The 115343-nt window shown below is 73.7% G+C and carries 95 protein-coding genes, 4 pseudogenes and 1 riboswitch (2 of these 100 cut by a window edge); of the genes and pseudogenes, 57 read left to right on the top strand and 42 right to left on the bottom strand.

Annotated features, from left to right (window positions below; translation table 11 throughout):
• Nucleotides 1-407, top strand: partial view of an LCP family protein gene (locus B124_RS00450; RefSeq protein ID WP_496500556.1) — the 3' portion only. 604 nt of this gene lie to the left of the window's left edge; 407 of the gene's 1011 nt are visible here — the last part of the coding sequence; its start codon lies beyond the left edge, outside the window; the stop codon is at nt 405-407.
• Nucleotides 408-471: 64 nt separating this feature from the next.
• Here B124_RS00450 and B124_RS00455 read toward each other — a convergent pair whose 3' ends face one another.
• From B124_RS00455 to B124_RS00480, 6 genes are all read right to left on the bottom strand, one after another.
• Nucleotides 472-2472 (bottom strand): N-acetylmuramoyl-L-alanine amidase, encoded by a 2001-nt coding sequence (locus B124_RS00455; protein WP_496500557.1) that lies wholly within the window; start codon nt 2470-2472, stop codon nt 472-474.
• Between the two features lie 197 nt (nt 2473-2669).
• The gene (locus B124_RS00460) at nt 2670-3698 is read right to left on the bottom strand and encodes an ABC transporter permease (RefSeq protein WP_496500558.1); all 1029 of its coding nucleotides are present in this window, start codon (nt 3696-3698) and stop codon (nt 2670-2672) included.
• Nucleotides 3695-4660: an ABC transporter permease gene (locus B124_RS00465; RefSeq protein WP_496500559.1), complete on the bottom strand. Its 966-nt coding sequence runs from the start codon at nt 4658-4660 to the stop codon at nt 3695-3697. The genes B124_RS00460 and B124_RS00465 overlap by 4 nt, the downstream gene beginning before the upstream one ends.
• Nucleotides 4653-6350: a sugar ABC transporter ATP-binding protein gene (locus tag B124_RS00470; protein ID WP_496500560.1), complete on the bottom strand. Its 1698-nt coding sequence runs from the start codon at nt 6348-6350 to the stop codon at nt 4653-4655. Before B124_RS00470 ends, B124_RS00465 begins: the two co-directional genes overlap by 8 nt.
• A 5-nt stretch (nt 6351-6355) precedes the next feature.
• The gene (locus B124_RS00475) at nt 6356-7444 is read right to left on the bottom strand and encodes an ABC transporter substrate-binding protein (RefSeq protein WP_496500561.1); all 1089 of its coding nucleotides are present in this window, start codon (nt 7442-7444) and stop codon (nt 6356-6358) included.
• A 228-nt stretch (nt 7445-7672) separates the two neighbouring features.
• Nucleotides 7673-8704 (bottom strand): LacI family DNA-binding transcriptional regulator, encoded by a 1032-nt coding sequence (locus tag B124_RS00480; RefSeq protein ID WP_496500562.1) that lies wholly within the window; start codon nt 8702-8704, stop codon nt 7673-7675.
• A 222-nt stretch (nt 8705-8926) separates the two neighbouring features.
• On the opposite strand from B124_RS00480, the gene B124_RS00485 reads away from it, so the two are divergent.
• The 3 genes from B124_RS00485 to B124_RS00495 all read left to right on the top strand — a co-directional run bounded on the left by B124_RS00485 (nt 8927) and on the right by B124_RS00495 (nt 15149).
• A complete protein-coding gene (locus tag B124_RS00485; RefSeq protein WP_496500757.1) occupies nt 8927-11515 on the top strand; it encodes a PA14 domain-containing protein in 2589 nt (862 codons plus the stop codon).
• A 181-nt stretch (nt 11516-11696) separates the two neighbouring features.
• On the top strand, nt 11697-14123 hold the full coding sequence (locus tag B124_RS00490; RefSeq protein ID WP_496500563.1) for an RICIN domain-containing protein: 2427 nt from the start codon (nt 11697-11699) through the stop codon (nt 14121-14123).
• A gap of 69 nt (nt 14124-14192) precedes the next feature.
• Nucleotides 14193-15149 carry a pirin family protein gene (locus B124_RS00495; RefSeq protein ID WP_496500564.1) on the top strand — a complete coding sequence of 319 codons (957 nt, stop codon included), beginning with the start codon at nt 14193-14195 and terminating at the stop codon, nt 15147-15149.
• A gap of 459 nt (nt 15150-15608) precedes the next feature.
• On the opposite strand, the gene B124_RS00500 is transcribed toward B124_RS00495, so the two are convergent.
• Nucleotides 15609-16070, bottom strand: coding sequence for a hypothetical protein (locus tag B124_RS00500; RefSeq protein ID WP_496500565.1), 462 nt, complete (start codon nt 16068-16070; stop codon nt 15609-15611).
• Nucleotides 16071-16084: 14 nt separating this feature from the next.
• Here B124_RS00500 and B124_RS00505 point away from each other — a divergent pair.
• From B124_RS00505 to B124_RS00515, 3 genes and pseudogenes are all read left to right on the top strand, one after another.
• Nucleotides 16085-16222, top strand: a pseudogene (locus B124_RS00505) (dihydrofolate reductase family protein); the annotation flags it as partial.
• A 105-nt stretch (nt 16223-16327) separates the two neighbouring features.
• A complete protein-coding gene (locus tag B124_RS00510; RefSeq protein WP_496500566.1) occupies nt 16328-17302 on the top strand; it encodes a proline dehydrogenase family protein in 975 nt (324 codons plus the stop codon).
• 39 nt (nt 17303-17341) lie between these two features.
• Nucleotides 17342-18163, top strand: a complete 822-nt coding sequence (locus tag B124_RS00515; RefSeq protein ID WP_496500567.1) for an acetoacetate decarboxylase family protein — start codon at nt 17342-17344, stop codon at nt 18161-18163.
• A gap of 34 nt (nt 18164-18197) precedes the next feature.
• Here the strand turns inward: B124_RS00515 and B124_RS00520 are convergent, their stop codons facing one another.
• A complete protein-coding gene (locus B124_RS00520) occupies nt 18198-19739 on the bottom strand; it encodes an MFS transporter (RefSeq protein WP_496500568.1) in 1542 nt (513 codons plus the stop codon).
• Nucleotides 19740-19990: 251 nt separating this feature from the next.
• On the opposite strand from B124_RS00520, the gene B124_RS00525 reads away from it, so the two are divergent.
• Together B124_RS00525 and B124_RS00530 are read left to right on the top strand one after the other, a co-directional pair.
• The gene (locus B124_RS00525; RefSeq protein ID WP_496500758.1) at nt 19991-20401 is read left to right on the top strand and encodes a universal stress protein; all 411 of its coding nucleotides are present in this window, start codon (nt 19991-19993) and stop codon (nt 20399-20401) included.
• Between the two features lie 63 nt (nt 20402-20464).
• Nucleotides 20465-20686 (top strand): dodecin, encoded by a 222-nt coding sequence (locus B124_RS00530; RefSeq protein WP_496500569.1) that lies wholly within the window; start codon nt 20465-20467, stop codon nt 20684-20686.
• Between the two features lie 18 nt (nt 20687-20704).
• Here B124_RS00530 and B124_RS00535 read toward each other — a convergent pair whose 3' ends face one another.
• Complete coding sequence (locus B124_RS00535) at nt 20705-21574, bottom strand: Fpg/Nei family DNA glycosylase (protein ID WP_496500570.1); 870 nt, start codon at nt 21572-21574, stop codon at nt 20705-20707.
• Between the two features lie 28 nt (nt 21575-21602).
• Between B124_RS00535 and B124_RS00540 the strand changes: the two genes are divergently transcribed.
• A complete protein-coding gene (locus B124_RS00540; protein ID WP_496500571.1) occupies nt 21603-22283 on the top strand; it encodes a helix-turn-helix domain-containing protein in 681 nt (226 codons plus the stop codon).
• A gap of 67 nt (nt 22284-22350) precedes the next feature.
• Here the strand turns inward: B124_RS00540 and B124_RS00545 are convergent, their stop codons facing one another.
• On the bottom strand, nt 22351-22743 hold the full coding sequence (locus tag B124_RS00545) for a VOC family protein (RefSeq protein WP_496500572.1): 393 nt from the start codon (nt 22741-22743) through the stop codon (nt 22351-22353).
• A 412-nt stretch (nt 22744-23155) separates the two neighbouring features.
• Here B124_RS00545 and B124_RS00550 point away from each other — a divergent pair, with 412 nt between their 5' ends.
• The 3 genes from B124_RS00550 to B124_RS00560 are packed head-to-tail and all read left to right on the top strand — an operon-like array spanning nt 23156 to nt 26036.
• The gene (locus B124_RS00550) at nt 23156-24313 is read left to right on the top strand and encodes an NAD(P) transhydrogenase subunit alpha (protein WP_496500573.1); all 1158 of its coding nucleotides are present in this window, start codon (nt 23156-23158) and stop codon (nt 24311-24313) included.
• Nucleotides 24310-24627 carry an NAD(P) transhydrogenase subunit alpha part 2 gene (locus tag B124_RS00555; RefSeq protein ID WP_496500574.1) on the top strand — a complete coding sequence of 106 codons (318 nt, stop codon included), beginning with the start codon at nt 24310-24312 and terminating at the stop codon, nt 24625-24627. The genes B124_RS00550 and B124_RS00555 overlap by 4 nt, the downstream gene beginning before the upstream one ends.
• Nucleotides 24624-26036, top strand: a complete 1413-nt coding sequence (locus B124_RS00560) for an NAD(P)(+) transhydrogenase (Re/Si-specific) subunit beta (RefSeq protein WP_496500575.1) — start codon at nt 24624-24626, stop codon at nt 26034-26036. Before B124_RS00555 ends, B124_RS00560 begins: the two co-directional genes overlap by 4 nt.
• Nucleotides 26037-26081: 45 nt before the next feature.
• On the opposite strand, the gene B124_RS00565 is transcribed toward B124_RS00560, so the two are convergent.
• The gene (locus B124_RS00565; protein ID WP_496500576.1) at nt 26082-26276 is read right to left on the bottom strand and encodes a hypothetical protein; all 195 of its coding nucleotides are present in this window, start codon (nt 26274-26276) and stop codon (nt 26082-26084) included.
• A gap of 281 nt (nt 26277-26557) precedes the next feature.
• Between B124_RS00565 and B124_RS00570 the strand changes: the two genes are divergently transcribed.
• The 9 genes and pseudogenes from B124_RS00570 to B124_RS00610 all read left to right on the top strand — a co-directional run.
• Nucleotides 26558-27535, top strand: a complete 978-nt coding sequence (locus B124_RS00570) for a DUF3048 domain-containing protein (protein ID WP_496500577.1) — start codon at nt 26558-26560, stop codon at nt 27533-27535.
• 98 nt (nt 27536-27633) lie between these two features.
• The gene (locus tag B124_RS00575; protein ID WP_496500578.1) at nt 27634-28233 is read left to right on the top strand and encodes a TetR/AcrR family transcriptional regulator; all 600 of its coding nucleotides are present in this window, start codon (nt 27634-27636) and stop codon (nt 28231-28233) included.
• 107 nt (nt 28234-28340) lie between these two features.
• Nucleotides 28341-30587: an MMPL family transporter gene (locus tag B124_RS00580; RefSeq protein WP_496500579.1), complete on the top strand. Its 2247-nt coding sequence runs from the start codon at nt 28341-28343 to the stop codon at nt 30585-30587.
• Nucleotides 30588-30812: 225 nt separating this feature from the next.
• Complete coding sequence (locus tag B124_RS00585) at nt 30813-31727, top strand: beta-sandwich domain-containing protein (RefSeq protein WP_496500580.1); 915 nt, start codon at nt 30813-30815, stop codon at nt 31725-31727.
• Nucleotides 31706-31762, top strand: a pseudogene (locus B124_RS00590) (hypothetical protein); the annotation flags it as partial. The gene B124_RS00585 and the pseudogene B124_RS00590, both read left to right, overlap by 22 nt.
• Before the next feature lie 103 nt (nt 31763-31865).
• Nucleotides 31866-32660 (top strand): alpha-L-fucosidase, encoded by a 795-nt coding sequence (locus B124_RS00595; protein WP_496500581.1) that lies wholly within the window; start codon nt 31866-31868, stop codon nt 32658-32660.
• Between the two features lie 63 nt (nt 32661-32723).
• Nucleotides 32724-34199 (top strand): amino acid permease, encoded by a 1476-nt coding sequence (locus B124_RS00600; protein WP_496500582.1) that lies wholly within the window; start codon nt 32724-32726, stop codon nt 34197-34199.
• 222 nt (nt 34200-34421) lie between these two features.
• On the top strand, nt 34422-34628 hold the full coding sequence (locus tag B124_RS00605; protein ID WP_496500583.1) for a DUF5999 family protein: 207 nt from the start codon (nt 34422-34424) through the stop codon (nt 34626-34628).
• 178 nt (nt 34629-34806) lie between these two features.
• A pseudogene (locus B124_RS00610) lies at nt 34807-35175 on the top strand (NAD(P)-dependent alcohol dehydrogenase); the annotation flags it as partial.
• On the opposite strand, the gene B124_RS00615 reads toward B124_RS00610, so the two are convergent.
• Nucleotides 35118-35951: an enoyl-CoA hydratase/isomerase family protein gene (locus B124_RS00615; protein WP_496500584.1), complete on the bottom strand. Its 834-nt coding sequence runs from the start codon at nt 35949-35951 to the stop codon at nt 35118-35120. The pseudogene B124_RS00610 and the gene B124_RS00615 sit on opposite strands and share 58 nt — an antisense overlap.
• A 106-nt stretch (nt 35952-36057) precedes the next feature.
• Between B124_RS00615 and B124_RS00620 the strand changes: the two genes are divergently transcribed.
• Nucleotides 36058-36450 carry a winged helix-turn-helix transcriptional regulator gene (locus tag B124_RS00620; protein ID WP_496500585.1) on the top strand — a complete coding sequence of 131 codons (393 nt, stop codon included), beginning with the start codon at nt 36058-36060 and terminating at the stop codon, nt 36448-36450.
• 74 nt (nt 36451-36524) lie between these two features.
• Here B124_RS00620 and B124_RS00625 read toward each other — a convergent pair whose 3' ends face one another.
• Nucleotides 36525-37292 (bottom strand): class I SAM-dependent methyltransferase, encoded by a 768-nt coding sequence (locus B124_RS00625; RefSeq protein WP_496500586.1) that lies wholly within the window; start codon nt 37290-37292, stop codon nt 36525-36527.
• Between the two features lie 273 nt (nt 37293-37565).
• Here B124_RS00625 and B124_RS00630 point away from each other — a divergent pair, with 273 nt between their 5' ends.
• From B124_RS00630 to B124_RS00655, 6 genes are all read left to right on the top strand, one after another.
• Nucleotides 37566-39158, top strand: coding sequence for a TnsB C-terminal domain-containing protein (locus tag B124_RS00630; protein WP_496500587.1), 1593 nt, complete (start codon nt 37566-37568; stop codon nt 39156-39158).
• On the top strand, nt 39151-40065 hold the full coding sequence (locus tag B124_RS00635; RefSeq protein WP_496500588.1) for a TniB family NTP-binding protein: 915 nt from the start codon (nt 39151-39153) through the stop codon (nt 40063-40065). Before B124_RS00630 ends, B124_RS00635 begins: the two co-directional genes overlap by 8 nt.
• A complete protein-coding gene (locus B124_RS00640; RefSeq protein ID WP_496500589.1) occupies nt 40062-41258 on the top strand; it encodes a TniQ family protein in 1197 nt (398 codons plus the stop codon). Before B124_RS00635 ends, B124_RS00640 begins: the two co-directional genes overlap by 4 nt.
• A gap of 156 nt (nt 41259-41414) precedes the next feature.
• Nucleotides 41415-42008, top strand: coding sequence for a recombinase family protein (locus tag B124_RS00645; RefSeq protein ID WP_496500590.1), 594 nt, complete (start codon nt 41415-41417; stop codon nt 42006-42008).
• 30 nt (nt 42009-42038) lie between these two features.
• Complete coding sequence (locus tag B124_RS00650; protein ID WP_496500591.1) at nt 42039-42854, top strand: DUF7019 family protein; 816 nt, start codon at nt 42039-42041, stop codon at nt 42852-42854.
• 200 nt (nt 42855-43054) lie between these two features.
• The gene (locus tag B124_RS00655; protein ID WP_496500592.1) at nt 43055-46510 is read left to right on the top strand and encodes a ThuA domain-containing protein; all 3456 of its coding nucleotides are present in this window, start codon (nt 43055-43057) and stop codon (nt 46508-46510) included.
• Between the two features lie 153 nt (nt 46511-46663).
• Here the strand turns inward: B124_RS00655 and B124_RS00660 are convergent, their stop codons facing one another.
• On the bottom strand, nt 46664-47911 hold the full coding sequence (locus tag B124_RS00660) for an ROK family transcriptional regulator (RefSeq protein ID WP_496500593.1): 1248 nt from the start codon (nt 47909-47911) through the stop codon (nt 46664-46666).
• A gap of 151 nt (nt 47912-48062) precedes the next feature.
• Here B124_RS00660 and B124_RS00665 point away from each other — a divergent pair, with 151 nt between their 5' ends.
• From B124_RS00665 to B124_RS00685, 5 genes are all read left to right on the top strand, one after another.
• Nucleotides 48063-49376 (top strand): ABC transporter substrate-binding protein, encoded by a 1314-nt coding sequence (locus B124_RS00665; protein WP_496500594.1) that lies wholly within the window; start codon nt 48063-48065, stop codon nt 49374-49376.
• 10 nt (nt 49377-49386) lie between these two features.
• On the top strand, nt 49387-50394 hold the full coding sequence (locus tag B124_RS00670; RefSeq protein WP_496500595.1) for a carbohydrate ABC transporter permease: 1008 nt from the start codon (nt 49387-49389) through the stop codon (nt 50392-50394).
• Entirely contained in the window at nt 50387-51241 is an 855-nt protein-coding gene (locus B124_RS00675; protein WP_496500596.1) for a carbohydrate ABC transporter permease, read from the top strand. Before B124_RS00670 ends, B124_RS00675 begins: the two co-directional genes overlap by 8 nt.
• A 21-nt stretch (nt 51242-51262) precedes the next feature.
• Nucleotides 51263-52624: a GH1 family beta-glucosidase gene (locus B124_RS00680; RefSeq protein WP_496500597.1), complete on the top strand. Its 1362-nt coding sequence runs from the start codon at nt 51263-51265 to the stop codon at nt 52622-52624.
• Between the two features lie 116 nt (nt 52625-52740).
• Nucleotides 52741-54249: a glycoside hydrolase family 30 protein gene (locus B124_RS00685; protein ID WP_496500598.1), complete on the top strand. Its 1509-nt coding sequence runs from the start codon at nt 52741-52743 to the stop codon at nt 54247-54249.
• On the opposite strand, the gene B124_RS00690 is transcribed toward B124_RS00685, so the two are convergent.
• On the bottom strand, nt 54221-55555 hold the full coding sequence (locus B124_RS00690) for an MFS transporter (RefSeq protein ID WP_496500599.1): 1335 nt from the start codon (nt 55553-55555) through the stop codon (nt 54221-54223). The two genes, B124_RS00685 and B124_RS00690, sit on opposite strands and share 29 nt — an antisense overlap.
• Nucleotides 55556-55614: 59 nt before the next feature.
• On the opposite strand from B124_RS00690, the gene B124_RS00695 reads away from it, so the two are divergent.
• Nucleotides 55615-56586: an ArsR/SmtB family transcription factor gene (locus B124_RS00695; RefSeq protein ID WP_496500600.1), complete on the top strand. Its 972-nt coding sequence runs from the start codon at nt 55615-55617 to the stop codon at nt 56584-56586.
• Between the two features lie 5 nt (nt 56587-56591).
• On the opposite strand, the gene B124_RS00700 is transcribed toward B124_RS00695, so the two are convergent.
• The gene (locus B124_RS00700) at nt 56592-57380 is read right to left on the bottom strand and encodes an SDR family NAD(P)-dependent oxidoreductase (protein WP_496500601.1); all 789 of its coding nucleotides are present in this window, start codon (nt 57378-57380) and stop codon (nt 56592-56594) included.
• Complete coding sequence (locus B124_RS00705) at nt 57377-57799, bottom strand: limonene-1,2-epoxide hydrolase family protein (protein ID WP_496500602.1); 423 nt, start codon at nt 57797-57799, stop codon at nt 57377-57379. Before B124_RS00705 ends, B124_RS00700 begins: the two co-directional genes overlap by 4 nt.
• Before the next feature lie 165 nt (nt 57800-57964).
• On the opposite strand from B124_RS00705, the gene B124_RS00710 reads away from it, so the two are divergent.
• Nucleotides 57965-58786 carry an SAM-dependent methyltransferase gene (locus B124_RS00710; protein WP_496500603.1) on the top strand — a complete coding sequence of 274 codons (822 nt, stop codon included), beginning with the start codon at nt 57965-57967 and terminating at the stop codon, nt 58784-58786.
• 147 nt (nt 58787-58933) lie between these two features.
• Nucleotides 58934-60064, top strand: coding sequence for a glycoside hydrolase family 183 protein (locus B124_RS00715; protein WP_496500604.1), 1131 nt, complete (start codon nt 58934-58936; stop codon nt 60062-60064).
• Here B124_RS00715 and B124_RS00720 read toward each other — a convergent pair.
• The 11 genes from B124_RS00720 to B124_RS00770 all read right to left on the bottom strand — a co-directional run bounded on the left by B124_RS00720 (nt 60033) and on the right by B124_RS00770 (nt 74195).
• Entirely contained in the window at nt 60033-60881 is an 849-nt protein-coding gene (locus B124_RS00720) for a putative protein N(5)-glutamine methyltransferase (RefSeq protein ID WP_496500605.1), read from the bottom strand. The two genes, B124_RS00715 and B124_RS00720, sit on opposite strands and share 32 nt — an antisense overlap.
• A gap of 41 nt (nt 60882-60922) precedes the next feature.
• Complete coding sequence (locus B124_RS00725) at nt 60923-62593, bottom strand: bifunctional 3'-5' exonuclease/DNA polymerase (RefSeq protein ID WP_496500606.1); 1671 nt, start codon at nt 62591-62593, stop codon at nt 60923-60925.
• A 464-nt stretch (nt 62594-63057) separates the two neighbouring features.
• Complete coding sequence (locus B124_RS00730) at nt 63058-64086, bottom strand: lysophospholipid acyltransferase family protein (RefSeq protein WP_496500607.1); 1029 nt, start codon at nt 64084-64086, stop codon at nt 63058-63060.
• Complete coding sequence (larAH, locus tag B124_RS00735) at nt 64083-65660, bottom strand: NPN-dependent hydroxyacid isomerase, LarAH14/15/16 family (RefSeq protein WP_496500608.1); 1578 nt, start codon at nt 65658-65660, stop codon at nt 64083-64085. Before larAH ends, B124_RS00730 begins: the two co-directional genes overlap by 4 nt.
• A 130-nt stretch (nt 65661-65790) precedes the next feature.
• Nucleotides 65791-67029, bottom strand: a complete 1239-nt coding sequence (locus B124_RS00740) for a zinc-dependent alcohol dehydrogenase (protein ID WP_496500609.1) — start codon at nt 67027-67029, stop codon at nt 65791-65793.
• Nucleotides 67026-69389, bottom strand: coding sequence for an HAD-IB family hydrolase (locus B124_RS00745; RefSeq protein WP_496500610.1), 2364 nt, complete (start codon nt 69387-69389; stop codon nt 67026-67028). Before B124_RS00745 ends, B124_RS00740 begins: the two co-directional genes overlap by 4 nt.
• Nucleotides 69390-69450: 61 nt before the next feature.
• The gene (gene larC / locus B124_RS00750) at nt 69451-70707 is read right to left on the bottom strand and encodes a nickel pincer cofactor biosynthesis protein LarC (protein WP_496500611.1); all 1257 of its coding nucleotides are present in this window, start codon (nt 70705-70707) and stop codon (nt 69451-69453) included.
• 149 nt (nt 70708-70856) lie between these two features.
• The gene (gene larB, locus B124_RS00755) at nt 70857-71606 is read right to left on the bottom strand and encodes a nickel pincer cofactor biosynthesis protein LarB (protein ID WP_496500612.1); all 750 of its coding nucleotides are present in this window, start codon (nt 71604-71606) and stop codon (nt 70857-70859) included.
• Nucleotides 71603-72493, bottom strand: coding sequence for an ATP-dependent sacrificial sulfur transferase LarE (larE, locus tag B124_RS00760; protein ID WP_496500613.1), 891 nt, complete (start codon nt 72491-72493; stop codon nt 71603-71605). The genes larB and larE overlap by 4 nt, the downstream gene beginning before the upstream one ends.
• Entirely contained in the window at nt 72490-73404 is a 915-nt protein-coding gene (locus B124_RS00765) for a ferritin-like domain-containing protein (protein ID WP_496500614.1), read from the bottom strand. The genes larE and B124_RS00765 overlap by 4 nt, the downstream gene beginning before the upstream one ends.
• 164 nt (nt 73405-73568) lie before the next feature.
• Entirely contained in the window at nt 73569-74195 is a 627-nt protein-coding gene (locus B124_RS00770) for a TetR/AcrR family transcriptional regulator (RefSeq protein ID WP_496500615.1), read from the bottom strand.
• A gap of 329 nt (nt 74196-74524) precedes the next feature.
• Here B124_RS00770 and B124_RS00775 point away from each other — a divergent pair, with 329 nt between their 5' ends.
• The gene (locus tag B124_RS00775) at nt 74525-75361 is read left to right on the top strand and encodes an SGNH/GDSL hydrolase family protein (RefSeq protein ID WP_496500616.1); all 837 of its coding nucleotides are present in this window, start codon (nt 74525-74527) and stop codon (nt 75359-75361) included.
• Here the strand turns inward: B124_RS00775 and B124_RS00780 are convergent.
• Both B124_RS00780 and B124_RS00785 read right to left on the bottom strand, forming a co-directional pair.
• A complete protein-coding gene (locus B124_RS00780) occupies nt 75345-76988 on the bottom strand; it encodes a glycerol-3-phosphate dehydrogenase/oxidase (protein WP_496500617.1) in 1644 nt (547 codons plus the stop codon). The two genes, B124_RS00775 and B124_RS00780, sit on opposite strands and share 17 nt — an antisense overlap.
• On the bottom strand, nt 76985-77584 hold the full coding sequence (locus B124_RS00785) for a TetR/AcrR family transcriptional regulator (protein WP_496500618.1): 600 nt from the start codon (nt 77582-77584) through the stop codon (nt 76985-76987). The genes B124_RS00780 and B124_RS00785 overlap by 4 nt, the downstream gene beginning before the upstream one ends.
• An 84-nt stretch (nt 77585-77668) precedes the next feature.
• Between B124_RS00785 and B124_RS00790 the strand changes: the two genes are divergently transcribed.
• Nucleotides 77669-79276, top strand: coding sequence for an FAD-binding oxidoreductase (locus B124_RS00790; protein WP_496500619.1), 1608 nt, complete (start codon nt 77669-77671; stop codon nt 79274-79276).
• A gap of 83 nt (nt 79277-79359) precedes the next feature.
• Nucleotides 79360-80163 (top strand): diacylglycerol/lipid kinase family protein, encoded by an 804-nt coding sequence (locus B124_RS00795; RefSeq protein ID WP_496500620.1) that lies wholly within the window; start codon nt 79360-79362, stop codon nt 80161-80163.
• Between the two features lie 84 nt (nt 80164-80247).
• Here the strand turns inward: B124_RS00795 and B124_RS00800 are convergent, their stop codons facing one another.
• Nucleotides 80248-81324 (bottom strand): S1 family peptidase, encoded by a 1077-nt coding sequence (locus B124_RS00800; protein ID WP_496500621.1) that lies wholly within the window; start codon nt 81322-81324, stop codon nt 80248-80250.
• Between the two features lie 431 nt (nt 81325-81755).
• Here B124_RS00800 and B124_RS00805 point away from each other — a divergent pair, with 431 nt between their 5' ends.
• The 8 genes from B124_RS00805 (at nt 81756) to B124_RS00840 (ending at nt 92541) form a co-directional block, all read left to right on the top strand.
• Complete coding sequence (locus tag B124_RS00805) at nt 81756-82649, top strand: universal stress protein (RefSeq protein ID WP_496500622.1); 894 nt, start codon at nt 81756-81758, stop codon at nt 82647-82649.
• 222 nt (nt 82650-82871) lie between these two features.
• Nucleotides 82872-84029, top strand: a complete 1158-nt coding sequence (locus B124_RS00810; protein ID WP_496500623.1) for a winged helix DNA-binding domain-containing protein — start codon at nt 82872-82874, stop codon at nt 84027-84029.
• Between the two features lie 324 nt (nt 84030-84353).
• On the top strand, nt 84354-84881 hold the full coding sequence (locus B124_RS00815) for a transglycosylase SLT domain-containing protein (RefSeq protein WP_496500624.1): 528 nt from the start codon (nt 84354-84356) through the stop codon (nt 84879-84881).
• A 243-nt stretch (nt 84882-85124) separates the two neighbouring features.
• Nucleotides 85125-86873, top strand: a complete 1749-nt coding sequence (locus B124_RS00820; RefSeq protein ID WP_496500625.1) for a sensor histidine kinase — start codon at nt 85125-85127, stop codon at nt 86871-86873.
• On the top strand, nt 86870-87508 hold the full coding sequence (locus tag B124_RS00825; protein ID WP_496500759.1) for a LuxR C-terminal-related transcriptional regulator: 639 nt from the start codon (nt 86870-86872) through the stop codon (nt 87506-87508). The genes B124_RS00820 and B124_RS00825 overlap by 4 nt, the downstream gene beginning before the upstream one ends.
• 420 nt (nt 87509-87928) lie before the next feature.
• Nucleotides 87929-89014, top strand: a complete 1086-nt coding sequence (locus tag B124_RS00830) for a mechanosensitive ion channel family protein (RefSeq protein WP_496500626.1) — start codon at nt 87929-87931, stop codon at nt 89012-89014.
• 362 nt (nt 89015-89376) lie between these two features.
• Nucleotides 89377-91476, top strand: coding sequence for a PQQ-dependent sugar dehydrogenase (locus B124_RS00835; RefSeq protein WP_496500627.1), 2100 nt, complete (start codon nt 89377-89379; stop codon nt 91474-91476).
• A gap of 87 nt (nt 91477-91563) precedes the next feature.
• Nucleotides 91564-92541 (top strand): sugar phosphate isomerase/epimerase family protein, encoded by a 978-nt coding sequence (locus tag B124_RS00840; RefSeq protein WP_496500628.1) that lies wholly within the window; start codon nt 91564-91566, stop codon nt 92539-92541.
• 162 nt (nt 92542-92703) lie between these two features.
• On the opposite strand, the gene B124_RS00845 is transcribed toward B124_RS00840, so the two are convergent.
• Complete coding sequence (locus B124_RS00845; RefSeq protein ID WP_496500629.1) at nt 92704-93168, bottom strand: hypothetical protein; 465 nt, start codon at nt 93166-93168, stop codon at nt 92704-92706.
• On the bottom strand, nt 93165-93617 hold the full coding sequence (locus tag B124_RS00850; protein WP_496500630.1) for an ATP-binding protein: 453 nt from the start codon (nt 93615-93617) through the stop codon (nt 93165-93167). The genes B124_RS00845 and B124_RS00850 overlap by 4 nt, the downstream gene beginning before the upstream one ends.
• A 234-nt stretch (nt 93618-93851) precedes the next feature.
• Here B124_RS00850 and B124_RS00855 point away from each other — a divergent pair, with 234 nt between their 5' ends.
• The 3 genes from B124_RS00855 to B124_RS00865 all read left to right on the top strand — a co-directional run bounded on the left by B124_RS00855 (nt 93852) and on the right by B124_RS00865 (nt 97147).
• Nucleotides 93852-94712: a Sco1979 family transcriptional regulator gene (locus tag B124_RS00855; protein WP_496500631.1), complete on the top strand. Its 861-nt coding sequence runs from the start codon at nt 93852-93854 to the stop codon at nt 94710-94712.
• Nucleotides 94713-94961: a DUF397 domain-containing protein gene (locus B124_RS00860; RefSeq protein WP_496500632.1), complete on the top strand. Its 249-nt coding sequence runs from the start codon at nt 94713-94715 to the stop codon at nt 94959-94961. It abuts the gene before it with no gap.
• Nucleotides 94962-96082: 1121 nt separating this feature from the next.
• Nucleotides 96083-96253: riboswitch (cyclic di-AMP (ydaO/yuaA leader) on the top strand.
• Between the two features lie 6 nt (nt 96254-96259).
• On the top strand, nt 96260-97147 hold the full coding sequence (locus tag B124_RS00865; RefSeq protein ID WP_496500633.1) for an aggregation-promoting factor C-terminal-like domain-containing protein: 888 nt from the start codon (nt 96260-96262) through the stop codon (nt 97145-97147).
• Nucleotides 97148-97228: 81 nt separating this feature from the next.
• On the opposite strand, the gene B124_RS00870 is transcribed toward B124_RS00865, so the two are convergent.
• Both B124_RS00870 and B124_RS00875 read right to left on the bottom strand, forming a co-directional pair.
• The gene (locus tag B124_RS00870) at nt 97229-98014 is read right to left on the bottom strand and encodes a FadR/GntR family transcriptional regulator (RefSeq protein WP_496500634.1); all 786 of its coding nucleotides are present in this window, start codon (nt 98012-98014) and stop codon (nt 97229-97231) included.
• 77 nt (nt 98015-98091) lie between these two features.
• Nucleotides 98092-98898 (bottom strand): SDR family NAD(P)-dependent oxidoreductase, encoded by an 807-nt coding sequence (locus tag B124_RS00875; RefSeq protein ID WP_496500635.1) that lies wholly within the window; start codon nt 98896-98898, stop codon nt 98092-98094.
• A gap of 179 nt (nt 98899-99077) precedes the next feature.
• On the opposite strand from B124_RS00875, the gene B124_RS00880 reads away from it, so the two are divergent.
• From B124_RS00880 to dgoD, 3 genes and pseudogenes are all read left to right on the top strand, one after another.
• Complete coding sequence (locus tag B124_RS00880; protein WP_496500636.1) at nt 99078-101081, top strand: beta-galactosidase; 2004 nt, start codon at nt 99078-99080, stop codon at nt 101079-101081.
• A 52-nt stretch (nt 101082-101133) separates the two neighbouring features.
• Nucleotides 101134-101289 (top strand): annotated as a pseudogene (locus B124_RS00885) (carbohydrate ABC transporter permease); the annotation flags it as partial.
• Nucleotides 101290-101299: 10 nt separating this feature from the next.
• Nucleotides 101300-102448, top strand: coding sequence for a galactonate dehydratase (gene dgoD / locus B124_RS00890; protein ID WP_496500637.1), 1149 nt, complete (start codon nt 101300-101302; stop codon nt 102446-102448).
• A gap of 7 nt (nt 102449-102455) precedes the next feature.
• On the opposite strand, the gene B124_RS00895 is transcribed toward dgoD, so the two are convergent.
• Nucleotides 102456-103688 (bottom strand): MFS transporter, encoded by a 1233-nt coding sequence (locus tag B124_RS00895; protein WP_496500638.1) that lies wholly within the window; start codon nt 103686-103688, stop codon nt 102456-102458.
• A 119-nt stretch (nt 103689-103807) separates the two neighbouring features.
• On the opposite strand from B124_RS00895, the gene B124_RS00900 reads away from it, so the two are divergent.
• Both B124_RS00900 and B124_RS00905 read left to right on the top strand, forming a co-directional pair.
• On the top strand, nt 103808-104209 hold the full coding sequence (locus B124_RS00900; protein WP_496500639.1) for an ArsR family transcriptional regulator: 402 nt from the start codon (nt 103808-103810) through the stop codon (nt 104207-104209).
• Between the two features lie 162 nt (nt 104210-104371).
• The gene (locus B124_RS00905; protein WP_496500640.1) at nt 104372-106684 is read left to right on the top strand and encodes an ATP-binding protein; all 2313 of its coding nucleotides are present in this window, start codon (nt 104372-104374) and stop codon (nt 106682-106684) included.
• Between the two features lie 64 nt (nt 106685-106748).
• Here B124_RS00905 and B124_RS00910 read toward each other — a convergent pair whose 3' ends face one another.
• From B124_RS00910 to fmt, 4 genes are all read right to left on the bottom strand, one after another.
• Nucleotides 106749-107741, bottom strand: coding sequence for a sugar-binding transcriptional regulator (locus B124_RS00910; protein ID WP_496500760.1), 993 nt, complete (start codon nt 107739-107741; stop codon nt 106749-106751).
• Nucleotides 107742-107909: 168 nt separating this feature from the next.
• Nucleotides 107910-108599 (bottom strand): ribulose-phosphate 3-epimerase, encoded by a 690-nt coding sequence (gene rpe / locus B124_RS00915; protein ID WP_496500641.1) that lies wholly within the window; start codon nt 108597-108599, stop codon nt 107910-107912.
• 131 nt (nt 108600-108730) lie between these two features.
• On the bottom strand, nt 108731-110149 hold the full coding sequence (locus B124_RS00920; RefSeq protein WP_496500642.1) for an RsmB/NOP family class I SAM-dependent RNA methyltransferase: 1419 nt from the start codon (nt 110147-110149) through the stop codon (nt 108731-108733).
• 43 nt (nt 110150-110192) lie between these two features.
• The gene (gene fmt, locus B124_RS00925; RefSeq protein WP_496500643.1) at nt 110193-111146 is read right to left on the bottom strand and encodes a methionyl-tRNA formyltransferase; all 954 of its coding nucleotides are present in this window, start codon (nt 111144-111146) and stop codon (nt 110193-110195) included.
• Nucleotides 111147-111492: 346 nt separating this feature from the next.
• Between fmt and B124_RS00930 the strand changes: the two genes are divergently transcribed.
• Nucleotides 111493-111981: a hypothetical protein gene (locus B124_RS00930; protein ID WP_496500644.1), complete on the top strand. Its 489-nt coding sequence runs from the start codon at nt 111493-111495 to the stop codon at nt 111979-111981.
• 224 nt (nt 111982-112205) lie between these two features.
• Here the strand turns inward: B124_RS00930 and B124_RS00935 are convergent, their stop codons facing one another.
• Nucleotides 112206-114341 (bottom strand): primosomal protein N', encoded by a 2136-nt coding sequence (locus tag B124_RS00935; protein ID WP_496500645.1) that lies wholly within the window; start codon nt 114339-114341, stop codon nt 112206-112208.
• Nucleotides 114342-114430: 89 nt separating this feature from the next.
• Nucleotides 114431-115343, bottom strand: the 3' portion of a protein-coding gene (gene metK, locus B124_RS00940; protein WP_496500646.1) for a methionine adenosyltransferase. The gene runs 299 nt beyond the window's last position; the window shows 913 of its 1212 coding nt (coding positions 300-1212); its start codon lies off the right edge, out of view — the gene reads right to left on this strand; it ends in the stop codon at nt 114431-114433.

Here is a 115343-nt window from a genome sequence, read left to right on the forward strand (position 1 = left end):
TCGACCGCGTACGCCGGCAGCAGCGGCTGGTCGCCGGCGTTACCGGCCGGCACCTGGCCGCGGGCACGCTGCAGAATCCGCCGGCGCTGGACGCGCTCGCCGGCGAGGTCGCCCGCGGGCTGCGCCCGGGGCCCGGGACGAGCGTGGCCGACATGCTGGCGCTGGGCTGGCAGGCGCGCAGTCTGCGGCTGCGGAACGTGGAGTTCGCGACCGTGCCGCTGGCGAGCATCAGCCACCCCGCGGGCGCGTGGGGCTCGGCGGTGAAGTGGAACGAGGAGCGGGCCCGCACGATGTTCACGCGGCTGGCCGCGGACCGGCGGCTGGCGCCGGCCGACGAGCGGGGCCCGCGCGGCGGCTTCGACTGGAAGGGCCGGGTCGCCCCGGGCGACCGCATGGACTGCGACTGACGCGCCGGGCGCACGCGAGCGGCGCCGCCGGCCGGGGACCGGCGGCGCCGCGGTGCAGGGCGGGTCAGCCGACCCGGCGCACGTTCACGTCATCGGCGTTGACGAAACCGATGCGGTGCCCGATCTGGATGATGTGGTACTTGATCTCGCCGCGGACCACCGTGCGGTCGCCCGGCGCGGAGCCGTCGAAGGACACGGAGCGGTAGTACTCGCCGGGGACCGTGCCGCCGTAGGAGTACGCCTGGCCGGCCTTGAACTCGTACGGGTGCGCGGAGATCGGCTGGTACGGGATCTCCGCCGGGTACGCCGCCTCCTCCGGGTACGCCCGGCCGTAGACCGGCACCGACTCCTTGCCCTTCTTCGGCGTGACGATCTTCCCGGCGGTGAAGTCGGCGACCGGCGCGCCCGCGGGGTTGCGGAACCAGCCCTTCATGCCGTGGTACCAGACCGCCACCCAGTCGCCCCTGCGCTCGGCGACCGCGTAGAGCTGTCCGGCCGAGGCCCGGCTGCCGTTGTCCGAGACGTGCATGTCGGACGCCCGGCCGTCGGGGTGCAGGCCGATGTCCACCAGCAGCGGGGAGTCCGCGTCGGGCTGCGAATGCAGGATCACCGACGACGACGGCGCGAGCGGGCACGGCTCCGTGGGGTCGGAGCCCGACTCGTAGGAGCAGCCGGTGAACTGCGGCTGGTTCTCCGCGAAGTCCGGCTTGATCATCACCAGCGACCTGCTGGCCCCGCCCGGGCCTCGCAGCGGCGCCTTCAGCAGCTCGAAGTACCGCTCCCAGTCCCAGTACGGGCCCGGGTCCCAGTGCATGCCGGGGATGTTCGCCGTGGTGGTGCCGGGGACGTTGTCGTGGCCGATGATGTGCGTGCGGTCCAGCGGGATGTCGTACCTGGCCGCCAGGTAGCGCACCAGCGAAGCCGAGCTGCGCATCATCGCCTCGGTGTACCAGGTGCCCTGGGACTTGGCGAAGCCCTCGTGCTCCAGCCCGATGGACCTGGCGTTGACGTCCCAGTTGCCGGCCTGCCAGGCGACGTCCTTGTGCTTGACGTGCTGGGCGACGTGGCCGTCGGAACTGCGCAGCGTGTACTGCCAGCTCGCCGCGCGGGTGGGGTCCTGGACCATGTTGATGACACCGGGGTACTGCCCCTCGGTGTCGTGGATGACGATGTACTCGATCTTCTGGTCGCGCGGCCGGTTCGCCTTGTCGTGGTTGACGTACGCCTCGATGTCCTCCGGGTCGGTCTGGCGGTACGTCGCCGGGATCCACTCGCAGCCGAGCTCCTCCGGGCACTCCACCTCCTCGTCCGCCAGCCGCGGCAGGCCGAGTTCGCCGAGCCACCGCTCCTGCGGCGCCACGGACGGGTCGCCGGCGAGCCGGACGGCCTGGCCGTCGTCGGTGGTGCGGGCTGCGCCGTCGCGGATGGTCGCGTACACCTCGTCGGCGAACGTCGCCGCGTCCTGCTCGTACGCGGCGCCCGCGTACTTCGCGACCGCGCCGTACCAGGCGGCGGGGTCGGCGGAGGCCGGTGCGCCCAGGTCGTCCTGGTACGCGGCCAGCAGCGCGGCGCCGCCGGCGATGTTCGCGGCGGGCTCGGCGCGCAGCGTCGCCGCGTCGGTGCCGGTCAGCTCGGCGGCGGCGTAGAGCGTGGTGAGCGCGGGGCCGAACGTCTCGTCGCCGACGGGCCGTCCGGTGTCGCCCCGGGGGTCCTCCGCGGTGCCGCCGTGGTGGTCCTCGGCGAGCACGGTGGGCCCGTCGGTCAGATGCATGGGGCCGTAGCCGGCGTCGGTGCTCGGCTCGCCCGCGTGGGTGTCCCAGCGGGACTCCAGGTACGACACGCCGAGCAGCACGCTTTCGGGCACGCCGTACTCCTCGGCCGCCGCGGCGTACGCCGCCTGCCGCGTCGCGGGCGCCGCCGCGCCGCCGTCTTCGGGGGCGCCGTCGGCGGCGGCCGGGAGGGACGCGGAGGTCAGCGGGGCCAGCAGCGCGGCGGCGACGGCGGCCGTCGCCCAGGGTCGTCTTCGCAGGTTCACACGCAGGCGTGTGGCGGGGGTGGCAGGCAACGGTGCTCCTCAACTGGTTCGGGACGAGGACGTGCGAGCGGTGCGTAACAGGGGTACCGACTCGGTCAGCCAGCCGTCAATCCCTTCCAGGGGCACGAAAGTTGCACGTCAGCCCGGCTGCCGCCCAACTGCGGGGCGGCACTGGTCCAGACCGGTGCCGGCCGCCGGTTCCGGCCGCCCGGTCGGCCGGCGGCCGGTCAGGGCACCCGGCGCCGCCGGGCGAGCCCGGTCTGCGCGATGACGACGACCACCAGGAAGCCGCCGCTGACGACCTGCTGGTAGGCGGAGTCGAGCGAGCCGATCTGGTTGATGACGTTCTGGATCACCTTCAGCAGCAGCACGCCGACGAGCGAGCCGCCGACGAAGCCCATGCCGCCGGAGAGCAGCGTGCCGCCGATGACGACGGCGGCGATCGCCTCCAGCTCCATGCCGTAGCCGAGGATGGTCACGCCGGAGTCGAGCCACGCGGCGTTCAGCGCGCCGGCGAAGCCGGCGAGCAGCCCGTTGAGGGTGTAGACCAGCGTCTTGGTACGGGCCACGGGGGCGCCCATCAGCGCGGCGGCGTCCTCGTTGCCGCCGACGGCGTAGACGTGCTGGCCGAAGCGGGTGCGGCGCAGCACGACGCCGCCGGCCACGAAGAGCGCGGCGGTGATCCACACCGGGACGGCGACGCCGAGCAGCTTGCCCTGGCCGAGGTCGGCGAAGAACGAGCCCTCGGCGACGAGGTAGGTGTCGGCGCCCTCGTCGGTGACCGACAGCATCACGCCGCGGGCGCCGAGCATGGCGGCGAGGGTGACGATGAACGGCGCGAGCCGCAGCCGGGCGATGAGCACTCCGTTGACCAGGCCGAAGAGCCCGCAGACCGCGAGGGGCAGAAGCAGCGCCACCGCCGTGCCGTGGCGGGAGCCCCAGGCGGCGAGCACGCCGCCGAGCACGAACACCGAGCCGACGGACAGGTCGATGCCGCCGGTGACGATGACGAAGGTCATGCCGAGGGCGACGATGGCGAGGAAGGCGGAGGAGACCGCCATGTTCTCGATGTTGCCGGTGGTGGCGAAGGAGTCGAACGACAGCGAGGCGACGGCGGCGATGGCGATCAGGGCGACCAGCGCGCCGTGCTGCTGCGCGAGGGCGCTCAGGCGCTCGCCGCGGCCGGCGCCGGCCGGTTCGCCGGCGTCGTACGCGATGGGCCGGCCGGCGGCGGTCTCGTCTTTCACGACGGTCACCGCTTCCCCCTCCCCCTGGCGGCGTAGACCGCGAGGATGATCACCACGGCCTGGGCAATCTGCGTCCACGACGGCTCCAGGTCGTGCTTGATCAGGGTGGCCGTGAGCAGTTGGATGAGCACCGCGCCGGCGACCGTGCCGCCGATGCGGACCCGGCCGCCGGTCAGCGGGGTGCCGCCGACGACGACGGCGGTGATGGCGGACAGCTCCATCAGGTTGCCCAGCGAGGTGGGGTCGCTGGCCGACAGCCGGGCGGTGGCCAGGAAGCCGGCGACGGCGGCGAGCACGCCGCAGATGACGTACACCACGATCAGCACCCGGCGCACCGGCAGCCCGGCGAGCCGGGCCGCGGGGCGGCTGTCGCCGATGGCGAGCAGTTGGCGGCCGAAGGTGGTGCGCCGGACGACGTAGCCGACGACGAGCGCGAGCGCCGCCGCGATCAGCACGACGTACGGCACGCCGGCGAACTCGCCGGAGCCGAGGGTGGCCATGCCCGGGTCGCGGATGTCCTCCAACTGCGGCAGCAGCACCAGCGCCAGGCCGCGGGCACCGACCATCAGCGCGAGCGTGGCGACGATGGGCTGGACCCCGATGAACGCGATGAGCGAGCCGCCCACCAGGCCGACCGCGGCGCCGCCGACGACGGCGACGAGCAGCGCGACCCACGGCCCGTACCCCATGTAGAGGGCGACCAGCGAGGTGGACAGGGCCATGACGGAGCCGACGGACAGGTCGACGCCCTCGCTGCCGATGGCCAGCGCCATGCCGAGCGCGACGATGACGACGGGGGCGACCTGGACGGCCTGGGTGCGGAAGTTCTCGGCGGACAGGAAGTGGGGGGTGAAGGCGATGTTGACGAGCAGCAGGAGGGCGACGCCGGCGTACACACCGTACTCCTGCAGCCAGCGCAGCACCCGCTCGCGGTCGGCGGGCAGCGCGCGGCGCAGCGTGAGGTCAGCCATGGCCGGCCGCCCGGGCACCGGGCTCGCCGGGCGCCGGGTCCGGGTCCTGGCCCGGCTCCGCGGCTGCCGCGATGGCCTCCATCAGTCTGTCCTCGTTGACGTCGTCGCCGGTCAGCTCGCCGACGACGGCGCCGTCCCTGAGCACCACCACGCGGTCGGACCCCTCGATCAGCTCCTCCACGTCGGAGGAGATCAGCAGCACGCCGAGGCCGTCCTCGGCGAGTTCGTCGACGAGCTTCTGCACCTCGGCCTTGGCGCCGACGTCGATGCCGCGCGTCGGCTCGTCCAGCAGCAGCACCTTGGGCTGCATCGCGAGCCAGCGGGCCAGCAGCACCTTCTGCTGGTTGCCGCCGGACAGCTCGCCGGCCTTCTGGTGCGGGCTCGCGGCCTTGATGCGCAGCCGGCGGACGAACGTCTCGACGACGGCGTCGATACGGGCCTCGGAGACCAGCCCGTAGCGGGACATGCGCGGCAGCGCGGCCAGCGCGATGTTCTCGCGGACCGAGAGACCCGGCACGATGCCCTCCGACTTGCGGTCCTCCGGCAGCAGGCTGATGCCGGCGCGGATCGCGGCCGGCGGGGAGCCGGTGCGTACGGGCGCGCCCGCGACGGTGACGCGGCCGGCGCCGAGCGGGAGGGCGCCGGCGATGGCCTTGGCGGTCTCGGTACGGCCCGAGCCCAGGAGGCCGCCGAGGCCGACGACCTCACCGGGGCGGATGCCGAGGGAGACGTCGTGCAGTTCGTGCCGGCGCGTGAGGCCCTCGGCGCGCAGCACCGGCTCGGCCCCGCCGTCGTGGTGTTCACCGGAGAACTTGGTCAGGCCCTCGGCCCGCACCTCGCCCATCTCCCGGCCGAGCATGAGCGAGACCAGCCGGAGCCGGTCGAGGCCGGCGAGCGGGCCGGTGTGCACCACGCGGCCGTCGCGGAGCACGGTGACGGCGTCGCAGACGGCGTACAGCTCGTCCAGGCGGTGGCTGACGTAGACGACGGCGACGCCGTCGGAGCGCAGCCGGTCGATGACGCCGAAGAGGGTGTCGACCTCGCGGGGTTCGAGGGAGGAGGTGGGCTCGTCCATGACGACGACGTCGGTGCGGCCGGCCGCGGAGACGGCGCGGGCCAGGGCCACCATCTGCTGGGCGCCGACGCCGAGTCCGGCGAGCGGGCGGCGGACGTCGACGCGCACGCCGTAGTCGCGGAGCATGCGCTCGGACTCGCGGTGCATCCGGCCGAAGTCGATGAGCCCGCCGCGGCGGCGCGGCTCGCGGCCGAGGAGGAGGTTGCGGGCCACGCTCATCAGCGGGATGAGGTTGACCTCCTGGTAGATGGTCGAGATGCCGGCCTGCTGGGCGGCGAGCGGGGTGGCGAAGGAGGTCCGCTCGCCGCGGTAGGTCAGCTCGCCCCCGTCGGGCCGGTAGACGCCGGTGAGGACCTTGATGAGGGTGGACTTGCCGGCGCCGTTCTCGCCGACGAGGGCGTGCACCTCGCCGGCGCGGGCGGTGAAGTCGACGCCGTCGAGGGCGAGGACGCCGGGGAAGCGCTTGGTCAGGTCGCGTACTGCAAGGACTTCGGGGCCGGCGGGGTGCTCCGCCGCGCCTTTGCGGGCGTCTGCGGTGCGCGGGCCGGCGGGCCGGGCGGGCGCGGGGGCCCCGCCCGGCCCGGGCCGCTCGGGCGGCTCGGTCGCTGCGGCCATCGGGCTCAGAACGCCTTGCCGAGGTCGGCCTCGGCGTTGTCGGTGGTGTACTCGCTGTCCTCGATCACGATGTCCTGGCCGACCTCCTCGCCCTTGGTGAAGGCGTCGAGGGTCTCGAAGGCCAGCGGGCCGAAGCGCGGGTTGGACTCGATGACGGCGTCGATCCAGCCGTCGACGATGCCCTGGACGGCGTTGCGGGTGCCGTCGATGGTGACGATCTTGACGGCCCCGGGCTCCTTGCCCGCGCCCTTGAGGGCATTGACGGCGCCGAGGCCCATCTCGTCGTTCTCGGCGTAGATCCCGGTGATCTCCGGGTTGGACTGGATGAGCTGCTCGGTGACCTGCTGGCCCTTCTCGCGGGCGAACTCGCCGGTCTGCTCGAAGACGACCTCCAGGTCCGGGGCCTTCTCGGCGATACGGTCTTTGAAGCCCTTCGTGCGCTCGGTGGTGACGTTGTTGCCGGGCGTGCCCAGCAGGACGGCGATCTCGCCCTTGCCGCCGGTGGCCTCGATCATCTTGTCGGCGGCCCGCTCGCCCTGCTGGGTGAAGTCGGAGCCGATGAAGCTCACGTAGTCCTTGCAGGGCTCGGCGTTGATCTTCCGGTCGATGGTGACGATGGGGATCTTCTTGTCCGCCGCGGACTTCAGCACCGGGTCCCAGCCGTCGGAGTTCAGCGGGGCGATGACCAGCAGGTCGGCGCCCTTGGCGATGAGGTCCTGGACGTCGCTGATCTGCTTGGAGAACTGCGACTGGGCGTTGGCGGTGAGCAGTTTGACGCCGCGCTTGCCGGCCTCGGCCTTGATGGAGGCGGTCTCGGCGATACGGAAGGGGTTGGCTTCCTTCTCGGACTGGGAGAAGCCGACGGTGGCGCCGGCGAGGTCGGTCTTCTCGGCGCCGTAGTCGCCGATCACACAGGTCGGGCCCGACCCTCCGGAGACCTTCTGCTCACTGCCCGCGGCCTCCTCGGAGCCGGCGGCGCCGGTGCTCCCCGCGTCGTCGTCCTCGGACTTGGCGCAGCCGGCCGCGAGCGCGAGACTCGCGCTGAGGGCGACGGCGAGAAGTGTTCGTGCGGCGGTACGGGCGTGCGGCTTCATGGTGATACCCCCATCGGGCGGTGGCCGGGCAGCTGCGCGGGACCGGAAGAATCAGAGGATGTTTTACATCGTTGGAAGGGCGCTGTAAACACCTCCCGCACCACGGATTTGCCCGGTGAAGATCGTCATTGCCCCTGGCCCGTACGGGAGTTGACGTCCCGTCACGGCACCGGCGGGCCGGCCGGGCGCCCCGCCCGGGGCCGGCCCGGGCGGCGCGCTCCGCGCGGGTCAGCCGGCCGCGCGCCCGCGGGTGCTCTCCCGCTCGACCAGCGTGAACGCGGGGTTCATCTCCTGCGACTCGGGCACGCTGCCGTCGCCGTGGGCGGCGTCGAGGCGCTTGACGACCGACTCCACCGCGAGCCGGGCGATGGCCTGCTTGTCCGGCGCGATGGTGGTCAGCGTGACGGCCCCGTACCGGCTCTCGGTGATGTCGTCGAAGCCGACGACCGCCACGTCCCGGGGCACCCGCAGCCCCCGCTCGGACATCACCCGCATCGCGCCGATGGCGATCAGGTCGTTGTACGCGAAGACCGCGTCCGGCCGCTGCCCGGCGTCCAGCAGGCCCGCCATGGCCGCCGCGCCGTCCGCCCGCTCCCAGCCCTCGGTGAACGCCACCAGCGCCTCGTCGACCGGCACCCCGCGGTCCGCCAACTCCGCCCGCCAACCCAGAAGTCGCAGGTGGGCGGGTTGCTGGGCGCGGTCCTCGCGGGCGCCGAGGAACGCGATCCGGCGCCGGCCGAGGTCCAGCAGATGGCCGACCGCCTGCCGGGCGGCGGCGATGTTGTCGATCGCGATGTGGTCGTAGGGCAGGTCGTAGCGCCGCTCGCCGAGCAGCACCAGCGGGCTCTCCTCGGCCCGGCCGCGCAGGTCCTCGGCCTCCAGCTCCAGCGGGCTGAGGATCAGCCCGTCCATCACCCGGGCGCGGAAGCCCTGGCAGACCAGCAGCTCCAGCTCGCGCCTGCCCTGGGTGTGGTCGAGCAGGACGGTGAAGTCGTGCCGGGCGGCCTCGTCGATGACGTGTCCCGCAAGCTCGGCGAAGTAGGGGTTGCCGAGCTCGGGCACGGCGAGCGCGATGATGCCCGTACGGCCTTTGCGCAGGTGGCGGGCGGTGAGGTTGGGGCGGTAGCCGAGTTCGTCGATGGCCTGCTGCACCCGCGCCCGCATCGCCGGCGTGACGTGCGGATAGTTGTTGACCACGTTCGAGACGGTCTTCACCGACACGCCCGCCCGCTCGGCCACATCCTTCAGGCTGACTCCCACCGCGTTCCTCCTACGACGTTCGGCCATGGACTGGACACAACGCAGGAGGCGTGCTGTCATGCCAACTGCCCTTGTTTCCAACGTTATACAAGACGCCTGGGGGCAAAGGGCAGCCCCAGCACCCGCATTCTCCGACTTCCGGAGGTCCCCGTGCACTCCTGCTTCAGACGCGTACGGCGGCGACTGCTCCGCTGGCCGACGCCCCTCCTCGCGGCCCTCGCCCTGGTCCTGGTCCCCGCCGGTCCGGGCTTCACGGCCACGAGCGCCGGCCGCCAGGCCGCCGCCGAGGCCGCCGACTCCCCGACGGCCGAGGTCCACGGCCTCAAAGGTGAGTACTACACCCACAGCGCCCCCGGCGCCTTCGACTTCGACCAGTTGAAGGCCACCGCCTTCGACCCGTCGCTCGACTTCAACGACCTGGAGCCGCGCATCACGGCCCGTACCGGCCAGGCCGACCACGTCAGCATCCGCTGGACCGGCGGGATCACCCCCGAGGTCTCCGGCGAGCACACCTTCCACGTCAGCGCCGACAACGGCTTCCGCCTGTGGGTGAACGGCGAGAGCGTCATCGACCACTGGGTCGACGACTGGAACATCGAGCAGACCTCGCAGCCCGTGACCCTGGAGGCGGGCCGCACCTACGACCTGAAGGTGGAGTTCTTCGAGCACGTCGGAGGCTCCAACTTCCACCTGCGCTGGACCCCGCCGGGCAGCGGGAAGGAGGCCGTGCCCCAGGCCGCGTTCTCGCTCCCCGAGGGCTTCGACTACAACGGCCCGACCGAAGTCGCCGTGCAGCCCGACGGCCGCACGCTGACCATGGACTTCGCCCAGCCGCTCGCCGCTCCCCCGGCAGCCTTCGACGAGCACCTGCAGACGGTCATCGGCGGCGCCGAGTGGCCGCGCGGCGCGGCCGGTCTCGACCCCGGCGACCCCTCCCGGCTGATCATCCCGCTCGACGAGCCGGTCGTCGGCCAGGGCGGCTCCGCCGACGTACGCTACGACGGCCAGGGCGGTCTGACCGGCGCGGACGGCGCGGACATCGGCGAGTTCTGGACCTCGGGCGTCAACGACTCCGAGCATCAGCTGCGGACGAAGTGGGCCGACGACGTCGACCCCGGCGCCCCGCTGCCCGAGTACCCGCGCCCGCAGCTCACCCGCGAGGACTGGCAGAGCCTCAACGGCACCTGGCAGTTCGCCGGCGCCACGGAAGGCGAGCGCCCGCCGTTCGGCCGCAACCTGGACGAGCGGATCGTCGTGCCGTACCCGGTCGAGTCCGAGCTGTCCCGCGTCCAGCGGCACGAGGAGCGCATGTGGTACAAGCGCACCTTCACCGTGCCGCGGGACTGGAGCGTCGGCAAGGGCGGCGAGCGGCTGCAGCTGAACTTCGACGCGGTCGACTGGAAGGCCGACGTCTGGCTCAACGGCACGCAGGTGGCCTCCCACAAGGGCGGCTACGACCGGTTCAGCGCCGACGTCACCGCCGCCCTCAAGGGCGGTGGCAAGCAGGAGCTGATCGTCGGCGTCTACGACCCGACCGACTCCGCCGACGGCGAGAACCCGCCGATGGGCAAGCAGCGGCTGTCGCCCAGCGGCATCTGGTACACCTCCTCCTCCGGCATCTGGCAGTCCGTGTGGATGGAGCCGGTGCCCACCGACCGCGCCGAGGGCCTGAAGATCACCCCGGACGTGGCCGGCGAGCAGGCTGCGGTCGAGGTGCGCGGCGTCCGCGACGGGGTGCCGGTCACCGCCACCGCGTACGACGGCGACCGCGAGGTCGGCACCGCCACCGGCACCACCGGCGAGGCGCTGACCGTGCCCGTGCCCGGACCCCGGCTGTGGTCCCCCGACGACCCGTTCCTGTACGACCTGAAGGTGACGGTCGGCAGCGGTGAGACCGCCGACGAGGTGGCCGGCTACTTCGGCATGCGCACCGTGGGCGTCGAGACGGTCGACGGGCAGCGGCGGATGGTGCTCAACGGCGCGCCGGTGTTCTCCATGGCCACCCTCGACCAGGGCTTCTGGCCCGAGGGCATCCACACCGCGCCCACCGACGACGCGCTCAGGTACGACCTTGAGATGCACAAGGAGATGGGCTTCAACTCCGTGCGCAAGCACATCAAGGTCGAGCCCGACCGGTGGTTCTACCACGCCGACAGGCTGGGCCTGCTGGTGTGGCAGGACATGCCGTCGATGAACACCAAGACGCCCTCGGAGAGTTCCCGCACGCAGTTCGAGCTCGAACTGAAGGAGATGATCGAGCAGCACGACAGCCACCCGTCTGTGATCATGTGGGTGACCTTCAACGAGGGCTGGGGCCAGTACGACCAGGCCCGTATCGCCGACTACGCCAAGGAGCTCGACCCGACCCGGCTGATCAACAACATGAGCGGCCACAACTGCTGCGGCGCGGTCGACGGCGGCAACGGCGACATCTCCGACGCGCACGGCTATCCGAGCCCGCAGCTCCCCGCGCCCGACGGCGCACGGGCACTGGTCAGCGGCGAGTACGGCGGCCTGGGGCTCGCCATCCCGGGCCACGCCTGGCCGGTGCGGCACACCTACGTGGGCGTGGACCGCGAGGTGTACACCGAGGAGTATCTGACCAAGCTGGCCGAGGTCGAGCGGTTCGCCGCCTGCAACGGCAGCAGCGGCGCCGTCTACACCCAGATCACGGATCTGGAGGGCGAGCTGAACGGACTGCTCACCTACGACCGCGAGGTGGTCAAGCCCGACGTGGAGCGCATCCGGGCCGCCCATGAGGCGCTGATCGAGGGGGCCGCCGCCGGCACCCTGCCCTGCGACGCCTCCTGACAGACCGCCCGCCCCCGGCCTGCCCCCCGGCCGCGGCTTCCGCCGCGGCCGGGCCCGGGGGCGGGCATCGCGGGCCCGGCTCCCCGCCGGGCGGCCCGAGCACCGGGCACCCTCCCCTCGCAGGCCCCCTTACAGCCCCCCTTCCAGGCAGCCTCTCCTTCCAGGCACCCAGGGACCCGACATGCCTCCTCCGCTGAACCGCCGCCGCTTCCTGCACTCCTCCGCCGCCGGCGCCTCCGGGCTCGTCCTCGGCGCCACCGCGCTCCCGGCCCACGCGTACGCGGCCGGCGGCCGGCCGCCGCGCACCCCGTACGCCGCCGCCCCCTTCGGCAGGCTGCCGCTCGGCAGCGTGACCCCGCGCGGCTGGCTCGCCGGCCGGCTCGACCAGCTCCTCGGCGGCCTCTTCGGCCGCTACGACCAGGTCTCCCACTTCCTCGACTTCGACGGCTCCGGCTGGGTGCACCCCGGCCTCGCCGGCTGGGAGGAGGTCACGTACTGGCTGCGCGGCTACGTCCCGCTCGCCGCGCTCACCGGCGACGCCGCCGCGCAGGCGACCGCCCGCCGCTGGATCGACGCCATCCTCGCCACAGCGCAGCCCGACGGCTTCTTCGGCCCGGCCCGGCTGCGCACGGCGCTGGGCGGCGGCCCCGACTTCTGGCCGTACCTGCCGCTGCTGCAGGCGCTGCGCAGCCACGAGGAGTTCACCGGCGACGAGCGGATCGTGCCCTTCGTGCTGTCCTTCCTGCGCTTCATGAACGCTCAGGGCAAGGGCGCCTTCGACTCCAGCTGGGTGTCCAAGCGGTGGGGCGACGGCATCGACGTCGCGTACTGGATGCACGCCCGCACCGGCGAGGACTTCCTGCTGGAGCTGACGGACAAGATGCACGAGTGGGGCGGGAACTGGGTCGACAACTTCCCGGACCTGCACAACGTCAACATCGCGCAGGGCTTCCGGGAGCCCGCGCAGTACGCGCTGCGCGCCGGCGACGCCGGGCTGACCCGGGCGACGTACCGCGGCTACGAGCGGATCCTCGCGGAGTACGGGCAGTTCCCCGGCGGCGGCTTCGCCGGCGACGAGAACGCCAGGCCCGGCTTCGGCGACCCCCGGCAGGGCTTCGAGACCTGCGGCATCGTCGAGTTCATGGCCAGCCACGAGCTGCTGACCCGGATCACCGGCGACGCGCTGTGGGCCGACCGCTGCGAGGAGCTGGCGTTCAACCTGCTGCCGGCGGCCACCGACCCGGCGGGCCGGGGCGTGCACTACGTGACCAGTGCCAACTCCGTCGACCTGGACGACGTGCGCAAGAACGACGGCCAGTTCCAGAACGGCTTCGCGATGCAGTCGTTCCAGCCGGGCGTCGACCAGTACCGCTGCTGCCCGCACAACTACGGCATGGGCTGGCCGTACTTCACCGAGGAGCTGTGGCTGAGCACGCCGGACGGCGGGCTGGCGGCGGCGATGTACGCGCCGTGCGAGGTGCGGACGCGGGTGGACGGCGCCGAGGTGGCGATCGCCGAGGAGACGGACTACCCGTTCGGCGAGACAGTGACGCTGCGCGTCACCACCGGCAGGCCGGTGGGCTTCCCGCTGCTGCTGCGCGTGCCCGGCTGGTGCGCCGCGCCGGAGGTGACGGTCAACGGGAAGCCGGTGGCGGTCGCGCCGGGGCCGGGCTTCGCCCGGGTGCGGCGGAGCTGGGACAGCGGCGACACCGTCGTGCTGCGGCTGCCGCAGCGCACGGCCGTACGGGTGTGGGACGCCAACGGCGGCGCGGTGAGCGTCGACCGGGGGCCGCTGACGTACTCGCTGCGCATCGGCGAGTCGTACGAGCGCACCGGCGGCAGCGACGACTTCCCGCACCTCGCCGTGCACGCCGCCACCCCCTGGAACTACGCCCTGTCCCCCGGCGCCCCGGCCGGCCTGGACTTCCACCGTGACGACGGCCCGCTGACCGGCGACCCGTTCACCCACGAGCACACGCCGGTGCGCATCACCGCCCCGGCGCGCCGGCTGCCGGAGTGGGTCGCCGACCGGCAGCACGTCGTCGCGCCGCTGCAGCAGAGCCCGGCGCGCAGCACGGCGGCGCCGGAGGCGGTGACGCTGATCCCGATGGGCGCGGCCCGGCTGCGGATCACGGCGTTTCCGTCAGCGGCCCCGGACGGCACGCCGTGGACGCCGGAGCCGCCGTTCCACCGGGTGGAGAACAAGAACAGCGGCAAGGTGCTGGCGGTGGACCGGATGTCGCTGGCGGACGGCGCCAGCGTCCACCAGTTCGACAACTCCGGCACGTCCGACCACGCCTGGCAGGTGCTGGAGCGCGGCGACGGGCAGGTGGTGATCCGCAACGGGCACAGCGGGAAGGTGCTCGCCGTGGACGGCGCGTCGACGGCGAACAGTGCGCGTGTCGTGCAGTACGCGGACGACGGCGCGCCGGACCACTTGTGGCGGATCGTGCCCGACGCGGATGGCTGGTTTCGCATCCGTAACGAGCACAGCGGCAAGGTGCTCGGCGTGGCCGGTATGTCGACGGGGAACAGCGCGCAGGTGGTGCAGTACGACGACAACGGCACGGCGGACCACCTGTGGCGGCTGGCCGCGGCGCCGGACTGACGCGGCCGGGCTGAGGGCGCGGGCGGCCGGGTCCGGGATCCGCCGGCCGTCCGCGCGTACGTTGGGCGCATGAGCAATCTCGACATGAGGCCCCCGGTCACCGCGTGCGGCGGGCGGGCGGACGTGACGGCCGAGCCGGTGCGCGAGGTACTCGAGGCGCGCCGCATGCCGCTGGGTGAGAGCACGGTCGTGCGGCGGCTGCTGCCGAACCTGGGCCGGCGGATGGTGGGCGCCTGGTGCTTCGTCGACCACTACGGCCCCGACGACATCGCCGGCGAGCCGGGGATGCAGGTGCCGCCGCACCCGCACACCGGGCTGCAGACCGTGAGCTGGCTGCACGACGGCGCGGTCCTGCACCGCGACAGCCTCGGCAGTCTGCAGACCGTACGGCCGCGGGAGCTGGGGCTGATGACGGCGGGGCGCGCCGTCGCCCACTCGGAGGAGTCGCCGCGCGACCACCCGCGGCTGCTGCACGGCGCGCAGTTGTGGGTCGCACTCCCCGACGCCCACCGCGCCACCGCGCCGGCCTTCGAGCACCACGCCGACCTGCCGCACGTGGCCGGCGGCGGGGGCCTGTCGGCGACGGTGGTGCTCGGTGAGCTGGCCGGAGCGGCGTCGCCGGGGACGGCGTACACGCCGATCACCGGCGCCGACGTCACCCTGGCGGCGGGGACGAGGGCGCGGCTGCCGGTGGAGCCGGACTTCGAGTATGCGGCGCTGACGATGTCCGGCGAGGCGGAGGTCGACGGGCTGCGGCTGCCGCCGGAGTCGATGGTGTACCTGGGCTGCGGCCGTACGGAGCTGCCGCTGCGCGCGGACGTGGACAGCTCGCTGATGCTGCTGGGCGGGGAGCCGTTCGCGGAGCGGATCGTGATGTGGTGGAACTTCGTGGGCCGCCACCACGACGAGATCGAACGGGCCCGGGAGGACTGGGCGGGCGGCACCCGCTTCGGCGAGGTCCGCGGCTACGCCGGCCCCCGTCTGGAGGCTCCGCCGCTGCCGCCGACGCCGCTGAAACCGCGCTGAGGCCCGGTCCGTTCCCGCCCGCTGCGCGTCGCGGCGGACGCGCGGCGGACCACGGCGTGGGCCCCGCTGCCGGGGGAACAACGGGGCCCGAACAGAAGACTACGGGTCAGTAGCCCCGTTGCGAAGCCGGCCCCCGGCCACGGGAAACAATCCAGCCAGTTCCGGCATTGCCGGTCGGGCAAGCGGAGCCCCGTGTTCAGGGAGCGGACGGTGTACGGCCTGGATACGGGCCCGGCCGGGCCCTGGCCGGCCTCGGGCATCTCGTTCGCCCACAGGCCGAGCCGGACTTGGCGTCGTAGAGCCAGGCGTACCTGGAGGTGCCCCCTCGACCGGCGCGGACGACCCCGCCCCGGCCTACGCAAGCAACGTGCATCTCTGGCCTACTTCTTGCGTACAGGAGCGGTGTCCCCGCCGGTCACCTCCCGGCGGGGACACCGCGATCCCGCAGACGCTCCGCGGTCAGGTCCGCAGGCGCACGGTCGCGGTGGGCAGCACGACCTGCCCGGTGACGAACTCGCTCCACAGCCCGAACCGCAGCTGGTCGCCGGGCCGCGCGGTGGTCTCGACGAAGCCGGTGGTACGGCCGCCGTGCTCGCGGGTCGCGCCGAACGACAACCGGAACCGCGTGGTGCCCGCGCGCTCCCCCGGCGGCACCGGGCTGGGCGGCACGATCTCGTCGGCCGCCCACCGGTATGCGCCGCGGTACGGGTCCGGTACCCGCTCGAAGGTCTGCTCCAGGATCGAGCCGGTGCCGGGGATGACCACCAGCACCCCGGGCGTGCCGTCGACGCGCGTGTTGGCCACGGCCACGTCGTGCGCCGAGCCGTCCGGCCAGTTGCCGAGCCCCTCGCCGCGTACGCCGCGGCGGTGGCGGAGGACCGGCGCCGGGGCGTTGTCGGTGGTCCGTGCCAGACTGCACACCGTGAGCGGCGCCCGTGCTGGTCCACCCGGTCGCGGTGCGCAAGGGCGAGCGCCTCTTCGACGACGGCGACGCCGGGATCCCGCTGAAGCTGCTCTCCTCGAAGGCGTTCGGCTCCGGCGTGCTGCACCTCGTCTACGGGCCGGCGGACTAGGAGCGCCGCAGAACGCTGCCCACCAGCCCGCATGACAGGACTTGCTCCCGACCGATCGTTCGGTTAGTGTTGCCTGCCGTCCGCCCCCCATCAGTGAGGTTGCAGATGGACCAGAAGGATGCGGCCCGCAGCGACGGTGACACCCTCGCCCGAGTCGCAGACGTCCTCCGCCGGTTGGCGCTCGACGAGAAGCTCAAGGAACAAGTCCCGACCGACCCCGTGCTCGGCCCGCTGGCGCGGCGAGTCGCCCGCCGGTATGTGGCCGGGGAGGCAACGACCGACGCGCTGGCCGAGGTTGCCGCGATCAACGGGCGCGGCCACCGCGCCACCGTGGACCACATGGGCGAGAGCTGCCGGGACGCCGCTCGCGCCGACGCCGAGACAGACGTCTTCGTAAACCTGAGTCAGCGCCTGGCCGCAGCAGGGTACGACTGCTCCGTCTCTCTCGACCTGTCCCACATCGGCCTGGCGGTGGATGCCGAGCTGGCCCTGCGCAACGGCCGGCGCGTGGCCGAGGCGACGGCTGCCGCGGGCCAGGAGATGATCATCTCGATGGAGGGATCAGACCGCACGGATGCGATCCTCGACGTCCACGGCGCGCTGTGCGAGCAGTTCGAGCACGTGGGGATGACCATCCTGGCCCGGCTGCACAGAACCGCCGCCGACCTGCCCACGCTGCTGGCCCGCCCGGGCCGGATCCGGTTGGCCAAGGGGGCCTACTTCGAGCCGGAGGCGATCGCCTACCCGCGCGGCAGCCGTGAGCTGCGCGACGCGTATCTGGGCTATGCCCAGGCCCTGATCGACGGCGGCCACCTGTGCTCCTTCGCCACCCATGACTGGGACCTGCTCACGGCGCTGGAGCCGATGCTGGCCGGCAGCCGGCACGGCCAGGCCGTGCCGTGGGAGTTCGAGACCCTGCTCGGCCTGGGCCCCGAGCAGATCGCCGCCATGCGGGACAAGGGCCACCCCACCCGGGAGTACGTCGTCTACGGCACCGAGTGGTGGCTGTATGTGTGCAACCGGATCGCCGAAGACCCGGAACGGCTCCTGAGTGCCGTGGTCGACGCCGCGGGCCGCTAGCGGACTTCCCGTTCGAACCCGGAAAGAAGGCAGGACGTGATGTTGGGTTACAGCGTTCCGCGGTCGCCGCAGGGCAGGGCGGCCTTGACCCCGGCACCGCCGTGGTTTTACGCCGGCAACCTCCTGGTGATCGACTACGAGGCGGCACCGGACGCCGTCGCACAGGTGTTGCCGCCCGGACTGACACCGGACCCCGACGATCCGGGCGGCTGCGTGGCGTTCTTCGTCGACTGGCAGTACGCCAGCAGCGGCGGCGCCGAGCCGACCGACCCGGTACGCAGCCAGTACCACGAGTTCTTGCTGCTGGTGAATGCACTCCACGACGGGATACGGGTGCAGACCTGCCCCTATATCTACGTCGACCGGGACACCTCGATGGCGCGGGGATGGATCCAGGGCTGGCCCAAGAAGCTGGGCGAGGTGCATACCACCCGACCGTTCCCGCTGGCATCGCCGGCCGCCCCGCGGGTCGACGCCGGTGGCGCGTTCGGGGCCAGCCTCTCTGCCAACGGACGCCGCTTGGCCGAGGCCACCGTCACTCTTGAGCATGTTTCGACCGACCCGGTCGTTCTCGGCCGCAGGCCGGTCGTCAACGTCCGCCATTTCCCGCGCCTCAGCGCCGGCATGCACGACCGGCCCGCCGTCCACGAGCTGGTTCGCTCCCGGCTGTCCGCAGCGACCCGCACCGACGTCTGGGAAGGAGCCGCGAGCCTGGCCTACTTCCCCGCCCCCGACGCCGAACTCGACGCGCTCGCCCCGCTGCGGACCCGGCGCGGTTACCGCTACAGCACCGCCTTTCAGGTCGACGACCTGGACGTGCTCACCGACCTCACCCGATCTCCCTCGGCCGAGCAGCGGTAGCAGGCGAGTTCTCCGGCCGCAGCCGGCCGGAGAACTACGGGCGTTCCGGCTCCTCGGGGTCGTCGGCGGCCGGGTCTTCGACCAGCGCCTGCAGCGGCGGACCCGCCACCGCGCAGTGCACGTGGCACGGCGGCTCCGGCTCCGCCGCCGGCTCCGCGGGCGAGCGGATCGTCCCCCAGGACAGCAGGGCCCCCGCGGCGAGCAGCGCGGCGCAGATGAGGAGGGCGACGCGGAAGCCGTCGCCGAACGCCCCGGGGTCGCGGTAGTCGTCGCCGGAGAGCCCGGCGGCCAGCGGCAGCGCCGCGACCGCGAGCAGGCCCGCGGCGCGGGCCACCGCGTTGTTGACACCGGAGGCGATGCCGGAGTGCCGGTCCGCCACGGCGCCGAGGACGGTGGCGGTGAGCGGGGCGACCGTCGTCGCCAGGCCGAAGCCGAAGAGCACGACGCCGGGCAGCACGTCCCGTACGTACGACACGTCGTCGCCCGGGCCGCCGACGCGCAGCATCAGCAGCAGCCCGGCGGCGCAGACCGCCGGGCCGGCGGTCATCGGGATGCGCGGCCCGATGCGCTCCGACAGCTTTCCCGACCGCTCCGAGAGCACCAGCATGATGATGGTCACCGGCAGCAGCGCCGAGCCCGCCGCGAGCGGCGAGTAGCCGGCGGCGATCTGCAGGTCCAGCACGAGGAAGAAGGTCACCCCGCCGAGTGCGGCGTAGACGACGAACGTCACCAGGTTCGCCGCCGTGAACTGCCGCGAGCCGAAGATCCCGGTGGGCAGCATCGGGTGGCCGCTGCGCCGCTGGACGAGGACGAACGCCGCCAGCCCCGCCACTCCGGCCGCGCTGCTCGCGGCCAGCATGACCGCCGGGACGCCCTTCTCCGGCGCGGCGATCAGGGCGTACGTCACGCCCGCCAGGCCCAGGGCGCCGAGCGCGGCGCCGGTCCAGTCGAAGCGGCCGGTGGCCGTCTCGTCGCGGCTCTCCGGGACGTGCCGGGCGGCGACGGCCACGACGACGGCGGACAGCGGCACGTTGATGGCGAACACCCACCGCCAGCTCGCCGCCTCCACCAGCCAGCCGCCGAGCAGCGGGCCGAGGGCGCCGGCGATGCCGGCGAGGCCCGACCAGACCCCGATCGCGCGGGCCCGGTCCTCGGGGGCGAAGGACGACTGGATGAGGGCGAGCGAGCCGGGGGTGAGCAGCGCGCCGCCGATGCCCTGGAGGGTGCGGGCGGCGACGAGGGTGCCGACGTTCGGCGCCAGCGCGCACAGCAGGGACGCCACCGCGAACCAGACGGTGCCCACGAGGAACAGCCTGCGGCGGCCGTAGCGGTCGCCGAGGGCGCCGCCCAGGAGGATGAGCGCGGCGAGGGTGAGGGTGTAGCCGTTGACGGTCCACTGCAGGCCGCCGAGGGACGCGTCGAGGTCGTCGCCGATGGCGGGCAGCGCGACGTTGACGACGGTGGCGTCGAGGAAGGTGATGCCGGAGCCGATCACGACCGCGGTCAGCAGCCAGCGCCCCGCAGGCTCGGCGAGCCGCAGGCCCGCGGAGCTCGCGGGCGGGTGGGATTGCGTCATCCCCGCAGTCAAGCGCACGGAACGGCCGCGCGCACCGTATCCGGCGGTGCCCGCCGCCCGGCACGTCCGGTACCGTCCGGAAGGTGAGCGAAGGCAGCGCAGAAGGCAACATCGAAGACCGGCCGGCAGACCCGTCCGCCGGGCGGTCCCAGGACCCGTCCGCAGACCGGCCGGCAGACCCGGCCGACGACCGCCCGGCCGACCAGCCCGGGGCCGCGTCCCGGTTCGAGCGCGGCACGGACGGCCCCAAGGTGATCCTCGCGGGCGTGGACGGCTCCGACACCTCCTGGCGCGCCGCCGCCTACGCAGCCGGCCTGGCCCGGCGGCAGGGCTCGCTGCTCGCGCTGGTCTACGTCCAGCCCACGATGGCCGCCGCCGCGGCTCTCGGCGCCCCGGTCGCGGACACCACGGCGGAGCTGGCGGCCGAACTGGCGGCGGAGATCCGGCAGACGGCGGAGCAGTTGCGCGGGATGTTCGACGTCCGCTGGGAGTTCCACACCCTGCACGGCGACGCGTACGCGGGGCTGGTGCAGGCGGCGCAGGACCTCACCGCGGACGCGGTGATCGTCGGCGCGTCGGAGCAGGCGGGGCACCGGTTCGTCGGCTCGGTGGCGGTACGGCTGGTCAAGGCGGGCCGCTGGCCGGTGACGGTGGTGCCGTAGCCCGTCGGTCGGGCGCCGGCCGCCCGTGTCGCGCCCGGGGCGGGTCTGCGGCACGGTGGGTTCATGACCCATCACACGTACCGCATCACCGAGATCGTCGGCTCCTCCCACGCCGGCATCGACGACGCCGTCCGCAACGGCGTCGCGCGCGCCTCGCAGACGCTGCGCCACCTCGACTGGTTCGAGGTCGGGCAGATCCGCGGGCAACTCGAGGACGGCGCCGTCGCACACTGGCAGGTCTGCCTGAAGGTGGGCTTCCGGCTGGAGGAGCCGGACGGCTCCTGACGGCCGCCGGGCCCGCGGTCACTTCAGCAGCCGGGACATCCTCCGGTCGGCCAGCGGCTTGCCGCCGGTCTGGCAGGTGGGGCAGTACTGCAGCGCCGAGTCCCGATACGACACCTCGCGGATCGTGTCGCCGCAGACCGGGCACTTCTCCCCCGCCCGCCCGTGCACCCGAAGGCCGCTCTTCTTCTCCGCCTTCAGCCGCCCCGCGGCCACGCCGCGGGAGCGCTCGACGGCCTCGCGCAGCGTGTCGCCGATCGCCGCGTAGAGCACGGCGGTCTCCCCGGCGGTGAGGTTCGCGGCGAGCTTGAACGGGGAGAGCTTCGCGACGTGCAGGATCTCGTCCGAGTACGCGTTGCCGATGCCCGCGATCGCCGACTGGTCGCGCAGCACCCCCTTGATCTGCCGCCGCTCCCCGGCCAGCAGCCCGGCGAACACCTCCGCCGTGAACGCCGGATCCAGCGGATCGGGGCCCAGCCGGGCGACTCCGGGCACGTCGTGCGGATCCCGTACGCAGTACACCGCGAGGCGCTTTTGCGTACCGGCCTCGGTGAGGTCGAAGCCCGCGCCCTCCGGCTCGGCCAGCCGCACCCGCAGCGCCAGCGGCCCCTTGCCGGGCCGCGGCGGCGCGGCGGGCAGCTTGTCCTTCCACTGCAGCCAGCCGGCCCGGGCCAGATGGATCACCAGGTGCAGCTCGTCGGCGACCGTGAGGTCCAGGAACTTGCCGTGCCGCCCGACGGCGGTGACCTCGGCGCCCTCCAGCGCGGTCAGCGGCGGATCGTAGGTCTTGAGCACGCTGACCGCGACCGGCTGCACGCGGGCGACATACCGCCCCGCCAGGTGCTCGGTCAGGAATCCGCGGAGGGCTTCGACCTCGGGAAGCTCGGGCATGTCTGCCAGTCTGCGGCATCCTGGAGTGATGTACGAGGAGAGGCCCGCGCGGCTCGGCGGCGCGGTGGTCTGGCACCGCCGGGACGTCCGGCCGGGCCCGTACCGGGTGCTGCCGGACGGCGGCACCGACCTGATCCTCACGCCCGGCGGGCTGCTCGTCGCCGGCCCCGACACCCGGGCGCACGTCGGCACGGGCGCCGCCGGCGACACGTACACCGGGCTGCGCTTCGCCCCCGGGCAGGGCCCGGCGGTGCTGGGCGCGCCCGCGCACGAGCTGCGCGACCTGCGGGTGCCGCTCGCGGACCTGTGGGGCGAGCGCCGGGCCCGGCTGGCGGCGGAGCAGGTGGCCGCGGCGGCGGACCCGGGGGCGGCGCTGGTGGCGCTGGCGCGGGCGCGCCTGGCGGACGCGGAGCCGCCGGAGCCGTATGTGCCGGCGGTCGTCGCGGCGCTGGCGGCGGGCCGGCGGGTGGCCGAGGTCGCGGCGGCGGCGGGGCTCGGCGAGCGGCAGTTGCACCGGCGCAGCCTGGCGGTGTTCGGGTACGGGCCGAAGACGCTGGCCCGGGTGCTGCGGATGAACCGCGCACTGGCGCTGGCCCGGGCGGGCACGCCGCCGGCCGGGGCGGCGGCGCTCGCGGGGTACGCGGACCAGGCGCACCTGGCGCGCGAGATGCGGGCGCTGACCGGGGTGCCGCTGACGGTACTGCTCTAGCCGCACTGCTCCAGCCGCCCCTGAGCCGCCCCGGCCGCGGCACCCCGCGCCGCCCCGGCCCGGGACGTCAGCCGAGCGGGGCGAAGAGGTCCACGCCGTTGCCGTCCGGGTCGCGCACCTGCGCGTAGCGCTGGCCCCACTCCGCGTCCCAGGGCGCCTTGGCGCCCTCGTACCCCGCCTCGGTGAGCAGCGCGTACGTCGCGTCCACGCCGACGGGTCCGGCGCAGCGGAAGGCGAGCCCGATGCGCCCAGGCCCGGCCGGCGGCTCGAAGCCGGGCTGGAAGGACGCGACGGTCTCCTCCGTGTCCCACATCAGCCGCAGCCCGCCGGGCAGGTCGGCCTCGACGTGCGGCTGCCCGTCGGCGTCGGCGGGGATGTCCAGGCCGAGCAGGCGGTAGAAGGCGAGGGTGGCGGCCATGTCGGCGGTCACCATTCCGATGGCGTCGAATCGTGCGGTCATGCTCCGAGCCTAGGAACGGGCGGGCGGCACGTCTTGAACGATTCGGACACCCCTCACCCGGCCGGCGCAGCCGCGGCGGCGGGGGACCGGGCGGCCGGCAGCGGTGATCGGCCGCACGCCGGGGTGCGAGGCGCACGGCGTCACCCGCCGCGCCAGCTTCCGGGCACGCGTGCGCCGGCTCGCGGACGGCCGGGGCCCGGCCCGCCTCCCCGTCGGCAGCGGCCCGCCGGCCCCGTCCGGAACCGGAAGGCCCGCACGTCCGCGGCGGTCCCCGCGGGACGGATATCCGATAGCGTGCCGATCCCGGCACTGCCCACCGCACCGCACCGCCCACTGCCCGAGGTGTCCCCACCGCGCACCGCGGGCAGCACCCTGAGGTCGCCCGCCATTCGCCCAAGAGGGAGCGAGAAGCATGGGAGCCCAAGCCGTCACCGCGGGGGTCCTGAGGGAGCGCGCGCCTGACGAGCGCCGCGTCGCCCTCACCCCCGAAGTCGTCACCCGGGTGCGCCGGTCGGGTGTCGACGTCCTCGTCGAGACCGGCGCCGGCACGAGCGCCTGGTTCACCGACGCCGCCTACACGGCCGCCGAGGCCGAGGTCGTCGGCGTGGACGAGCTGATCCGCCGTGCCGACCTGGTGCTGTGCGTCGGGCCGCCCGACCGCGAGACCGCCGCCGCGCTGCGCTCCGGCCAGACGCTCATCGGCATGCTCGACCCGCTCCGCCAGGCGTCCCTGATCGGTGAGCTGGCCGCCCGGGGGGTGACCGTCGTCAGCCTCGACCTGCTGCCCCGTACGCTCAGCCGGGCCCAGACGATGGACGCGCTGACCTCCCAGGCCAACGTCGCGGGGTACAAGGCGGTGCTGCTCGCCGCCGACAACTACGACAGGTACTTTCCGATGCTGACGACGGCGGCGGGCACCTCGAAGCCCGCCGCCGTTCTCGTGCTCGGCGCGGGCGTCGCCGGGCTGCAGGCCATCGCCACCGCCCGCCGGCTCGGCGCGGTCGTCACCGCGTACGACGTGCGGCCCGCGGCGCAGGGGGAGATCGAGTCGCTGGGCGCGAAGTTCCTGGAGCTCGAAGGGGTGGCGTCGGCGGCGGGCGAGGGCGGCTACGCGCGCGTCCTCACCGAGGAGGAGCAGCGGGCCCAGCTCGCCGCGCTGACGGCGGCGGTGCCCCGCTTCGACGTGGTGATCACCACCGCCCGGGTGCCGGGCCGCAGGCCGCCGCTGATGGTGACGGCCGCCGCGCTGGAGCAGATGCGCCCCGGGTCGGTGGTCGTGGACATGGCCGCCAGCGAACTCGGCGGCAACGTGGAGCTGTCCGAGCCGGACAAGACGACGGTGCTCGCCGGCGGCGTGACGGTGATCGGCGCGGGCAACCTGCCGTCGGTGATGGCGACGGCCGCGTCCACCGCGTACGCCCGCAACCTCAGCGCGCTGCTGGCCCACCTGGTGGACGGCGAGGCGGTGCGCATCGACCTCGACGACGACATCCAGGCCGGCGTGGTCGTCGCGCACGGCGGCGAGGTCGTCAGCGCCGCGGTCGCCCCGCAGAACGGAGGGAACCGGTGAACCTCGATCTGCTCACCGCCGTCACGATCTTCGTGCTCAGCGTGCTGGTCGGCTTCGAAGTGATCAGCAAGGTGCCGGCGACGCTGCACACGCCGCTGATGTCGGGCGCCAACTCCATCCACGGGATCGTGCTGATCGGCGCGATGCTGGTGACGTCCCTGGCCGACGAGCCGCTGGAGTACGCACTGGCGTTCGTGGCCGTCGCGTTCGGCGCGATGAACGTCGTCGGCGGGTACGTCGTCACGGACCGGATGCTGCACATGTTCCGCGCCCGGCCGGCGCCGGGCGGCGCCCGGAGAGGTGCCGCGAAGTGAGCGATCTGGAGACCGCCGTACGGTACGTCCTGCTGGCCGCCGCCGCCTGCTTCGTCCTCGGCCTGCGGCTGATGAACTCCCCCGCCACCGCCCGCCGCGGCAACACCCTCTCGGCCGGCGCCATGGCCGTGGCGATCGCGGCGACCGCCGTGCTGCTGGCGGAGCGCGGCGACATCACCGCCACCGGCTGGCTGGTGCTGCTCTGCGCGACCGTCGTCGGCTCCGGCGCCGGGCTGTATCTGGCCCGTACCGTCGAGATGACCGCGATGCCGCAGTTGGTGAGCCTGTTCAACGCGGTCGGCGGAGGCGCCGCCGCGCTGCTGGCCATCGTCGAGCTGCTCCAGCACGCGCACCCGGAGGATCTCGGCGCGCGCACCACCGTCCCGGGCGGCATCGACATCCTCATCGGCGCCATCACCTTCTCCGGCTCGCTGATCGCCGCCGGGAAGCTGCAGGGCCTGATCCCGGGAAAGCCGATCGTCCTGCCGGGCACCCGGGCCCTGAACGCCGCGCTCGCCCTGGTCTTCGCCGGCTCGGGGGTCTGGCTGGTGGCCGACCCGGGCAGCGTCGCGGCGCTGACGCTGCTCACCCTCGCGGGTCTTGCGTTCGGCGTCACGATGGTGCTGCCGATCGGCGGCGCGGACATGCCGGTGGTCATCTCGCTGCTCAACGCCTTCACCGGCACCGCGGTCGGCATGGCCGGCTTCGTGCTGAACGAGCCGGCGCTGATCATCGCCGGCGCGCTCGTCGGTGCCTCGGGCACGATCCTCACCAAGCTGATGGCAGACGCCATGAACCGGTCGATTCCGGCCATTATTGTCGGCGGCTTCGGCACCGGAGACGACGCGGCGGCCCCGGGCGCGGACGGGGACGTGCAGGTGCGCCCGGTCTCCGCCGACGACGTGGCGATCCAGCTCGCGTACGCCGGCAAGGTCGTCATCGTGCCGGGGTACGGGCTGGCGGCTGCGCAGGCGCAGCACGAGCTGGGCGAGCTGGCGGACCTGCTGCAGGAGCACGGCGTGGAGGTCACGTACGCGATCCACCCGGTGGCCGGGCGGATGCCGGGGCACATGAACGTGCTGCTGGCCGAGGCCAACGTGCCGTATCCGCAGCTCAAGGAGATGGAGGAGGCGAATCCCGAGTTCCCGCAGGCGGACGTGGCGCTGGTGATCGGCGCCAACGACGTCACCAACCCGGCCGCGCGGCGGCCGGGCAACGCGATCTCGGGCATGCCGATCCTGGACGTGGACCGGGCCAAGAACGTGGTGGTGATCAAGCGGTCGATGGGCCACGGGTACGCGGGCATCGACAACGAGCTGTACTCGGCGGAGAACACCGGGATGTTCTTCACCGACGCCAAGAAGGGGCTGGCCGACCTGAAGGCGGCGGTCCGCACTTTCGTCGGCTAGCGGCCCGGGGAGCCGGAGAGTGCGGACGCGGGGGGCCCGGCCGGATCAGTCGATGCCGCGCAGGATGTGCAGCTCGGCGGTGTCGGCCGGGTCGTCCTCGTATCCGGCGAGCCGGATAGGGGCCGAGCGTGCCCACACCTCCAGGCTGCTCAGGGGCCCCGCGGACGCCGTCGCGCCCCGGCGCGGCGGCGTCCGCGGGGCGGCGTGGGGGTTCTGTTCCGGTGCGGCTTCCGTGGTCAAGGTGCACTCCTCCGGGTCGGTGAACTGGTCAGCCCTGCCTGGGCGGCGGGGGGGGTCGGCACGGACACCCCGGGCTGTTCGGGTGGGCAGTTCGGACGCGGTGGCGCCGGCTGGACTCACGGACGGCCCGAGGGTGTCGGTCCTTCCCCCTGTGCAGGGTTGTCCGTTTCCACAGGGTAACTACTCGAAGCCGGGGACGCCCGGTGTTATCCGGCTGGGAGCATCGCTCCTAAAATCAGGACATGACTCAAATAACGGTCTTTCACCTTAGAAGGGATGTTATGGGCGCCAGCCGCATAGCCCGCCTCCCGCGGACGCCGCCGGCCCTGCCGGCGGCGCTGCTCCTGCTGCCGCTGCTCCTCGCGGGCGGGTGCACCCCGGACGACATGCAAAGACCCGAGAAAGGCGCCAAGGGCGGCTCGCCGTTCACCGGCCTTAAGGGACGCAACGGGCCGGTGCTGGGCGTGAAGATCGACAACGCCGCACCCGCACGCCCGCAGACAGGCCTGGAGCGGGCGGACATCGTCTACGTCGAACGGGTGGAGGCCGGCCTCAGCCGGCTGCTCGCGGTGTACGGCTCGCACAAGCCGGAGCGGGTCGGCCCGGTGCGCAGCGCCCGCGAGTCCGACCTCGAACTGCTGGAGCAGTTCGGCCGCCCGGCGCTCGCCTTCTCCGGGGCGCAGTCCAAGCTGCTCCCGGTCATCGACGAGGCACCCCTGTTCCCCGTGCCGCCGAGCGAGGCGGCCGGGGCGTTTCTGCGCGGCTCCGCGAAACCCGCGCCGCACAACCTCTTCGTACGGCCGGAGAAGGCGCTGGCCGCGACGCCCGACGCGGACCCCGCGCGGGACATCGGCTTCCGCTTCGGCGCGGCACCGAAGGGCGGCAAGGCCACCGCCACGCGGACGGTGCGCTACCCGGCCGCGAGCTTCGGCTTCACCTGGGACGCGGACACCCGGCGCTGGCTGGTCTCCTTCGACGGCGCGCCGGCCGCCACCGCGGCGGGCGGCCGGCTGTCGGCGGCGACCGTCGTCGTCCAGCACGCGGAGATCCGCGACTCCCGCTTCGGCGACCGCTCGGGCAACGTCTCCCCCTACACCGAGACCGTCGGCGCGGGAAAGGCCGAGGTGCTGCGCGGCGGCAGGACGTACCCCGCGCGGTGGGAGCGCGAATCGGCCGGCGACGGCACGGAGTTCACCGGCAAGGACGGCGAGCGGCTGCGCTTCGCCCGCGGCCCCGTCTGGGTCGTCCTCACGGAGTGACGCAAAGCACACCCCGATTGGCGTGAACGGGTCTTGGCGGAGGCTACGATTTTTGGAGTACGAAACCGTTTCGTTCCGCTGACTGGGGAGGGGGCCCGATGGTCGTGCACGACACCAGCACCACCGGGCGCCGCAGCCGGCTGAGCGCCGAGCGCGAGCACGAGCTCTTCGAAGCCGTGCTCGACCATCTGCGCGAGGTTGGCTACGAGGCCCTCACCATGGACGCGGTCGCGGCTCGTACGCGGTCGAGCAAGGCGACACTGTACCGCCAGTGGCACTCCAAGCCGCACTTGGTAGCCACGGCACTCCGGCACGGCAAGCCGGTGCGGGCCGCCGCGATCGACACCGGCACGCTGCGCGGAGACCTCGTGCAGTTCGCCGACGGCGTGTGCCAAAGCGCGGAGAAGGACACGGCCCTGCTCCGCGCGGTCGCATTCGCCCAGCAGTCGAACCCGGAGCTGCAACAGGCCATGCGGCAACTGCTGATCGAGCCGGAACTGGCCGCCTTCCGCGACCTGATCGACCGCGCCGTCGAGCGTGGCGAGCTGGCCGCGGGAGTCCCCGCCGCGGATTTCTTCCCGCACATGATGCTCGGCGCCGTGCTGGTCCGGCCGCTCATCGAGAACGCGCCGGTCACCAGTGACTACGTTGTCCGATATATCGATGCAGTGATCCTCCCCGCGCTGCGTATGAACTGACCTGTCGTCCGCTACCACAAGAGAAGACAGCTCCACCTGGCGTACGCCGCTCTCGTCGTCGGGCTGGTCCCACACAACCCACCGTCGAGATCAGGAGATACCTGCTCGTGGCCACCTTCCTCTATAAGCTCGGCCGGCTGTCCTTCCGCCGCCGCCGATATATAGCCCTGATATGGGTGCTGCTGCTCGGCCTCGCCGGGTTCGCCGCGTCCACCGCGGGGGAAGCCCCGGCGGATGAGTTCGCGCTCCCCGGCACCGAGTCCCAGAAGGCGTTCGATCTCCTTGAGGAGCGCTTCCCCGGCTCGGCCGCCGACGGCGCACAGGCCCGCATCGTCTTCCAGGCGCCCGACGGCCAGAAGATCACCGCAACCGAGCACCGGGACGCGGTCGAAGGCGTCCTCGACAAGCTGACCGGCGGCCAGGCGGAGTCGGTCTCCAACCCGTTCGAGGGCGAGGGCGCGGTCAGCGAGGACGGCGCCACCGCGTACGCCACCGTGGACTACAACGCCCCCGCCCCCGAGATCACCACGGACACCCAGGACGGCATCGAAAAGGCGATGGAGACCGGCCGCGACGCCGGCCTGACCGTCGAGTCCGGCGGTGACGCCACCGTGGCCGAGCCCGACATGGGGAACGGCGAGATCATCGGCGTCGCCATCGCCCTCGTGGTGCTCTTCGTCACCTTCGGCTCGATGCTGGCGGCCGGACTGCCGATCCTCACCGCGCTGATCGGCCTCTTCATCGGCATCTCCGGCATCACGGCGACGGCGGCGACCTTCGGCCTGTCCGAGACCACCACCGTGCTGGCCACTATGATCGGGCTTGCCGTCGGCATCGACTACGCCCTGTTCATCGCCTCCCGCTACCGCGCCGAACTGAGCGACGGCCACTCCCGTGAGGAGGCGGCCGGTCGCGCCGTCGGCACCGCGGGCTCCGCCGTGGTGTTCGCGGGCCTCACCGTGCTCATCGCACTGTGCGGGCTCTCGATCGTCAACATCCCGATCCTCACCAAGATGGGCCTCACGGCGGCGGTCACCGTCGGCATCGCCGTGCTCATCGCCCTCACCCTGGTGCCGGCGACGCTCGGCATGCTCGGCAAGCGGATCTTCGGCCGCCGGGTGCGCAAGGCCAACCCGGAGACGGGCGTCCCGCCGACCGCGGACGTCCACGCCAAGCCGAACATGGGCACCCGCTGGGCCCGGCTGGTCCTGCGCCGCCCGCTGCTGGTGCTGATAGCCGCGGTGGTCGGTCTCGGCGCGGTGGCCGCGCCGGTCGCCAGCATGGAGCTCGGCCTGCCCGACGAGGGCAGCAGCGCACCCGACACCACCCAGCGCAAGGCGTACGACCTGCTCTCCGACGCCTTCGGCGCCGGGTTCAACGGCCCGCTCACCGTCGCCGCCGACTTCACCAAGTCGGAGAACCCCGAGCAGGCCGCCGAAACCCTCCGCACGGACATCGAGGCGCTGGACGGCATCGTCGCGGTCAGCCCCCCCGCCTTCAACGAGGCCGGGGACACCGCGACGCTCATGGCCACGCCGAGCACCGGCCCGAGCAACACGAAGACCGAGGACGTGGTCCTCGACCTGCGCGACCTGGCGGACGACCAGGCCGGCGAGACCGGCGCCGAGGTGCTGGTCACGGGATCCACCGCGGCCAACATCGACTTCTCGCAGGTGCTGAACGACGCGCTCGTGCCGTATCTGGCGATCGTCGTCGGCCTCGCCTTCCTGCTGCTGATGCTGGTGTTCCGCTCGATTCTGGTGCCGCTCAAGGCAGCGCTCGGCTTCCTCTTCTCGGTCCTCGCCGCGCTCGGCGCCGTCGTCGCGGTGTTCCAGTGGGGCTGGGCCTCCGAGGTGTTCGGGGTGGAGCAGAGCGGCCCCATCGTGTCGATGATGCCCCTCTTCCTGATCGGCGTGATCTTCGGCCTGGCCATGGACTACGAGGTGTTCCTGGTCAGCCGGATGCGCGAGGCGTACGTCCACGGGGAAGGAGCCGGCGACGCCGTGGTCAGCGGCTTCCGCTTCAGCGCACGCGTGGTCACCGCCGCCGCGATCATCATGATCAGCGTCTTCTCCGGATTCATCGGCGCCGGCGAGGACATCATCAAGACCATGGGCTTCGGCCTGGCCATCGCGGTTCTCTTCGACGCCTTCGTGGTCCGCATGACCATCGTCCCGGCGGTGCTGGCCCTGCTGGGCAACACCGCCTGGTGGCTGCCGAAGTGGCTGGACAGGATCCTGCCGAACGTCGACATCGAGGGCGAGAAGCTGCAGCGGCAGCTCGCCGCGGCGGCCCCCGTGCCGCCGCCGACAGCCGGCGAGGAGCGGGAGCCCGAGCCCACCGGCGTGCGCTGAGGCACGTCCCGCGGTGCCCGGCACCGCGGGATCGCAACCACATCCGACCGGGGCCCGGTGGCGCTTGCGCCACCGGGCCCCGGTGCGTCTGGCACCGGTGCGGTCGGTTGCGTCGAGCCTTGACGTTCATCCGATGAATCTCTACTTTTCCCCCTCAGCAAGCGCTCGATTCTGACAGACCCCCCATAGACATCGGATGGATCAAGGTTCTTGAGGGAGAGCGGGATGAACGGGTTTGCACGACGGCACGTGCTGGCGATCGGCGCCGGAGCCGCGGCGGGCTCCACGCTGGGCATCGCGCCCACCGCCGTCGGCGCCGCGCCACCGGACCCGGCCGGGACAGCCGGGACGGCTGGACCGGCGGACGAGGCCGACGACTGGGGCCGGGTACCGGACCCCGTACCGGTGCCGCTGACCGGCCTCTTCGACAACGACGGCATCGACACCTCCGACGCCCGCGGCGGCAACTTCGACGGCAGCGGCTACACCTACCCCGGCGAGGAGCTGCCCACAGGGCCGATCGAGGTCGACGGCTTCCCCTTCGACTTCCCCGGCGCGGGCGCCGGAGTCCCCGACAACGTCGTCGCCATGGGGCAGCGCGTCAAGCTGCCCCCGGGCCGCTACCCGAGCGCGCTGTTCCTCGCCTCCTCCTCGTACGGCACCGCCTCCGGCGCGGCCACCGTGCACTACGCCGACGGCAGCACGGCCACCGCGACCCTGTCCGCCCCCGACTGGTACTCCGGCGGCGGCTCGCTCACCGCCCCGTACCGCTACGACCCCGGCGGCGCCAAGGACGCGCACCAGGTGTCCATCGCCGTCGTCGAACTCGGCCTGGACCCGGTGCGCGAGGCGGTCGCGCTCACCCTGCTGGCCGTCAACCCGGCCGAGCCCGGCAAGCCGGCGCTGCACGTCTTCGCGCTCTCGCTGCAGCCCGTCACCGAGGGGCGCGCCGTCGCGCTGCGCAACGTCCGCTCGACCACCACCTCGCTGGAGCGCTCCGGCGCGCAGTCCGTCGAGGCCACGCTGATCAACGCCGGCGCGGTGTGGATCGCCGCCGGCGACCGCCTGTCGGTCACCGTCGACGGGACACCAAGCTCTCCCACCGCAACTCCGTCGCGATGGGCCCGCGGCGTGACCTGATCCGGGAGCTGTTCGACGCGTCCCGCACGTACACCCCCGACCTGCACTGCGGGCTGTACTTCTCGATGCCGGAGTGGTTCAACCCGGACAACCCCTGGTACGGCCACGCCCCCCCGCAACCCGTACACCCTTCAACCGGTGCCGTACACCGGCTACACCGCGGGCAAGGACTACGTCCGCGACTACCAGGCCCAGCAGATGCGGGAGCTGTTCCACGACTACGGCACCGAGATCATGTGGTGCGACATCGGCGGCGACAACGACAGCCACCGGGTGCTCGCCGAGTTCTTCAACCACGCCAAGAACCGGCCGCGGCCGATCGAGGTGGTGGTCAACAACCGCTCCGGCATCGGCCCGCACGACTTCACCACGCCCGAGTACGAGGTGTACGAGAACACCGTCGTCGCCAAGTGGGAGGCCAGCCGCGGCCTCGATCCGTACTCCTACGGCTACAACGCCGAGACGCCCGACAGCGCGTACATGACGACGGAGGAGGTCGTGCACAGCCTCGTCGACATCGTCAGCAAGAACGGCAACTTCCTCCTCGACATCGGCCCGCGGGCCGACGGCACCGTCCCCGAGGTCATGGAGCGGCGGCTGCGCGAGACCGGCGAGTGGCTGCGCGTCAACGGCGAGGCGATCTACGGCACCACCTACTGGTCCCGCATGGCGCAGCTCGGCGAGGACCTGCGCTTCACCATGACCCGCGACGCCTTCTACATCCACTCGCTGGCCGCCCCCTCCGCCCGGCTGATCGTCGAAGCCCCTGTGCCCGTGCGGGCCGGCGACGAGATCACCCTGCTCGGCTACGGCGACCGTCCCCTGAGCTGGGACGTCGAGGGCGGCGCACTCGTCATCGAGGTGCCCCCGGCGGCGCGCAGGGCCGGCCGGCACGCCTGGGTATTCAAGATCCGCACCCCCGGCTCTTCCTGAAAGCCACCTCATGCGTCATCGTGCTCCACTGTCATCGAACGGCCTCGGCGGAGAGGACGCACCATGGCAGGGCTCTGGAGTACCGACGGCGTACTGCGCCGCAAGCCCATCGAGCACATCGAGAGCGCCGAGGGGGAGAGCAGCGAGCAGCTCACCCGGGTCCTCGGCCTGTGGCAGCTCACGGCGATCGGCGTCGGCGGCATCATCGGCGCGGGCATCTTCGCGCTGGCCGGTGCGGTCGCCAACGGCACGGCGGGCCCCGCCGTGCTCGTCTCCTTCCTCATCGCGGGGGTGGCGAGCGCGGCGGCGGCCCTGTCGTACGCGGAGTTCGCCGGCCTGATCCCCAAGGCCGGCTCGGCGTACACGTACGGCTACGCGGTCCTCGGCGAGATCGCCGGGTGGTTCATCGGCTGGGACCTGCTGCTGGAGTACACGGCGATCGTCGCGGTGGTGGCGATCGGCATCTCCGGCTACTTCTCCTTCCTGATGGAGAACATGGGCGCCGACCTGCCGGCGTGGATGCTCGGCGCCCCCGGCACCGGTGACGGGCACCGCGTCGACCTGTTCGCGGTCGTGCTGTGCCTGCTGGTCGCGTACCTGCTGACCCTCGGGATCAAGAACGCGGCGCGCTTCGAGACCGCCGTGGTGGTGCTGAAGGTCGTGGTGGTCCTCGTCGTCATCGCCGTCGGCGTCTTCCACATCGACACCGCCAACTACAACCCCTTCTTCCCCTACGGCGTCGGCGGGGCGTTCACCGGCGCGGCGACCGTGTTCTTCGCGGTCTTCGGCTACGACGCGATGTCGACGGCGGCCGAGGAGTCGAAGGAGTCGCAGCGGCACATGCCGAAGGCGATCCTCTACTCGCTGGGTGTCTCGATGCTGCTGTACGTGGCCGCGACCCTGGTGCTGACGGGGATGCAGAACTACAAGGGCATCGACCCGGAGAGCGGCTTCTCCACCGCGTTCGAGTCGGTGGGTCTCGGCTGGCTGGCGAACCTGATCGCGGTGGGGGCGATCATCGGCATCCTCACGGTGATGTTCACCTTCATGCTGGGCGTCACGCGCGTCTGGTTCTCGATGAGCCGTGACGGGCTGCTGCCCAAGTGGTTCGCCAAGACGCACCGGACGCGGCACGTGCCGACGCGGGTGACGTGGATCGTGGGCGTCGGCTCGGCGCTGATCGCGGGCTTCCTGAAGATCGGCGAGGCCGCGGAGCTGACCAACATCGGGATCCTCCTGGCGTTCGTGGTCGTCTGCGTCGCGGTGATCGTGCTGCGCTACCGGAAGCCGGACCTGCCGCGGACGTTCCGCTGCCCGGGGATGCCGATCGTGCCGCTGGTGGGGGTGGGCTTCTCGATCTGGCTGGTGACGTTCCTGAAGTGGGAGACGTGGGTGCGGTTCGGCGTGTGGTTCGTGGTCGGGATGGCCGTGTACTTCACGTACTCCTACCGCCGCAGCGAACTCGCCCGGGCCGGGCAGCCGGCGCGGTCCGGGCCGGCCGGCCCGGACCCGGACGAGCGCGCCGGGCCGCGGGGCTGAAGCCGGGCCCCGTACCGGCCGCCGTCCGCGGCCGGTACGGGGCGTGCGCCCGCGGGCGCTGAGACACGACCGTGACCGCGCGCGCACCCGGGCTCGACCCGGCGGTGCTTTCCTGAGGGTGGGCGATGAGTTCGCGGCTCCCGCCGGGTCTCACCTTCCAGACGGCACGCCACCGCCACCGGCCGCCCGGCAGGGCCGCCGCCTTCGACCGAGAGGTGTCCGATGTGCCCCCACCGGCCCGAGTGCCCCGCCGCCGACCGCCCTGACCGCGACGCCGCACAGACCGTGGCCTTCCATCCCGAGCAGGGCTGGAGCCTGCTGTGCAACGGCACGATCGTCTTCGACGACACCGGCGAACTGCTGCCGACCGGCGCCGTGGTGGCGCCGCGGCGCGAGGTAAGCACCGGGCTGCTCGCCACCGCGGCCTGAGACCCGCCGGCGTCCCGCCCTCCCCCGCCGGCCCCGGGCCAGGCCGTGAGCGCCGGGCGGCAGGCCCCGGCCGGCCGCCTGCCGCGGGAGCCCCCGGCCGCAAGCGGCAGGCTGCGCAGCGACACCGCGCTCGGCGCCGGCAGCGGCTCACGCGCCGCCTCGGGACGGAACGACTGCAGCCGAGGTCACGGCACTCGCCCGCGCCTCCCGCCGCGACGTCGTCGGAGCGCTCGGCGCCCACCGTGCCCTGGACCACCGGAGCATTTCACCGGCGCAACTGGGGCCGTTCGACGTCGTCCTCGACACGGCGGGCACCGATCTGCGGACGCTCCGCCGGCTGCTGGCACCCGGCGGGCTCGTGGTCACCGTCGCCTTCGACCCGGCGCGGCCCGCCGCGTCGCTGGGCGCCATCGCCGCCAGCGCGGTGCACGGACGCGGCCGGGTGCGGTTCTTCAGCGGCGAAGGGATACGTCATGTGCCGTCCGGCCGTCAGCGCGCGACGCCGCGCATCAGCCCCTCCAGGTCGCGTTCGCCGGCCGGTGTCTGAGCGCCGTCCCGCAGACCCCCGCTGATCAGGTCCCGGGCGGCCGGCAGACTGAACGTGGAAGCCCAGGCGTCGTTCTCACGCAGGAGCCCCTCCCTGAAGTCGTCCGCGGGCAGCGCGTACTTGGCTGCTTCGATGACACCGTCGGGCAGCGCGGCGATGTTACGGGCGATGCGGTCGACGTACTCGTCGAGCTCGCCGGCCGGCAGGGCACGGTTGATCCAGCCGTAGGACGCCGCGGTCTCGGCGTCGAACAGGTCGGCGGTGAGGATCACTTCCAGTGCGCGGTTACGCCCCACGCGGTCCCGCAGGTACTGCGTTCCGCCGCCGCCGGGGACGATGCCCATCAGCGCTTCGATCTGGCCGAGGCCGGCGGTCTCGACGGCGGCGAATGCCATGTCCGCCGCGGCCACGAACTCCGCCCCGCCGCCGCGGGCCTTCCCGGCGAGCTTCACGATGGTTACCTGGGGCTGGTGGCGGATCAGCTCACCGATCGCCTGGAACACGTTGACGTCCGCCGGCGCGGACGCGGCGAGTTCCTGGAGGACGTCCATCTCTTCGCCGACGTGCATGTCCACGTGGGCAAGGAAGAACTCCGGGTCGGCGCTCGAGAAGACGATCACGCGGACGGAAGAATCGTCCTTGAGGGCCGTCAGCACCGTCCGCAGCTCACGCATCATCGTCGTGCCGAGCACATTCACCGGGGGATTGTCGAGGACGATCCGGGCGATGCCGTGTTCGCGGCTCACGCGCAGGGTCGAGCAGGCGTCGTTCGTCATGAGGTTCTCCGCTGGTTACCGATGGGCATGTAGGTTTGCGATGCATACCTACCGTCGGCAACGGCGCCCGGATGGTCAAGAACGCACTTTGGGGGCACCTAGGATCATGAAGGACACCGAGCTGCACGGCGTCGAGGCCGGAGAACGGACGGTTTTCCGGGCGGACTGCCCCAGCCGGCCGATCCTCGACCAGATAGCGGACAAGTGGTCGATGATGGTGATGGCGCTGCTGGAGCGGCCCACCCGGTTCAATGAGCTGAAGCGGGGCCTGGAGGGCATCACCCAACGTGTCCTCACCCAGACACTGCGCCGCCTGGAGCGCAACGGCATGATCCGGCGCACGGTGCTGCCGACTTCACCGGTCGGCGTCGAGTACTCGCTCACACCCCTGGGCGAGTCCCTGCGCGAGCCGTTCGGCCGGCTCTACGACTGGACCGTCGAGCACAGCGGAGAGATCCAGAACTGCCAGCGGGCATACGACACCAGGGCTGACGCATAACAACCCGGGGCCGGGAAGGGCACACTCAGCGCGCCGGGCCGGCCAGCCGCCGCGAGCGGGGTGTGCGCCCGGCGCTACTCGCCGCGGACGGCCACCAGTACGCACCTGTCGCCGCACTGCCACACCGTGCCGACCGCCGCGAAGCCCGCCTTCTCCAGCAGGTCCACATGGCGCGCCAGGCTCAGTCCGTTCTCGCCGCCGGGGGCCGGGCCGCGGCGGCGCCGCTCGGCGAAGAGCCGCGCCAGCTCCGGCGCCTCGGCCGCCGCGTCCCACCACGACGACCAGTCCTCGCCGCCCGGCATCCGCCGCCGCTCGGCCAGCCGGCGGCCGACCTCGCCGGCCAGCTCCGCGACGGCCGGGTCGTCTGCGGGCAGCCGGTCGGCGTTGACCAGCAGCCCGCCGGGGCGGAGCAGGGCGCGCAGCCGGCCGTAGACCTCCAGCAGCACGCGCTCGGGCAGGCGGTGCAGCATGGTCGCCGACACCGCGGTGTCCAGGGGGCGGTCGAGATCGAGGTCGTCCTGCCAGCGCAGACCGCCGATCACAGTGTCGACGAAGCGGATCTGCGTGCCGTGCATCCGCCGGCCGAGGCCGAGGAGTACGGGGTCGGCGTCGGCGGCGACGACGTCGAGCGCGGGCATCCGGCGCTTGAGCCGGGCGGCCAGCGAGCCCGTACCGCAGCCGAGGTCGAGGACGGCGGGGCGGTCGCGGCCGTCGGTGACCAGCTCCACCAGGTCGCCGACGACGGTGAGGCGCTCTTCGCGGCCGGTCTCCCGCCGCTCCCTTTCCAGTTCCCAGCGCACCGCCCAGCCCTTGGCCGCCGCGGCGCTCAGGTCCTCGCCCATTGGGGGAGAATACCCCGCTTTGAGATCTTGAACGCACGGTGACGCCGTGGGCGGTTCTCCCCCGGTCCCCCCCGCCTGCCGCCCTGACCGTCTCCCCGGTGGCGCACGCCCGTCGAAGCCGCCCGCTCCCGGTGTCAGTTGCCGTAGTCGCCTGCACGGATGAGCTGGTGATTCGGCGTCGTGTGCACGGGAGTATGAATTCGCCGGACGTGCCGAAGTCGTCTGCACTACGGTCGAGTTGTCCGTAGTCGTGTGCGCGACGGGGGCTTCCGGATGGCAGAGGACCCGGTAGCCGAGCGCGGGGTGCTGACCGCGCCGGCCCAGACGTGGGAGACCGCGGTGCGGCAGGCCGAGGTGATCGGGCCGCTCGCCGCGAAGAACAGGGTGGGGCTGGCCGAGGCGGACGAGGCCGCCGCGAAGCTGCAGATCTCCCGGCGCCAGGTGTACGTCCTGCTGGTGCGGTGGCGCGCGGGCGAGGGCGTGGTGACGGACCTGCTACCGGGCCGCTCTGACGGGGGCCGTGGCGGCGGGCGCCTGTCTGGTGACGTCGAGGCGGTCGTCCAGGAGGTGCTGCGCAGGCGGTACTTGACGCGGCAGCGCCGCTCGGTGGCGGCCATCTGCAAGGAGATCACGAGGCAGTGCCGGGCCGGTGGCCTGCGGGCCCCGTCGCGGGGGACCGTGGTCCGCCGGATTGCCGCGCTGGACCCGGTGGCTTCGATCGCGGCGCGCGAGGGAAGCGAGGCAGCTCGTCCTCTCAAGTCGGCCGGGGGTGTGCCGCCCGCGGTCACCGGGCTGTTGGAGCAGGTCCAGATCGATCACACGCCGGTGGATGTGATCGTGGTCGACGAGCAGCACCGGCTGCCGATCGGCCGGCCGTATCTCACAGCGGCGATCGACGTGGCCAGCCGGTGCGTAGTCGGGCTGGTGGTGACATTGGAGGCGCCGTCGGCGACCTCGGTCGGGCTGTGCCTGGCGCACGCGGCGACGGACAAACGGCCGTGGCTGGAGCGGCTGGGCGTGGAGGCGGTGTGGCCGATGAGCGGCAAGCCGCACGCGCTGTACGTGGACAATGCCGCGGAGTTCAAGAGTGAGGCCCTGCGCCGCGGCTGTGAGCAGCACGGTATCGCCCTGCGCTACCGGCCGCGCGGCCTGCCCCACTTCGGCGGGATCATCGAGCGGCTGATCGGCACGATGATGCAACTGGTGCACGAACTGCCGGGCACCACCTTCTCCAGTACCGCCGAGCGCGGCACCTACGACAGCGATGGCAAGGCCGCTCTGACTCTGGCCGAGTTGCAGAATTGGCTGGCCCTGGCGGTGGCCTGCTACCACGGTGAGGTCCACGAGCGGCTCGGCCGCACCCCGGCCGGGGTGTGGGCCGACAAGGTCACCGAGGCGCCGCGGCCGGTGACCGTGACGAACGAGACGGCGTTCTTGGTCGACTTCCTTCCAGTGATCCGCAGAACCTTGTCGCGGTCGGGATTCGTGATCGACCACGTGCAGTACTTCAGCGACGCGCTCAAGCCGTGGATCGCCCGCCGCGAGCGGTTCGGCCGGTTCGTGCTGCGCCGCGATCCGCGCGATATCAGCCGGATCTGGGTCCTGGATCCGGACGGCACTGCGTATGTGGAGGTCCCCTACCGGACGCTGTCGCGGCCGCCGATCAGCGTGTGGGAGCAGAAGGCCGCCGTGGCACGGCTGCGCGAGTTGGGCCGCGCCGAGGTCGACGAGAACGCTCTGTTCGCCATGGTGGCGCAGATGCGCGAGATCTCCGACGCTGCGGTGGCCACCACCCGCAAGGCTCGCCGCGACAGGCCGAGAGGCCCGCTGCCGCTCCGTTCAAGGAGATCGAGCAGTGGTGAATGAGGGCCAAGACGATGCGGCGGGCCTGGCACACCTGCGCCCGGCCGCGCAGCAGATCGCGCGGCTGCCGAACGTGGAGCGTCTGCGCTACGTGCGAGCGGACCGGTGGATCGGCTATCCGCGCGCCACCGAGGCCCTGGAGCGGCTGGAGACGCTGCTTGCCTGGCCGTCCAAGCAGCGCATGCCGAACCTGCTGCTGATCGGACCGACCAACAACGGCAAGTCGATGATCGTGGAGAAGTTCCGGCGGTCCCACCCGCCGATCTCACATCCGGACCGCGAACAGATCCCGGTCCTGGCCATGCAGATGCCCTCCGAGCCGACCGTCATCCGCTTCTACACCGCGCTGCTGGCCGCGCTCGGTGCACCGCTGCGCTCGCGCTACCGGCTGGCCGACCTGGAGCAGACGGTGCTGCGGCTGCTGCGGTCGGCCGAGGTGCAGATGCTGGTGATCGACGAGTTGCACAACGTCCTCGGCGGCAGCGGCGACAAGCGCCGGGAGTTCTTGAACCTGCTGCGCTATCTCGGCAACGAGCTGCGCATCCCGCTGGTCGGCGTCGGTACCCGGGACGCCTACCTGGCCATCCGTGCGGATGACCAGTTGGAGAACCGGTTCGCGCCGCTTGCCCTGCCCCGCTGGGAGGCGGACGAGGATGCCTGCTCGCTTCTGGCGAGCTTCGCCGCCTCCTTCCCGCTGCGCAGGCCCTCACCGATCGCGTCCGCCGAGATGGCCGGCTACCTCCTCACCCGCAGCGAGGGCACCATCGGGGAGCTCGCCCACCTGCTCACCGACGCCGCCGTCGCGGCGATCGAGTCCGGCGAGGAGGCCATCACTCAGCGCACCCTGCTGCTGGCGCCGTACGCCGGGCCGAGCGAACGGCGCCGCCTGTTCGAGCGCGAGCTGACGTGAGCCCGCCCCGGCGCTGGCCGCTGCACCCGCAGCCCGGCCCGCTGGAAGCACTCTCGTCATGGCTGGGGCGGCTCGCCGAGCTGTACGAGATGCCGGTGCACGATCTGGTGCGTCACAACCTCGGCGTCGTGGGGCTGCCCCTGTCGGCCGATCTCGACGTGGACCCGCCGATGACGATGCTCGCCGCGCTCGCGGAGAAGACCGGCGTGGACCTCGCCCGGCTGCGGTCGATGACGCTGGCCGGCTGGGTGCCCTGGCTCTTCGACACGCTGCCCATCGGCGCCCAGGACGCGCAGAGGGTCTTCGACGCCTACGTCCGCGACAACTCCGTCCTCTTCGCGCGTAAAGCTGCGACACATCACGTACTGCGCTTCAAGCCGGAATGGGTCGGCCCGTGGCTTCTTCCTCACCCCGCCCTGCGCGCCTGCCCGGACTGCATCGCCGACCCGGACCGTGGCCTGTCGCTCGTGTGGCGGCTCTCCTTGATGACCAGTTGCGTCGAGCACGACTGCCGGCTCCTGGAGGTCTCCGAGGTCCGGGCCGCGCGGATCCTGGGCCGGGACATCCCCAGGGAGCCGCTTCCGGCGCCCCGCGCCGCCCTGGACCGCTACACCCACCAGGCCCTCACCACCGGCCGGGTCTCCCTGCCCGGCAGGAGCGTGCACGCCGGGGTGTGGTTCCGCCTCCTGCGCTCGCTCCTGGACGAGGTCAGCCTCGCCGCGAGCAGTCAAGGCACCTGCGGTAAGGCGGTGTTGCAGCAGATCTGGCAGGCCACCGGGCACCGGGAACGCGCCGGGCTGAACGTCTGGCGCCCCTTCGAGCAGCTGCGAGAAGACATCCAGGAGGCCATGTGGGACGCCGCCGCCACCGCGTTCCAGTTGGCCGCCGACGGGTTGATCACCGCCCGTGGGCACCTGGGCTCGGCACTCCAGTTCAAGCTCCCCTATGTCTACGACGGCGACGAACCATCCCCGCTCCAACGCGCCTGGCAGGACGCCATGGCCGCGTGGGAGGAGGCTCTCACCCAGGCCCGCACCGACCCGGCCACCGCACGGCAGCTCCTCGGCATGCTCACCGGCGGCTGCCGCACCCTCGACGACTACGAGAAGGAACGCGCCTGCCTCTACAGGGAGGGCATCCCCGCCGAGTTCCTGCCCGGCGCCCGCGAACTGGGCCGCCTCGATCTCATCTGACGGTGTTCCACATCCATGGAAGTGGAACAGGATGCCGGACGGGGCGTCAGGGGACGTGCGTCCTGGGGTGATCCCTTTGCCTGTCGTTCCGCAACTCGTTCCACAAGAGCTGTTCCGGAAGACCCGTACGGGACCGACTTCCGGTACGGTCCGGCCATGGCAACCGACACGCGCCACTCCGCAGCTGGGCTCGAACTCGCGTATGCGCGGGTCTCCACCACCAAACAGAGCCTGGAACGCCAACTCGACGCGCTGAGCACGGCGGGCATCCCTGACGAACACACCTACGTCGACAAGAAGAGCGGCGCTTCCGTGGAGCGCCCCGGCCTGGCCGGCTTGCTCGCCTATGCCCGCCCCGGTGACGTCATCGTGGTCTACACCCTGGACCGGCTCGGCCGGAACCTGCGCGAAGTCCTCAACCTTGTACACGACCTGAGCGAGAAGAACATCGGCGTGCGCTCCCTGGCAGACCCGCTGCCGGTCAACACTGCCGACGAAGGCATGGGCCGCATCGCCTTCCTTCTCCTGGCGCTGTTCGCCGAGATGGAACGCACCTTCACCGCCGAACGCGCAGCCCACGCCCGCACCGTGGCCGAAGCCGCCGGCCGCCGCATCGGCCGCCCCGTCGCCCACCCCGACGAGAAGATCGAATACGCGCGACTACTCAAGGCTCAGGGCGACTCTCTCGGCATCATCGCGACCAAGACCGGTATCCCGAAGACCTCGCTGCACCGCTACCTCCATGCGTAGCGTGCCGCTCCACCGAAAGCCGAGGTGCGAATGTTCCGCCGCTTCCGGCGCGAAAAGCCGCCGTTGCGTTACTTCCTCTATGTCTCCGATACCAAGCTGGACATGCTTTTCGAGCAGATCGACCCGGCACTGCGCCGACGCATCAGTGCTGAGGCCCAGATCGACATCAAGCTCGCGAGTCTCACGTTGCGCCAAACCGACAGCCCGACAGCGGCCCGGATCGCAAAGTTGCGGATGGTTGAACGGTACATCGACGCTCACCATCAGGTGGGAACCATCCCCGCCCCGGGCCACGAGTACTTCCGCGGGTCCATGCCTATGCAGTGGGGATGGCTCACCCATGGCTACGACAACGACAGCCCGACTGGTGGGCTCGACACGGTGTTCTTCCGCGGTCAGCAAGAGTCCCACGTCGTCGTGCTCGCCGGCTCCCGTCGGCACGTCCTGGGAGAACAGCCTGCCGCCGAAGACTCCAAGCTGTCCGCGCATTCGGCAACGCCCAACATCTTCGCGGTCGTCGCGGAGCACATCTCTGGCAACCCCGGGCTCGGTGAGAGGTGGCGCTTCCTGCGGGCGACCGACCCTCGCACAGGGGGCAGTGAGGACGTCTGCGCTGCCCATGATCCACCCGAAGTAGGACTACGCGAAGCCGCACAGATCAGACTCCGCGGACCCGTACAGCACCTGGAGTTTCTCGCCCTGCCTCTGGTCCAAGAGGAAGGAGTGGAAGTCCGCATCGACGGCTGGCCCGGTCCCGATGTCGACGAAACCGTTCATGCAGTCCTCGCCACGCCACTCTACGTCGCGATGGTCGGCAATCGAGTCACACACAGGAGGGGCGAATAGCCCGCCCTGCAGAGTGCAGAGGAGTCCGGACATTCGCGCAGACGACTGCGGAAATCGACACCCGGACCGCGCACGACCGTTGACCACCCGTAGGTAAGGGCTTACTTTGACAGGGCACTGCCAGTAAGCGCTTTCTATCACACCTTTTCGACGGGTTCGTCCTCCGACGCCGCCCGCGTTCCGGCACGACTGGGAGCACTATGAGACGCCTAGCCAGACCACCCCTGTCACCCGTCGCCGTCCTGGCCGCGCTCCTCGCGCTGCTCCTGGGTACGGCCGCGGCTGCAGCCGCGCCGCAGGACAAGGAGGCCGACTTCCGGGTCCTGGTCTTCTCCAAGGTGACGAACTTCTACCACGACTCCATCCCGGCGGGCGTCGCGGCCGTCGAGAAGCTCGGCGAGGAGCACGGGTTCGAGGTCGACGCCACCGACGACGCCGCCGCGTTCACCGAGGAGAACCTCGCGAACTACGAGGCGGTCGTCTTCAACAACACCAACTCCACGCCGGAGAGCGGCGATCTGCTGGACGCGGACCAGCGGGCCGCGCTGCAGTCGTACATCCGGGCCGGCGGCGGCTGGCTCGGCCTGCACGCGGCCTCCGCCAGCGAGCGCGACTGGGACTGGTACGAGGGCCTGGTCGGCGCGATCTTCGACAAGCACCCCACGCCGCAGCCCGGCCGGATCAAGGTGCTGGACGACGACCACCCCTCCACCAAGGGCCTGCCGCAACTGTGGGAGCGGCACGAGGAGTGGTACAACTGGCGCGCCAACCCGACCGGCAAGGTGCACACCCTCGCGCAGATCAAGGTGCGCGACGGCATCACCGGCCTGGACGAGGGCGTCGACCACCCGTGGTCGTGGTGCCAGAAGTACGACGGCGGCCGGTCGTGGTTCACCGCCGGCGGCCACGACGCGTCGGCCTTCGACGAGCCGCTGTTCCTGAAGCACCTGCTCGGCGGCCTGAAGTGGGCCGCGGGTGCGGCGCCCGGCGACTGCTCGGCCACCCAGACCGGCAACTTCCAGCGCACCGCGCTGGTCTCCGACGACCTGGCCGACCCCTTCGAGCTGGCGGTCGCCCCGGACCGGCGGGTGTTCTACGCCCAGCGCACCGGTGAGCTGAAGGTCGTCGACCAGGAGACGCTGAACGTCACCACCGCCCTGGACTTCGACTACACCCCCGAGATGACCAGCCAGTCCGACGGCCTCCTCGGACTCACCCTCGATCCGGGCTTCGCGAAGAACAACTGGGTCTACCTCCTGCACTCGGACAAGCAGGAGAACCTCATCAACCTGTCCCGCTTCACCATGAAGGGGAACGTGGCAGACCCCGAGTCGCAGAAGGTGCTGCTGACGGTCCCCACCTGGCGCGGCGAGGGCCGGGCCAACGTGCACATGGCCGGCTCGATCACCTTCGACGCCCAGGGCAACCTGTACGTCGCCACCGGTGACAACACCGACCCGTTCGAGTCCAGCGGCTTCACGCCGATCGACGAGCGGGACGGCCGGCGCGCCTGGGACGCCCAGGGCACCTCGGGCAACACCAACGACCTGCGCGGCAAGGTGCTGCGCATCAAGCCCACGAACAACGGCGGCTACAGCATCCCGAAGGGCAACCTCTTCGCGCAGGGCGAGGAGAAGACCCGTCCGGAGATCTACGCGATGGGCTTCCGCAACCCGTTCCGCATCACCACCGACCCGCTCTCCGGCGCCCTGCTGGTCGCCGACTACGGCCCGGACGCGCGCAGCGCCGACCCGGACCGCGGGCCGGAGGGGACGGTGGAGTTCAACCGGATCACGAAGCCCGGCAACATGGGCTGGCCCTACTGCATCGGCGACAACACCCCGTTCAACGACTACGACTTCGCCGCGGGCACCTCGGGTGAGAAGTTCGACTGCTCGGCCCCCGTCAACGACTCGCCGCACAACACCGGCAGGACCGAGCTGCCGCCGGCGCAGCCCGCCACGGTCTGGTACGCGTACTCGGCCTCGGAGGAGTTCCCCGAGCTGGGCACCGGCGGCGGCGGCCCGATGAGCGGCCCGGTCTACGACTACGACCCGGAGAACGCCAGCCCGTACAAGTTCCCCGAGTACTACGAGGGGAAGTGGATCACCTACGAGCTGACCCGCAAGTGGTTCAAGACCTTCTCGTTCCAGGAGAAGGACCAGGGGTTCGAGGACCCGAAGTTCCCGCCCGTCAAGAAGGGCGACCTGCAGTCGATCAACGGGATCTTCGGCGACATGCAGTGGGTCCAGCCCTTCGACGCGCACTTCGGCCCGGACGGCTCGCTCTACGTCATCGACTTCGGCGAGGGCAGCGGCACCGGCCGCGGCGGCAGCAACGAGAACGCGGGCATCTACCGCATCGACTACGTCGCCGAGGGCCGGCCGCCGGTGGCGAAGCTGACGGCGTCGGCGGACTCCGGGCCCGCGCCGCTGACCGTGGAGTTCTCCTCGGAGGGCTCGCACTCGCCGGGCGACGACCCGATCACCTACGCCTGGGACTTCGACGGCGACGGCACGACCGACTCCACCGATCCCAACCCGACGCACACCTATACCGAGAAGGGCCGGTTCACCGCCCGGCTGACGGTGGAGGGCCCGCCGGAGCGCACGGCGATGGCGGTGCGCGAGATCACGGTCGGCAACACGCGGCCTGAGGTGACGGTCACCACGCCGGCGGACGGGAGCGCGTTCGACTTCGGCGACACCGTCCCGTACAAGGTGGAGGTCAGCGACGCGGAGGACGGTGCCATCGACTGCTCGCGCGTGGTCGTGCAGACGCAGCTCGGGCACGACGACCACCTTCACCCGCTGGACAACCTGACCGGCTGCGAAGGCGAGTTCAAGACCGACCCGGGCGACAGCCACGGCCCCGGCCAGAACCTCTACTACGGCATCAGCGCGCAGTACGAGGACAAGGGCGCCGAGGGCGTGCCGAGCCTGATCGGCTCCGACTCGCTGAGCCTGCGGCAGAAGTACCGCGAGGCCGAGCACCACAACGGCACCGGCGGCGCGAACGGCGGCGTGCAGACGCTGGACCGGGCGGACTCCTCCGGGGGCAAGCGGCTCGGCGAGATCGAGCACGGCGACTGGATCGTGCTGGACCCCGGGAGCGTGAGCGGGATCGACTCGGTCACGGTCGGCGCCTCCTCCGGCGGGCTCGGCGGCGGCGTGGAGTTCCACGCGAACGCGCCCGACGGTGAACTGCTGGGCACGGCGGCGATCCCGAACACCGGCAACTTCGCCAACGTGGTCTCGCCCACGGTGCCGCTCACCGACCCGGGCGGGGTGGAGAAGATCTACGTGGTCTTCACCAACCCGGCGTGGACGCCGACGAGTCCCGACCTGGTGGCGCTGGACTGGCTGCACTTCAACGGCCGGGGAGCGGAGAAGGAGTCGGCGGCGCAGGTGACGGTGACCGCCTCGCCGGAGAGCGGGACGGCGCCGGCCGAGGTCTCCTTCGAGGGCGGGGTGACGCTGCCGGAGGGGCGTACGGCCGAGTCGTACCACTGGGCCTTCGGCGACAACGCGACGGCCGACGGCGCGGCGACGGCGACGCACACGTACGCCAGGAAGGGGACGTACACCGCCCATCTGACCGTCACGGACGACACCGGGGATCTGACGACCGGTGCGGTGCAGGTGACGGTGGACTGAAGTGATCCGTGGGTGAGCTGACCCACCGCGCGGCGGCGGCCGGCCGGGGATGCCCCGGCCGGCCGCCGGTCGCCTGCCACGGGCGCCGCGAGAGGGCGCGCCGGGAGGGATACGGAGGGCACCTGCTGCGCGGCGGTCCGTACCCGGGCGGGGTCAGCGCGCCGGGGCCGCCGCCCCGCGGAACGGCGTGCCGCCCGCGTCGAGGAAGCGGCTCAGCGGCAGGGTCGCGGCGCCGACGGTGACCGCGTCCGTGCCGAGTTCGCCCATCTCGATCGCCGCGCGCGCCGCCGGGTAGCGCAGCGCGTACATGGCCGTGGCGCCGCGCACGGCGGGCAGCAGCCGCGGCCCGGCGAGCAGGCCGGCCCAGCCGGCCAGGACGATGCGCTCCGGGTTGAAGAGGTTGACAAGGTCCGCGATGCCGGCGCCGAGGTACTCGGCGGTCTCGTCCAGCACCGTGCGGGCCGCGGGGTCGTCGGCGGCGATCAGCTCGGCCAGCGCCGACTCCTCGTCGGCGGCGACCGGTTCGCCGCCGGCCTCCCGCCAGCGTTCCACCATCCCCCCGGCGCCGACGTACGCCTCCAGGCAGCCGCGGGCACCGCACCGGCAGCGCCGCCCGCGTATCTGCATCGTGGTGTGCCCCCACTCCCCCGCGCCGCTGGACGAGCCGCCGTAGGCGGTGCCGTCGGTGACGACGCAGGCGCCGACGCCGGAGCCGATCAGCGCGATGACGGCGTTGCGCGCGCCGCGGCCGGCACCGAACCACATCTCGGCCTGGCCCAGGGTCTTGGCGCCGTTGGCCACGGTGTACGGCACGTCTGCCAGTCCGGGCACGCCGGTTGCGGCGCTCCGCAGCATCGCCTCCAGCGGTACGGGGTCCCAGCCGATGGTCTGCGCGTACACCACCGCGCCGCCGCGGGCCGGTTCGCGGTCGACGATGCCGGGGACGCCGAGGCCGACGCCGAGCAGTCGCCCGGCGCCGACGCCCGCGTCGGCGAGCACGGCGGCCAGCCCCTCGGCGATGTGCGCCACGACCCGCCCGGCGTCCCGGCCGCCGTCGGCGAGCGGGCGCTCGGCGCGGGCGAGTTCGCTGCGGGCGAGGTCGAACAGCTCCACCCGCACCCGCGTTTCGCCGACGTCCACGCCGACGATGTACCCGCAGCGCGGCGCCACCCGCAGCAGGGTGCGGGGCCGCCCGCCGTCGGAGTCGACCGCGCCCGCCTCCTCCAGCACCCCCTGGTCGATCAGCTCCGCGGCGACGTTGCTGATCGACCCGGAGCTGAGCCCGGTGACCGGGCCCAGCTCCTGGCGGCTCAGCGGCCCCTCGAAGTACAGATGGCGCAGCACCGCGGAGCGGTTGCTGCGGCGCAGGTCGCGCACGGTACGGCCGTTGTGTCTCGCCATGTGGCTCCTTCCCGGAGGAAACATACGTGCCCGCAAACCCGTGTGAGAAGGGTTGACGGGGGCTTCTTTCACTACTTAACTCACGCCCTAAATTAAGTACGTGCCGCGTTCACAGCCTTAAGTCATGTGCCCGGAGAGGGGCCTCACGACCATGCGCAGAAACCGCCTGGCGGCGACCGCCGCACTCGCCACCGCCCTCAGCGTGACCGCCGCCTGCGGCGGCGGCAGCTCGACGAGTTCCGAGGGCAGCAACGACAAGCCCGAGGAGCTGACCTACTGGGCGAGCAACCAGGGCACCAGCCTGGAGCACGACAAGGAGGTGCTGACCCCGGAGATCGAGAAGTTCGAGAAGAAGACGGGCATCGACGTCAAGCTCGAAGTCATCCCCTGGGACAGCCTGCTGGACCGGATCCTCGCGGCCACCTCCTCCGGGCAGGGCCCCGACGTGCTCAACATAGGCAACACCTGGTCCGCCTCGCTGCAGGCGACCGACGGGCTGCTCGCCTGGGACGCCAAGACCCTGGACAAGATCGGCGGCAAGGACCGGTTCGTACCCGCGGCGCTGGCCGCCGCGGGCGCCGAGGGCCGGGACCCGGCGGCCGTGCCGCTGTACTCCCTCTCCTACGCCCTCTACTACAACAAGGCGATGTTCGCCGACGCGGGCATCGAGGAACCCCCCGCCACCTGGGACGACTTCGTCGAGGCCGGGAAGAGGCTGACGAAGGACGGCACGTACGGCGTCGCTGTCGAGGGCGGCAACCCGGTGGAGAACTCGCACCACGCCTTCGTCTTCGGCAAGCAGCACGGCGCGGACTTCTTCGACGCTGAGGGCAACCCCACGTTCGACAGCCCCGAGGCGGTCGCGGCCGTCAAGCAGTACGTCGACTTCCTCGCCAACGACGAGATCGCCGCGGTCGGCAACGCCGAGTACGCGCAGAACCAGTCGGTCAAGGACTTCGCCACCGGCAAGGCCGGGATGCTTCTGTGGCAGGCCGCCGGCAGCTCGCTCAAGGCACACGGCATGAAGCCCGAGGAGTACGGGGTGGCGCCGGTGCCGATGCAGAGCGAGAACCCGCCCGAGGGGGAGAACGTCAACTCCATGGTCGCCGGCATCAACATCGCCGTGTTCAAGAACAGCGACAACCTCGACGGCGCCCTGGACTTCGTGAAGTTCATGACCTCGGACGAGGAGCAGCTGATCCTCAACTCGACCTACGGTTCCATCCCGCCGGTCATTCAGGCACAGGAGGACAAGGCGTTCAGCAGCACCGACCTCACCGTGCTGCGCGAGGTGCTCTCCACCACCTCGGCGCCGCTGCCGCAGGTGCCGGACGAGGCGCAGTTCGAGACCCTCGTCGGCGACGCGATGAAGGAGCTGTTCGCGGACGCCGCCGCCGGCGACGAGGTGACGGTGGAGTCGGTCCGGAAGCGGCTGACCGAGGCCCAGCAGCAGATGCAGAAGTGAGCGGCCCCGGATGACCGCGACCACCCTCGACACGCCCCCGGCCGGCCCCGGCGGCAAGCCGCCCGCCAGCCGGGGCGCCGCCCGCAAGCGCCGCCGCCCCGGCCGTGTCCGCGTACGGCGCGGCGCCCTGCCGTACCTCCTGCTGCTGCCCGCGCTGCTGCTGGAGCTGCTGATCCACCTGGTGCCGATGGCCGTCGGCGTGGTGATGAGCTTCAAGGAGCTGACCCAGCACCACATCCGCGACTGGGGCGCCGCGCCCTGGGCGGGCCTGGACAACTTCCGCATCGCCGTCGACTTCGACGCCCCCGTGGGCGAGGCGCTGCTGCGCTCGTTCCTCATCACCTGCGCGTTCACGGTGCTCGCGGTCGGTCTGTCGTGGCTGCTCGGCGTCACCGCGGCGATCCTCATGCAGGACCCGTTCCGCGGGCGCGGGCTGCTGCGCGCGCTCTTCCTCACCCCGTACGCGCTGCCCGTCTACACCGCCGTCATCACCTGGTCGTTCCTGCTCCAGCGGGACAACGGCCTGGTGAACCACGTGCTGCACGACCAGTTGGGGCTGACAGGTCAGCCCACGTTCTGGCTGATCGGCGACAACGCGTTCGTCTCACTCGTCGTCGTCTCGGTCTGGCGCACCTGGCCGTTCGCCTTCCTGGTGCTCACCGCCGCGCTCCAGAACATCCCGCGCGAGGTGTACGAGGCGTCCGCGATCGACGGCGCCGGGATCTGGCAGCAGATCCGCCGGATCACGCTGCCGTCGCTGCGGCCCGTCAACCAGGTGCTGGTCCTCGTGCTGTTCCTGTGGACCTTCAACGACTTCAACGTGCCGTACATCCTCTTCGGCAAGTCGGCGCCGGAGTCCGCGGACATCATCTCGATCCACATCTACCAGGCGTCCTTCGTCACCTGGAACTTCGGCGCCGGCTCGGCCATGTCCGTCCTGCTGCTGCTCTTCCTGCTGGTGGTCACGGCCGGCTATCTGCTGCTCACCTCCCGGGGAAGGAAGGCGGCCCGTGCATAGCTCCCCCACCGCCCCGCCGCGGTCGTTCGTCTGGACCCGGCGAGTCGTGCTCACGCTGCTGACGGTCTTCGCCGCCACCCCCGTGTACGTGATGCTCAGCAGCTCGCTGAAACCTCTGGAGGACGTCACCGGGGCGTTCCAGTGGATCCCCAGCGGGCTGACCATCCAGCCGTATCTCGACATCTGGGACACGGTGCCGCTGGCCCGTTACTTCCTGAACTCACTGATCGTGGCGGGCGCCGCGACCGGCTGCTCGGTCGTCGTCGCGGTCTTCGCCGCGTACGCGGTCAGCCGCTACCGCTTCCGCGGCAAGCGGATCTTCACGGTCACGGTGCTGTCCACCCAGATGTTCCCCGGCATCCTCTTCCTGCTGCCGCTGTTCCTGATCTTCGTCAACATCGGGAACACCACCGGGATCGCCCTCTACGGCTCCCGCGGCGGCCTGATCCTCACGTACATGACCTTCACCCTGCCCTTCTCGATCTGGATGCTGGTCGGCTACCTCGACTCCGTCCCCCGCGACCTGGACGAGGCGGCGCTCGTCGACGGCTGCGGACCGCTGAAGGCGCTCTTCCGTGTGGTGGTGCCGGCCGCGGTCCCCGGGATCGTCGCCGTCGCCATCTACTCCTTCATGACCGCCTGGGGCGAGGTGCTCTTCGCCTCGGTCATGACCAACGACGTCACCCGCACGCTCTCCGTCGGGCTGCAGGGGTACGCGACCCAGACCGAGGTGTACTGGAACCAGGTCATGGCCGCCTCCCTCGTCGTCAGCCTCCCCGTCGTCGCCGGCTTCCTGCTGCTCCAGCGCTACCTCGTCGCCGGGCTGACCGCCGGAGCCGTCAAGTGACCCCGCCCGAAAGGAACTGAAGTGCCCGACCTGCACCTCGACCTCCTCCCGTCCGACTTCGTGTGGGGCACGGCCACCGCCGCGTACCAGATCGAGGGCGCCGTCAGCGAGGACGGGCGCTCCCCGTCGATCTGGGACACGTTCTCGCACACGCCCGGCAAGGTCGACGGCGGCGACACCGGCGACGTCGCCTGCGACCACTACCACCGCTGGCCCGAGGACATCGCGCTGATGCGCCGGCTGGGGGCCGGGGCGTACCGCTTCTCGATCGCCTGGCCGCGCGTCGTCCCGGGCGGCGACGGCCCCGTCAACGAGGCAGGGCTCGCCTTCTACGACCGGCTCACCGACGCCCTCCTCGAAGCCGGCATCAGGCCCTTCCCCACGCTCTACCACTGGGACCTGCCGCAGGCGCTGCAGGACCGCGGCGGCTGGGCGGAGCGCGGGACCGCAGAGGCGTTCGCGGCGTACGCGGACGCGGTGGCCCGCCGGCTCGGCGACCGGATCACCGACTGGGCGACGCTCAACGAGCCGCTGTGCTCGGCCTGGATCGGGCATCTGGAGGGCCGGATGGCGCCGGGGCTCACCGATGTGACGGCGGCGGTACGGGCCTCGTACCACCTGCACCTCGGCCACGGCCTCGCGGTCCAGGCGCTGCGCGCCGCCGTCCCCGGGGCGCGGATCGGGCTGGTCAACAACCTCACGCACTGCGAACCGGCCTCCGACAGCGACGCGGACATGGCCGCCGCCGCGCGCACCGACGGCCACGTCAACCGCTGGTGGATGGACCCGGTCCACGGCCGCGGCTACCCCGAGGACATGCGCCGGTTGTACGGCGTGGACCTGCCCGAGCGCCCCGGGGACATGGAGACCGTCGCCGCGCCGCTGGACTGGCTGGGCCTGAACTACTACTTCCGCAACGTCGTCGCCGACGACCCGGACGGGCCGCTGCCGTACGCGCGCCAGGTCGACCTGCCCGGCGTGCGGCGCACCGCGATGGGCTGGGAGGTGCACGCCGAGGGTCTGACGAAGACGCTGGAGCGGATGGCGGACGACTACCGCGTCCGCTGCCTGTACGTCACCGAGAACGGCGCCGCCTACCCGGACGCGGTCGGGCCCGACGGGCAGATCGACGACCCGGAGCGCACCCGCTATCTGGAGGAGCACCTCGCCGCCTGCGTCGAGGCGGTGCGCCGGGGCGTGCCGCTGGCGGGGTACTTCGCCTGGTCGCTGCTGGACAACTTCGAGTGGGCGTACGGCTATGACAAGCGCTTCGGCCTCGTCCACGTCGACTACGCCACCCAGCGGCGGACCGTCAAGGGCAGCGGCCGGCGCTACGCCGAGCTGATCCGCGGCCACCGCGCGGCGGCGCGGCGCGCGGCGTAGGCACATCCCGTACGGCACCACGCTCCGCCCGGGCCCGCCGCCGCGCGCCCCCACGGCGTCCCCCCACCACGACAGCGGGCCCGGGCGGTCACCCCCCACACCGAAGGAGCGGCACCATGCACGACGCACCCACCCCGGCCCCACCCCCACGCCCCGCGCGCCGCCGCGGCGGGCCGCGCGCCGCGCACGCGGTCCGGCTGCCGCGCTCACGCACCGCCAAGGCAGTCGCCGCGGCCTGCGCGCTGCTGCTCGCCGCCGGCGGCTACGCGCTCGCCGGCCCGGCGCAGGCCGCCGAGACCACCGCCGAGGTCTGGATCACCACGGCCGACGGCAGCAGCAAGCTGACCCCCGCGGACAGCGCCGCGTTCGACGGTTCGCCGCAGCAGACCGACATCGCCGTCGACACCGGGGAACGCGCGCAGGAGTTCACCGGCGCCGGCGCGTCGGTCACCGAGGCGTCCGCGCGGCTGATCTCCGGTCTGCCGCAGGGCGCGCGGGACGCGCTGATGTCCGACCTGTTCGGCAGCGGCGGCGAGGGCATCGGGCTCGACTACCTGCGCCAGCCCTTCGGCGGCACCGACTTCGTCGCCGAGCTGCCCTACTACTCGTACGAGGACCAGCAGGGCTCGTTCTCGATCGACCGCGACCGCGCCGAGATCCTGCCGGTGCTGACCCAGGCGCTCGACGTGAACGGCGACATCCGCGTCATGGCCACGCCCTGGTCGGCGCCCGGCTGGATGAAGGACTCCGGGAAGCCGGAGGGCGGCAGCGTCACGCCCGAGCACTACGGCGACTACGCCGACTACCTGGTCAAGGCGCTGAACGCGTACGCGGAGGCGGGTGTGGCGGTCGACGACCTGACGGTGGCGAACGAGCCGCTGTTCGAGACCTCGTACCCCTCGATGGGCATGTCGGCCGCCGAGCAGGCCGACTTCCTGCGCGTCCTCGACGGCAGGCTGGCCGACGCCGGTCTGGACACCCAGATCTTCGTCTACGACCACAACTGGGACCGCCCCGACTACCCGCTTGAGGTCCTGGACGCCACCGGCGACCTCGACCGGGTGCGGGGCGCGGCGTTCCACTGCTACGGCGGGCAGCCCGAGGCGCAGCAGCAGGTGCGCGACGCCGGCCACCGGGTCTTCTTCACCGAGTGCTCGGGCACCGACAGCGACGACGCCTCGCGTACGTTCGCCGACACGCTGAAATGGCAGACGGAGAACCTCGTCATCCGCAGCATGCGGTCCGGCTCGGAGACCGTGGTCGTCTGGAACCTCGCCCTCGACGGGCAGGGCGGCCCGCACTTCGGGCACTGCGGCACCCGCTGCAACGGCGTGGTGGAGGTCGACGGCGGCGAGGTCACCAAGAATGCCGAGTACTACGTGCTGGGCCACGTCTCGAAGTTCGTGGACCGCGGCGCCGTGCGCGTCGGCTCGACGACCGAGGGGCCCGGCGGCGTGCAGAACGTGGTCTTCGAGAACCCGGACGGCTCCCGCGCCGCGGTCGTGCTCAACGCCACCGGCGGCACACGGACGTTCTCGGTCACGGAAAACGGCGCGTCGCTGACGTACGAGCTGCCCGCGGGCGCGGTCGCCACCTTCACCTGGCCCGGGGCGCCCGCGGCCTGACCGCTGCCGACCCGGCCTCCGCAGGCCCGGCCGCCGACTCCCGGCCCCGCGTCCCGCCCCCGCCACCGGGCGGGTGCGGGTCCGGGTCCTGCGCCGGGCCCCGGGCCGGGTCCTGCGCCGGCTGCGCGGCCGGATCCGCGGTCGCCGTGCCGGCGGCCCGCAGCCCCGGTACGAGAGCCAGCGTGGCGGCGATCGAGAGCGCCCCCATCACGGCCATCGCCGTCCCCGGCGCGGTCAGCTCCGCGATCCCGCCGGCCACGGCGGCGGCGACGCCCTGCATGGTGAGCATCCCGGAGGTGTGCAGCCCGAGGGCCTGGCCGCTCAGCTCGTCCGGGGTGAGCGCCATCAGCCGCTCCTGCTGCACGAGGCTGGCGGCGAAGCCGGCCGCGGCGACGGTGACGGCGACGCCCGCGACGGCGAGCGGCGGACGGAACACGAAGACCAGGTACGGGACGGCCAGCAGCAACAGCAGCGGCACCCCGAGCCGGGCCCGCCACCGCGGCGGCACGAACCGGCCCGCGAGCACGTCGCCGGCAAGCATGCCCAGCGCGGCCAGGGCCAGCAGGACGCCGGCGCGGTCCGGTTCGTACGGCACGAACTGCGACTCGGCGCCGACGACGAGGCCGTTGGGCACCCACAGCGCGAGGTAGAGGACGCGGCGGTGCCGCGAGGACCAGAGCAGGCCGTTGACCCGCCAGGTCTCCGCGACCGAGGGCCGCCCCGCCGCGCGCGGCGCCCGGCGGCCGAGACCCGCGCGGGCGACAACGGCGCCGGCGAGGAACGCCGCGGCGGCGACGAGGAGCGTGCCGCGCGCGGACAGCGCGGTCACGAGCACGCCGCCCAGCGCGAAGCCGGCGATCTGCATGGCGCCGGAGGACATGTTGACCACCGACCTGCCGAGAAGGTAGCCGTCGCGCGGCAGGATCTCGTTGAGCAGCCCATAGCGCACCCCGCCGCCCACTGAGGCGAGCAGGCCGAGGCAGAGCAGGATCGCGAACGCGGCCCATACCGGCAGCCCCGGCGTGGCCTGCGCGGCGGTGGCGGCGGCGAAGACGAGAGCGAGCGCGGTCATCGCGCCGCGCGGTGGCAGCCGGTCCGCGGCGGACAGCAGCAGGGTCGCGCCGAGCACCTGGGTGAGCGAGGGGCCGAACATCGCGAGGGCCGACAGCAGCGGGGAGCCGGTCTGCTCGTAGATGTGCGTGCCGAGCGCCAGGCCGCTGATCGTCAGCCCGGCGACCTGCAGGGAGGAGGTGGCGAAGAGGGGTGTGAACTCCGGGGCGCGGAACAGCTCGCGGTACGTGCGCATGCCGGCAGCCTCGGGCAGAGCACGGTGCAGGGGTTAGTGTTTCGCCGGGAGGCGAAACAATGGGGTGGTGGCAGGTCGACGCGGACACGCTGGCGTGCAGCCGGTTCGTCGTCTCGCCGCTCGCCGAGGCGCTCGCGTGTCTGAAGACGCTCGCGCAGGGCACCCCTTCGCACCCCGGCGAGCGCGCCTGGCTCGACGCCCACCTGCCCGCGTACCGCGCGCGGCAGGCCGCGGACCCGGTGACCGACGAGCTGGTCCGGGTGGGGCTGCTGCGGCCGTGGAACGCGGACTTCCTCACCCCGACGCCCACGGGTGCGGCGGGGGTGACCTTCGAGGAGGAGCTTGCGGCGATACGGGCCACGCCCCCGGACGCCGCCCGCGCCGATGTCGCCGTCTCCCTCGACGGCCGGCTGCCGCAGCGGCTGCGCCGCGACGACCTGCCGCGGCGGGCCGCGGAGGTGCTGGAGTGGGTGTGGCGCGAGACGGTGCTGCCGGACTGGCCGCGGCGCCGGCGGGTCATCGAGGCGGACATCGTCGCGCGCACCGCGCAGGTGGGACAGGGCGGCTGGGCCGCGGTGCTGGACGCGCTGCGGCCGGGGACGCGGTGGCTGGGCGCGAGCCGGCTGCAGATCAACGTGCGCGACTACCCGCCGCAGGACCTCTCCGGCGCGGAGCTGCTCTTCGTGCCCGTCGTTCCGCGCACCGGCTGGGTCTGCTGGGAGGCGCCGCACCGCTACGCCGTCGTCTACCCGTGCGCCGGCGCCCTCGCCGACACCGGCTCCGCCGCACCGCCCGAGTCGCTGGGCCGGCTCCTCGGCCCGGCGCGCGCGGCGGTGCTGGCGCTGCTCGACACCCCGAAGAGCACCACGCAGTTGGTGGTGCTCACCGGTCAGGGCCTCGGCTCGGTGGGACGGCATCTGAAGGTGCTGCTCGACGCCCGGCTGGTGGACCGGCGGCGCGCGGGGCGGTCGGTGCTGTACTACCGCACGGCGGCGGGTGAGGTGCTCGTCGCGGCGCAGCGGGACGACTGAGCCCCTCAGCCCGCCCGGCGGTCGCGCTGGTAGCCGCCGTCGATGTCCCAGACGGCGCCGGTGACGTAGCCGCTCTCCGCGCTGTCCAGCAGGGTCAGGGCCGGCCGGGCGATCTCCTCGGGCGTGGCCATCCGCTTGACGAGGTTGGTGGCGATCGTCTCCTGCTCCAGCCCCGGGATGGCCTTCGCCGCCTCGTACATCGACGGCGTGTACGTGCCGCCGGGGCAGATCGCGTTGACCCGGATGCCGCTGGGCGCCAGTTCGATGGCCCAGGTGGACACCAGGTAGTGCAGCGCGGCCTTGGTGGCGCCGTACACGCCGAGGCCGGGCACGGGCAGCCGGCCGGTGGCCGACGACGTGAGGGTCACGGCCGCGCCGGGCCGCTTCGCGAGCTCCGGTGCCGCTTCGCGTACGAAGGTGATCGGACCGCGCAGGTTGACCGCGAGCATGCGGTCGACGTGGTCCAGGGGCTGCCCGGCGATGTCGCCGGGCAGCAGCGTGCCGGCGTTGAAGAGCAGCAGGTCCAGGCCGCCGTGGGTGTCGACGGCGTGGGCGACCGCGCGGGCGGCGGTCGTCTCGTCGGCCACGTCGCCGGCGACGCCGGAGGCGGCCGGGCCGAGCGTGGCGACGGCTCCGGCGAGCACGTCCTCGCGCCGGGCCACCAGGACGACGTTGGCGCCGCCCGCCACCAGCCCGTCGGCGACGGCCAGCCCGATGCCCTCGCTGGCGCCCACGACGACGGCGGTCTTGCCCGCGAACCGCCCGGCCCGGGCGTCCGCGCTCCGCGCGCTCACGCGTCGCCCGCCATCAGGTGGGCCAGGAGTGCGGAGTCGTAGTAGTCCCGCCATGACGTGATCTTGCCGTCGGCGACCTCGAAGGTGCCCATCACCGGCAGCGACTCGACCAGGACGGCGCCGTCCTTGCCGGTCCAGTGCTCGTGGCGCTGGGTGAGCACGGTGCCGCCCCGGCTCGCGATCCGCAGCACCTCTCCCCCGACGCTCTCCAGTCCGGTCTGGTCGACGAGCTGCTGGAGGAAGCCCAGGATCTCTTCCCTGCCGCGGACCTCCGGCAGCCCCTGGTTGGCCCAGAGGCAGTCGTCGGCCAGATGGCGGCGGAAGGCGGGCACCATCTCGGCGTAGGTGCTGCCCATGTCGGCGAAGAACTGCACGACGAGGGCTTCTTGCTCGGTGGCGGGTTCGTTCGGGGCTGGCATGACCCGGACGCTATTGAGCGCCCGCGGCGCCCGTCAAGGCGGCCCCATACTTCTCGCCACCCCCAACTGACCCATGGCTCAAGGTCGTTGACCCTGGATGCGACCCACCGGAGCAAGCGGCTAGGCTCATACCCCACCTCACCAGGCGGGCAGAAAGGGACTGTTGTGCAGGACGAGGGCAACGGGCGGGCGGCCAAACCCGGACCCGGCGACATCGACACCACCAAGCCCAGCATCGCCCGGGCCTACGACGTGGTGCTCGGCGGCAAGGACAACTACAAGGTCGACCGTGCCGTCGCCGACCAGTTGCGGCAGACGATGCCGCACATCGACGACCTTGCGTGGCTCAACCGCGAGGCGCTGGGCCGTACGGTGCGCTACCTGACCGCCGAAGCGGGCATCGACCAGCTCATCGACCTCGGCGCCGGGCTCCCGACCATGGAGAACACCCACCAGGTCGCCCAGCGCCACCTGCCGGGCGCCCGGGTCGTCTACGTCGACAACGACCCGATCGTCCTCGCCCACGGCCGGGCCCTGCTGCAGGAGAACGACGACACCTTCGTCATCACCGCCGACCTGCGGCGCCCGCAGGAGATCCTGGAACACCCCGACGTCCGCCGGCTGATCGACTTCTCCCGTCCGGTGGCGATCCTGCTCGTCGGGATCCTCCACCACCTGCACGACGACGAGGACCCGCAGGGCATCGTGGACGCGTACATGGACGCGGTCCCCTCGGGCAGCCACCTGGTGATCACCGCCTTCTGCGACGTCGGCGAGGAGGCGCAGGCCCTGCAGGACACCTTCCTGTCCTTCCTCGGCACCGGCCGCTTCCGCACGTCGGCCGAGATCGAGGCGTACTTCAGGGGCCTCGACCTGCTGGAGCCGGGTGTGGTCTCGCTGCCGCACTGGCGCCCCGACAAGCCGGTCCGCACGGAGCTGAAGCTCTTCGAGCGCCTGATGGCCGGAGGCGTCGGCCGCAAGCCGTGACGCGGGCGCGCGTTCGCGCCGCGGCGGCGCCCGGGGTGGGCGCCGGGGCGCGCGGAGACGCGCCGGTGTGGTTGACGGTCTCCATCCGCGATGGGAAGCTCTGTCCCCGAGTTCGTGAAATCGATTTCTTACGGCTCGGGAGGACTCATGGGCGGTCATCGCGAGGTCGGCGGCGGGCAGCACCGCGCGCCGATGAGCAGGGCGCGGTTCCTGAGAACGGCGGCCGGTGCAGCGGTCGGCGGCGGGGTGCTGCTGGGAACCGGACAGGCTGCGACAGCGGCTGCCGGGCGCGGCGCCCGCGGGGCCGCGGCGCCTGAGGTGACGAAGATCCGGGACCTCACCGGGCCCGGGATCACCACCGCGTACCGCATGGAGGCCACCGACCTGGGCATCCCCGCGCGCACGCCGGACGGCCGGATGCTCTTCGTCTTCGGCGACACCTTCGAGGAGGCGCGCGTCGGCGGCGGCTGGTGGCGCTCCCCCGTCGCGCTGTACTCCACCACGACCGACCTCGACGCCGGCGTCACCTGGTCCGGCGCGGTGGGCGGGGCGGCGGCGCAGCAACTGTGGGCGTACGAGCACGACAACCCGGTCTTCTCCACCGTCCTGCCGTCCGACGTGATCACCATCGGCTCGACGATGTATCTGCACGCCATGGTCAACAAGGGCCTCGGCAACGTCGTCTGGACGGAGATCTGGCGTTCCGACGACAACGGCGCCACCTGGGTCCACACCGGCGCGAAGTTCGCGCCCGACCTGCACGGCGGGCTCTTCCAGCTACTCACCTGGGCGGAGGGGAACGACGGCTTCGTGTACGTGTTCTCCACGGAGTTCACCCGCAGCAAGCCGATGATCCTGCAGCGGGTGCCGGCGGCCCGGATCGCCGACCCCGGCGCGTACGAGCCGTGGGGCTACCGCAACGGCGCCTGGGCGTGGGGCAATCCGCCGACACCGGTCCTGGAGGGGCGCTTCGGCGAGATGTGCCTGCGGCCGATGGCGGGCAAGTGGATCCTCACGTGGTTCAACGAGGCCGACTACCGCATCGACGGCATCCTCATGGACACGCCCACCTCCAACTTGTACGAGGCGCACCGCAGGACCCTGGTGTGGGGCGGGCAGTGGGGCAACGAGGACGACTCCCACGTGGCGCAGTTGTACGGCGGCTACGTGATCCCGGGCTCGACCCCGGACAACCTGCATCTGGCCGTGAGCCAGTGGAACACGGCCGAAGGATGGCCGTATCGCGTCATGCAGCACCGGGTGCGGGGGTTCGTCTAGCGGACGGGCCCGCGGCCGGCCGCCGGCTGCGCCCGGTGACGACCGTCGCCGCCAGGTCCTCGCACGTGGCCGTTACCGCCGTCAGCCCGGCGGCGGTGACGGCCGCGCGGGTGCGGGGCTCCTGCCGCTCGCTCGTCTCCACGAGCAGCAGGCCGCCGGGCGCCAGCCACCGCGGGGCCTCCGCGATCACCCGGCGCTGGACGTCGAGCCCGTCGGCGCCGCCGACGAGCGCGGTCAGCGGCTCGTGGTCGCGGGCCTCTGGCGGCAGGAACGGGACCTCGGCGGTGGGCACGTACGGGGCGTTGACGACGAGCACGTCGACGCGGCTGCGGAGGTCCGCGGGCAGCGGCGCGTAGAGGTCGCCCTCGTGGACCGTGCCGCCGGCGGGCCCGACGTTGCGCCGGGCGCAGCGGACCGCGGCGGGATCGACGTCGGCGGCGTGCAGCTCGACGCCGGGCACGGCGGCGGCGACGGCGGCGCCGATCGCGCCGGAGCCGCAGCACAGGTCGAGCACGACGGGGCGGGAGACGGGGCGGGAGACAGCCGCCGCAGCCTGCGCGGCGCGGCGGACCAGGAACTCGCTGCGCCTGCGCGGTACGAACACGCCGGGCTCGACCGCGACGTGCAGCCCGCAGAACTCGGCCCGGCCCAGGACCTGTTCCAGCGGCCACCCGGCGACGCGGCGCGCCACGAGGGCGTCCAGCTCGGCGGGGGCGGGCGCGGCGGCGGCGAGGAGGCGGGCCTCGTCCTCGGCGAAGACGCAGCCGGCGGCGCGAAGGCGGGTGACGACGGCGGCTGGGGGCGGGGTGTCTGGCACGTACCCCGTTCTACCCTGTGCCCCGCGCTCGCCGCCCGTCTTTATTTCGCGTCCGCGTAGCACTCCACCACCGCCGTCGTGAACGAGAACACCACCGGCGTCCGGCCGAACATCACCTCCGCCGCCCGCGCCGACGCCGCCGCCAGCGCCTTCTGCACCGCCGGCGCCTCGTCGGCGGGACAGTGCACGATCACCTCGTCGTGCTGGAAGAACACCAGCTCCGCCCGCATCCCCGCCAGTTCCTGGCGCAGCGCCGCCAGCAGGCACAGCGCCCACTCCGCGGCGCTGGCCTGCACCACGAAGTTGCGCGCGAACCGGCCCCGCGCCCGCGCCGCGGCGCCCCCGCGGGCCGCCGCCGGGCCGGTGCCGTCCTCCTGCGGCAGCCCCGCCTCGCCGTCGTCCGCCGCGTCCGACGGCGCACACGTACGACCCAGATGGCTGCGGACGAGCCGGCCCTCCTCGCCGGCGCGGGCGGCCTCGTCCACGTACGCCACCGCGGCGGGGAAGCGGCGGCGCAGATCGGCGAGGTACGTCAGCGCGTCGCCGGAGGTCTGGCCGTAGATCGCGCCGAGCAGCGCGAGCTTCGCCTCCGCGCGCCCGCCCGCGAACGCGCGGTCCGCCAGCGCCTCGTACAGATCCCGGGTGCCGTCCGCCGCCGCCATCAGCCCCGCGTCGCGCGAGACGGCGGCCAGCACCCGCGGCTCCATCTGGTCCGCGTCGGCGACCACCAGGAGCCAGCCCTCGTCCGCGACCACCGCGCGGCGCACGACCCGCGGGATCTGCAGCGCGCCGCCGCCGTGGGTGGTCCAGCGGCCGGACATGGCGCCGCCCGGCAGATACTCGGGGCGGAACCGGCCGTCGTGCACCCAGGTCTGCAGCCAGGCCCAGCCGTGGGCGGTGTGCAGCCGGTAGAGCTTCTTGTACTCCAGCAGCGGGGCGACGGCGGGATGGTCGATGTCCTGCAGCTCCCACTTGCGGGTGGAGGTGACGCCGACGCCGGCCTTGCGGAACGCGCGGACGACCTCCGCGGGGAGGTCGGGGCGGACCCGCTCGCCGAACGCGCGGGACACCTCGTCGGCCAGCTCGGCGAGGCGGGGCGGCTCCAGACCGCCGGGATACCGGCCGCCGAGCAGCTCGGTGAGCAGGGCGTCGTGCACGTCGGCGCGCCAGGGCAGGCCGGCGCGGTGCATCTCGGCGGCGACGAGCATCCCGGCGGACTCGGCGGCGACGAGGAGCCGCAGGCGGTGGGGGTGGGCGGAGGCGGCGATGCGGTCCCGCTGCGCGGCGTGGACGGCGAGGAGGGCGTGCAGGTCGTCGGTGCCGTGGGGGCGTGCGGGGGTGGCGTCGAAGAGGGTGGGCTCCGGCTCACCGCCGAACGTGCGGGGCGGCGGGTCGTCGGGCACGGGGTGGCCGCGGAGGCGGGCCCAGGCGGCGGCGAGGGAGCGGGGCAGGCCCCACATGCCTTCGTGGCCGAGAAGGATGGCTTCGGCGGCTTCGACGTCGTGGCAGCGGGGGACGGTGAGGCCGGCGTCGAGGAGCCGGGGGTAGAAGGCGGCGGTGGAGGACCAGATCCAGCGGTCGGCGGCGGGGTGGCGGCGGAGGGCGTCGGCGGGGTGGGGGTGGGTGTACGGGGGGCCGGCGGGGTTGCCTTCGGCGTCGACGGGGCAGACGCTGACTCCGCCGTGCGGCGCGTCGGCCATGGCCCAGTGCATGAGCCCGAGTCTGCCACCGGGCACTGACACCGGGCCGGTGGCGGGCGGGGGCCTGTTCCCCGACCCCGCCCCTTCCCGAAACCGGGGGCTGCACCCCGGCCCCCGCAACCGCACCTGCGGCGCGGCCCCCCGGGAGCTCCGCCCCCGCACCCCCACGGGGCTCCGCCCCCGCACCCCGCCATCGCGCCTGCGGCGCGGACCGCCCGGAGGGCTCCGCCCGCACGCGGGGCCGCGCCCCGGCACCCCCGACCTGCGCACCACACTCGCGGCACGGCCACCCCGGGGGCTCCGCCCTGTCGCTCCTCGGGCCCTCCGACCCGCCCGAAACAGGCCCGGGGCATCCGGCTCACGACGGCCGCACCCGCTGGGCTGCGCCCCGAACCCGCCCGAAGCGGGGCAGGCGCGTCCCGCTCACGGCGCCCGCGTTCCGCTGGGCTCCGTCCCGCCCCTGGAGGGAGCCCGGGTCAGTCGTCCCGCCATACCTTTCGGCGGCCGTCTCCCAGGGACGGTCTCGTTGCCTCCCATACCCGGCGCCACTCCGCGACCGGCTTCCCCTGCTCCACCGGTGTCGCCGTCAGGGGGAGCGCCGTCGTGCGGCCCTCCGGGAGGGTGAGGCGGCCGTCTTGTGCCGCGCGGAGGGACTGGTACCAGCCCAGGTCCTCCTCCGCCCACAGGGCGGCGATGTGGCGCAGCATGCGGGCGCGGAAGTCCGTGACCGACTCGCCTTCCTGCGGGGGGAGGGGGCGGCCGTAGCGGACTACCAGGCGGGTGCCCGTGCGGGTGGGCAGGGCCTTGCCGCGCGGCATGGCCGCGAACGTGCCGCGGACCGCCACCGGGACGACCGGGATGCCCATGCTCACGCAGAGGCGTGACGCGCCCATCTTGAACGAGCTCATCCAGCCGTCGTGCGACCGCGTGCCCTCCGGGTACAGCAGCAGGCTCCAGCCGTCGTCGATCAGCTCCGCCGGCAGCGACACCCCGCCGCGGCGCGAGCCGTAGCGGTCCACGGGGAAGGCGTTGAACATCAGCGCGGTGGTGACGCTGACGGCCGTGGAGGTGAAGAAGTAGTCCGCCGCCGCGCCGACCGCCGTGCGGTCGGCGATGCGGCGGGGCAGAGAGCCGAGGATCAGCGGGGTGTCGAGGTGGCTGGAGTGGTTGGCGACGAAGATCGCCGGGCCGCGCAGCGACTCCAGCAGGTCCAGGCCCTCGATCTGCGGCCGGGTCTTGGCCCAGGCGTACTGCTTGAGCACGCCCCGCTGGAGTACGTTGCGCACCGCGCGCGCCGCGGGGGTGCGCGCCCACGCGGTGGGGAACGTCTTCTGTTCCCCCTTTCCCGCGCCGAAGCCCGCCGCACTGCCGCCCGGGGTGCGGTAGCCGCGGGGGGCCAGCGCCCGGCCGCGCCAGTCGCGCCCCGACCGCACCATGGCGAGGTCGCCGCGGAGGCTGCCCTTGCCCCTCTTGCCGGCCTTCCCCGGGCCCTTGGCGCCGCTCATCGGACGGACGCCAGAGTCAGCGGCGGCATGTGCTGGTACGTGATCGAGGGGCTGGTGCCCACCGTCTGCGAGGCCAGTTGCAGCGCGTCGTTCAGCGTCGAGGCCGACTGCACACCCAGCCGGGCCGCCGCGCTGCGGTCGGCGCCGACGAAGATGACCTGGCCCAGGTGCTGCATCGCGTGCGCGCCCCAGTACCACATGTAGAAGGGGTGCACGCCGTGGTAGGCGTAGCTCTTGCGGTAGAGGTGCGTGTACCACGGGTCGGTGGCGAACTGCTTCTCGAACTTGGCCTCGATGACCGCCGGGTCGGTGGTCTCGGCCAGCACCTCCTCGTAGAAGTCGATGTAGCTGGGGTGGTGGACGGGGTGGAACTCGTTCGGCATCGGGTGGTAGAAGATCCCGACGCCGCCCTCCCGCACGATCGGCTGGTTCAGATAGAGGTTGAAGAAGTAGCCGAGCCCCAGGCACATCGTCAGGATCGGGTTCATCACCGAGTTGACGTTGTACGGGCTGATGTACGGCAGCCCGTAGACCGCCACGTCGGCCTGCCCCTGCACCTCGGTGAGCTGCTGGCGGTGCACGTTGCGCAGGGTGACCGGGTGCACCTCGCTCGGCGCGCCGGCGTTGACCCCGGTGACGCCGTACGGCGCCTCCGTCTTGTGCCACACCCGGCGCCGCATCGACGGCGTCATCAGTGAGTTGCCGCGCCGGGAGGCCAGGTAGGCGGCCTGGTCGCCGTAGTTCCACTCCCACTCGCGCTTGTTGAGGAAGCGGGTGGCGGACGGGAAGGTGTCGTTGTTCAGCGTCGTCTCGACGGTGAACACCTTGACCTGGCCGCCGATCAGGTCCTGCATGCGGTTGTACGAGTGGTGCATGGCCGAGTTCGGCGGGTCGTTGAACGACCGGGAGTGCCGCAGCGTGTGCACGTTGTGGTGGTGGCGGATGCTGCGGTAGCTGGCCAGGCCCACCGACACCGACTTGGGCCCGCCGCTCATCGCGGTGGAGGTGATGTTGACGTAGACGACGAGGTCGCTCTCGGCCGCCCGCCGGTTGATCTCGACCTCCTCGCCCTCCGCGGTGTCGCCGAGGTGCACGAGGTTGTCGCGGTCCTCGGCGTCGTGGTTGGTGAGGTGCTTGGGGAAGAACGACCGGAACACCCGGTCGCCCACGACATGCTGGAGCTCCGCCGGCGTCATGCGCCGGTGCAGGGCGTTGGCGGCGATCAGCTCGACGTCGTCGACGCCCTTGGCCGCCGCCATCTCCAGCACCTGCTCGATGATGCGCTGGCGCACGTCGGGCCGGCGCATCGGCGGCAGCGGCAGCGACAGGTCGTCGAAGACGATCGTCAGCCGCATGCCGGCGAACAGCAGCTCGGGCAGGGGCTCGCTGCCGTGCGGTTCGAGCAGCGCGCGGCGGATGACCCCGTCGAGGTCGCGGATGCCGGGCAGCGAGTCGGGCGGGTAGATCACCCGGGTGCCGTGGGGCAGCCGCTCCAGCCGGAAATTCTCGCCCTCGTGCACCAGCAGGGGCGGGGTTCGTTCATCGACTTCCAGCACGAAGCCTGGTCTGCTCACGCTCTCTCCTCAGTGTGGTCGCCGGCGCCTGCAGCGGGCGGCGGTGCGGGCGTCGGGTGCCCGGCGGCTGCGTACGGCGGTGGGGGGCGGCCGACTCCGGTGTCGGCCCTAGCCTGCCATTCGTGCCCGGTCAGCCGTCCAGGGTCGGGTCAAAAGCGATCTTGACGGAACCCGCAGAGCCGGCCGCGAACGCGTGCTCCAGCGCGGGGCGCCACTGCTGGAGCGCATAGCGTTCGACGTAGCCGTCCAGGGGCGCGGTGGCGGCGAGCTGCACCGCCTTGTCGAAGTCGGTGCCGGCGCGGCCGTCGGGGCCCGCGTCGGGATCGTCCGCCGTGACGTCCTCACGGCGTCTGGTCGTGTACGCGCCCACGAGGCTCAGCTCCCGGTACCACAGCGGGGTCAGGTCGGCGCCGCCCGGGATGCCGGACACGACGACCGTGCCCCCGGCCCGTACGGTACGCAGCGCGGTGTCGAGGCCGGCGCCGCCGCCCGTGCACTCGAAGGCGATGTCCGCCCCGCCGAGCAGGAACTCCGCGCCCATCTCGGGGCGCTGGGCCAGCGCCGAGGTCATCCGGCGGACGGCGCGCAGCGCGCGGTCCGGTTCCACGGCCTCGTCCGCGCCCAGTTGCAGCGCCCGGGCGCGCTGGTGGCCGTGCTTGGCGACGACGTGGATGGTGCCGGCCTCGGTGAGCTGCCGCAGCGCGAGCACGGTGCAGAGACCCACCGTGCCGGCCCCGATGACCAGTACCGAGGCGCCCGGCTCGATCGGCACCCGGCGCACCGAGTGGATCGCGCACGCCAGCGGCTCGACGAGCACCGCGCGCTCGTCCGGCAGGTCGTCGGGCACCGGGCGGAGCTGGTGCTCGTGGGCGACCATGCGCTGGGCCCAGCCGCCGCCGGTGTCGGCGCAGTAGCCGGTCTGCATGCCGGGCGAGAGATGCCCGGAGGTGATGTGGTCGCAGCGGTTGGTGTGGCCGGCGCGGCAGGCGTCGCACTCGGGCAGGCCGCGTACCGCACAGGACAGCACCGGGTCGAGCACGACGCGGGTGCCGCGCGGGATGGTCGGCAGGTCGTCGACGGTGGTGCCGACGACCTCGTGTCCGGGCACGAACGGCGTGGACGTCAGCGCCGCCAGATACGGCGACACGGTGCCGTTGAGCATGCCGAGGTCCGAGCCGCAGATGCCGGACAGGCTGGGCGCCAGCCGGGTCCAGCCGTCGCCCTTGGGCAGTTCGCGCTTGTCGCGGGTGAGCCGCAGGGGCGCGAGGGAGCCGGCCAGCGAGCCGGCGGCGCGGCTGCGGGTGCGGCTGAGCCCGCGGGCGGCCAGGAAGCGCGCGGGCGAACGGTGGTACTGAAGCGCCAGGCTCATCGGGCCTCTCCGTCGGATGCGGTGCGGCCGGCCGCGGGCAGGGCCCGTACGGGACGCGGCCGGGTGTGGCTGATCACGGTGCCCGCGAGCGCGTCCCAGCGGCTCGCGGTGTGCGTCCCCCAGCGGGCGATCTCCCAGCGGTGCCGCTTGGCGTGCCGGAAGAGCCGGGTGTCGGGGTTGACCGCGTGCGGCTTGCCCACGACCTCAAGCAGCGGCCGGTCCGAGTAGCTGTCGGCGTAGCCGAAGCTGGCGCCGAGGTCGAGTTCCCGCTCGCGGGCGTGGCTCTGCAGCCACGCCGCGCGGCCCTCGCCGACGATCGGCGGGGTTTGCAGGAAGCCGGTCAGGACGCCGTCGTGCTCGGCGAGGTGGGTGGCCTCGATGTCGTCGAAGAGCGGTCGCAGGGGCTCCACGAGCAGGTCGAGGCTGCCGGTGATGAGCACGGTGCGGTGGCCGGCGGCGCGGTGCGCGCGGATGCGGCGTACGGCCTCCGGCATCACGCGGTGCAGCAGCGCGTCGCCGACCTGCTCGGCGACCAGGGCGCGCAGTTCCTCGGCGCGCGCGCCCTCGTACCGGCGGAAGAAGGTGCGCATCACGTCGCCGCGGTCGCGCCGCTCCGCGAGCAGGTAGCGGGGCGCGTTGCGGGCGAGGTCGAACAGCTCGGGGGCCCAGCGCCCGCGGGGCAGCGACGCCAGCCGGGTCCAGACGTAGGACTCGACGATGTCGGAGGCGATGATCGTGCCGTCCAGGTCGAAGACGGCGGCGGTGCTGCCCGCGGCGGCGGTGCCGGGCGGGAGCGCCGCCGGGTTCGGCCTGCGGGTGTTGCGGCGCCCGCCGGTTCTCGCCCGCAGGGGCGCGGTGACCTTGGGGCAGTGGATCTCTTCGAGGTACGTGTACCAGTCGATCTCGGCGGGGTCGAAGCCGTGCTCGGCGGCGCGGTCGGCGGGCAGCGCCGCGCCCAGCGCGCGCAGTTCGCGGTCGTCGTAGACGACGGCGGTGCGGGTGTAGACGCCGTACAGGTCGGAGTAGCGGCGCAGCGTCTCCAGGGAGCGCTTCTCCTTGTGCAGCCTGCTCGCCCACTCCTGGGTGCGCTCGGTGCCGGGCAACTGGCCGAGGAGCTTGTCGGCGAGGTTCGCGGCGCGTTCGCCGGCGCCGAGCGCGAACTCCACGCGGGCGGCGCCGGGGAAGGTCCACGACGGCGGCCGTACGTGGCCGCGCCCGCTGCTCTCCGGCAGCGGGTCGCGGCGGAAGTAGGAGTGCACGTGCTTGTACAGGTCGCGCAGCGTGAGGGGGTTGGTGGCGCCGGAGCCGACATGGAAGTAGTGCGGCTCGGCGCCCTCCTCCGGCGGGGCCGCGGCGGCGGCGAGGGTGGCGTTGACGACGAGGTCGACGGGGACGACGTCCATCACGGTGTCCGGCTGCCCCGGCATGTCGCGCAGCAGCCCGCTGCCGTACGCGATGATCAGCGGGTCGGCCATCTTGAAGCCGTCGATCCAGCCGGGGTACGGGTGGCGCAGCGCGCTCTCCACGATCGCCGGCCGCACGATCGACAGCGGCCGGCCCGCCCACAGTTCCTCGACGGCGCGCTCGGCCATCGCCTTGGTGAAGGTGTAGACGTCGGAGAAGCCGAGGATCTCGGCGCGGATGGCGCCGTGTTCGACGAGCCGCTCCTCCACCCACGTGCGGCGCGCGTCCTCGGCGTCCTTGGCGGCGATCTGCGGGCCGGCCTTGCCGTGGTCGCGGCCGGCCTTCTCCAGCGCCTTGCGCAGCACTTCGGGGCGGCGGGAGGCGCGTTCGACGTCGTCGCGGGCGGCCATGCCCTGGGCCAGCTCGCCGCGCCAGTCGATGTCGTGGGTGAGCCGGCCCTCGCGGACGAGGCCCTGGCCGCCGCTGGAGACGTACGCGGTGGAGATGTGCACGATGTGCGGCGGGCGCTCCTGCCGGCCCAGCTTCTCGTACAGCGCGACGGCGCCGGAGACGTTGCTGCGGAACGCCTCGTCGATGGGCGGGTCGAAGGAGACGGACGAGGCGCAGTGGATGGCGACGTCGATGTCGCCGGGGAACTCGACGTCGTCCAGCCGGTCGAGCGCGCCCTCGATGACGGTGACGCGCCGCTCGGCCTCGGCGAACGCGGCCTCGTCGCCGAGCTGTCCGCGCCAGGTGCGGAAGACGTCCTTGCGCAGCAGGCGGCGGAAGCGGTCGGCGGCGCCGCCGTTGCCCCGCGGGCGGACGACGATCGAGACGCGGGTGCCGGGATGGCCGGACAGCAGCCGCTCCAGCAGCGCCTGCCCGATGAAGCCGGTGGCCCCGGTCAGCAGGACGTGCGCGTCGTCGAGTCGCCCGATGCGGTAAGTCCCCGTCACTCGTGCCCTCCCCTGATCTGGTCTTGCATATGCCGGTCTCGGTTTCTGTTGCGGACCGGCGTCAACCGGTGGCGGGCCGGGGCACCGCCAGGTCGCCCCGGTAGCGGACTGCGGCAGCTTCGCACACCGCGCGTACGGACCAGCCCAGCGCCGCCGCCGCGGCCTCCGCTTCGGCCAGCTCCGGCTGGACGGTGAGCGCACCGCCGGGGCCGTCGGCGACCTTGACGGTGACCTGCTGCTCGGCGCCGGGCGGGCCCACGGCCACCACGGCGCTGTGCCGGGGCAGCATGAGGCGCCGGTGGGCGGACCAGCGGACGCCGAGTGTGGTGGTGTGGCGGAACAGCGCGTCGGCGACGGCGGGCCGTACGTCCTCGGCGCACAGCGCGGTGACGACGCGACCCGGGCGGCCGTGCCGCCCGACGGTCTCGGTGGTCCAGCAGTCCCACGCGCCGGCGGCGCGCAGGGCGGCCAGCACCGAGGGCCACAGCCGCGGGTCGAGGTCGTCGACCGTGCTCTCCACGACGGTGACCTCGCCCTCGGCGGGCCCGCCGGCCGCGGGGGCGGCGAGGGTGCCGACGACGACGCGGGTGATGTTGGGGCGGTCCGGGGTCTCGCGGCTGCCGCCGCCGGTGCCCACGGCCCGTACCGTCAGGTCGGGCAGCGGCCCCGCGGCGGCGAGGGCGGCGACGAGCGCGGCGCCGGTGGGGGTGGTGCGCTCGCCGGCGAGCCCGCCGCCGGTCAGTGCCAGGCCGCCGGCGGCGGCCAGGTGCAGCACGGCGGGCACGGGCACGGGCATCCGCCCGTGCGCGCAGTCGACTTCCCCGCTGCCCGCGGCGAGCGGGGAGCAGGTGACGACGGCGCCGGGGGCGAGCAGGCCGAGGTCGGCGAGGGCGGCGGCGCAGCCGACGACGTCGGCGAGCGCGTCGAAGGCGCCGACCTCGTGGAAGTGGACCTCCTCGGCCGGGATGCCGTGCGCCTTGCCCTCGGCCTCGGCGAGCAGCCGGAAGACGCGGGCGGCGAAGTCCGCGGCGTCCGCGGCCAGTCCGGCGCCGACGGCGCGTTCGACGTCGGCGAGGACGTCGGCGAGGCGGCGGTGGTGGTCGGCGGCGGCGGGGCGGTGGACGGTGACGCGGGTGCACCCGAAGCCGCCGCGGCGGTCGCGGGCCACGGACACGCCGAGCCCGTCGATCTTGAGCGCGGCGACCGCGTCCCGTACGGCGGCGAAGCTCGCGCCGGCGTCGAGCAGCGCGCCGAGCAGCATGTCGCCGGCCACCCCTGCGGTGCAGTCGAGATGGGCCGCGGCCGTCCCCTCAGCCACCGTGCGTCACCCCCGACGAGTTCCGTTCATGATCACGGGGAGAGCCCTTCCCGTACGTCTGGCGCGCCACACCGGCGCGCGGGGCTGTCTCCCCCGTCTCCCTCGTGTGAGCGATGCCGTACGGAACGGCGGGACGTGCGCTGCTCACTTCAGTCACCGGCGCGTACCCCCACGATCTTGGCGGCGTGCACGGCGGCGCCGAAGCCGTTGTCGATGTTGACGACCGTGAGCCCGGGGGCGCACGAGGCCAGCATGGCGCCGGCGGCGGCGCGGCCAGCGTCGGCGAAACCGTAGCCGACGCTGGTGGGCACGCCGACGACGGGGGCGGTGAGCAGGCCGGTGACGACGCTCGGGAGCGCGCCGTCCATGCCCGCGACGACGATCGCGCAGTCCGCGGCGCGCACCTCGCCGAGCACCGCGAGCAGCCGGGACAGACCCGCGACGCCGACGTCGGCGAAGAGCCGGGAGCCGGTGCCGAGGGCGTCGAGGGTGGCGACGGCCTCGCGGGCGACGGGCAGGTCGCTGGTGCCGGCGGTGAGCACGGCGACGGTGCCGCGCGGGGCGGGCAGCGGGCCCACGGTGACGGTGCGGGCGTGGGTGTCGACCCGTACCGGCTCGTCCGCGAAGGCGGCGGGCGCGTCCCGCAGCACCTCCTCGGGGCAGCGGGTGGCCAGCGCCGGGGAGTCCGGTGTCCGGCGGCGCAGTTCGGCGAGGAGCCGGAGCGTCTGCTGCGGGGTCTTGCCGTCCGCGTAGACGACCTCGGGCACGCCGGTGCGGCGGCGCCGGCCGATGTCGAGCCGGGCGAAGTCGCCGACCTCCGCGATGCCGCCGTCCAGCAGCGCCGCCGCTTCCGACGGGGTGCCGGTGGTGTCGACGGCGCTGCCGTGCGGCTCGCTCATCGCGTCGGCGCTCCATCGGAGGAGACGGTGCGGGAGGCGGCGCGGGCGGCGGTGCTGACGGCGCCCGTACGGTACGGGGCGAGGCTGCCCTCGCCGAGCGGGCCGACGGCGGCAACCTCGCGCAGCAGCGTGTCGCTGAGGCCGTGGGCGGCGGCGACCTCGCGGTGCGCGGGCGCGTCCAACTCGATCCGGAATCCCTGCTTCAGCAGGCGTACGCGGATGTCGCGGGCGCCCACCCGGTGTGCGTCCAGCGTCGCGCGGACCCGTTCCTCGGCCCGTTCGACCAGGTGCAGCCGGTCCCTGGAGACGGTGATGCCCACCGCGATACGGGACGCCAGGCAGGGCATGCCGGGCTTCTCCGCGACCGGCAGCCCCCACGCCCGCGCGACCGCGCGGACCGCGGCCTTGCCGAGCCCGGCGGCGGCCAGCGGTTCGGCGGCGGCGAGTTCCTTGGCGGCGCGCAGCCCGGGGCGGTGGGCGGCGCGGCGGTCGTCGAGGTGGGTGCCGGTGGCGATGTGCGCGAAGCCGTGCTCCGCGGCGTAGCCGGCGACCCGGCCGAGGACGGTCTGCTTGCAGAAGTAGCAGCGGTCGCCGGCGTTGGCGCGGTAGCCCGCGACGGACAGCTCGTCGGTGTCGAGCACGACGAGTTCGGCACCGAGGTCCGCCGCCGTGTCGCGGGCGAGGGCCAGCTCGCCGCGGGCCAGGGCGGGCGAGTCGGCGATGACGGCGACGGCCCGGCCGGGGCCGAGGGCACGTACGGCCGCGGCGAGGACGACCGTGGAATCCACGCCACCGGAGTATGCCACCGCGACGCTGCCGAGTCGTCCGACTTCCGCCAGCAGCGCGGCGACGGCCGCGTCCGTCTCCGGGTCACCCGGGTCCGTCATGCGTGTGCGCCCGCCGATCGGCGTCGTACGGCGGCGATCCCGGCCGCGCCCGCGACCACCGCGGCGCCGGCGACCAGCCGCTTGCGGGAGCTGCGCCGCACGGTGTCCACGGCCACCGGCACGCCGGCGCCGAAGCCCGCGACACCGCGCTGGACCAGGTTGAGCCCGGCCATACCGGGAAGCTTGTGCACCTTCTCGTCTATCTTGCGCACGGCTTCGGCGCCCGCGTCGTCACCCAGCAGGTGCCGCAGCACGAACCGGGTCTCCTCCACCGGCTGGATGGTGGAGCCGACGGGCTGCCAGAAGCGCTCGGTCACCCAGCGGGCCAGCGCGCGGGCGCGCGGGGAGCGCTCCAGGCGCTCCCTGGCCTGGCTGGCGTAGAACGCGAGGTGCCGGGATTCCTGGCGCTGGATGCGGCCGAGCAGCTTGGTCAGTTCGGGGTGCTGCTCCTTCTCGATGAGGCTGCCGTACGCGGCGTGCGCGGACCACTCGTTTATGGCACCCCACGTCATGTGCACGGCGACGAAGTCCTCGCCGATGGCGTTGGCCGCGATGGACTGGTAGATCGGCGCCAGCCGGTCCTTGAGCCCCTGCGCCTCGCGCACCTCGCGGATGTGGTCGTAGTCGGCCTTCTGCCCGTGGGCGCGCAGCACGGAGTCGATCGCCTCGCCGTGCCAGAACTCCTCGAAGGCCCACATCGACATGAACGCGGTCACGTCCGGGTCGCGGTGGGACGGAGTGACAAGCACGTCCCGCAGGTAGCACACGGTGTGGCTCTCCACGTCCGACATGTAGCGCAGGCAGCGAAGCGCCTCCGCGGACAGCGGGCGGTCGGCGAACGCGTCGAGGTCCAGGTCGTCGACCTGGACGCGTCCGGCCGTGTTGATATAGCCCGGTATGTCGAAGGCCATTGCTCTCCCTCCGGCAGATGCGCCGATTGAGCCGAGTCCATCACGGCACGAAGCCCTTTATCAACATCTGTTGAGTTAGCTCGCGATTCTAGATCGCCGCCGTTCCCGGGCGCCACTGCCCCCACTCCTGACGCAGCGGGCACGCGCAAGGTTGACTCGGCGCGCTAACCCGCGGCGGCCGGGAGCGGGCCGAAGAGGTAGTTGTCGATGGTGCGGCCCACGATCTCGGCCAGCTCCGGCCGGGGCAACTCGGCGAGCGGACCGAAGCGCACCACGTAGCGCACCAGGGCCGTGCCCACGAGGTGGGAGCCGGCGAGGCCGGCGCGCAGCTCCGCGCGGTCCTTGACGGCGCGGGCGGCGACGCGGGCGACCAGTTCGCGGGTGATGAAGTCGCGCAGGACGGCGGCGGCCGGCTGGTACGAGGCGGCGGACAGGAGGATCGCCTGAAAGGGCCACCTGGTCTCGGCGTCGTCCCACAGATCGAAGTAATACGCGGCGAGCCGCCGGCCGAGCCCGTCGGAGGAGTCGCCGAGGATCCGCCCGAGCACGTCGTCGGGGCGCATCACGTCGGCGATGGCGGCCAGGTACAGCCCTTCCTTGCTGCCGAAGAACTGCACGAGAAGGGACGGGTCGACGCCGGCCTCGCGCGCGACGGCGCGCAGGCTGCAGGAGGCGTAGCCGCGGGCGAACATGCGCTTGGCGGCGCGGATGATGTCCGCCCTGGTGTCGGGACGGCCGGGGCGGGGCCCGAGTGGCCGCACCCGGCGGCCCAGCGTTCTCTTCCCGGTCACGATGGTCGCTCACGCTCCAACGCAGGTGTGCATTTTCCTCATTGCGTCAAGTCTTCGGTGAACGCCCGGCCGGGACAAGAGGGACGTGCCAAAGCTCCGGTCAAGAGGATCCCCCGGCGCGGCGGCCCGCGGCAGGTGAGCGCGGTGCGCCGGCGGGATGCGGGGGCAGCCGTGCGACTCCCCGATTATCAGCACATGACCTGCTGAACACCCGCAACAGGGATTGAACGGCGCATCACAGGCGCACAGTTTGCGACTTGGCATGGACATGGGTTTCAAGGGGCAGGGTGTGGTTACCACTCGGTACAACCTCATCCCCAGGGGGTTCCATGAGAACTGCCCGGCCCTTGCGGCTGCTGCTGGGCTTCCTCGTCGCCACCACAGTGGCGCTGCTCGGCAGCATCCCGGCCCAGGCCGCCGACAGCTCCACCGGCGCGAGCACCTACGCCGCCGAGAACGCCGCCGAGAACTACGTGGCGCTCGGCGACTCCTACTCCTCCGGAGTGGGCGCCGGCTCGTACGACTCGGCGAGCGGCGACTGCAAACGCAGCAACAACGCCTACCCGGTGCTGTGGAAGAACGCGCACGCCCCGGCGTCCTTCGCCTTCACCGCCTGCTCCGGCGCCGTCACCGGCGACGTCATCAACAACCAGCTCGGCCCGCTCAACTCCAGCACGTCCCTCGTCTCCATCAGCATCGGCGGCAACGACGCGGGCTTCGCCGACGCCATGGTCACCTGTGTGCTCCAGGGTGAGTCGGCCTGCATCAGCCGCATCAACGAGGCGCGCACCTACATTTCGAACACCCTGCCCGGCAGGCTGGACGCCGCCTACAACGCGATCTCCGCGCGCGCGCCCAACGCGCACGTCGTCGTGCTCGGCTACCCGCGGATGTACCAGCTCGACGGCGGCTGCTTCTTCGGTATCAGCGAGCGCTCCCGGTCCGCCATCAACGGCGCCGCGGACCTGCTCAGCGACGTCACCGCCAAGCGCGCGGCCGACCACGGCTTCGCGTACGGCGACGTGCGGCCGGCGTTCTCCGGGCACGAGATCTGCTCGGACAACGAGTGGCTGCACAGCGTCACCTGGCCCATCGGTGACTCGTACCACCCCACGGCGGCCGGCCAGTCCGGCGGCTACTACCCGGTGTTCAACGGCCTGGGCTGACCGCCCCGGGCACCGCGGACAGCACCTCGCGGGCGGCCGCCACGGCGGTCGCCCGCTCCGCCGCCACCAGCCCCAGCCGGGTGCGCCGGTCCAGCAGGTCGGCCTCGTCGAGGGCCCCCTCGTGGCGTACGGCCCAGGCCAGCTCGGCGCCGGTGACCGGATACCCCGGGACGACCGGCGCGGCGAGGGCCGGCTCGGCGGCGGCCAGCGCCTGCACCGCCGGCGCCTCCGTCCCGTAGCGCTGCACCAGCCGGCGCGGCGCGTCCAGCCCCGCCAGCTCCGCCGCCGGCGCGGCGCCGACGAGCGGCAGCCGGGCGGTACGGCACGGGCCCGCGGTCAGGCCGGCGCCGGCCACGGCCGCGTCGACGGCGTCCTCGGCCATCCGCCGGTACGTCGTCAACTTGCCGCCGACGACGGTGACCACGCCGTCCGGAGAGGTGAGCACCGCGTGCCGGCGGGAGAGGTCGGCCGTGCTGCCGTCGCTCTCCAGCAGCGGGCGCAGCCCGGCGAACGCGCCGACGACGTCCGACCGGCGCACCGGCACGTCGAGCGCGGAGTCCAGCACGTCCAGCAGGAAGCCGACGTCCGTCTCCGGCACCGCCGGCACGTCCGGCACCTCGCCGTCGACCGGCTCGTCGGTCAGCCCCACGTACACCCGGCCGTCGTCCTGCGGCAGCACCAGGGCGAACCGGCCGGCCGCCCCCGGGACCGGGATGTGCACCCCCGCCCCGCCGGGCTGGCGCCCCATGCCCAGCGCCTCGGCGCGCAGCACCAGGTGCGTGCCGCGCGAGGGGCGCAGCCGCACGCCGGGCACCAGCGAACCGGCCCACACCCCGGTCGCGTTGACCACCGCGCGGGCCCGGATACGCAGCCGCTCCCCCGTCGTCTCGTCGCGGACCACCGCGCCGGAGCCGGTCAGCTCCACCGCCCGGGCCCGGGTCAGCACCCGGGCGCCGTACCCCGCGGCCGTCCGCGCGACGGCCGTCACCAGCCGGGCGTCGTCGGACAGTTGCCCGTCCCAGGACAGCAGCCCGCCGCGCAGCCTGTACCGCCGCAGCCCGGGCACGAGCTGCTGCGTCTCCACCGCGGAGAGCCGGCGGGGCGCGGGCAGCGCAGAACGGGAGGTGCGCGCGGCGGCGCGCAGCAGGTCCCCGGCGCGCAGCCCGGCCCAGGCGACGGCGGCCTGGGGGCGGGTGGTCAGCGGGGTGAGCGGGATCACGAACGGCTGCGCGTGCACGAGGTGCGGCGCGATGTGCTCCAGCAGCGCGCCGCGCTCCACCGCGCACTCGCGGGCGATGCCGACCTGTCCTGAGGCCAGGTAACGCAGCCCGCCGTGGACGAGCTTGCTGCTCCAGCGCGACGTGCCGAACGCCAGGTCGTGCGCGTCGATCGCGGCGACGGACAGGCCGCGCGCGGCGGCGTCCAGCGCGACCCCGGCGCCGGTGGCACCGAGCCCGACGACCAGCAGGTCGACGCGCTCGCCCGCGGCGAGCCCGGCCAGCTCGCGGGCGCGGCGGCGGGCGTTGAGGGAGAAGTCCCGGTCGCCGGCGTGCCGGGCGCTCGCTGCGCTTTCCGGGCTGTCAGGGCTGTCAGGGCTGTCGGGGCTCTCTGCGTGCTGCACGGTCATGGCGCGAGCATCCTCTCCAGCACCCCGCGCAGCTCGCTCTCGAACGCGGCGGTGCCGAGGTCGGGGTCGTCCTCGTCGGTCATGGTGCGCATGGAGAAGGTGAAGGACTGCACGACGAGCAGCGCGGCCCTGGCCTGCCGCACCGCGTGCCCTTCGCGTACGGAGCCCTCGGCGTGCCCCTTGCGCACGTCGTCGGCGATCAGGTCGAGCAGGACGTCCTGGCTGGCACCGCGGCGGTCGAGCATGTACGGCAGCAGCAACTCGGGGTCGACGTCGAGGATCTTGCGGAACAACGGGTGCGCGCGCAGCGCGCGCGAGCCCTCCGTGAGCCCCGCCACCAGCACCTCGCGCGCGTTCGCCGCCGCGTCGGTGGCGGGGAGCGCCCCCCGGGCGACGTCGATCCACTCACGCGTCATGAGATCGCCCACCAGCGACTGCACGTCGGGCCAGCGGCGGTACAGCGTCATCCGCGACACGCCCGCGCGGCGGGCCACGTCCGTGAGCGTGGTGCGGCGCACGCCCACGGCCAGGACGCAGTCGCGCAGCGCGTCGAGCGCGAGGTCGTCCAGCGAGGGCTTGTGACGTTTCGACTTCACCTGTCACAGTGTAACGACGATGGCAGCGGAGGAAACCCCTCCGGCCAGGGTGTGGTGCACCCGTACGGGAGGTTCGCGTTGGACATGCTGTGGAACGGGTGGGGCGACCCCCGGCAGGCGGCGCCGCTCCCCGAAGGCGTCCGCGAGCTGCTGCGCGACCTGCTGGGGGTGCGTCCCGCGGACACGCCGCCGGTGGCGCTGGCGGACCTCGGCCTGCCGGCGCCGCGGCTCGGCCCGGACGTCCTCGACGCGCTCGCGCGGGCGGCGGGCGGCGCGGAGCACGTACGCACCGACGCGGCGAGCCGGGTGCGGCACACGCGCGGCAAGTCCACGCCCGACCTGCTGCGCATCCGCGCCGGCCAGGTCGCGGACGCGCCGGACGCGGTGGTGCTGCCGGGCGGGCACGACGAGGTGCTGGCGGTGGTGCGGGCGTGCGCGGAGCGGCGGGTGGCGGTGGTGCCCTTCGGCGGCGGCACGTCGGTGACCGGAGGGCTCGCTCCGTACGCGCACCCGGACGGCTTCCGCGGCGTGGTGGCCCTCGATCTGCGGCGGCTGGACCGGCTGGCGGCGCTCGACGAGGTCGCGCGCACCGCCGACCTCGACGCCGGGCTGCGCGCGCCGGAGGCCGAACGGCTGCTCGGCGAGCGGGGGTTCACCCTCGGCCACTTCCCGCAGTCGTTCGAGTGGGCAACCATCGGCGGCTTCGCCGCGACGCGCGGCAGCGGCCAGGCGTCCGCGGGCTACGGGCGGTTCGACGAGATGGTCGTGGGCCTGACGGTGGCGACGCCGCAGGGCACGCTGCGGCTGGGCCGGGCGCCGCGCTCGGCGGCGGGGCCGGATCTGCGGCAGTTGGTGCTGGGTTCCGAGGGCGCGTTCGGGGTGATCACCTCGGTGACCGTACGGGTGCGTCCGCTGCCGCAGGTGCGGGCGTACGAGGGCTGGCGGTTCGGCTCCTTCGAGCGGGGCACGGCGGCGCTGCGCGCGCTGGCGCAGGACGGGCCGCTGCCGACGGTGCTGCGGCTGTCCGACGAGACCGAGACGATGGTGGGCCTGGCCCGCCCCGAGGACATCGGCGCGCAGGACGCAGCGCAGCCGGGCGGCTGCCTGGTCGTCACCGGCTACGAGGGCGCGGCGGGCGAGGCGGCGGACCGCCGGGCCGCGGCGCAGGTCGTGCTGCGGGCGGCCGGCGGGGAGCCGCTGGGCGCGGAGCCGGGCGAGGCGTGGGTGCAGGGCCGCTACCGCGCCCCGTACCTGCGCGACGCCCTGCTGGACGCCGGCGCCTTCGCGGAGACGCTGGAGACGGCCGCCTTCTGGCCGGCGCTGCCCCCGCTGTACGAAGCCGTGCGCGGGGCGCTGACCGGCACGCTGACGGCGGCGGGGACGCCGCCGCTGGTGATGTGCCACATCTCGCACGTGTACGAGACCGGGGCGTCGCTGTACTTCACGGTGGTCGGCGCCCGCGGCGACGACCCGCTCGGCACGTGGGAGCGCGCCAAGGCGGCGGCGAGCGACGCGATCCTCCAGTGCGGCGGCACCATCAGCCACCACCACGGCGTGGGCACGGACCACCGCCCGTGGTACGCCCGGGAGATCGGCCCCCTGGGGGTGGCGGCGCTCCGCGCGGTCAAGTCGGCCCTCGACCCGGCGGGCATCCTCAACCCGGGGGTGCTGCTGCCACGGGCGGACGAGTGAACACGGCCCGCGGGCCGGCTGCTGCCCGTCCACCGCGACCTGACCTGACGCCCGCCGTAGGCACCACCGAACCGGAGCCCGCCATGCGCCGCTTCACCGCTCTCGTCAATCCCGCCGCCGGCCGGGCCGCCGGAGCCGCGGCACTCATTCCGCTCGCCCGGGCGCTGCGGGGGGCCGGGGCGCAGGTCGAGGCGGAGTACAGCCGGGGGTTCTGCCATGCCGCCGGACTCGCCGCGCGCGCCGCCGAGGCGGGCCGCGTCGTGCTCGCGGTCGGCGGCGACGGGATGGCCGGCACCGTCGCCGGGGCGCTCGCGGGGACCGACGCGGTGTGCGGTCTGGTGCCCGGGGCGGTCGGGCGCAACGCCGTCGCCCGGGCGGTGGGGCTGCCCCGGGCGTCGGAGGAGCTGGCGGAGCTGCTGCTGCACGCCGAGCCGCTGCCGGTGGACGTGCTGCGGGTGGACGTGCCGCAAGCGGCGGGCACAGCGCCGGCCGTGGCGCTCGGCGCGGTGTGGATCGGCGCCGGCGCGGCCCGCACGGCGCCCGGCCGCGCGCTGGCGTCGCGGCGTTCTGCGCTCTTCCGCATCACCGTGGACGGCACGCCGTACGAGATGCGCGGCCACACCGTCGTCGTCGCCAACGCCCCCTGCCCCGGCGTGCCCGCCCCCGGTGCCGGCCCGGAGATCCGGCTCGACGACGGCGAGCTGGACGTCTGCGTGCTCGGCGGCGGCCCGGGGCGGCCGACGCGCCCGCGCGGCGAGCCGCTGCGCGGGCGCCGGGTGCACGTCGAGGCGGACCGGCCGCTGCCGTACGCCGCCGACGGCATCCCCGCGCCCGCCCTGCCGCTGACGGCGCGGGTCCTCCCGGCGGCGCTGCGCCTGCTGCGCTGACGGCCGGGCCCCCGGCACCGTGCGGTGCCGGGGGCCCGGGTCGTACGCCGTTCACCTGGCGGATCGGTGCGTGGACCGCGCCGGTTACGGGATGGTCGCCCCGTACTCGTCGAGGGCCGCGACCACCGGCTCGAAGAACGTCTCGCCGCCGTTGGTGCAGTCGCCGCTGCCGCCCGAGGTCAGGCCGAGCGCGTCACTGCCCGCGAAGAGGGAGCCGCCGCTGTCGCCGGGCTCGGCGCAGACGTCGGTCTGGATCAGACCGTCGACCGTGCCCTCCGGGTAGGTCACCGACACGTCGAGCGCGATGACGGTGCCGTCGTGGACCTGCGTGGTGCTGCCGCTGCGCTGCACGGTCTCGCCGACCGTGGCCTCACGCGCACCGGTGATCTCCTGGGTGGTGCCGTCGTAGAGGTCGACCTCGCTCGGGTGCTCGGTGTCCGCCACGTACTTGATCAGCGCGCGGTCGTTGCCCGGGAAGGTCGCGCCCTCGGCCTCGCCGATGACGGGCCCGCCGGAGGACTCGGACCAGGAGCTGCCGCCGAGCTCGACGCAGTGACCGGCGGTCAGGAAGTACGGCTCCCCGTCCTTGGTCGCGTTGAAGCCGAGCGAGCAGCGGGAGCCGCCGGTGTAGATGGCGTCGCCGCCGGAGATGTACGGCTTGAACGTGCCCTCGCTGCGCTTGAGCACGGCCTTGCCGTCCTGCGCCGCGACCTCCTTCTTCAGCTGGGCCAGCTCGGCGCCCTCGACCGTGCTGTCGGCGGTGACGACGACCTGGTTGGTGACCGGGTCGAGCGCGCGCGACGTGCCGGCGACGGCGCCCTGGGTGAGGTCCGCCTTCGCGGCCTTGAGCTCCTTGGTGGTGTGGTCGACGGTACGCGCACGCGCGCCGGCCGCCTCGGCCTGCTCGGCCGCCTCGTCGCTCACGACGTTGACGACGAGTTCCTTCGCCTGGGCGTCGTAGTACGCCCCGGCGGCCCCGCCCTTGAGGTCCTGGACGAGGGTGCCGGCGAGGTCGCTCGCGGCGGCCGACGACAGGGTGTCGGCGACGGGCTCACTCGTGCTGGCGTTGGCGGTGGCGAGCGTCAGACTGCCGGCGATCAGCGCGGCGGCGCCGACGCCCGCGACGGCGTACCGGCTCTTGGATATGGCTCGATACTTCAACGTGCTGCCTCCTATGGGGGGTTGGATCCGCCCGGCAAAGGACGGACCTTGGAGGATTTAGTTGGACATGCGCATGCCAAGCAGCGAACAGATTTATCACTGCCAGACAACTCGCCGAGTATGACCAACCCGTGAGTAGCACACAAGGCCACACCCCTTGTGTGACAGATCACTTGAGGTCAGCGCAACAGAACGCGTCCAAGTGCTCAGCCCTGCAACCCTCTGGCGGGCGCGACTGCGGGGTCCCCGAACGGGCCCCGCCGCGGCCTGCGTTGCCCGGCGAACACGGGGCGCACGGCCCGCCCCGCGCTCCCCCGCGGCCCCCGGAGCCCCGGAGGCGACGGCAGCCGGCGGCGCCCGCGCACGCCCGGGACCGCGCCGGGGGTCCGCCCCCTCGCCCGCGCCGGGCGGGGTGTGCAAGCCTCGTGGTCATGAGGAAGCTGGTGGCAGGGGTGGACGGCTCGGACGCGAGCCTCGCGGCGCTCGACTGGGCGGTGGCCGAGGCGGCCCGGCACGGCGCGGAGCTGCGGATCGTGTACGCGCCGCTGTGGGAGCCGTACGAGCGGACGTGGCCGGAGTTCACCGCCGCCCGGCCGCGCGGCCGGAGCGTGGCGGAGCACATCCTCGCGAGCGCGGGCGAGCGCGCCCGCGCGCAGGGGTGGAGCGGGGCCGTGGCGGCCGAGGTGCTCTCCGGCGACCCGGTGCCGGCGCTGCTGCGCGAGGCGGACAGGGGCGCGGTGCTGGTCGTCGGGGACCGGGGGCGCGGCGGGCACGACGCGCTGCCGCTGGGCTCGGTGGCGCTCACGGTGGCGGCGCGGGCGGCCTGCCCGGTGGTGGTGGTACGGGGGGAGGAGGCGGCGCGGCACGGCGGGTTCGGCCGGGTCGTGCTCGGCACCGGCCACGAAGGGGCGGAGCCGGCGGCGGTGGACTTCGCTTTCCGGGCCGCGCGGGCGCGCGGGTGCGCGGTGACGGCGGTGCACTCCTGGCGCTCGCCGGAGCGGGGCGTGGAGACACACGCGCACACCCTGGGCGGGGCGCCGGACCCGCGGATGCGGGAGGCGGAGTGGGCGCTGGACCGCGCGGTGCGCGCGACGGTGGGGCGCTATCCGGACGTACCGCTGGAGCGGCAGGTACCGGAGGGCCTGCCGCGCGACACGCTGCTGACGGCGGCGGCCGGGGCGGATCTCGTGGTCCTGGGCGCCCGCCGCACCCCGCTCGCGGACGCGACGGCCGCCGCGGGGGCGACGGGCATACAGCTCGGCCCGGTCAGCCACGGAGTGCTGCACCTGGCCCCGTGCCCGGTGGCGGTGGTCCGGGAGGACTAGGCCGGCGGGGGGCACGGGCCGCCGGGCGGCGCGCCTGGCCACCGGCCCCGACGGGACCGCCGGGGCGACGGCCCCCGTCCGGAAGCCCCGGCAGACCGCCGGGGGTGCGCCTCCCGGGCACCCCCGGCGAGAGGCCGGCTCGCCCTTCGCCGTACGCGCACCGCACAGCCCCCGTCGTCTGGTACGGGCCCGGGTGTCAGACCTCCTTCGTAGGGTGGCCGCATGGCGATCACCACAGCGCAGCGCCGCGCCCGGCTCGCGCACCGGCATCTGCTCGTCGATGCTGCCCGCGCCGCGCGGCCCGAGGAGGTGGCGGAGGCGCTCGTGGGGCTGCACGCGACCGACTCGCCGACCGTCGCGCTGTCCGCCCGCGCCCGGCTGCGCGAACCGTCGCTCGCCGCGCTGGACCGCGCGCTGTATGAGAAGGGGTCGCTGCAGCGGATGCACGCGATGCGGCGCACGCTGTGGGTGGTGCCCACGGACCTCGTGCCCGTGTTCCGCTTCGCCGTCGCCGAGACCGTCGCCGCGCGCGAGCGCGCGCTGCTGCTGAAGCAGCTCGCCACCGCCGGGCCGCACTACGACGACGCCTGGCTGACCGCCGCGCAGGACCGGGCGCTGGCCGCCCTCGCGGAGCTGGGTGAGGCCAGCGCCGCCGAGGTCACGGCGGCCGTGCCGGAGCTGGCCCTGAGGTACACGCTGCATCCGGGGAAGCCGTACGAGTCCCGCCCCCGGGCCGGCAGCGGGGTCCTGCGGGTGCTGGGCATGGAGGGCCGGATCCGGCGCACCCGGCCGCTCGGCGGCTGGACGTCGGGGCAGTTCCGCTTCGCGGTGGCGCCGCCGGGGGCGCCGATGGCTCCGGCGCGGGCACGCGCAGAGCTGGTGCGGCGCTGGCTGGCGGCGTTCGGGCCCGGGACGCTCGCGGACGTCAGGTGGTGGACGGGGCTGCCGCTGGGCCAGGTCCGGGCCGCGCTGTCGGAGATCGCGGCGGCGGAGGTGGCGCTCGACGAGGGCGTCGGATACGTACTGCCGGGTGATCCCGGCGAGGATCCCGACCCCGGCCCGTGGGCGGCGCTGCTGCCCGGCCTGGATCCGGCCACGATGGGCTGGCGCGACCGCGGCTGGTACACGGACCCGGACCACCGCACGATGCTCTTCGACAGCGCCGGGAACGCCGGGCCCACGGTCTGGTGGCGCGGCGAGATCGTCGGCGCCTGGGCGCAGCGCCGCGACGGCGCCGTCGTGTACCGGCTGCTCGCCGACCGCGGCGAGGAGGCCCGCCGCGCCGTCGCGGCGGAGGCGGAGCGGCTGGAGGGCTGGCTCGCGGCGCAGGGGCTCGTGGTCAGCTTCCCGGCGCCGCTGGCCAAGGAGCTGACCGGCTGATACGCCGCTGCACGCACCCCGTTCACCCGGCTGCTGACAGACAAAGGGACAGCGATGTCCGTTTTGTTGGCTAATGCTCCTTTCCGCGTGTGACGTCTCCCATATGGGCTGCATCACATACGAAGCGGCGTCGTATCTCGCCTCCGGCACGGGGACGCCCGGCACCTCAGCCAAGGGGCGGCCCCGGCGGCTTGCCGCACTACGGGCGGTAGTAACTGGGCTGCGTGCATTCCAGGTTTATGTCCGTTAAAACTTCCCGAGTCGCCCGGTACCGCCGATGCGGGCGGTCGTCCCCACGTACGGCACACGAAAGAGACCCCTCACATGTCTGCTCCCGCTCCTCAGCGCCCCGTCCTCTCCCGCCGCCGACGCCTGCTGGCCGCAGGCGGCTGCGCCGTCGCGGCCGCAGCCCTCAGCGTCACGGTGGCGCCGCAGGCCAGCGCCGCGCCCCAGAGCGCCGCGCCCGCCGCCCCCGCTGCCGCCCCCGCCGCCGCGCCCGCCGCTGCCCCCGACCTCCCGTACGCCACGGTCGGCACGACCCTGGACGAGTGGATCAACGAGGCGCTCGTCGTCATGGACCACCACGACATACCCGGCACGTACGACGGGATCCACCGCAACATCCTGCGGGAGTCCAGCGGCAACCCGCACGCCATCAACAACTGGGACATCAACGCCGCCATGGGCATCCCCTCCCAGGGCCTGCTTCAGGTGATCCCGCCCACGTTCGACGCCTACCACGTGAAGGGCACCTCCACCTCCATCACCGACCCGGTCGCCAACATCGTTGCCGCGTGCAACTACGCCGCCGACCGCTACGGCACGATCGACAACGTCTTCAGCGCCTACTGAGCCCACGCGGCTGCCCAGCACGCATGTGATCTCCGGGACCCCGCCGTCCGGCACTCTCTCCCCCCGCCGGACGACGGGGTCCCGGCTTGCCGTGCGCCCGTCACACCCATCGCCGGAATTCACCCTTCCGGTAGCCTGCCCCGCCCGTGCGGGGGTTCCGCCCCAGGTCAGATGCGCCGGCCGGGCCGCCGCCGCACCCTCGCGTGGCGGCATCCACCCCTCCGGATGGCTTAGCGTTGGCCCGTGCACAACCGGGAACCGACGCAGGTGATGCGCTGCTGGACGATGGCGGCTGCCGTGGCCGCCGTGGTCTCCGGCGCCGTCGGCGCCTGGGCGTACGCCGGGACCGGCGCCGCCACCGCCGAGCTGCTGCGCGACCTCGCCGTCGGCTGGGCCTACGCGGGCGCGGGGCTGGCCGCCTGGTGGCGGCGCCCCGCCAACGCGACCGGGCCGCTGATGACCGCCGTGGGCATCAGCTGGTTCCTCGGCAATCTGCAGGGCACCACCGTCCCGGCGCTCTTCGCCGTCGGCTCCTGGTGGGAGGGCCTGAACGTGGCCGTCCTCGCCCACCTCGTCCTGGCCTACCCCGACGGCCGCACCCACTCGCCCGCCGCCCGCCGCATAGTCCTCACCGGCTACGGCCTGGTGGCCACCGGCGGTCTGCTGCGCACCCTGGCCTTCGACCCGGCGGCCCACCCCGGCGGCTCGTACCTCGCCTGCCGCGACTGCGGCCCCAACCCCCTCTTCACCCCCGCGCTCGGCGACCTCTTCCCCACGTTCGACGCCGGCTACCGCGCCCTCGGCTGGGTCGTCTCGGTCGCCGTGGTGGCGGCGGTCGTGCGGCGCTGGCGGCGCGCCTCCCCGGCCCGCCGCCGCGCGCTGCTGCCCGCCTGGCTCGCCGTCCTCGTCGCCACGTCCTTCCTGCTGTGGGACGTGCTCGTGGTGCTCGTCCCCGCGGGCCAGCCGGTCGAGGGCGCCGTGGGCGTGCTCTCCGACGTCTCGCAGACCGCAGTGCCCCTCGCCTTCCTCGTCGGACTGCTGCGCATGCGGCTGCAGCGCGCGGAGGTCGGCGGCCTGGTGATGGAGGTCGGCGGCGACCCCGACCCCGGGCGGCTGCGCGAGGCGCTGGTGCCGGTGCTCGGCGACCCGGGGCTGCGGCTGGGCGTCTGGCGGCCCGAGGCCGGCGCGTACGTGGACGCAGCGGGCGAGCCGGTCGTGGAGGCGGCGGCGGGCAGCACCCGGATCGACGCGGCCGGCGGCGCCCCGCTGGCGCTGCTGCGCCACGACCCGGCGGTGGCGGAGGACGAGGAGCTGCTGCGCTCGGCGGTCGCGGCGCTGCGCCTCGCGCTGGAGAACGTGTGGCTGCAGGCCGAGGCGCGGGCGGCGGGCGCCCGCGTGGTGCAGGCGGCCGACAGCGAGCGCCGGCGGCTGGAGCGGGACCTGCACGACGGGGCGCAGGCCAGGCTCGTGTTCGCGCTGATGACGCTGCGCCGGGTGGAGAAGGGCCTGGCGGACCACCCCGACGAGGAGCTGCGCCGGTCGGTCGGCGAGGTGGAGCGCAGCCTGCGGCTTGCGGTCGAGGAGCTGCGCGGCCTCGCGCACGGCATCCACCCGGCGGTGCTGACCCGCGAAGGACTGGCGTCCGCGCTGCGGGAACTGGCCGGGCGGGCGGAGCTGCCGGTGGTGGTGGCCGCAGAGGACCGGCGCTTCGCGCCGCACGTCGAGGCCACCGCGTACTTCACGGTCAGCGAAACACTGGCGAACTCCGCCAAGCACGCCCGCGCCCGGGCCGTCAGCGTCAGCGCACGCCACCGCGACGGCCGGCTGGTCGTCGAGGCCGTGGACGACGGCATCGGCGGCGCCCGGCACGACCACCTCGGCGGCGGGCTGCGCGGGCTGGCCGACCGGGTCTCGGCGGTGGGCGGGGTGCTCACGGTGCACAGCCCGCCCGGCGGGGGGACGCGGGTGGTCGCGGAGCTGCCGTGCGAGTGATCGTCGCCGAGGACTCCGCCATCCTGCGCGAGGGCATCGTCCGGCTGCTGGGCGACGCGGGCGTCGCGGTCCCCGCGCAGTGCGGCGACGCCGGCCCGCTGCTCGCCCTGGCCGAGCGGCACCGCCCGGACGCCGTGCTGCTCGACATCAGGATGCCGCCGACGCACACCGACGAGGGGCTGCGGGCCGCGGCGGAGATCCGCGCCAGGTACCCGGGCACGGGGGTGCTGCTGCTGTCGCAGTACGTCGAGACCGGCACGGTCGTCCGCGCGCTCACCGAGGATCCGCGCGGCTTCGGCTATCTGCTGAAGGAGCGGGTCGCCGACGCGGACGAGCTGGCCGGCGCGCTGCACCGGGTGGCCGCCGGCGAGAGCGTCGTGGACCCGCGGGTGGTCACGCACCTCATGCGCTCCCCGCGCGCGGCGGAGCCGCTGGCCGGGCTGACGGCGCGGGAGCGGGACGTACTGGCGCTGATGGCGGAGGGTCGGTCCAACGAGGCCATCGCGCACGACCTGGTGATCGGCGGCAAGACCGTCGAGACGCACGTACGGAACATCTTCGCCAAGCTCGGCCTGGAGTCGGACGTCTCGGGGCACCGGCGGGTGCTCGCCGTGCTCACGTACCTGCGCGGCTGAACGCCCCCGCCGGGGCGTGCCGCACCCCCGCGGCGGCATCCCGGACCGGCGGGGGCGTCCCTGACCGGCGGGGCAGCCGGTCGCGCGCCGGAGCGCCGCGCCCGGACCGCGATACCGGCCGCCGCTCCGCGGCGATCCCCCACGCGCGCCCCCGTCGTCCCCCGCGCATCCACGCGCCCGCCGCGAAGCGGAGCCGGTGCGCACCACCGTAGCCGCGCGGTGAACGGCGCACCTCAGGGCTGGCCCTGAACTTCCCCCTCCGCAACGCCCCGGCCCCGCGCGGCCCGCCGCGGAACCGGGTCGTCCGCGCCTCCCGGACCGCGGAGCCGACTCCCCCGCCGGATACGGCAGGATGACGGACACGCCGGATCGCACACGCGTCCGGACGTACCCCGCTCCCGAACGAAGACAGGTACCAAGGTGAACCGAGCCCTCACTCTGCACGATCTGGTCGTCGCCGGCTCCGCGGTACTCGGCGGCATCGGGGCCGGCCTGCTGCTGCGCGTGCTGCTGGGCTGGCTGGGCAGGGGCGCGACACGGACGAGCTGGGCCGGCGACGACATCCTCGTCGGCGCGCTGCGCACGATGGCCCCCTGGGGCGCGCTGGCCGGCGGCGTCTCGATCGCCGCCGCCTCGCTGCCGCTGAAGCGCCCGGTCGAGCACACGGTGGAACAGATCGTCGTCGCCGTGCTCATCCTGACGGTCACCGTCGCCGCGGCCCGGGTGGTCGCGCAGCTCATGGGGGTCCGCTCGCAGGGCGTGGGCTCGGCCACGATCCTGGTCAACATCACGCGCATCGCGGTGCTGGCCATCGGGCTGCTGATCCTGCTGGAGACCCTGGGCATCTCGATCGCCCCGCTGCTCACCGCGCTCGGCGTCGGCGGCCTCGCGGTCGCGCTGGCGCTGCAGGACACGCTCGCCAACCTCTTCGCCGGGGTGCACATCCTGGCCTCCAAGACGGTGCAGGTCGGGGACTACATCCGGCTCAGCAGCGCGGAGGAGGGCTACGTCACGGACATCAACTGGCGCAACACCGTGATCCGCACCCAGTCGGACAACCTCGTCGTCATCCCCAACGACAAGCTCGCCAGCACCATCATGACGAACTACCACCGCCCGGAGCAGGAGCTGTCCATCGTCGTGCAGGCGGGTGTGGCGCTCTCCAGCGACCTCGACCTCGTCGAGCGGGTGACGGTGGAGGTGGCGCAGGAAGTCATGGCGGCGGTGGAGGGCGGTGTGCCGGAGTACGAACCGGTGGTCCGCTTCCACACCTTCGGCGACTCGCGGGCCGGGTTCTCCGTGGTGCTGCGCGCCATCGAGTTCAGCGACCAGTTCCGGATCAAGCACGAGTTCATCAAGCGGCTGCAACTGCGCTACCGGCAGGAGGGCATCGAGATCGCCCACCCCGTGCGCAACGTCGTCCTGCACCACCAGGACAGCCCGATGCTGCTGCCGCGGCAGCGCACGGAGTCGGACGTGCCCGCCGGCGGCACCTCCCAGGGCTGAACCCGCGGCGCCCCTCCCCCCTGTCCGTCCCGTCAGTCCCCTCCGTCCCCGTGGTCATGCGGCCTCGCGGCCCCGCCAGGCGATCCCTCCCCGCCAGGCGGGGCCGAACCGTCCGCGACCATGCCCGAGTTTGCTCTTTCCAAAGACAAAGTGGCCCTAATTCTGGTCGTAGGCATTGGCGTTGCGTTGAAAGAGGTCTAATCTCCAACCGGTCGCCGTCACATGTCGAAGCGTTGAACGGCGAGGGGGACGTAAAGCCGCGCACGAGCCGCAGCGCGCGGGCCGATCAAGGACGGCGCGAACGGGCCGACCACCCAGGAGCGTGTCCAGCCGCCTTGTCGTCCGAGCCCCTGGGAGGGGACATGCTACGAAGACTGGCCCTGTTCGCCGCCGGCGCGGTCAGCGCCGCGTTGCTGGTCGCGCCGGGCGCGACCGCGGCGGCGCCGGACGCCGCCGGCCAGCCGCCACCGGATTCCGCCTTCGAGAAGATCACCCTCAACGACCGCCCGGGCGAGCCGCTCGACCTCGCCGTCCTGCCCGACGAACGGGTCCTGCACGTCACCCGCGCCGGCAAGGTGTGGCTCAACGACCCGGACGGCGGCACGAACAAGCTGGCCGCAGAACTCGATGTGTACCAGCACGACGAGGAGGGCCTGCAGAACGTCGCCATCGACCCGGACTTCCGCACCAACAAGTGGGTCTACCTCTACTACTCGCCGCCGCTGGACACACCGGTCGACGACCCGGTCACCCCCGTCAACGAGGGCGACGCGCCCTTCGAGGGCACGCAGGCGGACTGGGACCGCTACAAGGGCCACCTGCAGCTGTCCCGCTACAAGCTCAAGGGCGACACCCTCGACCTCGCCACCGAGCAGAAGATCCTCCAGGTCCCGGTCGACCGCGGCATATGCTGCCACGTCGGCGGCGACATCGCCTTCGACTCCCGGGGCAACCTCTATCTGACCACCGGAGACGACACCAACCCGTTCAGTTCCGACGGCTACGCGCCGATCGACGAACGCAACGTGCGCAACCCGGCCTTCGACGCCCAGCGCACCTCCGCCAACACCGACGACCTGCGCGGCAAGGTGCTGCGCATCACGGTCCGCGGCGACGGCTCGTACTCCATACCCAGGGGCAACCTCTTCCGGCCCGGCACCGAGAAGACGCGGCCCGAGATCTACGCCATGGGACTGCGCAACCCGTTCCGGATGGAGATCGACCCGCGGACCGACGACGTCTACGTCGCCGACTACTCCCCCGACGCCCGCCAGGCCAGCGACACCCGCGGCCCGGCCGGGCACGGCAAGTGGCTCGTGCTCGACGAGCCCGGCAACTACGGCTGGCCCTACTGCGCCACCGCCGAGCTGCCCTACATCGACTACGACTTCGCCACCGGCGCCTCCGGCGCGGCGTTCGACTGCGCCAACCCGGTGAACACCTCGCCGCACAACACCGGCCGCACCGAGCTGCCCGCCGTGGAGCAGCCGGAGGTCTGGTACTCCTACGGCCAGTCCGCTGAGTTCCCGGGCCTGGGAACCGGCGGCATCGCCCCGATGGCCGGCCCGGCGTACGAGTACGACGGGCTGACCACGCTGCGGAACCCCGACGTGGCCTGGCCGCAGTACTACGACGGGACGCCGCTGTTCGCCGAGTGGTCCCGCGACTACATCCGGGAGTTCAGGCTCGACCGCTCCGGCGCCGTGTCGGCGGTCAACCCGGTCGCCCAGGGGGTCGCCACGCCCCCCGTCGACAACCCCATGGACCTGGAGTTCGGCCCGGACGGCGCCCTCTACGTCCTGGAGTACGGCGACGGCTACTTCTCGGAGAACGCGGACGCGCAGCTCTCCCGCATCGACTACATCGGCCGCACCGGCAACCACGCGCCGAAGCCCGAGCTGGCCGCCGCGCCGGTCAAGGGCCTCGCGCCGTTGACCGTCGAGTTCTCCAGCGAGGGCACCGCCGATCCCGACGGCGACCGGGTGCGCTACGCGTGGGACTTCGACAGCGACGGCCGCACCGACTCCACGGAACCGAACCCCTCGTACACGTACGAGGAGGACGGCACCTTCAAGGCGGCCCTGGAAGTCACCGACGCACGCGGCCGGGCGGCCTACAAGGACGTCGACATCACCGTCGGCGACCAGGCCCCGGTCGTGACGCTCGTCAAGCCCGTCGACGACCAGGAGTTCCACTTCGGCGACGCGGTGGAGTTCGAGGTCGCGGTGGCCGACGAGGCCGAGGTGGACTGCACGAAGGTCGTCGTCCACTACATCGTGGGCCACGACGCGCACGGGCACTCGCAGAGCACCACCGCGGGCTGCGCCGGCACCATCCAGACCCAGCCCATCGACGGCCACGACCCCTCCGAGGGCAACGTCACCGGCGTGTTCGTCGCCGAGTACACCGACCCGAGCGGGCACATCGGCAGCGACCAGGCCGTCATGAAGATCGTCGGCTGACCCGCCGGCACGGCGTGGGGTGGCGTGCCTGAGGTACGCCACCCCGCGGCTCCACCCCGTCCACACCGACTTCGCAGGAGAGACGACATGAGCAAGCCCAGCCTGCACCGCCGTGGATTCCTCCGGGCCGCCGCCGGCACGGCGGCCGGCACCGCCGCCGTCGCCGCGGGCGCCGGGGCCCTCGCCGCCCCCGCCGCCGCCCGCGGGCACGGCCACGGCGGCCTGATCCCCCGGGGCCGTATCGGCCTCCAGCTCTACAGCGTCCGCGACCAGATCCAGCAGCGCGGCTTCACCCCCGTGCTGACGGAGCTGGCCGCGATCGGCTACAAGTACATCGAGTTCGCGGGCTACACCTCGCCGGCCGAGCCGGACATGACCGTCGCGAAGCTGCGTACGCTGCTCGACGGACTCGGCCTGCGCGCCGGCGGCGCCCACATCGGGCTCGACGCGCTCCTCAACGCGGAGACCCGCGAGCGGGAGTTCGAGAACGCCGTCGCCCTCGGCATGGACTACGTCGGCACCGCCAGCGACTTCCCCGGCAGCACGGCGGCGGAGATCCAGGCCGGCGCCGACCGCTTCAACGAGTCCGGCGAGGTGGCCCGCAGCTATGGTCTGAAGATCTACCAGCACAACCACACCAACGAGTTCGGCCCGGTCTCCGACCGGCCGGGCGTGCGCCGCCACGACCTGTTCCTCAGCGGCACCGACCCGCGGTACGTCTTCCTGGAGCTGGACATCCTCTGGGCGCACGGCGCCTCGCTGCGCTTCCGCGACATCCTCGGCGAGTTCGACCCGCTGGACTACGTCAACGCCGCCCCGCGGCGCTACATCGCCTTCCACGTCAAGGACGGCGTGCGGGACCCGGCGCTGACGAACCAGTACCGCGACGTCGTCTTCGGCCAGGGCGAGCTGGACTTCCGCCGCTTCTTCAGCGGACTGGAGGCGCCGGCGCTGCCGCTGTACTTCTGGGAGCAGGACCGTGCACCGCTGGAGCCGCAGGGCTCGATCTGGGCGGCCGGGGAGAGCTACGAGGCGATGGTGGCGCTGCGCGCCGAGGACTGCTGAGCCCCGTCACCACACGCACGAAGGCACCGTTCGCGGGACCCGCGCCGCCGCCGGTGGCGGCGGCGCGGCCCGCGACGTGCCGTACCCGCGGCGGGCCGGCCGCGGGCACCTCCCCCGCAACCAAACGAGGAGGTGCCCGCCGACCGGTCCGCCACGGGTGCTTCAGGCGGCGTCCCGGTCCGCGGCCACCCGGGCGACGTCGCAGGACCAGGCGGGCGCGACGCCGGTCCGCCGGCAGACCAGCAGGTACAGCGGGATCGGGGGCGTGTACACCACCCCGTCCGCGGGCCGGTGCACCAGCCGGGGTACGGCCGCCGCGCTGCCGGGACCGGCCGCCGGGCCGGAGACCGCCGCGTCCGGGGCGTAGACCGCGGCGTCCCGGGCGTAGACCGCGGCGTCCGGGGCGTAGACGACGCCCTGCGGCCACTGCAGGCCGACGTCGGAGCCGGCCGGCACGATCCACCACCACCGGCTGCCGTCGGCGAAGACGCAGCCGACGCGGGGCAGCCGGGCCATCACGTCGTACCCGATCCGCTCGGGGACGCCCACCGCGTCACAGCCGAGGGCCGCGGTGCCCGCGCCCGGCACGGCCAGCCGGAGCCGGCTGCCGGGCTCGACGCGCATCATCCGCCCGTCCGCTCGCCGGCCGCCGGGCCGGCCCCCGTACCGGCGCCCGGGGCGTGCGGCGCGGCGGTCCCCCGGGCCGCCGACGCCTCCCGCAACAGCTCCGCCCAGACCACCAGACCCGGGCCGGGCCGCGCGTCATACGCCCCCCAACTGCTGCTCACCGCGGTGACGAGCAGGAGCCCCCGGCCCTGCTCGTCCGCGGGCGATCGCTGCACCCGCAGCCTTCCCGGCTCGACACCCTGGTCGGTGACGGCCAGCCGCAGGCGGTCGGCGCTGCAGCGCAGCTCGCACCCTATGCGCCGGCTTCCCGTATGCAGCAGCGCGTTGGTCACCAGCTCCGAGAGAACGAGGGTGGCGCTGTCGCCCACGTCGCCCTCCACCCCCCAGCGGTGCAACTGCTCGCGGGCCAGCCGGCGGGCGACGGTGACGGCGTCCGCCCGGCCTGGCACCTCGAAACCGCACCGCGCCGCGTCGTCGCCCGGACGCGAACCCGGCAAGCCGGGGTCCCGTGTCACGACCCCCGGACATTGCGGATGTGTGGACTGGCTCACGTCCCAGACTATGGCCCCGCCGCGGCCACTTGGCAACCCTCACTGTGAATTTTTCAGAGTTACCGCTGCACTGTGTCCGTCAAGCTCTGGGCGTGGCACACTGCTTGGGACAGTCCGACAGGGAGGTATGGCGTGAGCGAACCGCGGTCGGCGCCGACCGTGGGGCAGGTGGTGCTCGGCAAGCGGCTCCAGGAGTTGCGCGAGCGCGCCGGGCTCAAGCGCGAGGAGGCCGCCAGGACCCTGCGCGTCGCCCCCGCCACCGTGCGCCGGATGGAGACCGCCGAGGTCGCGCTCAAGGTCCCGTACGTGCAGGTGCTGCTCCAGGCGTACGGCATCGACAAGGAAGAGGTCGACGCCTTCGTCACGCTGACCGAGGAGGCCAACGAGCCCGGTTGGTGGCAGCGCTTCCACGACATCCTGCCCGACTGGTTCAGCATGTACGTGAGCCTGGAGGGCGCGGCGTCGCTCATCAGGTCGTACGAGCCGCACTTCGTGCCCGGTCTGCTGCAGACCGAGGACTACGCGCGCCACGTGCTGACGGTCGGCTCCCTCGGCCGCGTCGGGCCCGCCGAGATAGACCGGCACGTCGCGCTGCGCATGGAGCGCCAGGAACTGCTCACCCGCGAGGACGCGCCGCGGTTCTGGGCGGTCGTTGACGAAACGGTCCTGCGCCGCCCGGTGGGCGACGCGGCGGTGATGCGCGCGCAGGTCGACCGGCTCCTCGACCTGTCCTCACTGGCCAACGTCACGCTCCAGATGGCGGAGTTCCGCGCGGGGCACCACCCGGGCACGTACAGCCCCTTCGTCCTCTTCCGGTTCGCCGTGCCCGAGCTGCCGGACATGATCTACACCGAGTACCTCACCGGCGCCGTCTACCTCGACGGCCGGCACGAGGTGGCCACACACCTCGCCGCCCTGGACCATATGGCGGCCCAGGCGGCGACGGCGAAACGCACGAAGGAAATCCTCCGGGACTTCCGCAAGGAGCTGTGAATGGAACGCATTTACAACGGCATGCCGGCCGCGGACCTCGGGACCGAGGGCTGGCACAAGCCGTGGAGCGGCGGCAACGGCGGCAACTGCGTCGAGGCCATGAAGCTGCGGGACGGCCGTATAGCGGTGCGGCACTCGGCCCACCCGGACGGTCCCGCCCTCATCTACACCCCCGGTGAGATGGACGCGTTCATCGAGGGCGCCAAGGCCGGCGACGCGGACTTCCTGCTCTCGCGGAGCCCGGCGTGACCGCGCCCGGCGCCGTGCCCGCGCACCTGCGGCGCCACCCGGTCCACTCGCCGTCCGAACCGGACGGCGAGCCCATCCCGGCGAACGGGGGTGCGGCCCGCATGCGCTGACGTGGGCCGCCGGCCGGGAAGCACAGTGAGGGAGGGGACACCCCGGGGGGGTCCCCTCCCTCGGCGTTGGCGGGGGTACGGGCGCGCAACGCCGCCCCGCACCACGCCGGGGCACAGGACAGCACCGCCCAGCCCTCCACATGAAATTCCAAAAATCATGAACCGCGGGTGTCCGGACGGCTGCCTACCGCGACGTAGAGGCGTACGGTATGCCCCCGATGGACCGCAGCAGCCACTCGGGGAGGCCCGCGATGAGCCCATCACCACACCCGTCCCCCCGCGTTGCCCGGGCCGCCGTCCCGCGGGCGGTCCGCGTCGGAGTGCTGCTGCCCGGGATGCCGGAGGAACCCGGCGTCTGGCTCGCCCAGTGCGCGGCCTACGACTCCGCGGGCGCCGACGCGCTGTGGCTGGACGGCGGGCCCGACCCGGCGCACGACGTGCTGGCGCTCGCCGCCGCCCTGGCCGCCGCCACCAGCCGGGCCACGCTCGTCGTCGCCCTGCCCGACAACGTCCCGCAGGCCGCCCTGCTGGCCCGGGCGCTGGCCACCGTCGTGCTGCTCAGCGACGGCCGGCTCGCGCTCGCCGCCGACTCCCGGCGGTGCGCGGAACTCGTCGCCGTGGCCCCGGGCGTGCCCGCCTTCCGCCGGCTCNCGCCCGCCGGTCCCGGCTACGAGGAGCCGGGCGCCGGGCGCTGGACCCCGGTGGCGGCGCCGGCCGGCCCGGACGCCTGGCGGGCCGCGCTCGCCGGCGCCGCGGACCGCGGCGTGCACGGTCTCGTCGTACCGGCCGGAGAGCCGCTGCTGGACGCGCTGCGCCTCGAAGGCAGTGCCGAACGTCACACACGCCCCAGCGGCCCCACGCGTGCGCGCCTCGCCACGGAGCGTCAGACTGCGCCCCGATCCTCGTGATCCTCTTGTGATCTGCCGTTCGATCTCCTAGTGTCCCAGACGTTCGCAGACGCGAGCACCGCGCTCCGGTACGCCGAGTCCTGCCCGTCGGAGCCCGGAACCGTCGTCCCCACAGCCGTTCGGGCAGGAGCGGGGGAACCACTTCTCCGTCGGCAGGAGGCACGGTGGCAACCGCCCACCGGACTCCCCGACTCGGGGTGAAGCCGCACGACGCGGCCGGGCAACTCCAGCCCGAACCCGACAGCTCACCTCGCAGGCGTCGGAGAAAGAGCGAGCCACCATGGCCGGAACCGGCACCCGGCGCGCGCCCAAGTCGCGCTCCACCCGCCGCTACGCCGCCGCCGCGGGAGTGGGCATAGCCCTGCCCGTCGTCGGCGGTCTCGCGGCGACCGCCGCGCACGCCTACACGGTCGAGGAGGGCGACACCCTCTCGGAGATCGCCGAGGACAACGGCTTCGGGCCCGACTGGCAGCGGCTGTACGAGGCCAACAAGTCGGTCGTCGGCGACAACCCCCATCTCATCCTCCCGGGCCAGGAGCTGGACCTGGAGGGCAAGGCCGCGAGCAAGCCCGCCGAGGCCGACCAGACCTCCGCCGGCACCGAGCAGAAGCAGCAGCGCTACGTCGAGCACACGGTCGCCGCGGGCGAGACGCTGGCCGAGATCGCCGACAAGTACGACGTGCCCGGCGGCTGGCAGCGGGTGTACGTCGACAACGAGGAGGCGATCGGCGACAACCCGGCCGCGCTGAAGGTCGGCACCGAGCTGCGCGTCGACACCGAGGGCGGCAAGGTCGACAAGTCCGTCGACCCGGACGGCTCGTCGTCCTCGGGGAGCTCCGGCGGCGCCACCGAGGCGTCGCAGACGAGCGTCCCGACCACCGAGTCCGGCATCCAGGCCGCGGCCCGGGAGATCGTGCCCGCGGACCAGTTCGCCTGCTTCAGCAACATCGTGGAGCGGGAGAGCGGCTGGGACCACACCGCGACCAACCCCACCTCCGGCGCGTACGGCCTGATGCAGGCGCTGCCGGGCGACAAGATGGCCTCGGCCGGCGACGACTGGCGCACCAACCCGGTCACCCAGATCGAGTGGGGCCTGGGCTACATGAACGAGCGCTACGGCAGCCCGTGCGGTGCCTGGGACTTCTGGCAGGCCAACAACTGGTACTGACGCCCGGCCCCGCGGGAGTCCGTCGCCGCCCCGTCGTGCGGATACGTCCGCGCGGCGGGGCGCGCGCGCATGTACGGCCTGCTACGCCCCGGCCGCCTCTCCGTCCGGCGCCGGCCCGGACCCGGGCGCCGCGCTGAGTTCGGCCAGATCGTGCGCCGCCTGCGCGAGCAGCGTACGCATCGCCGCCTCGGCCGCGTCCGCCTCCCCGGCCCGTACCGCGTCCAGCACCTCGCGGTGGCTGGGCACCGGATCCCCGGCGCGGTGCCCGGGGCCGTGCACCAACTGGTCGCGCGCGGCCAGGCCGGTGGCGATGACCAGGTCCATGCGCTCCAGCAGCTCGTTGTGTGAGGAGGCCAGCAGCGCGCGGTGGAACGCGAGGTCCGCCGCGACCGCCGCGTCGGCGGCAGCCGCCCCGTCCCGCGCCCCGGCCATGGCCGCGAGCGCCGCGTCGAGCGCCGACAGGTCCGCGTCGGTACGCCGCACGGCCGCCAGCCGCACCGCCGCCGGCTCGACGATGCCGCGCACCTCGTCCAGGTCCCGCAGCAGCGGGGAGGCGGCCCGCGCGGCGGCACCGTCGCCCTGCTGCCGCCCGGCGGCCTCGAAGCGCCAGCGCAGCACGTCGGCGTCGAGGAGGTGCCAGTCGGAGCGCGGCCGTATGAACGTGCCGCGCTTCTGCCGGGCGTCGACCATGCCCTTGGCTGCCAGCACCTTCAGCGACTCGCGCAGCGCGGTGAGGCTGACGCCCAGTTCGGACTGGAGGGCGGCGAGGTCGAGGGTGGCGCCCTCGGCGATCTCGCCGCTCAGGACGCGGTGCGCAAGCGTCTCCACCGTCTGTCCGTGCACCCCGCGGCGGGCGTAACCCGACATGGCCGCTTGCTCCTTCGCTGTGTCCTGCTCTCCTGATCCCCGCCGGCCCCGCCGGCCCCGCCGGCCCGCCGTCCCGCTCAGGCCGACGACTTTACGACGCTCCAGCCGCCGTCCACGACCAGGCTGCTGCCGGTGATGTAGGACGCCTCTGGCGCGGCGAGGAAGGCGACGGCCGCGGCCACCTCCTCCGGGGCGCCCAGCCGCCCGGCGGCGGTCTGCTCGGCGCTGGCCCGGCGGTCCTCCTCGGGCACGCGGTCCCAGAGCCGGGTGAGCACCGGTCCTGGCAGCACGCTGTTCACCCGCACCGACGGGCCGTACTCGACGGCGAGTTGGCCGGCCAGCGCCAGCAGCCCGCCCTTGGCGGCGGCGTACGCGGGATGGCCGGGGATGCCGTGCCGGGCATGCACGGAGGAGACCAGCACCGCGGCGCCCGGGGTGTCCTGCTGCGCGCGCAGGCCCGGCAGGCAGGCGCGGAAGCCGAGGAACGCGGCCGTCAGCCCGACGTCGAGCTGGCGCTGCCAGGAGGCGGGCGAGGTCTCGTGCGCGGGGGCGACGTCGACGGTGACGGCGTTGGAGACGAGGACGCCGACGGGGCCGAAGTCCCCGGCCGCGGCCAGGATCCGGGCCCAGCCGTCCTCCCCGGCCACGTCCGCGGCGACCGCGGCGGCCGTGCCGGCCGCGGCGGCGATCTCCGCGGCCACGGCGCCGGCCCGGCCGCCGTCGATGTCGGCGACGACCACGGCGGCGCCCTCGGCGGCGAGCCGCCGGGCGACGGCCGCGCCGATGCCGGCCGCGGCGCCGGTGACGACGGCGGTACGGCCTGCGTAGCGACTGGCACAGCGGGCGGTGCCGGGGGCGGGGACGGGCGTCGTACTCGATGTCACGGTGGTTGCTCCTTCACCCGGTGCGTGCCTCCGACAGCACGGTACGGCGCGGGACTTGAGCGGATCCGACGGCCACCACGAGATCACGCATGGGGTATTGACGGATCTGCCGCGGCACTTCTACGTTGCCCACACGTTAATTCGTAAATTATATATTCAGCAAGAGGGGCGGAAGAACCGTGAGGCGCATCCACTTCGGCGGCGACTACAACCCGGAGCACTGGCCGGAGGAGGTCAGGGCCGAGGACATCCGGCTGATGCAGGAGGCCGGGGTCTCCATGGTCACCGCCGGGATCTTCTCCTGGGCGCTGGTCGAACCCCGGCCCGGCGCGTACGACTTCGACTGGTTCGGCCGCGTGCTGGACGACCTGCACGGCGCGGGCATCCGCGTCTGCCTGGCGACCATGACCGCCTCCCCGCCGCCCTGGCTCTCCGAGCGGCACCCGGAGATCCTGCTCGAGGGCCCCGACGGCGTCCGCAGGTGGCCCGGCTCGCGGCAGCACTTCTGCCCCTCCAGCCCGGTCTACCGCGAGCACGCCGTCCGCCTGGTCACCGAGCTGGCCACCCGCTACGGCACCCACCCCGCCCTGGACAGTTGGCACATCGGCAACGAGTACGGCTGCTCCAACCCGCGGTGCTACTGCGACGTCTCCGCCGCCGACTTCCGCCGCTGGCTGCGCGAGCGCTACGGCTCCGTCGAGGCGCTCAACACCGCCTGGGCCACCACCTTCTGGTCGCAGCGCTACGACACCTTCGAGCAGGTCCTCCCGCCGCGCACCACCCCCACCCACCCCAACCCGGCCCAGGAGCTGGACTACGCGCGCTTTTGCGACGACGCCCTGCTCCAGTGCTACCTCGCCGAGAAACAGGCGCTGCGCCGGATCACCCCCGACGTGCCGGTCACCACCAACCACATGCCGCTGCACAAGCCCGTCGACCCGTATGCCTGGGCGGAGCACGAGGACGTCCAGGCGCTGGACTTCTACCAGGACCCGTACGACCCGCAGACCCACCTCACCGCGGGCCTCGCCTTCGACGTGACCCGCTCCGCCGGCGCCGGACGGCCCTGGATGCTGATGGAGCAGGCGCCCAGCGCCGTCAACTGGCGGCGGCGCAACAGCCCCAAGCCCTTCGGCTCGATGCGGCTGTGGAGCTGGCAGGCCGTCGCGCAGGGCGCGGACGCGGTGCTGTACTTCCAGTGGCGGGCGACCCCGGGCGGCGCCGAGAAGTTCCACTCGGCGATGGTGCCCCACGCCGGCACCGACACCCGGATCTTCCGCGAGGTCAGCGCGCTGGGCCGGGAGCTGGGCTCGGTGCCGCAGCTCGCCGGCTCGCGGTCCCGGCCGGAGGTGGCGCTGCTCGCGGACTGGAACAGCTGGTGGGCGCTGGAGCAGGGCTCGCACCCGTCCGCCGACCTCGACTACGCCGAGACGCTGCGCCGGCACTACCAGCCGCTCTTCGAGGCGGGCGTGCCGTGCGACGTGGTGCCGCCGGACCGCGGCCTGTCCGCGTACCGGCTCCTGGTCGTGCCGAACCTGTACCTGATGAGCGCGGAGACGGGGGCCCGGCTGACGGAGTTCGTCCGCGCCGGCGGGCACCTGCTCGTCTCGTACTTCAGCGGCATCTCCGACGACTGCGACCGCGTCCACCCCGGCGGCTACCCGGCGCCGCTGCGCGCGGTGCTGGGCCTGCGCGTGGAGGAGTTCTGGCCGCTGGCCGAGGAGCAGAGCCTGCCGCTGACCGGCGCGCTGACCGGCACCGGCGACCTGTGGTCGGAGTCGATCGACCTCGAAGGCGCCACCGCCGTCGCCGCGTTCGGCGCGGGCGAGCTGGCCGGGCGGCCCGCGGTCACCCGGCACGGCTACGGGGACGGCGTCGCCTGGTACGCCGGCACCCGGCTGACGCCGGCGGCGATGCGCACCCTGGTGGACCGGGTGCGCGCCGCGGCCGGGGTGGCGCCCGTGCTGCCGGGGCTGCCGGCAGGAGTGCAGGCCACCGTGCGCGAGAGCGCGGACGGTGCGGCCGAGCGCTATCTGTTCCTGCTCAACCACGGCGGGAGCGCGGCGACCGTCACCCTGCCCGAGCCGATGCGGGCGCTCGTCGGCGACGGCGCCGACCCCGCGGCCGGCCCCGTCGCCTCGGTCGAGCTGCCCGCCCGAGGCGTCGTCGTCCTGCAGCACTGAGCCGTCCCGCACCCCGGGACACCGCCGAGCAGGACGCACTGACGAGGAGGCACTCGGTCTTGTCACCTGGCAGCAGGCCGCGGACCGGGGGCCCGAACTCACGCAGTACACCATCGGCGGAGCCTTCGTCTCCGTCATCCCCCTGGCCGTCGCGATGCTCGTCCTCCAGCGCTTGTGGCGGTCCGGGCTGACCGAGGGCAGCGTCAAGGAGTGCGCAGTTGAAGATCACCCGCGTCGAGACCTTCGCCGTGCCGCCGCGCTGGCTGTTCTGCCGGATCGAGACGGACGACGGCCTCGTGGGCTGGGGCGAGCCGGTCGTGGAGGGCCGGGCGGCGACCGTCCGCACGGCCGTCCACGAACTCGCCGAGCAGTTCCTCCTCGGCGCCGACCCGCTGCGGATCGAGGACCACTGGCAGCTGATGACCAAGGGCTCCTTCTACCGCGGCGGTCCGGTGCTCTCCTCCGCCGTCGCGGGTCTCGACCAAGCGCTGTGGGACCTCGCGGGCAAGGCGTTCGGCGCGCCCGTGCACCAGTTGCTCGGCGGCCCGGTGCGCGAGCGCGCCCGCGCGTACTGCTGGGTCGGCGGCGACGAGCCCGGCGAGGTGCGCGACCAGGTCACCGCACAGGTGGAGGCGGGCTTCACGGCGGTGAAGATGAACGCCTCCGGGCGGATGGACCGGCTGCCGAACACCGCTCAGCTGCGCCGGGTCGCCGCGCGCGCGGAGGCCGCCCGCGACGCGCTGGGCCCGGAGCGGGACTTCGCCGTCGACTTCCACGGGCGGTTCTCGGCGGCCGGCGCCGTCAGGGCGATGGGGGTGCTGGAGCCGTACGCGCCGATGTTCGTGGAGGAGCCGGTGCTCCCCGAGCACACGCATCTGCTGGAGCGCGTCACCGGTTCGACGTCCTTGCCGGTCGCGACAGGCGAGCGGCTGTTCTCGCGCGGCGAGATGCTGCCGGCGCTGCGGGCGGGCGCCGCGGTGCTGCAGCCGGACCTCTCGCACGCCGGCGGCATCTCAGAGTGCCGGCGGATCGCCTCGCTGGCCGAGACGTTCGACGTGGCGATCGCGCCGCACTGCCCGCTGGGGCCGCTGGCGCTGGCCGCAAGCCTGCAACTCGCGTTCTGCACACCGAACTTCCTCATCCAGGAGCAGTCGATCGGCATCCATTACCACAGCGGGGCGGAGCTGCTCGACTACGTCGCCGAACCGGAGGTCTTCCGCTTCCACGCCGGCCACCTGCTGCGGCCGGCCGGACCAGGGCTTGGCGTGCAGATCGACGAGCGGGCGGTACGGGCCGCGGACGGGACGGCCGGGAACTGGCACAACCCGGTGTGGCGGCACCCGGACGGGTCGTACGCGGAGTGGTGACCGCCGCTCAGCGGCGGGTCGCCGCCGTCACGCCGGCCAGGACGAGCGCGGCGACGACGGCGCCGAAGGCGGTGGTGCCCGCCGTCAGCCCCACGGCGTCGCTGAGGTAGCCCGCGGCGACCGGCAGCGCGCCGGCCAGCAGGTAACCGCCCGAGGTGAGCGCCGCGTTGGCCTCGGCGAGGCGGGCGGAGGGCACCCGCGCGCTGAGCGTGCTCAGCCCGCCCAGCTGCGAGCTGCCCTGGCCCAGGCCGGCGAGCACGGCGGCGGCGAGCAGCAGCGGCACCGACGTGGTGGCGGTGGCCAGCACCAGGGCCGCCATCGAGGCGGTGGTGAGCGCGGCGCCGAGCCGGAAGAGGGTGCGTACGCGCAAGCCGCGGACGGCGAACTGGACGCCGGTGGCCGCCGCGAAGAGCAGGAAGATCATGCCGCCGGCCAGCGCGCGGTTGTCGCTGTCCAGCAGGTCGGCCAGGAGGGACGGGCCGAGGGAGAGCACGAAGCCGGTGGCGGTCATGGCGGGGGCGAAGACGGCCAGGCTGAGCAGCAGGGTGCGGCGGTGCGGGCGGGGCACTGACGGGATGCGCAGGGCCCCGCGGGGCCGGCGCGGCTGCGCGTCCGGGCGGCGCAGCGGCAGCCGCAGCACCACCGGCAGCGCGGTGAGCAGCAGCCCGGCCTGCACCGCGAAGACCAGCACCGTCGGGTGCGGCAGCGCCTCCGACAGCACCCCGGCCAGCAGCGGCCCGAGCGCGGCGCCGCCGACCATGGAGGCGGAGGCGACGAGCCCGCCGAGCTGCTTCTCCCCCGCCGGCGCCAGGTCGGCCACCGCGGCCATGCCGGCCGCGAGGAACGCGCCCACGGCGAGCCCGCTGAGCACCCGGGCCACGCCCAGCACGGCGACCGAGTGCGCGGTGGCGAAGAGCGCGGCGGCGACCAGGGCCAGCGCGAGCCCCGGCAGCAGCACAGGCTTGCGCCCGTAGCGGTCGGCGAGGGTGCCCGCGAAGGTGAGGGCCGCGAGCAGGCCGGCTATGTAACCGGCGTAGATCAGCGTGATGGTGGCGGCGGAGAAGCCGAGCCGGTCCTGCCACAGCACGTAGAGCGGCGCGGGCTCGTTGGAGAGCGCCAGCGCGACGACGACGGGCCAGGCGGCCAGCCACATCCACCGCCGCGAGCCCGGTGGCTGTGACTCGCCGGCCGTCTCGCGGGGGGCGACGGTGCGGTCCGTCCGGCGGGTGTGTGCCGTCATGCGCGCTCCAGGGAGGGGAACCGACACTGTACGAAATCTCTCGTACAGTCACTAGTACGAGTAGATTCGTACAGCATCTCTGCAGTACGATGCAAGTCGTACAAGGAAGGAGCCCGCCGATGCCCCCGACCACCGCCCCCGCATCTCCCGCGGTGGATGCGGCCACCGGCTTCCGCAGCTTCACCGAGCCCGCGGACCTGCCCGCGCCGCTGGCCGAGCCGGCGCGCGCCGAGCTGCGCCTCGAAACGGTGCTGGCCGCGCTGAGCGACCCGCTGCGGCTGCACGTGGTGCGCAAGCTGCTGCTGGAGGCGGAGCGCATCGACCACCCGTGCGGCTGGTTCGGCATCGACCGCCCCAAGTCCTCGCTCACGCACCACTTCCGCACGCTGCGCGAGGCCGGGCTCATCCGCCAGCGGCAGTACGGCCTCTCCCGCGGCAACCAGCTACGGGTGGCGGATCTCGAAGCCCGCTTCCCCGGGCTGCTGGCCCTGGTCGCCGACTGGCGTCCCCCGGCCGGCTGACGGCCCCGAGCGGACGGGCGGGCATTGTGCCATCTCACGCCCCCCGTTCGGTTGAATCCCGCGGACTCGCTCCGCCGCCCGCCCCCGCGCCCCTTACGGTCGTCGGTTGTACGACCGCCGGTTGTACGCCGCCAGCCGGTCACCGACCTCCGGGGGACCACGATGAGGAACCGCAGCGCCGGTGCGCTGCCCGCCGAAGCCACCAGCTTCGTCGGCCGCCGGCAGGAGCTCGCGCTGCTCGACGCCTGCCTGCGGCAGGCCCGCCTGGTCACGCTCACCGGGCCCGGCGGGGTGGGCAAGACCCGCACCGCGGTCCGCGGCGCGCACCTGCTGCGCTGCCGCTTCCCCGACGGCGTCACCCTCGTGCCGCTGTCCGCCCTCGCCGACCCCCGGCTGCTGCCCAACACCGTCGCCGCCGCGCTGGACCTGCCGGAGCAGACCACGCTGGCCACGCAGGAGGCGCTGGCCGCGTACCTGAAGGACAAGACGGCGCTGCTCATCCTCGACACCTGCGAGCACCTGGTCGACGCCTGCGCCGTGCTCGCCGAGGAACTGCTGGGCGCCGCACCGCAGTTGCACGTCGTCGCCACCAGCCGCCAGCCCCTGGACGTCGCCGGCGAGCACATCCTGCCCGTGCCGCCGCTGGCCGTCGCGGACTCCGGGCCCGCGGACGACGCGCTCCGGCTGTTCACCGACCGGGCCGCCGCCGCCGTGCCCGGCTTCACCGTCGATGACGACAACCGCGCCGACGTCCTCGCGCTCTGCCGCCGCCTCGACGGCATCCCGCTCGCCATCGAACTGGCCGTCAGCCGGCTGCGGGTGCTCTCCCCCGAGGAGATGCTGAACCGGCTCGACCACCGCTTCCAGTTGCTCACCGGCGGTCGGCGCACCACCGTGCCGCGGCACCAGACGCTGAGCACCACCATCGGCTGGAGCTACGAGCTGTCCACCGAGCCCGAGCGGCTGCTGTGGTCCCGGCTCGCGGTGTGCGCCGGGGAGTTCAGCCTGGACGTCGCCGAGGCGGTCGGCGCCGAGGGGGCGCTGCCCGTCGAGGGGGTGCTCGACGCGCTGATCGGGCTGGTGGAGAAGTCCGTGGTGCTGCGGGTGGAGTCCGAGGACGGCACCCGCTACCGGATGCTCGACACCATCCGGGAGTTCGGCCTCGAACAGCTCGGCCCCGGCGCGGAGGCGGAGCGCACCCGGCGCCGGCACCGCGACCACTTCCTGCGCCGGGCCCGGCTGTTCGACGCCGAGTGGACCGGCGACCGGCAGGCGGCGCTGCTGCGGCAGATGGTGCGCGACCAGGCGGACGTACGGGTCGCGCTGGAGTTCTGCGTCGCCGACCCCGACGACGCGTCCGCGGGCCTGGAGATGGCCACGCTGCTGTGGGGCTACTGGCTCTGCACCGGGCTGCTCACCGAGGGCCGCTACTGGCTCCGCCGCGCCCTCGACCGCTGCCCCGAGGACCGCGCGGAGCGGGTCAAGGCCCTCTGGCTGACCTGCTGGTTCATGGACATGCAGGGAGAGCGCGGGGACACCTTCGCGCTGCTCGACGAGGCCGAGGCCGTCGCGCTGCGCATCGACGACCGTACGGGCCTCGCCTGGACGCGCACCTTCCGCCACCACTCCCGCTACTTCCGCGGCCGGGCCGAGGGCGTCGCCGACGGGTTCGAGGCGGCCCGGCGGGAGCTGGCCGAGCAGGGCGACGCGACCGCGCTGCTGATGAGCGGCTTCATCGTGGGCTTCTTCCACGTCCTCAACGGCGGTACGGGCGAGGGCATCGCGCTCAGCGAGGACTCGCTCAGGCGCAACGCCGCCACCCCCGCCGAGCTGTGGTCGCGCGGCTGGGCCCTGTGGGTCAAGAGCATCGGCCTGTGGCTGAAGGGCGACCACCTGGAGAGCATCGAGTGCGCCCGGCAGGGCATCCGCGCCAAGGCGGTGCTGCACGATCTGATGGGCGTCGCGCACTTCCTGGAGGGCTTCGCCTGGCGCGCCGCGGAGCTGCGGCACTTCGAGCGGGTGGCCACGCTGCAGGGCGCGGCGGACGCGCTGTGGCGCCGGGCGGTCAAGGAGGCCAGGTTCGGCATCCACGTCCTGCACGATCTGCACGGCAGCGCGGCCGACGCGGCGCGCGAGGCGCTGGGCAACGACGGCTACGACACGGCGTTCCGCGAGGGCGGCCGGCTGCCCACCGACGCCGCCGTGGCGCTGGCCCTCGGCGACGAGGCGGCGTCGGCCGCGCCTGCGGTCCCGGCGCAGCCGCCGGGCGCGGGCGACGGCCTCACACCGCGGCAGCGGCAGGTGGCGGGGCTGGTGGCCAGGGGGCTGACGAACCGGGAGATCGCCGAGAAGCTGGTGATCTCCAAGCGCACCGTGGACGCGCACGTGGAGCACATCCTCGCGAAGTTCGGCTTCACCTCGCGCTCCCAGATCCCGGGCGTGCTGTCCGGCCCGCTGCATCCGGAGGCGGACTGAGCCGCGCGGCCCTGTCCGTACGTACGGGACGGGTTGTCCGCCGTACGCAACGGGCCCCGCGGCGCTAGAGGTCGTCGGGGTCGGCGCGGTCCAGCGCGGGGCGCGGGCCCGGCGCCACCTCGTCCAGCAGATAGTCCGCGGCGGCGGTGTCGGTGACCAGGCTGGTGACCAGGCCCGAGCGCAGCACCGCCACGATGGCCTCGCGCTTGCGCGCGCCGCCGGCGATGGCGACCACCTCGGGGATCCGGCGCAGCCGGTCCGCCTCCACGGTGATGCACCGCTCCCCCAGGTCGCGGCCGATGCGCCGGCCCTCGGCGTCGAAGAGGTGCGCGGACATCTCGGCTGCGGCGCCCAGCGAGGCGTAGTGCTCGCGCTCGTCCTCGGAGAGCATGTCGTGCATGGCGGAGACGCCCGCCTCCCAGGAGCCGATGGAGACTGCGGCGACGGTCACCTTGTCGAAGTACTCGAAGGCACGGGCCACCCCGGTCTGGCTGCGCAGCGCGGTGGCGGTGGCGGCGTCGGGCAGCAGCATCGGCGCGTAGATGGGGTGGGCCTCGCCGCCGGCGACCTCGGCGGCGCGGCGCACCGCCTCCACGGACCCGCGCTCGGCGGTGCCCGCGTCGTAGACGCCGGTGAGCTGGACGACGGTGCACGGGGGCAGCCGGTGCAGCGCCTGCGCCATGTTGATCGTGGACCGGCCCCAGGCCAGGCCCAGCACATCGCCCTCGGTGACGAGCTCGGCGAGCAGGTCGGCGGCGACGCTGCCGAGGCTCTCCGGGTCACGGGTGTGGTCGGGCACGGCGTCGGCCGGGGCCTCCACGACGACGGCGTGCCGCAGCCCGAAGCGGGCGCGCAGGGCGTCGGAGCGCTCGGCGTCGAGTTCGGCGGGGACGCGGATCTCGATCCGTACGAGATCGCGTTCGAGGGCGGTCTCCAGCACCCGGGCGACCTTGAAGCGGCTGACGCCGAACTCGTCGGCGATCTGGATCTTGGACTTGCCCTCGAGGTAGAAGCGGCGGGCCATCGCCGCCGCCTGCACCAGCTCCGCGGGTCCCATCCGCGCAGCCGTCCGGCCCGTCGACACCGAGATCTCCTTTGCTCTCCCCAGCGGCGCTGCTCGAAGGCGCTGCCTGATCCTCAATACTTTCACGATCCGGGCCCGGAGGGACCGGCTCCGCGAGGCCGCAGGCCACGGGCCCGGGGCAGCGCCAGTGGTACGCGGACGCTAGTGGCAGCCCGCGGCCCAGGCCGCGCCCTCGCTGGCCGCCGCCGCCTGGGCGCGCAGCGCCCGCACCGCGGCGGCCGGGTCCTCGGCCCCGTACACCGCGGAACCCGCGACGAACACGTCCGCGCCGGCCTCGGCACACCGCTCGATGGTCTCCGCGGAGACGCCGCCGTCGACCTGCAGCCACAGCTCCAGGCCGTGCTTGGCGATCAGCTCCCGGGTGCGGCGCACCTTCGGCAGCATGATGTCCAGGAACGCCTGGCCGCCGAAGCCCGGCTCGACGGTCATGACCAGCAGCATGTCCAGCTCGGGCAGCAGATCCTCGTACGGCTCGACGGGGGTGGCGGGCTTGAGCGCCATCGCGGCCCGCGCCCCCTTCGCGCGCAGCTCGCGCGCCAGGCGCACCGGCGCGGCGGCGGCCTCGGCGTGGAACGTCACGGAGCCGGCGCCCGCGTCCACGAACGCCGGGGCCCAGCGGTCCGGCTCGTCGATCATCAGGTGGCAGTCCAGGGGGGTGTCGGTGGCCCGCCGCAGCGACTCGACGACCGGGACGCCGAGCGTCAGGTTGGGCACGAAGTGGTTGTCCATGACGTCGACGTGGAGCCAGTCGGCACCCGAGACGGCGTCCGCCTCCTCGGCGAGCCGTGCGAAGTCGGCGGAGAGGATGCTGGGGTTGATCTGGACTGCCATGCCCCCAGCCTGCCATGCCCGCGCGGGGGCCGGCGCCGCGGTCCCCGTACGGCCACTGTCTGTTCACCGTGCGCGGACCGGAATGCCGCTTCGGTGCCTGTCCCGCCGGCCGGGCCGGGGCCGCCCGCCTCTCAGCCGGTGCGGCGCAGCAGCGCGAGGTACATGGCGTCGGTGCCGTGGCGGTGCGGCCAGAGCTGGACGTCGGGCCCGTCGCCGAGGTCCGGTACGCCGGGCAGCAGCGGGCGGGCGTCGACCAGCTCGGCGGCGGGGGCGCCGGCCGCCTTCAGCACGTCGTCGACGACCGCGCGGGTCTCGGCGGGGTGCGGGGAGCAGGTGACGTAGCCGACGACGCCTCCGGTGCGTACCGCCCGCAGCGCGTCCTCCAGCAGCGCCCGCTGGAGGGGCGCGAAGCCCGCCAGGTCCTCCGGGCGGCGGCGCCAGCGGGCCTCGGGGCGGCGGCGCAGGGCGCCCAGGCCCGTACAGGGGACGTCGACCAGGACGCGGTCGAAGCCGCCGGGCCGCCAGGCCGGCCGGGTGCCGTCGGCGACGACGACCTGGTACGGGCCCGGGTTGCCGGCGAGCGCGCGGGCCACCAGCCGGGCCCGGTGCGGCTGCTTCTCGGCCGCCACCAGCGCCGCGCCGCGCTCCGCGGCCAGCGCCGCCAGCAGCGCCGCCTTGCCGCCGGGGCCCGCGCAGCCGTCGAGCCAGCGGGTGTCCGGGCCCTCCAGCGGCGCGTTGGCCAGCGCCAGCGCGACGAGCTGGCTGCCCTCGTCCTGCACCCCGGCCCGCCCGTCGCGGACCGCGTCCAGCGCGCCCGGGTCGCCGCCCTCGGCCAGCCGCACCGCGTACGGGGACCAGCGTCCCGGCAGCGTGTCCGGGCCGCTGAGGTCCGCCGGCACGGCCCGGCCGGGACGGGCGACGAGGGTGACCTCGGGCCGCTCGTTGTCGGCGGCGAGCAGCTCCTCCATCCCGGCCCGGCCGCCGCCGAGGGCGTCCCAGAGCGCGGAGACGATCCAGCGGGGGTGGGAGTGGACGACGGCCAGGTGCTCCTCGGGATCCTCGTCGTACGGCGGCGCGACCTCGGCCACCCACGCCTCGAGGTCGCGGGCGGCGATCCGGCGGAGCACGGCGTTGACGAACCGGGCCCGCCCGTCGCCCAGCACCACGCGCGCCAGCTCCACCGTCGCGGAGACCGCGGCGTGCGGCGGGATGCGGGTGCCGAGGAGCTGGTGGGCGCCGAGGCTGAGGACGTCCAGCACCTCCGGGTCGACCTCGCGCAGCGGGCGGTCGACGCACTCGGCGATGATCCGGTCGTACGTGCCCTGGCGCCGCAGCGTGCCGTAGACCAGCTCGGTGGCCAGCGCCGCGTCCCGGTCGTCGAACCCGCCGCGCTGCCGGGCCTGGCGGAGCAGGGGCGGCAGCACGAGGTTGGCGTAGGCGTCGCGCTCGTCGACTGCGCGCAGCGCGTCGAAGGCGAGGATCCGTACGGGGTCCTTCTGCGGCCTGCGGTAGGGCTTGGCGGGCCGGCGACGGCGCGGCTGGTCGCTCACGGTGAAATGTGCTCCGGGGCTGGCAGTTGCGTACACCGGAAGCCTACGCCCCGGGCGGCTGCTGCCCGTCGCCGAGGCGTTCGCCGGAGGCGATGCGCACCCCGCGCGCCCAGTCCGCCGCCGCCATCGGCCGCTTGCCCTGGGCCTGCACCCACTGCAGCTCCACGGCGTACGAACCGGTCCCCACGTGCACCGCGGACTTCGTCACGGCCAGCTCGCCGGGTGCCAGGCCGGTGCGCTCGGGGCGCAGGGCGACCGAGCGGATCTTCAGCCGCTCGCCGCGGCACGTCGTCCACGCGCCGGGCGCCGGCGTGCAGCCGCGCACCACGCGGTCGACGCGCAGCGCGGGGGCGGCGAAGTCCAGCCGGGCGTCCGCCACCTGGATCTTCGGCGCCGAGGTCACGCCCTCGGCGGGCTGCGGCACGGCCTTGAGGCTGCCGTCCTCGATCCCGTCCATGGTGGCGGCGAGCAGGCCCGCGCCGGCCATGGCCAGCCGGGTCAGCAGGTCGCCGCTGGTGTCGGTGGGCCGCACCTGCTCGGTGACGACCCCGAATACCGGCCCGGAGTCGAGCCCTTCCTCGATGCGGAACGTGGTCGCGCCGGTCACCTCGTCGCCGGCGAGGACCGCGTGCTGCACGGGCGCGGCGCCGCGCCAGGCGGGCAGCAGCGAGAAGTGCAGGTTGACCCAGCCGTGCACGGGGATGTCGAGCGCGGTCCTGGGCAGCAGCGCGCCGTACGCGACGACGGGGCAGCAGTCGGGGGCGATGGCCCGCAGCCGGTCCAGGAACTCCGGCTCCTTCGGCCGCCCGGGCTTGAGCACCTCGACGCCGGCCTCCTCGGCCCGCTGCGCGACCGGGCTCGCCACCAGCCGCCGGCCCCGCCCGGCGGGCGCGTCGGGCCGGGTGACGACGGCGGCGACCTGGTGCCGGTCCGACGCGAGCAGGGCGTCGAGTGCGGGGACGGCGACTTCCGGGGTACCGGCGAAAACGAGCCTCATGGGCGGTGCGGGTCCTCTCGGCGGCGATGGCGGCGGTGGTTCGTGCGGGCCGTGCAGTGCGGCCGTGCAGTGCGGGTGCGCTGACGGGAAGCGGCAGCAGCGGTGGCGGGGCGGGCCAAGTCTAGGACCCGGCGCAGGCCGGCACGGGGGCGGGCGCGGGCGGAACGCTGAGGTGCGGATACGCCCGGGGCGTGCGGTCGGCCGCACGCTCCCGGGCGCGGAGCGCGCGCCCCCGACCCGTGACCGCCGGGTAAGTGTCGCGTTGCTCAGTCAGGAAAGTGAAAAGTGACCGAAACGGGCCGCTCCGCAGCCCGATCCGAACGACGCCGGTTCGAGAGGCTTCTCCATGGCCGACCACGCAAGCCACGACGCCCAGGCGCGGGCGAGCCTGCAGCTCCTGGTGCGGGACATCGAAAGGGTGCGCAGGCAGGTCGACGCGCTGCGTACCCTCACCGCCCAGTTGGGCAACGTCTACCGCCCCCGGCGGACGGGCCCGTCCGCGGGCTTCGTCGTGTACGGGCGGGCCCCGGCGCCCACGGTGCGGCTCGCCCAGGAGCTGCGGGACAGCGTCGAGACGCTGGTGACCGCGGCCGTCGACTTCGACCGCTCGCTCGGCTTCTCCTGGGACGCGGTGGGCTCGGCGCTGGGCGTCACCAAGCAGGCGGTGCACCGCCGCTACGGCTCCCGCCGGGCCCAGCAGCCCGGCCGCGACGCCGCCGAGGCCGGCGGCCCCGCAGCCGCGGGCACGCTCCCGGTCGTCCCCGCCGCCCGCCCGGCCCCGGGCGGCCCGCCGCCGCAGGCGGCGCCGGACGCGGTGGCGATCACGCAGTCCTGAGGGCGGCGAGCCGGGGGCGAGGATGCGTCCGGCAGCGCTGGCCGCCAGGGGCCGCCCCGGTCACGGAGTCGATCCCGCCCCGGCAGACGCGGCGGCTCCCCGCCGCGCCGGGGTCGGTGACAGCGTAAGCGGCGCCGGACAGCAGCACCCGCGCCTGCACCACGCCGTGGGACACGCCCCCCGCGGCGCCGCAGGCCCATCCGCAGAGCCCGGCGGGGGCACGTTCAGCCGATGTCCGGCGGGTCGATGCGGATCCGCAGCGCCGGACCCGCGCGGCGGGCCATGCGGGCGGCCTGTGCCGCCTTGAGGGCCGCCGCCAGGGCACCTCCGTGACCAGGCGGTACGCGCAGCAGGATCCGCTCCCACGGCTCCCCCGGCGCCGGGCCCCCGCCCGCAGCCGCCCGCGGACCGGCGGGCGGCTGCGGCACCGGCACGGGACCCAGCACCTCCGTCGACGGCGGCAGCTCCGCGCCGCCGACGAACGCCGTGACCGCTTCCCCCGGTCCCCAGACCGCCGCCATCCGGGAGACCGGGGGGAAGCCCAGCTCCGCCCGCTCCCCCAGCTCCGTGCGGGCGAAGCCCGCCGGGTCCCAGCGCACCAGGGCCTGCACCGGCCGCTGCGCCGGGTCGGCGACGACGGCCGCGACCCCGCCGGCGGCGGCGCCGCGGACCAGCGCGGCGGCGGTCAGCCAGCGCCGCAGCGCCTCCTCCCCGGCCCGCAGGTCCGGGCGGTTCAGCAGCGCCCAGCCGTCGAGCAGCAGCGCCGCGGCGTACCCGCCCTCCGCGACGGGCTCGGCGCCCGGCGTGCTGACGACCAGCGCCGGGGCATCCGGGACCCGCGCCAGCACATGGTCGCGGCCGGACGTGCGCACCGGCACCGACGGGAACGCCCGCCCCAGCTCCTCCGCCGTCCGCCGGGCGCCGACGACCTGCGCGCGCAGCCGCGTACCCCCGCACTCGGGGCAGCGCCAGGCGGACTCCGGCGTAGCGCACCAGCCGCACACCAGCGCCTGACCGCGACCCTCGCCGACCAGCGGCCCCGCGCAGCGGACGCAGCGCGCGGGCGCGCGGCAGCGGGCGCAGGCCAGCCGGGGCGCGTACCCGCGGCGGGGCACCTGCACCAGCACCGGGCCTGCACGCAGGCCCTCCCGGGCGACCTGCCACGCGAGCGTCGGCAGCCGGGCGGCGCGGGCCGCCGCGTCGCGGGCCTGCTCGCTGTCGCCGACGGTCCGGACGAGCGGGGCGGCCGACCGGACCGTCTCGCGGGCGGCGGCGACGGGCTGGGCCCAGCCGCTCTCGACGTAGCGCGCGGCCTCGACGCTGCACGCGTGGCCGCCGACGAGAAGCGCGGCGTGCTCGCGGCCGGCGCGCAGGGCGAGGATCTCGCGGGCGTGCGGCTGCGGGGCGCGGTCGTCGGCGTGGGAGGTGTCGGCGTCGTCCCAGATGGCGGCGAGGCCGAGGTCCCGTACGGGCGCGAAGGCGGCGGCCCGGGTGCCGACGACGCCGCGGACGGCACCGCGGCTGACGGCGAGCCAGCGGCGGTAGCGGGCCTCGGGCCCGGCGTCGGCGGTGAGCAGCACGTGCCGGCCGCGGCCGACGAGGGCGGTCAGCGCCTCGTCGACGCGGGCGGCGGCGCGGCCGTCGGGCAGCACGGCGAGCGCGCCGCGGCCGGCGGCCAGCGCGGCGGCCAGCGCGCGGGCCAGCTCGTCGGGCCAGTCGGGTCCTGGCAGCGCCGTCCACACCGCGCGCGGGGCGCCGCCGTCGGCCAGCGCTGTGAGCAGCTCGGGCCCGTTCCCGTAGCGCGTCCAGCCTCCGGGGCCGGGGGCCGGGGGCGGCGGCAGCGGGTCGGGCGAGGGCTTCTTCTCCGCGCGGGCCATCCGCGGCGGCAGCGCGAGCTGGACGACGTCGGCCAGGGCGCCGGCGTACCGGTCGGCGACGGCCTGGCACAGGCCCAGGAGCTCCGCTCCCAGGACGGGCTCGGGCGAGAGGACCTGGGCGAGCGGCGCGAGCGTACCGGGGAAGTCGCTGTCGGCCCGGCGCTCGACGACGTACCCGTTGATCAGCCCGCCGCCCTCCCGGCGCCCCTCGCGCTCGCCGGCGCCGAAGCGGACGCGCACGCGCACGCCGGGGCGCGCCTCGGCGTCCATGGCGGCGGGCACGGCGTAGTCGAAGAGGCGGTCGAGGTGGAGCAGCCCCTTGTCGACCAGGACGCGGGCGACGGGCAGCTCCTCGGCAAGCGGGGCGCCGCGCCAGGTGCGCGGGCGGGCGCGGGGGCCCTTGGCCTTGCGCACGGTCTCCCGGATGAGCGCGAGCTGCTCCGCCCCCTCCGGTGCCGGCCGCCGGCCGTCGTCGCTGCTCACCTCTTTGTCCTACCAGACGCCGCGGACACCCCGCCGGACAGCCCGCAGCCCCGGACCGGGGTCCGGGGCTGCGGGAACGGCTGGCGCGCTCAGCTGCCGGCGGCCTTGCGCAGGGCGTCGACGCGGTCGGTCCGCTCCCAGGTGAAGTCGGCCAGCGGGCGGCCGAAGTGGCCGTACGCGGCGGTCTGGGAGTAGATCGGGCGCAGCAGGTCCAGGTCGCGGATGATGGCGGCCGGGCGCAGGTCGAAGACCTCGGAGATGGCGTTCTCGATCTTCTCGACGTCGACCGTCGCGGTGCCGAAGGTCTCGACGAAGAGCCCGACCGGCTCGGCCTTGCCGATCGCGTACGCCACCTGCACCTCGCAGCGCGAGGCGAGGCCGGCGGCCACGACGTTCTTGGCGACCCAGCGCATGGCGTAGGCGGCGGAGCGGTCGACCTTGGAGGGGTCCTTGCCGGAGAAGGCGCCGCCGCCGTGCCGGGCCATGCCGCCGTAGGTGTCGATGATGATCTTGCGTCCGGTGAGCCCGGCGTCGCCCATGGGGCCGCCGATCTCGAACCGGCCGGTGGGGTTGACCAGCAGGCGGTAGCCCTCGGTGTCCAGCTTGATGCCGTCGTCGAGGAGGGCCTTGAGCTCCGGCTCGACGACGAACTCGCGGATGTCGGGCGTCAGCAGGGAGTCGAGGTCGATGTCGGAGGCGTGCTGCGAGGAGACGACGACGGTGTCGAGACGGGCCGCCTTGTCGCCGTTGTACTCGATGGTGACCTGCGTCTTGCCGTCGGGGCGCAGGTAGGGGATGGTCCCGTTCTTGCGGACCTCGCTGAGCCGGGCCGACAGCCGGTGCGCCAGGTGGATGGGCAGCGGCATCAGCTCGGGCGTCTCGTCGCAGGCGTAGCCGAACATCAGCCCCTGGTCGCCGGCGCCCTGCAGGTCGAGGTCGTCGCCGCCGGACCCTTCGACACGGCTCTCGTACGCGGTGTCCACGCCCTGGGCGATGTCCGGC

The organism is Streptomyces sp. CNP082, from assembly GCF_059570535.1.

Excerpts from the sequence above, each read along its gene's own strand:
- B124_RS00465 (WP_496500559.1), bottom strand. The coding sequence starts at position 4,660 with ATGGCTGACCTCACGCTGCGCCGCGCGCTGCCCGCCGACCGCGAGCGG.
- B124_RS00470 (WP_496500560.1), bottom strand. The coding sequence starts at position 6,350 with ATGGCCGCAGCGACCGAGCCGCCCGAGCGGCCCGGGCCGGGCGGGGCC.
- B124_RS00475 (WP_496500561.1), bottom strand. The coding sequence starts at position 7,444 with ATGAAGCCGCACGCCCGTACCGCCGCACGAACACTTCTCGCCGTCGCC.
- B124_RS00490 (WP_496500563.1), top strand. The coding sequence starts at position 11,697 with ATGCCTCCTCCGCTGAACCGCCGCCGCTTCCTGCACTCCTCCGCCGCC.
- B124_RS00495 (WP_496500564.1), top strand. The coding sequence starts at position 14,193 with ATGAGCAATCTCGACATGAGGCCCCCGGTCACCGCGTGCGGCGGGCGG.
- B124_RS00510 (WP_496500566.1), top strand. The coding sequence starts at position 16,328 with ATGGACCAGAAGGATGCGGCCCGCAGCGACGGTGACACCCTCGCCCGA.
- B124_RS00515 (WP_496500567.1), top strand. The coding sequence starts at position 17,342 with ATGTTGGGTTACAGCGTTCCGCGGTCGCCGCAGGGCAGGGCGGCCTTG.
- B124_RS00520 (WP_496500568.1), bottom strand. The coding sequence starts at position 19,739 with ATGACGCAATCCCACCCGCCCGCGAGCTCCGCGGGCCTGCGGCTCGCC.
- B124_RS00530 (WP_496500569.1), top strand. The coding sequence starts at position 20,465 with ATGACCCATCACACGTACCGCATCACCGAGATCGTCGGCTCCTCCCAC.
- B124_RS00535 (WP_496500570.1), bottom strand. The coding sequence starts at position 21,574 with ATGCCCGAGCTTCCCGAGGTCGAAGCCCTCCGCGGATTCCTGACCGAG.
- B124_RS00540 (WP_496500571.1), top strand. The coding sequence starts at position 21,603 with ATGTACGAGGAGAGGCCCGCGCGGCTCGGCGGCGCGGTGGTCTGGCAC.
- B124_RS00545 (WP_496500572.1), bottom strand. The coding sequence starts at position 22,743 with ATGACCGCACGATTCGACGCCATCGGAATGGTGACCGCCGACATGGCC.
- B124_RS00550 (WP_496500573.1), top strand. The coding sequence starts at position 23,156 with ATGGGAGCCCAAGCCGTCACCGCGGGGGTCCTGAGGGAGCGCGCGCCT.
- B124_RS00570 (WP_496500577.1), top strand. The coding sequence starts at position 26,558 with ATGGGCGCCAGCCGCATAGCCCGCCTCCCGCGGACGCCGCCGGCCCTG.
- B124_RS00575 (WP_496500578.1), top strand. The coding sequence starts at position 27,634 with ATGGTCGTGCACGACACCAGCACCACCGGGCGCCGCAGCCGGCTGAGC.
- B124_RS00585 (WP_496500580.1), top strand. The coding sequence starts at position 30,813 with ATGAACGGGTTTGCACGACGGCACGTGCTGGCGATCGGCGCCGGAGCC.
- B124_RS00600 (WP_496500582.1), top strand. The coding sequence starts at position 32,724 with ATGGCAGGGCTCTGGAGTACCGACGGCGTACTGCGCCGCAAGCCCATC.
- B124_RS00605 (WP_496500583.1), top strand. The coding sequence starts at position 34,422 with ATGTGCCCCCACCGGCCCGAGTGCCCCGCCGCCGACCGCCCTGACCGC.
- B124_RS00615 (WP_496500584.1), bottom strand. The coding sequence starts at position 35,951 with ATGACGAACGACGCCTGCTCGACCCTGCGCGTGAGCCGCGAACACGGC.
- B124_RS00620 (WP_496500585.1), top strand. The coding sequence starts at position 36,058 with ATGAAGGACACCGAGCTGCACGGCGTCGAGGCCGGAGAACGGACGGTT.
- B124_RS00625 (WP_496500586.1), bottom strand. The coding sequence starts at position 37,292 with ATGGGCGAGGACCTGAGCGCCGCGGCGGCCAAGGGCTGGGCGGTGCGC.
- B124_RS00630 (WP_496500587.1), top strand. The coding sequence starts at position 37,566 with ATGGCAGAGGACCCGGTAGCCGAGCGCGGGGTGCTGACCGCGCCGGCC.
- B124_RS00645 (WP_496500590.1), top strand. The coding sequence starts at position 41,415 with ATGGCAACCGACACGCGCCACTCCGCAGCTGGGCTCGAACTCGCGTAT.
- B124_RS00650 (WP_496500591.1), top strand. The coding sequence starts at position 42,039 with ATGTTCCGCCGCTTCCGGCGCGAAAAGCCGCCGTTGCGTTACTTCCTC.
- B124_RS00655 (WP_496500592.1), top strand. The coding sequence starts at position 43,055 with ATGAGACGCCTAGCCAGACCACCCCTGTCACCCGTCGCCGTCCTGGCC.
- B124_RS00660 (WP_496500593.1), bottom strand. The coding sequence starts at position 47,911 with ATGGCGAGACACAACGGCCGTACCGTGCGCGACCTGCGCCGCAGCAAC.
- B124_RS00665 (WP_496500594.1), top strand. The coding sequence starts at position 48,063 with ATGCGCAGAAACCGCCTGGCGGCGACCGCCGCACTCGCCACCGCCCTC.
- B124_RS00670 (WP_496500595.1), top strand. The coding sequence starts at position 49,387 with ATGACCGCGACCACCCTCGACACGCCCCCGGCCGGCCCCGGCGGCAAG.
- B124_RS00685 (WP_496500598.1), top strand. The coding sequence starts at position 52,741 with ATGCACGACGCACCCACCCCGGCCCCACCCCCACGCCCCGCGCGCCGC.
- B124_RS00690 (WP_496500599.1), bottom strand. The coding sequence starts at position 55,555 with ATGCGCACGTACCGCGAGCTGTTCCGCGCCCCGGAGTTCACACCCCTC.
- B124_RS00695 (WP_496500600.1), top strand. The coding sequence starts at position 55,615 with ATGGGGTGGTGGCAGGTCGACGCGGACACGCTGGCGTGCAGCCGGTTC.
- B124_RS00705 (WP_496500602.1), bottom strand. The coding sequence starts at position 57,799 with ATGCCAGCCCCGAACGAACCCGCCACCGAGCAAGAAGCCCTCGTCGTG.
- B124_RS00715 (WP_496500604.1), top strand. The coding sequence starts at position 58,934 with ATGGGCGGTCATCGCGAGGTCGGCGGCGGGCAGCACCGCGCGCCGATG.
- B124_RS00725 (WP_496500606.1), bottom strand. The coding sequence starts at position 62,593 with ATGCACTGGGCCATGGCCGACGCGCCGCACGGCGGAGTCAGCGTCTGC.
- B124_RS00730 (WP_496500607.1), bottom strand. The coding sequence starts at position 64,086 with ATGAGCGGCGCCAAGGGCCCGGGGAAGGCCGGCAAGAGGGGCAAGGGC.
- B124_RS00740 (WP_496500609.1), bottom strand. The coding sequence starts at position 67,029 with ATGAGCCTGGCGCTTCAGTACCACCGTTCGCCCGCGCGCTTCCTGGCC.
- larB (WP_496500612.1), bottom strand. The coding sequence starts at position 71,606 with ATGAGCGAGCCGCACGGCAGCGCCGTCGACACCACCGGCACCCCGTCG.
- larE (WP_496500613.1), bottom strand. The coding sequence starts at position 72,493 with ATGACGGACCCGGGTGACCCGGAGACGGACGCGGCCGTCGCCGCGCTG.
- B124_RS00765 (WP_496500614.1), bottom strand. The coding sequence starts at position 73,404 with ATGGCCTTCGACATACCGGGCTATATCAACACGGCCGGACGCGTCCAG.
- B124_RS00775 (WP_496500616.1), top strand. The coding sequence starts at position 74,525 with ATGAGAACTGCCCGGCCCTTGCGGCTGCTGCTGGGCTTCCTCGTCGCC.
- B124_RS00780 (WP_496500617.1), bottom strand. The coding sequence starts at position 76,988 with ATGACCGTGCAGCACGCAGAGAGCCCCGACAGCCCTGACAGCCCTGAC.
- B124_RS00790 (WP_496500619.1), top strand. The coding sequence starts at position 77,669 with ATGCTGTGGAACGGGTGGGGCGACCCCCGGCAGGCGGCGCCGCTCCCC.
- B124_RS00795 (WP_496500620.1), top strand. The coding sequence starts at position 79,360 with ATGCGCCGCTTCACCGCTCTCGTCAATCCCGCCGCCGGCCGGGCCGCC.
- B124_RS00805 (WP_496500622.1), top strand. The coding sequence starts at position 81,756 with ATGAGGAAGCTGGTGGCAGGGGTGGACGGCTCGGACGCGAGCCTCGCG.
- B124_RS00810 (WP_496500623.1), top strand. The coding sequence starts at position 82,872 with ATGGCGATCACCACAGCGCAGCGCCGCGCCCGGCTCGCGCACCGGCAT.
- B124_RS00815 (WP_496500624.1), top strand. The coding sequence starts at position 84,354 with ATGTCTGCTCCCGCTCCTCAGCGCCCCGTCCTCTCCCGCCGCCGACGC.
- B124_RS00835 (WP_496500627.1), top strand. The coding sequence starts at position 89,377 with ATGCTACGAAGACTGGCCCTGTTCGCCGCCGGCGCGGTCAGCGCCGCG.
- B124_RS00840 (WP_496500628.1), top strand. The coding sequence starts at position 91,564 with ATGAGCAAGCCCAGCCTGCACCGCCGTGGATTCCTCCGGGCCGCCGCC.
- B124_RS00845 (WP_496500629.1), bottom strand. The coding sequence starts at position 93,168 with ATGATGCGCGTCGAGCCCGGCAGCCGGCTCCGGCTGGCCGTGCCGGGC.
- B124_RS00860 (WP_496500632.1), top strand. The coding sequence starts at position 94,713 with ATGGAACGCATTTACAACGGCATGCCGGCCGCGGACCTCGGGACCGAG.
- B124_RS00865 (WP_496500633.1), top strand. The coding sequence starts at position 96,260 with ATGGCCGGAACCGGCACCCGGCGCGCGCCCAAGTCGCGCTCCACCCGC.
- B124_RS00870 (WP_496500634.1), bottom strand. The coding sequence starts at position 98,014 with ATGTCGGGTTACGCCCGCCGCGGGGTGCACGGACAGACGGTGGAGACG.
- B124_RS00895 (WP_496500638.1), bottom strand. The coding sequence starts at position 103,688 with ATGACGGCACACACCCGCCGGACGGACCGCACCGTCGCCCCCCGCGAG.
- B124_RS00900 (WP_496500639.1), top strand. The coding sequence starts at position 103,808 with ATGCCCCCGACCACCGCCCCCGCATCTCCCGCGGTGGATGCGGCCACC.
- B124_RS00905 (WP_496500640.1), top strand. The coding sequence starts at position 104,372 with ATGAGGAACCGCAGCGCCGGTGCGCTGCCCGCCGAAGCCACCAGCTTC.
- B124_RS00910 (WP_496500760.1), bottom strand. The coding sequence starts at position 107,741 with ATGGGACCCGCGGAGCTGGTGCAGGCGGCGGCGATGGCCCGCCGCTTC.
- rpe (WP_496500641.1), bottom strand. The coding sequence starts at position 108,599 with ATGGCAGTCCAGATCAACCCCAGCATCCTCTCCGCCGACTTCGCACGG.
- fmt (WP_496500643.1), bottom strand. The coding sequence starts at position 111,146 with ATGAGGCTCGTTTTCGCCGGTACCCCGGAAGTCGCCGTCCCCGCACTC.
- B124_RS00930 (WP_496500644.1), top strand. The coding sequence starts at position 111,493 with ATGGCCGACCACGCAAGCCACGACGCCCAGGCGCGGGCGAGCCTGCAG.